Annotated in this window: 104 protein-coding genes, 1 pseudogene and 1 riboswitch (2 of these 106 cut by a window edge); of the genes and pseudogenes, 39 read left to right on the top strand and 66 right to left on the bottom strand. The window is 69.3% G+C overall.

The window, feature by feature from the left end:
- The 5 genes from ACQEU1_RS35070 to rimP form a co-directional block, all read right to left on the bottom strand.
- Positions 1-251, bottom strand: partial view of a DUF503 domain-containing protein gene (locus tag ACQEU1_RS35070; RefSeq protein WP_433210866.1) — the 5' portion only. The gene continues 46 nt to the left of window position 1, outside the view; only the first 251 of its 297 coding nucleotides appear in the window; the start codon lies at positions 249-251; its stop codon lies off the left edge, out of view.
- A gap of 72 nt (positions 252-323) precedes the next feature.
- Entirely contained in the window at positions 324-3515 is a 3192-nt protein-coding gene (infB, locus tag ACQEU1_RS35065) for a translation initiation factor IF-2 (protein WP_433210864.1), read from the bottom strand.
- 87 nt (positions 3516-3602) lie between these two features.
- Complete coding sequence (locus ACQEU1_RS35060; protein ID WP_433211974.1) at positions 3603-3842, bottom strand: YlxR family protein; 240 nt, start codon at positions 3840-3842, stop codon at positions 3603-3605.
- Positions 3843-3968: 126 nt separating this feature from the next.
- Complete coding sequence (gene nusA, locus ACQEU1_RS35055) at positions 3969-4982, bottom strand: transcription termination factor NusA (RefSeq protein WP_382440944.1); 1014 nt, start codon at positions 4980-4982, stop codon at positions 3969-3971.
- Positions 4979-5503, bottom strand: a complete 525-nt coding sequence (rimP, locus tag ACQEU1_RS35050) for a ribosome maturation factor RimP (protein WP_433210862.1) — start codon at positions 5501-5503, stop codon at positions 4979-4981. The genes nusA and rimP overlap by 4 nt, the downstream gene beginning before the upstream one ends.
- A gap of 129 nt (positions 5504-5632) precedes the next feature.
- On the opposite strand from rimP, the gene ACQEU1_RS35045 reads away from it, so the two are divergent.
- Together ACQEU1_RS35045 and ACQEU1_RS35040 are read left to right on the top strand one after the other, a co-directional pair.
- Positions 5633-6076 (top strand): hypothetical protein, encoded by a 444-nt coding sequence (locus ACQEU1_RS35045; protein WP_433210860.1) that lies wholly within the window; start codon positions 5633-5635, stop codon positions 6074-6076.
- Complete coding sequence (locus ACQEU1_RS35040) at positions 6073-6501, top strand: ferritin-like domain-containing protein (RefSeq protein ID WP_433210858.1); 429 nt, start codon at positions 6073-6075, stop codon at positions 6499-6501. The genes ACQEU1_RS35045 and ACQEU1_RS35040 overlap by 4 nt, the downstream gene beginning before the upstream one ends.
- Before the next feature lie 76 nt (positions 6502-6577).
- Here the strand turns inward: ACQEU1_RS35040 and ACQEU1_RS35035 are convergent, their stop codons facing one another.
- The 4 genes from ACQEU1_RS35035 to ACQEU1_RS35020 are packed head-to-tail and all read right to left on the bottom strand — an operon-like array spanning position 6578 to position 9737.
- Positions 6578-7312: a hypothetical protein gene (locus ACQEU1_RS35035; protein ID WP_433210856.1), complete on the bottom strand. Its 735-nt coding sequence runs from the start codon at positions 7310-7312 to the stop codon at positions 6578-6580.
- 55 nt (positions 7313-7367) lie between these two features.
- Entirely contained in the window at positions 7368-8321 is a 954-nt protein-coding gene (locus tag ACQEU1_RS35030) for an aminotransferase class V-fold PLP-dependent enzyme (RefSeq protein ID WP_433210854.1), read from the bottom strand.
- Entirely contained in the window at positions 8314-8778 is a 465-nt protein-coding gene (locus ACQEU1_RS35025; protein WP_433210852.1) for a DUF4442 domain-containing protein, read from the bottom strand. Before ACQEU1_RS35025 ends, ACQEU1_RS35030 begins: the two co-directional genes overlap by 8 nt.
- An 11-nt stretch (positions 8779-8789) precedes the next feature.
- Positions 8790-9737, bottom strand: a complete 948-nt coding sequence (locus ACQEU1_RS35020) for a glycosyltransferase (RefSeq protein WP_433210850.1) — start codon at positions 9735-9737, stop codon at positions 8790-8792.
- 22 nt (positions 9738-9759) lie between these two features.
- Between ACQEU1_RS35020 and ACQEU1_RS35015 the strand changes: the two genes are divergently transcribed.
- Both ACQEU1_RS35015 and ACQEU1_RS35010 read left to right on the top strand, forming a co-directional pair.
- Positions 9760-10317, top strand: a complete 558-nt coding sequence (locus ACQEU1_RS35015) for a sugar O-acetyltransferase (RefSeq protein ID WP_433210848.1) — start codon at positions 9760-9762, stop codon at positions 10315-10317.
- A 4-nt stretch (positions 10318-10321) separates the two neighbouring features.
- Positions 10322-10729 carry a YjbQ family protein gene (locus ACQEU1_RS35010; protein WP_433210846.1) on the top strand — a complete coding sequence of 136 codons (408 nt, stop codon included), beginning with the start codon at positions 10322-10324 and terminating at the stop codon, positions 10727-10729.
- Here ACQEU1_RS35010 and ACQEU1_RS35005 read toward each other — a convergent pair.
- A complete protein-coding gene (locus ACQEU1_RS35005; protein ID WP_433210844.1) occupies positions 10625-11587 on the bottom strand; it encodes an ABC transporter permease in 963 nt (320 codons plus the stop codon). The genes ACQEU1_RS35010 and ACQEU1_RS35005 overlap by 105 nt on opposite strands.
- Before the next feature lie 116 nt (positions 11588-11703).
- Between ACQEU1_RS35005 and ACQEU1_RS35000 the strand changes: the two genes are divergently transcribed.
- The gene (locus tag ACQEU1_RS35000) at positions 11704-12702 is read left to right on the top strand and encodes a hypothetical protein (protein ID WP_433210842.1); all 999 of its coding nucleotides are present in this window, start codon (positions 11704-11706) and stop codon (positions 12700-12702) included.
- A 3-nt stretch (positions 12703-12705) separates the two neighbouring features.
- Here the strand turns inward: ACQEU1_RS35000 and ACQEU1_RS34995 are convergent, their stop codons facing one another.
- Positions 12706-15693 (bottom strand): BTAD domain-containing putative transcriptional regulator, encoded by a 2988-nt coding sequence (locus ACQEU1_RS34995; RefSeq protein ID WP_433210840.1) that lies wholly within the window; start codon positions 15691-15693, stop codon positions 12706-12708.
- Between the two features lie 705 nt (positions 15694-16398).
- Between ACQEU1_RS34995 and ACQEU1_RS34990 the strand changes: the two genes are divergently transcribed.
- Both ACQEU1_RS34990 and ACQEU1_RS34985 read left to right on the top strand, forming a co-directional pair.
- The gene (locus ACQEU1_RS34990) at positions 16399-16632 is read left to right on the top strand and encodes a hypothetical protein (RefSeq protein WP_433210838.1); all 234 of its coding nucleotides are present in this window, start codon (positions 16399-16401) and stop codon (positions 16630-16632) included.
- A gap of 44 nt (positions 16633-16676) precedes the next feature.
- Positions 16677-19220: a BTAD domain-containing putative transcriptional regulator gene (locus ACQEU1_RS34985; protein WP_433210836.1), complete on the top strand. Its 2544-nt coding sequence runs from the start codon at positions 16677-16679 to the stop codon at positions 19218-19220.
- A gap of 71 nt (positions 19221-19291) precedes the next feature.
- Here the strand turns inward: ACQEU1_RS34985 and ACQEU1_RS34980 are convergent, their stop codons facing one another.
- Entirely contained in the window at positions 19292-21037 is a 1746-nt protein-coding gene (locus tag ACQEU1_RS34980) for a proline--tRNA ligase (protein ID WP_433210834.1), read from the bottom strand.
- A gap of 135 nt (positions 21038-21172) precedes the next feature.
- Here ACQEU1_RS34980 and ACQEU1_RS34975 point away from each other — a divergent pair, with 135 nt between their 5' ends.
- The gene (locus ACQEU1_RS34975) at positions 21173-21529 is read left to right on the top strand and encodes a VOC family protein (protein WP_433210832.1); all 357 of its coding nucleotides are present in this window, start codon (positions 21173-21175) and stop codon (positions 21527-21529) included.
- A 703-nt stretch (positions 21530-22232) separates the two neighbouring features.
- Here the strand turns inward: ACQEU1_RS34975 and ACQEU1_RS34970 are convergent.
- Positions 22233-23195: a GNAT family N-acetyltransferase gene (locus ACQEU1_RS34970; RefSeq protein WP_433210830.1), complete on the bottom strand. Its 963-nt coding sequence runs from the start codon at positions 23193-23195 to the stop codon at positions 22233-22235.
- Positions 23196-23281: 86 nt separating this feature from the next.
- Between ACQEU1_RS34970 and ACQEU1_RS34965 the strand changes: the two genes are divergently transcribed.
- From ACQEU1_RS34965 to ACQEU1_RS34950, 4 genes are all read left to right on the top strand, one after another.
- Positions 23282-24037, top strand: a complete 756-nt coding sequence (locus ACQEU1_RS34965) for an SAM-dependent methyltransferase (RefSeq protein ID WP_433210828.1) — start codon at positions 23282-23284, stop codon at positions 24035-24037.
- A 232-nt stretch (positions 24038-24269) separates the two neighbouring features.
- Positions 24270-24998, top strand: a complete 729-nt coding sequence (gene yaaA, locus ACQEU1_RS34960; protein WP_433210826.1) for a peroxide stress protein YaaA — start codon at positions 24270-24272, stop codon at positions 24996-24998.
- 209 nt (positions 24999-25207) lie between these two features.
- On the top strand, positions 25208-26182 hold the full coding sequence (locus ACQEU1_RS34955; RefSeq protein ID WP_433211971.1) for a serine protein kinase RIO: 975 nt from the start codon (positions 25208-25210) through the stop codon (positions 26180-26182).
- 231 nt (positions 26183-26413) lie between these two features.
- Positions 26414-27961 carry a DEAD/DEAH box helicase gene (locus tag ACQEU1_RS34950; protein ID WP_433210824.1) on the top strand — a complete coding sequence of 516 codons (1548 nt, stop codon included), beginning with the start codon at positions 26414-26416 and terminating at the stop codon, positions 27959-27961.
- A 367-nt stretch (positions 27962-28328) separates the two neighbouring features.
- Here ACQEU1_RS34950 and ACQEU1_RS34945 read toward each other — a convergent pair whose 3' ends face one another.
- From ACQEU1_RS34945 to ACQEU1_RS34875, 15 genes are all read right to left on the bottom strand, one after another.
- Entirely contained in the window at positions 28329-30152 is a 1824-nt protein-coding gene (locus ACQEU1_RS34945) for an ABC transporter ATP-binding protein (protein ID WP_433210822.1), read from the bottom strand.
- A complete protein-coding gene (locus ACQEU1_RS34940; RefSeq protein ID WP_433211968.1) occupies positions 30149-31879 on the bottom strand; it encodes an ABC transporter ATP-binding protein in 1731 nt (576 codons plus the stop codon). Before ACQEU1_RS34940 ends, ACQEU1_RS34945 begins: the two co-directional genes overlap by 4 nt.
- Before the next feature lie 225 nt (positions 31880-32104).
- Positions 32105-33013, bottom strand: a complete 909-nt coding sequence (locus ACQEU1_RS34935) for an RICIN domain-containing protein (RefSeq protein WP_433210820.1) — start codon at positions 33011-33013, stop codon at positions 32105-32107.
- 82 nt (positions 33014-33095) lie between these two features.
- On the bottom strand, positions 33096-34304 hold the full coding sequence (gene cobA, locus ACQEU1_RS34930; protein ID WP_433210818.1) for a uroporphyrinogen-III C-methyltransferase: 1209 nt from the start codon (positions 34302-34304) through the stop codon (positions 33096-33098).
- Between the two features lie 51 nt (positions 34305-34355).
- A complete protein-coding gene (locus ACQEU1_RS34925; RefSeq protein ID WP_433210816.1) occupies positions 34356-35069 on the bottom strand; it encodes a PIG-L deacetylase family protein in 714 nt (237 codons plus the stop codon).
- A gap of 51 nt (positions 35070-35120) precedes the next feature.
- Entirely contained in the window at positions 35121-35897 is a 777-nt protein-coding gene (locus ACQEU1_RS34920; protein ID WP_433210814.1) for a S1 family peptidase, read from the bottom strand.
- A 122-nt stretch (positions 35898-36019) separates the two neighbouring features.
- Positions 36020-37390, bottom strand: a complete 1371-nt coding sequence (locus tag ACQEU1_RS34915) for a M36 family metallopeptidase (RefSeq protein ID WP_433210812.1) — start codon at positions 37388-37390, stop codon at positions 36020-36022.
- A gap of 103 nt (positions 37391-37493) precedes the next feature.
- A complete protein-coding gene (locus ACQEU1_RS34910; RefSeq protein WP_433210810.1) occupies positions 37494-38750 on the bottom strand; it encodes a cobalamin biosynthesis protein in 1257 nt (418 codons plus the stop codon).
- 583 nt (positions 38751-39333) lie between these two features.
- Entirely contained in the window at positions 39334-40155 is an 822-nt protein-coding gene (locus ACQEU1_RS34905) for a hypothetical protein (RefSeq protein ID WP_433210808.1), read from the bottom strand.
- Positions 40155-41183, bottom strand: a complete 1029-nt coding sequence (locus ACQEU1_RS34900; RefSeq protein WP_433210806.1) for a cobalt-precorrin-4/precorrin-4 C(11)-methyltransferase — start codon at positions 41181-41183, stop codon at positions 40155-40157. The genes ACQEU1_RS34905 and ACQEU1_RS34900 overlap by 1 nt, the downstream gene beginning before the upstream one ends.
- Positions 41180-42592 (bottom strand): cobyrinate a,c-diamide synthase, encoded by a 1413-nt coding sequence (locus tag ACQEU1_RS34895; RefSeq protein WP_433210804.1) that lies wholly within the window; start codon positions 42590-42592, stop codon positions 41180-41182. The genes ACQEU1_RS34900 and ACQEU1_RS34895 overlap by 4 nt, the downstream gene beginning before the upstream one ends.
- A gap of 466 nt (positions 42593-43058) precedes the next feature.
- Positions 43059-43673 carry a cob(I)yrinic acid a,c-diamide adenosyltransferase gene (gene cobO / locus ACQEU1_RS34890; RefSeq protein ID WP_433210802.1) on the bottom strand — a complete coding sequence of 205 codons (615 nt, stop codon included), beginning with the start codon at positions 43671-43673 and terminating at the stop codon, positions 43059-43061.
- Positions 43674-43686: 13 nt separating this feature from the next.
- Positions 43687-45594 (bottom strand): putative cobaltochelatase, encoded by a 1908-nt coding sequence (locus ACQEU1_RS34885; protein WP_433210800.1) that lies wholly within the window; start codon positions 45592-45594, stop codon positions 43687-43689.
- 36 nt (positions 45595-45630) lie between these two features.
- Positions 45631-45764: riboswitch (cobalamin riboswitch) on the bottom strand.
- Positions 45765-45792: 28 nt separating this feature from the next.
- Positions 45793-46752: a threonine aldolase family protein gene (locus ACQEU1_RS34880; RefSeq protein WP_433210798.1), complete on the bottom strand. Its 960-nt coding sequence runs from the start codon at positions 46750-46752 to the stop codon at positions 45793-45795.
- A gap of 22 nt (positions 46753-46774) precedes the next feature.
- Entirely contained in the window at positions 46775-47851 is a 1077-nt protein-coding gene (locus ACQEU1_RS34875) for a hypothetical protein (RefSeq protein WP_433210796.1), read from the bottom strand.
- A 43-nt stretch (positions 47852-47894) separates the two neighbouring features.
- Here ACQEU1_RS34875 and ACQEU1_RS34870 point away from each other — a divergent pair, with 43 nt between their 5' ends.
- A complete protein-coding gene (locus tag ACQEU1_RS34870) occupies positions 47895-49088 on the top strand; it encodes an 8-amino-7-oxononanoate synthase (protein ID WP_433210794.1) in 1194 nt (397 codons plus the stop codon).
- On the opposite strand, the gene ACQEU1_RS34865 is transcribed toward ACQEU1_RS34870, so the two are convergent.
- Both ACQEU1_RS34865 and ACQEU1_RS34860 read right to left on the bottom strand, forming a co-directional pair.
- Positions 49042-49500 (bottom strand): GNAT family N-acetyltransferase, encoded by a 459-nt coding sequence (locus ACQEU1_RS34865; protein WP_433210792.1) that lies wholly within the window; start codon positions 49498-49500, stop codon positions 49042-49044. The genes ACQEU1_RS34870 and ACQEU1_RS34865 overlap by 47 nt on opposite strands.
- 13 nt (positions 49501-49513) lie before the next feature.
- Positions 49514-50248 (bottom strand): serine protease, encoded by a 735-nt coding sequence (locus tag ACQEU1_RS34860; RefSeq protein ID WP_433210790.1) that lies wholly within the window; start codon positions 50246-50248, stop codon positions 49514-49516.
- Between the two features lie 148 nt (positions 50249-50396).
- On the opposite strand from ACQEU1_RS34860, the gene ACQEU1_RS34855 reads away from it, so the two are divergent.
- On the top strand, positions 50397-51005 hold the full coding sequence (locus ACQEU1_RS34855; RefSeq protein WP_433210788.1) for a LysE family translocator: 609 nt from the start codon (positions 50397-50399) through the stop codon (positions 51003-51005).
- A gap of 2 nt (positions 51006-51007) precedes the next feature.
- On the opposite strand, the gene ACQEU1_RS34850 is transcribed toward ACQEU1_RS34855, so the two are convergent.
- Genes ACQEU1_RS34850 through ACQEU1_RS34840 form a run of 3 tightly spaced genes read right to left on the bottom strand, consistent with a single transcriptional unit; the run spans position 51008 to position 53564 of the window.
- Entirely contained in the window at positions 51008-51730 is a 723-nt protein-coding gene (locus ACQEU1_RS34850; protein WP_433210786.1) for a S1 family serine peptidase, read from the bottom strand.
- 22 nt (positions 51731-51752) lie between these two features.
- On the bottom strand, positions 51753-52529 hold the full coding sequence (locus ACQEU1_RS34845; protein ID WP_433210784.1) for a S1 family peptidase: 777 nt from the start codon (positions 52527-52529) through the stop codon (positions 51753-51755).
- 15 nt (positions 52530-52544) lie between these two features.
- Entirely contained in the window at positions 52545-53564 is a 1020-nt protein-coding gene (locus tag ACQEU1_RS34840; RefSeq protein WP_433210782.1) for a M48 family metallopeptidase, read from the bottom strand.
- Between the two features lie 69 nt (positions 53565-53633).
- Here ACQEU1_RS34840 and ACQEU1_RS34835 point away from each other — a divergent pair, with 69 nt between their 5' ends.
- Genes ACQEU1_RS34835 through ACQEU1_RS34820 form a run of 4 tightly spaced genes read left to right on the top strand, consistent with a single transcriptional unit; the run spans position 53634 to position 57595 of the window.
- Complete coding sequence (locus tag ACQEU1_RS34835) at positions 53634-54530, top strand: alpha/beta hydrolase (RefSeq protein ID WP_433210780.1); 897 nt, start codon at positions 53634-53636, stop codon at positions 54528-54530.
- A 34-nt stretch (positions 54531-54564) separates the two neighbouring features.
- On the top strand, positions 54565-56439 hold the full coding sequence (locus ACQEU1_RS34830) for an ABC transporter ATP-binding protein (RefSeq protein WP_433210778.1): 1875 nt from the start codon (positions 54565-54567) through the stop codon (positions 56437-56439).
- Positions 56436-57071, top strand: coding sequence for a CatB-related O-acetyltransferase (locus ACQEU1_RS34825; protein ID WP_433210776.1), 636 nt, complete (start codon positions 56436-56438; stop codon positions 57069-57071). The genes ACQEU1_RS34830 and ACQEU1_RS34825 overlap by 4 nt, the downstream gene beginning before the upstream one ends.
- The gene (locus ACQEU1_RS34820; protein ID WP_433210774.1) at positions 57068-57595 is read left to right on the top strand and encodes an AAA family ATPase; all 528 of its coding nucleotides are present in this window, start codon (positions 57068-57070) and stop codon (positions 57593-57595) included. The genes ACQEU1_RS34825 and ACQEU1_RS34820 overlap by 4 nt, the downstream gene beginning before the upstream one ends.
- Here ACQEU1_RS34820 and ACQEU1_RS34815 read toward each other — a convergent pair.
- On the bottom strand, positions 57580-58158 hold the full coding sequence (locus ACQEU1_RS34815) for a hypothetical protein (RefSeq protein WP_433210772.1): 579 nt from the start codon (positions 58156-58158) through the stop codon (positions 57580-57582). The genes ACQEU1_RS34820 and ACQEU1_RS34815 overlap by 16 nt on opposite strands.
- Positions 58159-58237: 79 nt before the next feature.
- Between ACQEU1_RS34815 and ACQEU1_RS34810 the strand changes: the two genes are divergently transcribed.
- Positions 58238-60118, top strand: a complete 1881-nt coding sequence (locus ACQEU1_RS34810; RefSeq protein ID WP_433210770.1) for a patatin — start codon at positions 58238-58240, stop codon at positions 60116-60118.
- 7 nt (positions 60119-60125) lie between these two features.
- Here the strand turns inward: ACQEU1_RS34810 and ACQEU1_RS34805 are convergent, their stop codons facing one another.
- Complete coding sequence (locus ACQEU1_RS34805; protein WP_433210768.1) at positions 60126-60458, bottom strand: hypothetical protein; 333 nt, start codon at positions 60456-60458, stop codon at positions 60126-60128.
- 281 nt (positions 60459-60739) lie between these two features.
- Here ACQEU1_RS34805 and ACQEU1_RS34800 point away from each other — a divergent pair, with 281 nt between their 5' ends.
- Positions 60740-61768, top strand: a complete 1029-nt coding sequence (locus ACQEU1_RS34800; protein ID WP_433210766.1) for a hypothetical protein — start codon at positions 60740-60742, stop codon at positions 61766-61768.
- On the opposite strand, the gene ACQEU1_RS34795 is transcribed toward ACQEU1_RS34800, so the two are convergent.
- Positions 61741-62541 (bottom strand): SAM-dependent methyltransferase, encoded by an 801-nt coding sequence (locus tag ACQEU1_RS34795; RefSeq protein ID WP_433210764.1) that lies wholly within the window; start codon positions 62539-62541, stop codon positions 61741-61743. The genes ACQEU1_RS34800 and ACQEU1_RS34795 overlap by 28 nt on opposite strands.
- Before the next feature lie 82 nt (positions 62542-62623).
- Here ACQEU1_RS34795 and ACQEU1_RS34790 point away from each other — a divergent pair, with 82 nt between their 5' ends.
- On the top strand, positions 62624-63334 hold the full coding sequence (locus ACQEU1_RS34790) for a hypothetical protein (RefSeq protein WP_433210762.1): 711 nt from the start codon (positions 62624-62626) through the stop codon (positions 63332-63334).
- Positions 63335-63410: 76 nt separating this feature from the next.
- On the top strand, positions 63411-65759 hold the full coding sequence (lon, locus tag ACQEU1_RS34785; RefSeq protein WP_433210760.1) for an endopeptidase La: 2349 nt from the start codon (positions 63411-63413) through the stop codon (positions 65757-65759).
- Between the two features lie 93 nt (positions 65760-65852).
- On the opposite strand, the gene ACQEU1_RS34780 is transcribed toward lon, so the two are convergent.
- The 3 genes and pseudogenes from ACQEU1_RS34780 to ACQEU1_RS34770 all read right to left on the bottom strand — a co-directional run bounded on the left by ACQEU1_RS34780 (position 65853) and on the right by ACQEU1_RS34770 (position 67619).
- Positions 65853-66323, bottom strand: a complete 471-nt coding sequence (locus tag ACQEU1_RS34780) for an AMIN-like domain-containing (lipo)protein (RefSeq protein ID WP_433210758.1) — start codon at positions 66321-66323, stop codon at positions 65853-65855.
- 10 nt (positions 66324-66333) lie between these two features.
- Positions 66334-66778 (bottom strand): annotated as a pseudogene (locus tag ACQEU1_RS34775) (AMIN-like domain-containing (lipo)protein).
- A gap of 67 nt (positions 66779-66845) precedes the next feature.
- The gene (locus ACQEU1_RS34770; RefSeq protein ID WP_433210756.1) at positions 66846-67619 is read right to left on the bottom strand and encodes a polysaccharide deacetylase family protein; all 774 of its coding nucleotides are present in this window, start codon (positions 67617-67619) and stop codon (positions 66846-66848) included.
- Positions 67620-67707: 88 nt separating this feature from the next.
- Here ACQEU1_RS34770 and ACQEU1_RS34765 point away from each other — a divergent pair, with 88 nt between their 5' ends.
- The 3 genes from ACQEU1_RS34765 to ACQEU1_RS34755 all read left to right on the top strand — a co-directional run bounded on the left by ACQEU1_RS34765 (position 67708) and on the right by ACQEU1_RS34755 (position 70701).
- A complete protein-coding gene (locus tag ACQEU1_RS34765) occupies positions 67708-68235 on the top strand; it encodes a YbhB/YbcL family Raf kinase inhibitor-like protein (RefSeq protein ID WP_433210754.1) in 528 nt (175 codons plus the stop codon).
- A gap of 614 nt (positions 68236-68849) precedes the next feature.
- Positions 68850-70223 (top strand): mycothione reductase, encoded by a 1374-nt coding sequence (locus tag ACQEU1_RS34760; RefSeq protein WP_433210752.1) that lies wholly within the window; start codon positions 68850-68852, stop codon positions 70221-70223.
- A gap of 64 nt (positions 70224-70287) precedes the next feature.
- Positions 70288-70701 carry a hypothetical protein gene (locus ACQEU1_RS34755; protein WP_433210750.1) on the top strand — a complete coding sequence of 138 codons (414 nt, stop codon included), beginning with the start codon at positions 70288-70290 and terminating at the stop codon, positions 70699-70701.
- Here ACQEU1_RS34755 and ACQEU1_RS34750 read toward each other — a convergent pair.
- Positions 70698-71102 carry a VOC family protein gene (locus tag ACQEU1_RS34750; protein ID WP_433210748.1) on the bottom strand — a complete coding sequence of 135 codons (405 nt, stop codon included), beginning with the start codon at positions 71100-71102 and terminating at the stop codon, positions 70698-70700. The genes ACQEU1_RS34755 and ACQEU1_RS34750 overlap by 4 nt on opposite strands.
- A gap of 55 nt (positions 71103-71157) precedes the next feature.
- Positions 71158-72333 (bottom strand): MFS transporter, encoded by a 1176-nt coding sequence (locus tag ACQEU1_RS34745; protein ID WP_433210746.1) that lies wholly within the window; start codon positions 72331-72333, stop codon positions 71158-71160.
- Positions 72334-72450: 117 nt separating this feature from the next.
- Between ACQEU1_RS34745 and ACQEU1_RS34740 the strand changes: the two genes are divergently transcribed.
- The 3 genes from ACQEU1_RS34740 to ACQEU1_RS34730 are packed head-to-tail and all read left to right on the top strand — an operon-like array spanning position 72451 to position 75366.
- Complete coding sequence (locus ACQEU1_RS34740) at positions 72451-73122, top strand: FadR/GntR family transcriptional regulator (RefSeq protein ID WP_433210744.1); 672 nt, start codon at positions 72451-72453, stop codon at positions 73120-73122.
- Positions 73123-73174: 52 nt separating this feature from the next.
- Positions 73175-74278 carry an epoxide hydrolase family protein gene (locus tag ACQEU1_RS34735; protein ID WP_433210742.1) on the top strand — a complete coding sequence of 368 codons (1104 nt, stop codon included), beginning with the start codon at positions 73175-73177 and terminating at the stop codon, positions 74276-74278.
- A complete protein-coding gene (locus ACQEU1_RS34730) occupies positions 74275-75366 on the top strand; it encodes a winged helix DNA-binding domain-containing protein (protein ID WP_433210740.1) in 1092 nt (363 codons plus the stop codon). Before ACQEU1_RS34735 ends, ACQEU1_RS34730 begins: the two co-directional genes overlap by 4 nt.
- Here the strand turns inward: ACQEU1_RS34730 and ACQEU1_RS34725 are convergent.
- On the bottom strand, positions 75350-76246 hold the full coding sequence (locus ACQEU1_RS34725; RefSeq protein WP_433210738.1) for a LysR family transcriptional regulator: 897 nt from the start codon (positions 76244-76246) through the stop codon (positions 75350-75352). The two genes, ACQEU1_RS34730 and ACQEU1_RS34725, sit on opposite strands and share 17 nt — an antisense overlap.
- A 73-nt stretch (positions 76247-76319) precedes the next feature.
- Here ACQEU1_RS34725 and ACQEU1_RS34720 point away from each other — a divergent pair, with 73 nt between their 5' ends.
- Complete coding sequence (locus ACQEU1_RS34720; protein ID WP_433210736.1) at positions 76320-77213, top strand: EamA family transporter; 894 nt, start codon at positions 76320-76322, stop codon at positions 77211-77213.
- On the opposite strand, the gene ACQEU1_RS34715 is transcribed toward ACQEU1_RS34720, so the two are convergent.
- The gene (locus tag ACQEU1_RS34715; protein WP_433211965.1) at positions 77137-78636 is read right to left on the bottom strand and encodes a cobyric acid synthase; all 1500 of its coding nucleotides are present in this window, start codon (positions 78634-78636) and stop codon (positions 77137-77139) included. The genes ACQEU1_RS34720 and ACQEU1_RS34715 overlap by 77 nt on opposite strands.
- A 28-nt stretch (positions 78637-78664) precedes the next feature.
- Here ACQEU1_RS34715 and ACQEU1_RS34710 point away from each other — a divergent pair, with 28 nt between their 5' ends.
- The gene (locus ACQEU1_RS34710; RefSeq protein WP_433210734.1) at positions 78665-79345 is read left to right on the top strand and encodes a hypothetical protein; all 681 of its coding nucleotides are present in this window, start codon (positions 78665-78667) and stop codon (positions 79343-79345) included.
- Between the two features lie 37 nt (positions 79346-79382).
- On the opposite strand, the gene ACQEU1_RS34705 is transcribed toward ACQEU1_RS34710, so the two are convergent.
- The 8 genes from ACQEU1_RS34705 to dxr all read right to left on the bottom strand — a co-directional run bounded on the left by ACQEU1_RS34705 (position 79383) and on the right by dxr (position 88202).
- Entirely contained in the window at positions 79383-80612 is a 1230-nt protein-coding gene (locus ACQEU1_RS34705) for an RNA-guided endonuclease InsQ/TnpB family protein (protein ID WP_433210732.1), read from the bottom strand.
- A gap of 40 nt (positions 80613-80652) precedes the next feature.
- A complete protein-coding gene (gene map / locus ACQEU1_RS34700; protein ID WP_433210730.1) occupies positions 80653-81510 on the bottom strand; it encodes a type I methionyl aminopeptidase in 858 nt (285 codons plus the stop codon).
- A 10-nt stretch (positions 81511-81520) separates the two neighbouring features.
- Positions 81521-81649 carry a hypothetical protein gene (locus ACQEU1_RS34695; RefSeq protein ID WP_433210728.1) on the bottom strand — a complete coding sequence of 43 codons (129 nt, stop codon included), beginning with the start codon at positions 81647-81649 and terminating at the stop codon, positions 81521-81523.
- Entirely contained in the window at positions 81649-83439 is a 1791-nt protein-coding gene (locus ACQEU1_RS34690; protein ID WP_433210726.1) for a penicillin-binding transpeptidase domain-containing protein, read from the bottom strand. The genes ACQEU1_RS34695 and ACQEU1_RS34690 overlap by 1 nt, the downstream gene beginning before the upstream one ends.
- 18 nt (positions 83440-83457) lie before the next feature.
- Positions 83458-84309 (bottom strand): GNAT family N-acetyltransferase, encoded by an 852-nt coding sequence (locus ACQEU1_RS34685; RefSeq protein ID WP_433210724.1) that lies wholly within the window; start codon positions 84307-84309, stop codon positions 83458-83460.
- Positions 84310-84665: 356 nt separating this feature from the next.
- Entirely contained in the window at positions 84666-85796 is a 1131-nt protein-coding gene (gene ispG, locus ACQEU1_RS34680; protein ID WP_433211962.1) for a flavodoxin-dependent (E)-4-hydroxy-3-methylbut-2-enyl-diphosphate synthase, read from the bottom strand.
- A 50-nt stretch (positions 85797-85846) separates the two neighbouring features.
- Positions 85847-87064: a M50 family metallopeptidase gene (locus tag ACQEU1_RS34675; RefSeq protein WP_433210722.1), complete on the bottom strand. Its 1218-nt coding sequence runs from the start codon at positions 87062-87064 to the stop codon at positions 85847-85849.
- A 7-nt stretch (positions 87065-87071) separates the two neighbouring features.
- Positions 87072-88202, bottom strand: a complete 1131-nt coding sequence (gene dxr / locus ACQEU1_RS34670; protein WP_433210720.1) for a 1-deoxy-D-xylulose-5-phosphate reductoisomerase — start codon at positions 88200-88202, stop codon at positions 87072-87074.
- Between the two features lie 135 nt (positions 88203-88337).
- Between dxr and ACQEU1_RS34665 the strand changes: the two genes are divergently transcribed.
- Positions 88338-88604 (top strand): GlsB/YeaQ/YmgE family stress response membrane protein, encoded by a 267-nt coding sequence (locus ACQEU1_RS34665; RefSeq protein ID WP_433210718.1) that lies wholly within the window; start codon positions 88338-88340, stop codon positions 88602-88604.
- Between the two features lie 120 nt (positions 88605-88724).
- On the opposite strand, the gene ACQEU1_RS34660 is transcribed toward ACQEU1_RS34665, so the two are convergent.
- The 4 genes from ACQEU1_RS34660 to ACQEU1_RS34645 all read right to left on the bottom strand — a co-directional run bounded on the left by ACQEU1_RS34660 (position 88725) and on the right by ACQEU1_RS34645 (position 92695).
- Positions 88725-89375: a response regulator gene (locus tag ACQEU1_RS34660; RefSeq protein WP_285638736.1), complete on the bottom strand. Its 651-nt coding sequence runs from the start codon at positions 89373-89375 to the stop codon at positions 88725-88727.
- The gene (locus ACQEU1_RS34655) at positions 89372-90976 is read right to left on the bottom strand and encodes a sensor histidine kinase (protein ID WP_433210716.1); all 1605 of its coding nucleotides are present in this window, start codon (positions 90974-90976) and stop codon (positions 89372-89374) included. The genes ACQEU1_RS34660 and ACQEU1_RS34655 overlap by 4 nt, the downstream gene beginning before the upstream one ends.
- A gap of 73 nt (positions 90977-91049) precedes the next feature.
- A complete protein-coding gene (locus ACQEU1_RS34650) occupies positions 91050-91859 on the bottom strand; it encodes an ABC transporter permease (protein WP_433210714.1) in 810 nt (269 codons plus the stop codon).
- On the bottom strand, positions 91856-92695 hold the full coding sequence (locus ACQEU1_RS34645; protein ID WP_433210712.1) for an ABC transporter permease: 840 nt from the start codon (positions 92693-92695) through the stop codon (positions 91856-91858). The genes ACQEU1_RS34650 and ACQEU1_RS34645 overlap by 4 nt, the downstream gene beginning before the upstream one ends.
- Before the next feature lie 114 nt (positions 92696-92809).
- Here ACQEU1_RS34645 and ACQEU1_RS34640 point away from each other — a divergent pair, with 114 nt between their 5' ends.
- Both ACQEU1_RS34640 and ACQEU1_RS34635 read left to right on the top strand, forming a co-directional pair.
- Positions 92810-93349, top strand: coding sequence for a TetR/AcrR family transcriptional regulator (locus ACQEU1_RS34640; RefSeq protein WP_433210710.1), 540 nt, complete (start codon positions 92810-92812; stop codon positions 93347-93349).
- Positions 93324-94436 (top strand): cytochrome P450, encoded by a 1113-nt coding sequence (locus ACQEU1_RS34635; protein ID WP_433210708.1) that lies wholly within the window; start codon positions 93324-93326, stop codon positions 94434-94436. Before ACQEU1_RS34640 ends, ACQEU1_RS34635 begins: the two co-directional genes overlap by 26 nt.
- On the opposite strand, the gene ACQEU1_RS34630 is transcribed toward ACQEU1_RS34635, so the two are convergent.
- Both ACQEU1_RS34630 and ACQEU1_RS34625 read right to left on the bottom strand, forming a co-directional pair.
- Positions 94423-95553, bottom strand: coding sequence for a polyamine ABC transporter substrate-binding protein (locus tag ACQEU1_RS34630; protein WP_433210706.1), 1131 nt, complete (start codon positions 95551-95553; stop codon positions 94423-94425). The genes ACQEU1_RS34635 and ACQEU1_RS34630 overlap by 14 nt on opposite strands.
- Complete coding sequence (locus ACQEU1_RS34625) at positions 95546-96685, bottom strand: ABC transporter ATP-binding protein (RefSeq protein ID WP_433210704.1); 1140 nt, start codon at positions 96683-96685, stop codon at positions 95546-95548. Before ACQEU1_RS34625 ends, ACQEU1_RS34630 begins: the two co-directional genes overlap by 8 nt.
- Before the next feature lie 321 nt (positions 96686-97006).
- On the opposite strand from ACQEU1_RS34625, the gene ACQEU1_RS34620 reads away from it, so the two are divergent.
- The gene (locus tag ACQEU1_RS34620; protein WP_433210702.1) at positions 97007-97264 is read left to right on the top strand and encodes a DUF2631 domain-containing protein; all 258 of its coding nucleotides are present in this window, start codon (positions 97007-97009) and stop codon (positions 97262-97264) included.
- Here the strand turns inward: ACQEU1_RS34620 and ACQEU1_RS34615 are convergent.
- Complete coding sequence (locus tag ACQEU1_RS34615; RefSeq protein ID WP_433210700.1) at positions 97261-98160, bottom strand: NADP-dependent oxidoreductase; 900 nt, start codon at positions 98158-98160, stop codon at positions 97261-97263. The genes ACQEU1_RS34620 and ACQEU1_RS34615 overlap by 4 nt on opposite strands.
- A 104-nt stretch (positions 98161-98264) precedes the next feature.
- Here ACQEU1_RS34615 and ACQEU1_RS34610 point away from each other — a divergent pair, with 104 nt between their 5' ends.
- A complete protein-coding gene (locus tag ACQEU1_RS34610) occupies positions 98265-98627 on the top strand; it encodes a winged helix-turn-helix transcriptional regulator (protein ID WP_394622218.1) in 363 nt (120 codons plus the stop codon).
- On the opposite strand, the gene ACQEU1_RS34605 is transcribed toward ACQEU1_RS34610, so the two are convergent.
- Entirely contained in the window at positions 98628-100190 is a 1563-nt protein-coding gene (locus ACQEU1_RS34605; RefSeq protein WP_433210698.1) for a serine/threonine-protein kinase, read from the bottom strand.
- Between the two features lie 187 nt (positions 100191-100377).
- On the opposite strand from ACQEU1_RS34605, the gene ACQEU1_RS34600 reads away from it, so the two are divergent.
- Both ACQEU1_RS34600 and ACQEU1_RS34595 read left to right on the top strand, forming a co-directional pair.
- Positions 100378-101526 (top strand): ricin-type beta-trefoil lectin domain protein, encoded by a 1149-nt coding sequence (locus ACQEU1_RS34600; protein ID WP_433210696.1) that lies wholly within the window; start codon positions 100378-100380, stop codon positions 101524-101526.
- Positions 101527-101645: 119 nt separating this feature from the next.
- On the top strand, positions 101646-102137 hold the full coding sequence (locus ACQEU1_RS34595; RefSeq protein ID WP_433210694.1) for a beta-class carbonic anhydrase: 492 nt from the start codon (positions 101646-101648) through the stop codon (positions 102135-102137).
- Here the strand turns inward: ACQEU1_RS34595 and ACQEU1_RS34590 are convergent.
- Together ACQEU1_RS34590 and ACQEU1_RS34585 are read right to left on the bottom strand one after the other, a co-directional pair.
- Complete coding sequence (locus ACQEU1_RS34590) at positions 102134-102583, bottom strand: hypothetical protein (protein WP_433210693.1); 450 nt, start codon at positions 102581-102583, stop codon at positions 102134-102136. The genes ACQEU1_RS34595 and ACQEU1_RS34590 overlap by 4 nt on opposite strands.
- Complete coding sequence (locus ACQEU1_RS34585; RefSeq protein ID WP_433210691.1) at positions 102576-103217, bottom strand: hypothetical protein; 642 nt, start codon at positions 103215-103217, stop codon at positions 102576-102578. Before ACQEU1_RS34585 ends, ACQEU1_RS34590 begins: the two co-directional genes overlap by 8 nt.
- A 142-nt stretch (positions 103218-103359) precedes the next feature.
- Between ACQEU1_RS34585 and ACQEU1_RS34580 the strand changes: the two genes are divergently transcribed.
- The gene (locus ACQEU1_RS34580; RefSeq protein WP_433210690.1) at positions 103360-104319 is read left to right on the top strand and encodes a hypothetical protein; all 960 of its coding nucleotides are present in this window, start codon (positions 103360-103362) and stop codon (positions 104317-104319) included.
- 15 nt (positions 104320-104334) lie between these two features.
- Here ACQEU1_RS34580 and ACQEU1_RS34575 read toward each other — a convergent pair whose 3' ends face one another.
- Positions 104335-104811, bottom strand: coding sequence for a hypothetical protein (locus ACQEU1_RS34575; protein ID WP_433210688.1), 477 nt, complete (start codon positions 104809-104811; stop codon positions 104335-104337).
- Positions 104811-105917 (bottom strand): 23S rRNA (adenine(2503)-C(2))-methyltransferase RlmN, encoded by a 1107-nt coding sequence (gene rlmN, locus ACQEU1_RS34570; protein ID WP_382441039.1) that lies wholly within the window; start codon positions 105915-105917, stop codon positions 104811-104813. The genes ACQEU1_RS34575 and rlmN overlap by 1 nt, the downstream gene beginning before the upstream one ends.
- Positions 105918-106111: 194 nt before the next feature.
- On the opposite strand from rlmN, the gene ACQEU1_RS34565 reads away from it, so the two are divergent.
- Positions 106112-106498, top strand: coding sequence for a PadR family transcriptional regulator (locus tag ACQEU1_RS34565; RefSeq protein ID WP_433210685.1), 387 nt, complete (start codon positions 106112-106114; stop codon positions 106496-106498).
- 1 nt (position 106499) lies between these two features.
- On the opposite strand, the gene ACQEU1_RS34560 is transcribed toward ACQEU1_RS34565, so the two are convergent.
- The 3 genes in view from ACQEU1_RS34560 to ACQEU1_RS34550 are tightly spaced (at most 23 nt apart) and all read right to left on the bottom strand, a layout consistent with a single transcriptional unit that may run on beyond the window.
- Complete coding sequence (locus tag ACQEU1_RS34560; protein WP_433210683.1) at positions 106500-107477, bottom strand: aldo/keto reductase; 978 nt, start codon at positions 107475-107477, stop codon at positions 106500-106502.
- A 23-nt stretch (positions 107478-107500) separates the two neighbouring features.
- A complete protein-coding gene (locus tag ACQEU1_RS34555) occupies positions 107501-108121 on the bottom strand; it encodes a hypothetical protein (protein WP_433210681.1) in 621 nt (206 codons plus the stop codon).
- Between the two features lies 1 nt (position 108122).
- Positions 108123-115343, bottom strand: the 3' portion of a protein-coding gene (locus tag ACQEU1_RS34550; RefSeq protein ID WP_433210679.1) for a polymorphic toxin-type HINT domain-containing protein. 2304 nt of this gene lie beyond the right edge of the window; 7221 of the gene's 9525 nt are visible here — the last part of the coding sequence; the start codon falls outside the window, past its right edge — the gene reads right to left on this strand; the stop codon is at positions 108123-108125.

Raw genomic sequence — 115343 nt, 5'->3', positions numbered from 1 at the left:
TCCAGTTCGGGCCGTCCGGCGACCAGCCTCTCACAGCTGGCGAGAACGTCCCTGACGTGCTCCAAGTCGGCGGCCACCGCGGCCACACCGATCAACGCGCGCCGGTGCAGGTCCTGATGACCGGCTTCGGCGGCGGCGACTTCGAAGCGGCGACGCAGTTCGGCCACGACGGGCCGCACCACGGAGCGCTTCTCCTTCAGCGAGTGGACGTCGCCCAAAAGCAAGTCCAGTTCCAGAGCCCCCACGTACATGGGCTTGATCCTCCAGAAGAAAGGGGTGCGAAGCCACCGGTTAAAGCGGCTCCGCACCCCCTCATCGACCGACTAGGCGCGCGGCTTCTCGCGCATCTCGTAGGTCTCGATGATGTCTTCCAGCTTGAGGTCGCTGTAGTTGCCGAGCGTGAGACCACACTCGAAACCTTCGCGGACCTCGGTGGCGTCGTCCTTGAACCGCTTGAGCGAGCTGATCGGGAGGTTCTCCGCGATCACCTTGCCGTCACGGAGGAGGCGCGCCCTGGCGTTGCGGCGGATCTCGCCCGACAGGACCATGCAACCCGCGATCGTGCCGACCTTGGAGGACTTGAAGACGTCGCGGATCTCGGCGCGGCCGAGCTGGACCTCTTCGTACTCCGGCTTGAGGAGACCCTTGAGGGCCGCCTCGATCTCGTCGATCGCCTGGTAGATGACCGTGTAGTAGCGGACGTCGATGCCCTCGCGGTTCGCGAGCTCGGTCGCCTTGCCCTCGGCCCGGACGTTGAAGCCCAGGACGATGGCGGAGGAGGCCACGGCGAGGTTGATGTCGCCTTCGGTGATGCCACCGACACCGCGGTGGACCACGCGCAGTTCGACGTCGTCGCCGACCTCGATCTTCATGAGCGCGTCCTCGAGGGCCTCGACGGTACCCGAGTTGTCACCCTTGATGATCAAGGTGAGCTGGCTGGTTTCCTTGAGCGCGGCGTCCAGGTCCTCGAGGCTGACGCGCTTGCGCTTGGCGGCGTTCTGCGCGTTGCGAGTGCGGGCCTGGCGACGTTCGGCGATCTGCCTGGCGACGCGGTCCTCGTCGACGACGAGGAACGAGTCACCAGCGCGCGGCACCGACGTCAGACCGATGACCTGCACCGGACGCGACGGGGTCGCGTCGTGCACGTCCTCGCCGTGCTCGTCCACCATGCGGCGGACGCGGCCGTAGGCGTCGCCCGCGACGATCGAGTCGCCGACGCGGAGCGTGCCTCGCTGGACCAGCACCGTGGCGACCGGACCGCGACCGCGGTCGAGGTGCGCCTCGATCGCGACACCCTGGGCCTCCATGGACGGGTTCGCCCGGAGGTCCAGCGACGCGTCGGCGGTCAACAGGATGGCCTCGAGGAGGCTGTCGATGTTGATGCCCTGCTTCGCGGAGATGTCGACGAACATCGTGTCGCCGCCGTACTCCTCGGCGACCAGGCCGTACTCCGTCAGCTGCTGACGGATCTTGGCCGGGTTGGCGCCTTCCTTGTCGATCTTGTTGACCGCGACCACGATCGGCGCCTGAGCGGCCTGCGCGTGGTTGATCGCCTCGACCGTCTGCGGCATCACGCCGTCGTCAGCGGCGACGACGATGACCGCGATGTCGGTCGCGTTCGCACCACGGGCACGCATGGCGGTGAACGCCTCGTGACCGGGGGTGTCGATGAAGGTGATGAGCCGCGGGTTGCCCTCGAGCTCGGTCTCCACCTGGTAGGCACCGATGTGCTGGGTGATGCCACCGGCCTCGCCCTCGTGCACCTTCGCCTTGCGGATGGTGTCGAGGAGTCGCGTCTTACCGTGGTCGACGTGACCCATGACGGTGACGACCGGCGGACGAACCTGCAGGTCGTCCTCGTCGCCGGCGTCCTCGCCGTAGGTGATGTCGAACGTCTCGAGCAGCTCGCGGTCCTCCTCCTCGGGGGACACGACCTGCACGACGTAGTTCATCTCGGAGCCGAGCAGCTCCAGGATCTCGTCGGACACCGACTGGGTCGCCGTGACCATCTCGCCCAGGTGGAAGAGCACCTGCACGAGCGACGCCGGGTTGGCGTTGATCTTGTCGGCGAAGTCGGTCAGCGAGGCACCGCGCGGCAGGCGGATCGTCTCGCCACTGCCCTTGGGCAGGCGGACGCCACCGACCGAAGGCGCCTGCATGTTGTCCATGTACTCCTGGCGCTTCTGCCGCTTGGACTTGCGTCCACGACGCGCCGGACCACCCGGACGACCGAAGGCACCCGCGGTACCGCCGCGACCAGCACCGCCGCCACCGCCACCGGGACGACCGCGGAAACCGCCGCCACCACCGGCCGGGGCGCCGCCACCGGCACCGCCACCACCGCCGGGACGGAAGCCGCCGCCTCCGCCACCGCCGCCACCGGGACGGAAGCCACCGCCACCGCCACCGCCGCCACCGCCGCGGAAGCCACCGCCTCCGCCGCCGCCACCGCCGCCGCGGAAGCCGCCACCGCCGCCGCCCCCACCGGGACGACCGCCGCCACCGCCACCACCGGGACGGCCACCGCCGCCACCGCCGGGACCAGGACGGTTACCGGCCGGACGGCCCGGCATCATGCCGGGGTTCGGCCGCGGGGGCATGTTGCCCGGGTTGGGACGGGGACCGCCCTGACCGGGAGCCGGGCGAGGACCGCCCTGGCCGGGGCCGGGACGACCGCCACCCTGAGCGGCGGCCGGACGCGGACCACCCTGACCGGGCGCACCACCGGGACGGGGGTTCGCCGGACGCGGGTCGCCGGGCTTCGGGCCACCGGCGGGGCGGTCGCCGCCCTGCTCGGGACGCGGGCCAGGACGGGGTCCGGGACGCGGCGAGGGAGCGTTGCCGCCACCGACGCCGAAGGGGTTGTTGCCCGGACGCGGGGCGCGCGGGCCGGCAGGCTTGGGAGACTGCGGGCGCGGCGGGACCACGGACGGGGACTGCTGACCACCGGCGGCCGCGGCGGGAGCCTGCGGCTGCTGGGGCTGGGACTGCGGCTGCTGCTGCGGAGCCGGGCGCGGGCCCGGACGCGGACCGCCACCCGGCTTCACGCCGGGAGCCGGGGCAGCCTTCGGGGCCGCCGGAGCCTGCGCGGCCGGAGCCGCGGGAGCGGCCGGGGCCTGCTGCTGGGGTGCGGGCGCCGCCGGAGCCGGGGCCTGCGCGGCAGGAGCTGCCGGAGCGGGCTTCGGTGCGGGCGGGCGCGGACCCGGAGCCGCCGGACGCGGGCCGGGCATGGCCTTGGGTCCTGCGGGCTTGTTGTCGGTAGCCGCCGGCGTGGCGCCCGCGGGAGCGGACGGTGCGGCGGGAGCGGGAGCCTTCGGCTTCGGAGCGGACGGCTTGGGAGCCGGCTTCGAGGACTTGGCTTCGTAGGCGTCACGAAGCCGCCGGGCCACGGGGGCCTCGACGGTGGACGACGCGGTCTTGACGTACTCACCCTGTTCGGCGAGCTTGTTCAGAATTTCCTTGCTCGATACACCGAGCTCTTTCGCGAGCTCGTGCACGCGGGCCTTGCCTGCCACTGCTCTCCTTGGTCGTGAGGCCGGCGGGCAAGTCCCATCGACCTCGTCTTAACGTCGCGCGTTCATGTCTTCAGCTTCACGGCTGACTCATGACGGGTCGACCTGCTTCCTCGTTGCTTCTCGGCCCTGGGGCTGTCCCACGACCAATTTCCCTTGCTGCTCCACGTGCTCGCGCAGCGAAGCGACGTCGAGTGCTCCCTGGACCCGGAGGGCCCGTGAGAACGCCCGTCGCCGCTCGGCGTTGCGGAGACATTCGAGATCGAAATGCAACCAAGCACCCCGACCAGGAAGTCGCCGACGGACGTCCGGAACCACCGAACCGTCCACCGCGACCACACGCAGCAGCTCAGACGGCAGCGTCCGGGTGCGGCATCCGATGCACGTACGAACAGGGCCGATGTGCTGGGAAACCGAGCCTGACGCTGAACCGTTGATAATTCTATCCCCTGGAGCTCATTCAGCCGAACCGGATGTGACCGCACCGGCGGCCGGAGCCTCCGCATCGCTGCGGATGTCGATGCGCCAGCCCGTCAGACGGGCGGCCAGGCGGGCGTTCTGGCCCTCCTTGCCGATCGCCAGCGAGAGCTGGAAGTCGGGCACCACGACGCGAGCGGTCTTGGCGCGCTCGTCGAGCACCCGCACCGACACAACCTTCGCTGGTGACAAAGCATTCCCGACGAAAGTGGCCGGGTCGTCCGAGTGGTCGATGATGTCGATCTTCTCGCCACCGAGCTCGTGCATGACGTTGCGCACACGGGCTCCCATGGGGCCGATGCAGGCGCCCTTGGCGTTCACTCCGGCAACCGTTGATTTCACCGCGATCTTGGAACGGTGACCTGCCTCACGTGCCACCGCGGGGATCTCCACGGTGCCGTCCGCGATCTCCGGGACCTCGAGGGCGAACAGCCGCCGCACGAGGTTCGGGTGCGTCCGGGACAGGGCGATCTGCGGGCCGCGCGCGCCCCGCGAGACGCTCACGACGTAGCACTTGATGCGCTCGCCGTGGTTGTACTGCTCGCCCGGCACCTGCTCGGCCGGCGGCAGCACGCCCTCGGTGTCGCCCACCTGGACGACGACCATGCCGCGGGCGTTCGCGCGGGCGTCGCGCTGGACGACTCCCGCGATGATCTCGCCCTCCTTGGCGGCGAACTCGCCGAAGGTGCGCTCGTGCTCGGCGTCGCGCAGGCGCTGCAGGATGACCTGGCGCGCCGTCGTGGCCGCGATCCTGCCGAAGCCCTCCGGAGTGTCGTCCCACTCCTCCTGGACCGCACCGTCCGGACCCAGGTCCTGCGCGAGCACGCGCACGACGCCGGTCTTGCGGTCGATCTCCACGCGCGAGTGCGTGGCGTGCCCTTCGGTGTGCTTGTAGGCGGTCAGCAGTGCTGACTCGATCGCCTCCAGGACCGTCTCGAAGGGGATGTCCTTTTCACGTTCGATCGCCCTCAGGGCGGCGATGTCGACGTTCACCTCGGCTCCTCCTTCGGTGCTTTCCGAGTGAGCCGAGCCAGTTCCTCGACCGGCGGCTGCTTGAACTCGATCTCCATGACCGCGCGTTCGATGTGGCGGTACTCCACGCGTCGCAGCTCGTCCTTGTGCAGCAGCTCGACCCCGGTCTCGTCGCACTCGCCGACCCGGCCGAACCACTCGGCCTGCTCCGGCTGCTTGACCTTCACGAGACGCAGGTGAGCGCGCTTCCAGTGGCGCGGGCGCGTCAGGGGGCGGTCGACACCCGGCGAGGTGACCTCGAGGGTGTACGGCCCGTTGATGATGTGGTCGTGCTCGTCGAGCGCGGCGGAGACCACGCGGCTCGCCTCGGCGACCTCGTCGAGCCCGATGCCGTCCTCACCGTCCACGACGACCTTGACCAGACGGCGGCGCCCAGCCTGATTCACGTCGAGCGCGTCGAGGTCGAAGCCCGCGGCTTCGAGCGCTTCCCGCACAACGGGTGCTAGCTGCGCGGAAAGCTCTCCGCGCGGCGGGCTGGACACGTGGTGTCTCCTTCAGTTCGAACGCATGAAAACCCCGGCCGACGCTGAATCCGGCGGCCGTGGACGACCAGACTATCTCCTTCGCCCGGCTCCCACCGACCCGCACGGCTGCTGGCAATATGGGTTCGCGTGATCTCCGAATCGGTCAGCCGCCGCCGTGTGCTGCTCGCGGTGGCCGCCGCACCGCTCGCCGTTGCGTGCACCACAGAACCTCCGCCACCGCCTCCGCCGGACCCGCTCTCGGCCCTCGCGGCGCAGGCCCGTGCGGACGCGAAGCTGGCGCAGACGCTGACGACGGTGCCCGCCGCGGCCGAGATCGCGAAGGCCCGCGAGACCCACGCCTCCCTGCTGCAGGCCGAGGTGGACCGCGAACGCCCGCCGCTGTCCTCCACCGCCCCGCCCGCCCCCACGACGCCTCCCACGCCCCCCGACCCGCTGGCGGCCCTGCGGACGGCGCTGGACGAGGCCGTGCGCGAGGCCTCCGCGGTCGTCGCGTCGCTGCCGGCGTACCGGGCGGGCATGGTCGGTTCGGTGGCGGCGGGCTGCGCCTCGTTGCGGGAGGTGCTCGGATGAGCGTCGACTCCGTCCAGACCGCGCTCGGCACCGAGCACGCGGCGTTGTGGACCTACGGCATGGTGTCGGCGTTCCTGGACGCTCAGGCGGCGGCCGTCGCCGAGGGCGCGAACCTGCACCGGGCCCGCAGGGACACCACCGAACGCTGGCTGCGCGACCGCGGCGCCGTCCCGAACCCGCCCGCCGCCGCGTACCTGCCGCCCGCGCCCGTGTCGGACGGCCCGTCGGCGCTCGCGGCGCTGGTCGCGGCCGAGCAGGACACGTGCGCCGCGTGGCGCGGGGTGCTGGAGCGGACCGACGAGCCGGGGCTGCGGACGTCGGCACTGGAGGCGCTGACGACGGCGGCCGTGCGGGCCACCCGGTGGCGCAAGGCGGCGGGCACGGCCCCGGCGTCCATCACGCTGCCCGGCGTCGCCTCGGGCTGAGAAAGTGGAGGCCCGCTGTCGAGGCGGGCCTGCCCTGTCCGCCCGGCGGCCCGCCTGAACAGCGGGCCCCGGACCGCTAGCCGGCGAACGACGTCGCGAGCCTTATAGCGTCGTTGGAGACCTTCTTCATCTCCCTGTTGTGCGCGATCGCGTCGGTGCCCTTGGAGGGCGAGTCCGACTCGACGATCACGACCGTCTGCTCGCGCTGCTCGGAGGCGTACCCGCCGTTGCCCAGCGTGGTGAGCGACGGCACGGCGATGGCCTTGTCCAGCACCAGGTCCTTGACGTTGCCGGTGCCGTCCTTCTGGGTCAGCTCGCGCAGCGCCCTGGCCTCCTCGGTGCTCTTCATCTTGACCACGGACACCGACGAGTAGACGGTGCGGCCGTCCGGCAGCGTGACCGTGTAGAAGGCCCTCGTCAGCTGGAGGCACGGCGTGGTCTTGAAGAACGCCTGCGTCTGGCCCGTCGCGTGGGCGGCGCAGTCGCTGTCCTTCACCGGTTCCGGCAGCTCCGGCACGGTGGTGAACTCGAACTCCCCCGCGGTCTTCTGCGGTTGCCCGACCTGCTGGTCGATGGGGTCCGACGGCTGCAACACCCACCACACGAACCCGGACACCACTGCGACACCGAGCAGCGCCAGCCCCTTGCCCACCCAGGTCGACCTGCGCCGGGCGGGCGGCGGCTGCGGGGGCACGTGCTGCCCCTGCTGGCGGTTGTCCATGATCGACTGGAGCTTCACGAGCTCGTCGGCCGGGTACAACGGCGCGGTGTCGGTGGGCCTCGGTGGGAAGCGAGGCAGGTTCTGGGTCACCTCTTCAGGTGACTGGCGTGGTTCCGACACAAGGACCCACGGTAACGGACGGCGGTCATGCAAGCGCTTCGAGCACCCGATCAACGTCCTCGATCGTGTTGTACAGGTGGCACGCATACCGTGTGCGACCTGCGCGAACCGACGAAACCACTCCTTGGACGGGTGGTCCGGCGACTGAGACGATCGCCGAGCCGTTCGGCGGCAGGCCCAGACCGGTGAGAAGCCGATCCGTCAGGCCGACGCAGTGCGCGCGGACGGCTTCGAGGTCCACAGTGGCCAGCCATGGGAGCGCGACCGCGGCGCCCACGTGGGAGAACCAGGTCGGCGAGAGGTCGAACCGGCGTGCGTCCGAACGGAGCACCAGCTCGGTCCCGTAGTTCTCGCCGGTGCTGTACCAGTTGGCCGCCAACGGCTTCAGCGAGTCCGCGCGGTCCGGCCGGACCGCCATCCAGGCCGCGCCGCGCGGTGCCATCAGCCACTTGTAGGCGACGCCGACGACGAAATCGGCCCACGCCAACGACAACGGCATCCACCGGGCGGCCTGCGACACGTCGAGCAGCACCGGCTTTCCGGACGCCCGCAGCGTTTCGAGGTCGGCGATCGCGCCGTCCGCGCTCTGCACCACGCTCACCGCGACGAGATCGCACTCGTCCACAGTGGACACGACGGCGTGTCCCGCCGCGACGAACGGCAGGGAGACGCTGGTGAACTCGCCGGCGCCGACGAAGACCTTCGCCCCGGCGGGCAGCGACTGGGCCACGAGCGAGACGAACTGGGACACCGTGGCTCCACAGGCGACCGACGTCTCGGGCACCCCGACCAGCCGCCCGAACGCCGCACGCGAGGTCTCCACGGCCTCGTTGAACGTGGACGACGTGTCCTCGCCGCGCCGCCACCGTTCGTGCGACGCCGCGACCGCGTCCGCGACGTGCCGCGGCGGCACCCCGATGGACGCCGTGTTCAGGTAACCGTCCTGAACGTCGAAAACCGCTCCGAAGGCCTCACGCATGCGCGAGCTGCTTGTCGCGCTTGCGCCGCGCGTAGACCTGCTTCTTCACCCGTGCGATCACGGCCCCATCCTGCCCGACGACGTCCGTCTCGAACCAGATCAACGCCTTCTCGCCACCGCTGGTCTGCTCCAGCACCTGCGCGACGTGCTCGTCGGTCAGCCGGAACTCGGCGTAGACCGTGCCGCGGCCGGGAGCGACGAACTCGATCTCACCGGCCTGGTCCCACACGACGTGCTCGCCGCTCAGCTGGTTGAACAGCAGCAACACCCAGAACGGGTCGGTCATCGCGAACAGCGAGCCGCCGAAGTGGGTGCCGAAGAAGTTGCGGTTCCACGGACGCAGACGCATCCGCACGCGCGCATACCGGTAGTCCGCCGAGATCTCCTCGACGCGGATACCGGCGAACAGGAACGGCGGCCACAGGTTCATCCCGAAGCGCAGGCGGCTTGCCTTCATAAAAAACAGTGTTACACAACCTCCGCCAGCCTGTCCGCAACTTCCTCCGGCGACGGCATGTGACGTATCTCCCGGGCCACCTGACCTGCGGCTTCTCCGAACGCGCCGTCGCCCAGCACCAGCCGTGCGCTCTCCGCGATCGCGTCGGCACTCACCGCTTCAGGCCACACCGCCGCACCCGACGCCACGAGCGCATGGGCGTTGCCGGTCTGGTCCGCCCCCTGCGGCAACACGACCTGAGGGACCCCCTCGGCCAGTGCCGCGAGCATCGTGCCGCTACCGCCGTGATGCACGACGAGGTCCGCCTGCCTGATGACCTCGACCTGCGGCAACCACTGGTGCACGGTCACGTTCGGCGGCACGTGCGTGAGGCACGCTTTGGGTGCAGCGACGACGACCTGCGCGTCAAGCCGGGCAAGCCCTGCGATGGCGGGCAGCAACGCGTCCCGTGTGCCGAACACGCTCCCAAGCGTGAGGTAGATCAGCTTCTCGTGCGTGCGCCGCGGCATCTCACCGGGCATCTGGTGCGCAACGGGCCGCAGCAGCAGGCGGTCCTGCACGAAGTCCTTGTCCTGCAACGAGGGCGGGCAGATGTCGAGGTGCCGCCCCGCGGCCGGCCGCGCGAGCCCGATGCCGTCCGCGAACATCCGCCCGAACCCGTGCCACAGCACGGGAAACGCCCTCCGCCGTGCCTCGGCGAACACCTCCGGCACCGCCCAGCCGCTGATCACGAGGTCGGGCAGCACCCGTTCGAGCTCCGGCGCGATGTCCTCGGCGTAGATCTCCCCGAACACCATCCCAGGACGGAAAGGCTTCAACCCCAGCCGATCCAACTCGTTGTGCATGTCGTCGCCCACGGCGAAATGCACCTCGTGGCCGGCATCGCGCAGTGCGAGCGCTAACGGGATCATCGGGAACGTGTGGCCGACCGTGGCCATGCTGGCGAAGAGCACGCGCATGCCGCGACGATACTGAAGCGCTATGGGAACCAACCGCGAGAAGATGATCAACGGCGAGCGCTACCTCCCGGCTGATCCCGAGCTCGACGCGGACCGGCGCCGCGGCTGGCGCGAGATGGCGCGGTTCAACGCGCACGACCCCGAGGACCTCGACGGCATGTACGCGATCCTCAAGGGGTTCGTGGCGGAGATCGGCGAGAACACGACGTTCATGCAGCGCCTGCAGATCGAGTACGGCTACAACACCCGTGTCGGCGCGAACAGCTTCATGAACTACGGCGGCGTCATCCTCGACTGCGGTCCGGTGACCATCGGCGATCACGTGATGATGGGCCCCAACGTGCAGTTGCTGACCGCGTTGCACCCCATCGAGGATCACGACGCACGGATCGAGGGGTGGGAAACGACCGCACCGATCGTCATCGGCGACAAGGTGTGGTTCGGCGGCGGCGTCATCGTGTGTCCCGGTGTGACGATCGGCAACAACACGGTCGTGGGCGCGGGCAGTGTCGTGACGCGCGATCTGCCTGCTCACGTGCTCGCGGTCGGCAACCCCGCACGGGTCGTTCGTAAGATCTGAGGTCATGCGCAGCGAGGAGATCCAGATCCGCACCGGTTCCGACGAGGTGGTCCACGACCTCACGCGGGACTGCCAGCGGTTCCTCGACGGCGAGGACGGCGACGGCCTGCTGCACGTGTGGGTGCCCCACGCGACCGCGGGCGTCGCCATCATCGAGACGGGCGCGGGCAGCGACGACGACCTGCTGACCGCATTGGAACGGATCCTGCCGCGCGACGTGAAGTGGCGGCACAGGCACGGCACTCCTGGCCACGGTCGTGACCACGTGATGCCCGCGCTCGTGCCGCCTTACGCGACGATCCCCGTGCTAGGCGGTGTGCTGACGCTCGGCACGTGGCAGTCCATCTGCCTGGTCGACACCAACGTCGACAACCCCGTCCGCACGGTCCGTCTGAGCTTTCTCGCCGGCTAGCAACAACACGAGCCCGACGAGCGCGATACCGCCGAACACCCACCACTCGGTGCTGATGGACCCGTCGTACATGAGGCTGCGCAGGCCTTCCGTCGAGAAGCGGAACGGCGTCCACGACCACAGCACCGCGCGGTAGGCCGGGTTGAGCAGCTCGGGCACCTGGCCCGCGACGGCCGGCGCCATCAGGTAGAGCACGCCGAGGATCCCCATCGCGCGGATGCCGAGGTGCCGGAAGAGCCCGGCCTGCAGCAGCGCGAACGACACGGCGACGGCGAGCATGAAGGCGAGCGCGGTCGCGTCGAACGTGACACCCCACCACGCCAGCAGTCCGACGGTCGAGCCGGTGACGAGCACGGCCGTCGTGAGTGCCGACAGCCACCGCAGGCGCCGGCCCTTCAGCACCACGAAGAGCAGCCCGGCGACCATGCCGCCGACCCACAGCAGCGCGGACGCGGCGAGCGGCGCGGTCCGTTCGGCTGCGGACACGGCCGGCGCCTCGACCGACACCTGCAGCCCCGCACCCTGCGCGACGCCGGTCAGCACCTGCTGCGCGACCTGCGTGCCGGACGGGTTGACGGCGGGGTTGAGCCGGATCGTCGCCTGACCGGGAACGATCTCCAGCACGCCGTAGACCTCCTTGTCCTGCAGGAGCTTCCTGGCCTCGTCCGCGTCGACGACCTTGAGCTGGACCTCCGCGGAGTCGGCCTGCGCGACCTTCTGCGCGATCGGCGGAGGCGCCACCACGGCGAGCGGGACGTCGTGCGGGTGCACGGTGGCCTGCACGCCGAACGTCAGCAGTCCCAGGAGAAACGCCACCACCGCGCCTGCGACGGCGGTGACCAGCGCGGTGCGCATCATCGGCCTCCAAAGTTCATCACTCGTTGAATTAGGTCAGGACGGTACGCCCGCGACGCGCCCGAAGTCAACGAGTGATGAATTAAGCCCCTGTCAGACCCACCAGGTACCGTTCCCCCGTGACTTACCCAGGTGGCGGCGGACAGGGCGGCTGGAACGACCAGCAGGGCTGGGGCCGGCAGCAACAGGGTGACCACCAGAGCGGTGGCTACCAGACCGGCGGCCAGCAGCAGGGCGACTACGGCAGCGGCGGCTACCAGACCGGCGGCTACCCGCAGACCGGCGGTTTCCCCCAGCAGGGCGGCTTCCCGCAGCAGGGTTACGGCGGCGGGTACAGCGGCCTCGGCGTGTACGGCGGCTTCGGCGACGAGCCCCCGAACAAGGGCAAGAAGACGCTGTGGCTCGTGGTCGGCGTCGTGGTCCTGGTGGTGCTCCTCGGCGGCGGCATCACCTGGTTCGCACTGTCCCGAGGCGACGGCGGCAGCACGGCGCAGCCCTCGACGTCCGCGCCGGCCGGCACCACCTCGCAGGCGCCCGACAGCGCCTGCGCCAAGGCCGACGGCCAGCAGTGCGTGGAGACCGCGCTCGGCTACAACTACGTCGTCCCGAAGAACTGGGACGTCATCGCGGACGCCAAGATCCCGGTGGAGGGCTTCGAGGGCATCTCGCTGTCCGGCGTCACCACCTACGGCGACTACACCTGCGAGGGCAAGCAGTACACCAAAGGCACCAACGGCGGCACGCTGCTCCCCAAGAGCGACATCAACAAGACCGCCACCGACTTCACCAAGGCCGTCGCCACCCAGTTCTACTCGTCGGGCGTCGACCCGAAGGTGACGACCACCGAGCCCAAGCCGGTGAAGATCCAGCACACCCAGAAGGACGGCGCGAAGGTCGTCGTCGAGGGCGTGCAGGTCGACGCCACCATCACGCAGACCGGCAACAAGTGCCTGGCGAGCAAGGGCATGGTCAAGGTCGTCGTCCTCAACGGCAGCAACAAGCTGCACGTGCTCGTCGTGAACGGCGACCTGGAGGGCGGCGGTGGCGGCGCCAACCCGCCGCTGCCCAAGGAGTCAGAGCTGCAGAAGATGGCCGACTCGCTGACGCCGACCTCCTGACCGCTACCGCGCGCCGCCGTTGGACGTGACGGCGGCGGGCAGCGGGTTCTCGATCGTGATCTTCTCCAGCACCGCCAGCGCCTTGCGCTCCCACAGCTCGAGCCGCAGCTCCTGGAACGTCATCATCGCCTGCTCCACGATGGCGATCGCGTGGAACGTCTCCCCGCGCTGCGACACGAGCTGCGCGAGGTCGAGGCGGATGCGCGCGGCCCCGACCCGGTCGAGGTTCTCCTCGCACAGCCGGATCGCGCGCCGCAGCAGCCGTCCGGCCTCGGCGAACATGCGCATGCGGCCGTGGATCAGGCCCAGCGAGTGCAGCGCGTAACTCTCCCCCACGGTGTCGCCGGAGCGCTGCACCATGCCGAGCACCGACGTGATGAGCTGCTGCGCCTGCTCGTAGCGGCCCTGCACGAGCATCGCGCTGCCGAGCCGGTACAGCACCTGGGCCTCGACGCGCGGGCTGGAGATCTCCCGGCACATCGCCAGCGCACCGCGCAGTTGACCGACAGCGAGCTCGTGGTCGCCCCGGTCGAGCGACAGCTGGGCGAGCTGGGAGACCACGTAGGCCTGGCCCACGACGTCGCCGACGCGCTTGAAGCCGGTGAGCGACTGCTCGAAGATCCGCAACGCGAGCTCCGGCCGGCCCTCGTTGTACTCGAGGAGGCCGAGGTTGCGGCGGACGAGTGCGAGGCCGTGGGTGTCGTCCAGCTCGGTGAAGAGCTCCAGCGCCGGTTCGAGCGCGGCGCGGGACGCGTCCATGCGGCGCTGGCTGTGGTGCAGCGATCCCAGCGAGCAGAGCAGGGCCGCGGTGCCGCGCTTGTTGCCCGCCTTGCGCACGGCGTCGAGCGCGCGTTCGTGGGTGTGCTGCCAGTCGTCGAGGTAGCTGCGGGTCTCGAACAACGTCACGAGCGACATCGCGAGGTCCCACGCCAGCTCGTCCAGGCCGGCGTCGGCGGCCTGCAGGACGGCGGCGCAGATGTTCTGGCGTTCGCTCTCCAGCCAGCCCAACGGGTCCTGCAACACCTTGTCGACGTACGACGCGCTCGGTTGCCAGCGTTGGCCCGAGCCGTGCAGGACCGTGAAGTCACCGCCGTAGAGCTGCTGGTGCGCCTGCTCGGCCATGGCGAGCCAGCCGCCGGCGACGCGTTCGACGGACGCCAGCTGCACTGCCGGAGCCTCGTGCACCGCGAGCTGTTCCTTGGCGTACAGGCGGATCAGGTCGTGGAAGCGGTAGCGCGGCAGGCCCGTGACGTCGCTGCCGACGACGTCCAGCAGCTGCGCGTCGACCAGGCGCTCCAGCAGGTCGAAGCCGCGGTGGCGGTCGTCGTTCGTGAGCGCGGAGGCCGTCCAGACCGGCAGGCTCTCCGCCTCCAGCAACGACATCAGCCGCATGACCCGGCACGTGTCCGGCTCCAGGCCGTCGTAGGTCAGCGAGAGGCTGGCGCGCACGACCATGTCGCCGTGCACGAGCTCGTCGAGGCGGTACCTCTCGTCGGCGAGGCGGCCGACCATCGAGGCGAGCGTCCAGTGCGGGCGGGCGGCGAGGCGCGCGCCGATGATCCGCAACGCCAGTGGGAGCCCTCCCACGACGTCCACCAGCGCGGCCGCGGCGACCGGTTCGCTCTGCAGGCGCTGCGTGCCGATGATGCGCCCCAACAACTCCAGAGCGTCATCGGACGCCATGAAGTCGACGTCCACCAAATGAGATCCGGCAAGACCCGTCAACCGCGTACGGCTCGTGACGACGACACCGCACGTGGGCGAGCCCGGAAGCAGTTGGTGCACCTGGGACTCGCTGCCCGCGTCGTCGAGGACGACCAGCACGCGCCGGCTGGCGAGCATGCTGCGGTACATGTCCGCCCGTTCGTCCACGCTGTCGGGCAAAGTCGAGCCCACGGCGCCCAAAGCGGACAGGAATCGGCCGAGAACCTCGGCCGGCGTGGCCGGTTGGGCCTGCGTGCCGCGGAGGTCGCAGTACAGCTGGCCGTCCGGGTAGGTCTCGGCCGCGACGCGATGGGCCACGTGCACCGCGAGAGCGCTCTTGCCGATGCCCGCCTTGCCGGAGATGTTCACCACCGGCATCGTCAGGCGGTCGCCGGTGAGAACGCTCTCAGCGCGCGCCACGACGTCCTGGCGGCCGATGAAGTCCGAGATGGTGGCCGGGAGCTGGTGCGGTGACACGACGTTCTGCACGGTGACCGGTGCGGACTTCTCCTGGTCGAGGCGCAGCACCTCGTCGTCGGTCAGGATCGCGGTCTCGAGCTTGCGCAGTTGGTCACTCGGTTCGAGACCGAGGTGCTCGATGAACAGGTCGCGGCCGGTGCGGTAAACGTCGAGCGCCTCCGACTGCCGGCCGGAGCGGTAGAGCGCGAGCATGAGCTGTCCGCGTGGCCGTTCACGCAGTGGGTGTTCAGTGACCATGCTCTGCAATTCACCCACAAGAGCGTGATGCCGGCCCAGCAACAACTCGATGTCGATGCAGTTCTCCAACACCGACAGGCGTTTCTCGTCGAGGCGCAGCGCTTTGTTCTGCAACGTCGCCCCCGCGCCTCCCAGCGCGGGACCGCGCCACAGCGCGAGTGCGGCGCGCAGCACCGCGGAAGCCTCGTCCATGCGGCCTTGCCGGACGGCGGTGTCGGAGTCGGCGACGCGGCGTTCGAAGAGGAAGGTGTCGATCTTGTCCGCGGCGACTCTCAGCAGGTAGCCGGGCTGACGGGTCTCGATCTGCGCGTCGACGTCGACCCTCGAGAACTCCCGCCGGAGCGCGGACACGCAGATCTGGATCTGCGCTCGCGCGGTCGACGGCGGGGTGTGCTCCCAGACGAGGTCGATCAACTGGTCCATGCTGACGACGCGGTTCGCCTCGAGCAGCAACGCGCCCAGGATCGTCAGCTGACGCCCCGGCGGCACCTGCACCTGCTCCACGGCGCCGATTACCTCGATCGGGCCGAGCAGCTTGAATATCAGTTCCTCGTCAGGGGCTGAGCTCATGACGGACGACCCCTCGCGCCTCTATTTTCCGCAATGCCCCCGCACCTCGCGCTCCCGGTCGTTCTCACCTTTGTCGAATCAATTTTCAGAAGCTACGGAGAAAAACACTTCACGGACATCAACCCAGGAGTGGACTAAAAAGATGAAGCAACCTCACATCTACTACTTGAACGCTCCGAAACTAGCCTCAGGGAGGAAACCTGTCAAGATCCTTCTTGTGCATCGCGACACAATCCATCACAATGATACCGATCTCAACAGGCATCTCATTTGGAGATGATCAGGCCTAGTGCATCTAGGCAGATCAGCCGGTACGTGAACGGGAGAATTCCCCGGCGCGGAGGCTCACTTCACAAAGACCGCACAGCGTGTCGCCAAACAGCCTGCCAGCTCAAAGGACTACTCCGTGCGGCGCAGGACGTTCGTTCGGTTCGCTAACCGAATCTAAGCATTGCGGTACACCGCACCTAATTTCTGTGATTAACCGCCACCCTGCGTAGTAACAGCTGCGAGCTGACTGGCGACTCAGCGTTCGAACCGTCTCATATGGCGTTCGCAGCACCGCCATCACGACCGATTGATACGCGGCGGGTGCGCGATAGAGCCGCGATGGGCCGCGCTCCTAACTTCGTTCTCAGACGCCGCTCGTAAGGCGCCGCAGCATGACTCGAATCCTTAGGTCCGACCAAGTAGGAGGAGGCCGACATGATCCGCAAGACGACCGCCGCCGTTCTGGTTCTCGCCGCTGTCCCGGCGACCCTGGTGCTCGCGCTCTTCACCGGTACCGCGCAGGCCGCCGACACGCCGTGGAGCAACAGAGTGGCACACGACACCCCGTGGGTGCAGCGCTCAGCCGGCAATGACACCCCTTGGGGTACGAACGACACCCCTTGGCGCCACGGTGGCAACTCGCGGGGCGACGACACCCCCTGGGGCTGATCTCTCCCCTCCGCACGGACACCCACCCACTGGAGACCGGAACCATGCGATTTCACCTGCTGGGCTCACTGGAAGTCCTCGACGACGACCTGCCCGTGCCGCTGGGCGGGGTCAAGCAGCGCGCGGCTCTGGGTTTCCTCCTGCTGCACGCCAACCGGGTGGTGGCGACGAGCAAGCTGCTCCAAGCGCTGTGGCAGCAGGACGTGCCGCCCACCGCGCGCAAGATGCTCCAGAACGCCGTCTCAGGGTTGCGAGGCGTTCTCACCCCCCACGGCAGCGCCACCGAAGGGTCCGCACTGCTGCTGACCCACGCACCGGGGTACCTGCTGCGCGTGGACCAGAACTCCCTCGACCTGTCGCGCTTCCAGCAGCTGACCGAACAGGGACGAGGTGAACTGTCCGCGGGCAACTGGCCCGCCGCGGCCAGGGTGCTCCGCAAAGCGCTCAGCCTGTGGCGAGGACCGGTGCTCGCGGATCTCGTGGAGACCGGGATCAACTGGCCGGAGCTGACCGCCATCAAGGACTGGCGGCTGTCGGCTCAGGAGAACTGCTTCGAGGCGGAGCTCGCCTGTGGCAGGCACTACGAGATCATCGGCGAGCTGGAGTCGTTGATCGAGGTCGAGCCGTATCGCGAACGGCTCAACGGTCAGTTGATGCTCGCGCTGTACCGGTGTGGCCGGCAGGTGGACGCGCTGAGCGCCTATCGCCGGACCAGGGCGGCGTTGGTGGAAGGGCTCGGCCTGGAGCCGGGCCGCGAGCTCCAGGAGCTGGAGCGCGCGATCCTCGACCACGCCCCCGTGCTGGACCTCCCGCCGTCGGTGCAGCGCAGGCACCTGCTCGCCGTCGGCCAGACCTCCCCCGCTCCCGCTCCCGTCGTGATCACGTCCCCGCCCGCCGAGCCCGTCGTGACGGTGGACGCCAGGGACGTGACGACGGTGGAGCGCAAGCTCGTCAGCGTCGTGATGGTGTCGGCGCAGCTCGGTCTCGCCGCGGGTGACGGCGACCCCGAGGACGTCGACGCGGTGCACCAGGAAGTCGCTTCCGTGGTCGCCGCCGAGATCTCCCGGCTGGGTGGCGTTGTCAGCGGCAACGTCGGGTCCGTGTTCCTGGCGATGTTCGGTGTGCCCAAGACTGCCGAGGACGACGCCGACCGTGCCGTGCGTGCTGCTCTCGCCGTGCGCGATCGTCTGGCTTCTGTGGCGGACGTGCAGATCGGTGTGGCCACCGGTGACTCTCTCGTGCGATTGCCTGCTGCTGGTACGCCGACGGCTACGGGCGTGTTGTTGGACCAGTGCCGTCAGCTGATGGCGTTGGCACCGCTTGGTGCGGTGCGTGCGTGCGACTCGACGCGTGAGGCCTCGGTCTCCGTGACGTGGGAGACCGATGGCGCGCTGTCCGGTGGCTGGCAGGCGGTGTCGTGCATGCCGCCGCGCGGGGTCGACCGTCGTGCGCAGGCCGCCGTGCCGTTCGTGGAGCGCGAGCGTGAGTTGCTCGTGCTGCAAGGGCTTCTCGAGGAGGTCCGCACCCGGCGTCGTCCGCATTTCGTGACCGTGCTCGGCGAGGCCGGTGTCGGCAAGACGCGTCTCGTGAACGAGCTCGGCTCTTCTTCTTTGGTGTTGCGCGGTACCGCGACGGCTTTCGGCGACGACCGCGGCTTCGGGCCGTTGGCGGACGTGGTGAGCGGGTTCTCGTCGTTCGAGACGCTGCGGGCCGCGATGGCGTCACTGGTCGGCGTCGGTGAGCTCGCTGACCGGTTGCACGCCAGCCTGGCGTGCCTGGCCGAACCCTCTTCCGGTGTGCAGCCCGACTTCCCCTCGTGGCGGCGGTTCCTGGAGGAGGTCGCGGAGGCCTCGCCGCTGGTCGTGCTGCTGGAGGACGTGCACTGGGCGAACGACGTGGTGCTCGACTTCATGGAGGAGTTGAGCGAGCACGCCAGTTCGGTGCCGTTGCTGGTGATAGCGACCGCACGGCCGGAGCTGCTGCAGCGCAGGCCGTCGTGGTTCGGAGGGAAGCGCAACGCGACCACGATCAGCCTGGAGCCGTTGTCGCACAACGGGACGCGCAACCTGCTGGACTCGTTGCTGCCCTTCGGTGAGCTGTCTTCCGAGCTGTGGCAGACGTTGGTGTCGTGCGTTGGTGGCAACCCGTTGTTCGCCACCGAGTACGCACGGATGATGGCCGACCCACGGATGTCGTGCGTGCAGAACGGATCGTCGTTGCCTCTGCCGCCATCGGTGCGTGGCGTGCTCACGGCCCAGCTCGACTCGCTGCCGTTCGAGGTGAAGGCGGTGCTTCAGGACGCCGCCGTCGTGGGTGACCTGGTGTCGCCCGGTGCCGTGGCGGCGACCGGCGGCCGGGACGCGCTGGAGGCCGCGAAGGCGCTGGAACTGCTGGAACAGCGCGACTTCCTGCGCCGGCAGGGCCGCAACAGCGAGACGGGCGAGATCGAGTACGGCTTCCGGCACCAGCTGGTGCGCGACGTGGTGGCCGAGCAGCTGCCCCGCGCGTTGCGGGCCGCGAAGCACGAACGGGCCCAGGTGTGGTTCGACGAACCCGCCCTGGACCTCACCGACCGCCGGGCGGGCTAGCCCGGTGCAACGCTGAACGCCGGGCCGCGCGCCCACCCCCTGCGCGCTGCCCGGCGTTCGGTTCGTTCTGATCAGCCGCGGACGACCTGCACCAGGTGGTCGACGACCTCGGCGACCGGCACGTCCGCGCGCTCGCCGGACTTGCGGTCCTTGACCTCGACGACGCCGTCCTTCAGGCCGCGGCCGACCACCAGGATCGTCGGGATGCCGACGAGCTCGGCGTCCGCGAACTTCACGCCGGGGCTCGCCTTGCGGTCGTCCAGCAGGACCTTGAGGCCCTTGTCGCTGAGCTGCTTCGCGAAGTCCTCACCGGCCTGCGCGAGCGCCTCGTCCTTGCCGGCGACCACGACGTGCACGTCGGCGGGGGCGACGTTGCGGGGCCAGATCAGGCCGCGGTCGTCGTGCGACTGCTCGGCGATGGCCGCGACGAGCCGCGAGACGCCGACGCCGTACGAGCCCATGGTGATGCGGACGGGCTTGGAGTCCGGGCCGAGCGCGTCGAGCGTGAACGCGTCCGCGTACTTGCGGCCGAGCTGGAAGATGTGGCCGATCTCGATGCCGCGCGCGGCGACGAGCACGCCCTGGCCGTCCGGGGAGGCGTCGCCCTCGCGCACCTCGGCGACGTCGATGACGCCGTCGGGGGTGAAGTCGCGGCCCGCCACCAGGTCGACGACGTGGTGGTCGGCCTTGTCGGCGCCGGTGACCCACGCCGTGCCCGTGACGACGCGGGGGTCGGCGAGGAAGCGGATGCCGTTGGCCTGGATCGCGCCCGGACCGATGTAGCCCTTGACCAGGAACGAGTTCTTGGCGAAGTCGCTCGCCTCGAGCATCGCGACCTCGGCGGGCTCCAACGCCGCCTCGAGGCGCTTGAAGTCGACCTCGCGGTCACCGGGGACGGCCACCGCGAGCAGCGTCCAGTCCTTCTGGCCGGGCTGCTGGGTCTTGACCAGGACGTTCTTCAACGTGTCGGCCGCGGTGAACTTGCGGTCGGTGTTGGCGTTGAGGAAGTCCACCAGCGTCTCGATGGTGGGCGTGTTCGGCGTGTGGTGCACCTGCGCGGCGGGCTTGTCGTCGATCGACTGCGCGGCGGGCACCGGCGTCTTGACCGCCTCGACGTTCGCCGCGTACCCGGACTCGGTGCTGCGCACGAACGTGTCCTCGCCCGTCTCCGCGACCGCGAGGAACTCCTCGGACGCCGAGCCGCCCATCGCGCCGGACGTGGCGGAGACGATCACGTACTCCAGGCCGAGCCGGTCGAAGATGCGGATGTAGGCGTCGCGGTGGTTCTGGTACGACTGGCTGAGGCCCTCGTCGGTGAGGTCGAACGAGTACGAGTCCTTCATGAGGAACTCGCGGCCGCGCAGGATGCCCGCGCGGGGACGCGCCTCGTCGCGGTACTTGGTCTGGATCTGGTACAGCGTGACGGGGTAGTCCTTGTAGGAGCTGTACTCGCCCTTCACGGTGAGCGTGAACATCTCCTCGTGCGTGGGCCCGAGCAGGTAGTCGGCGCCCTTGCGGTCCTTGAGGCGGAACAGGTTGGGCCCGTACTCCTCCCACCGGTTGGTCGCCTCGTAGGGCTCCTTGGGCAGCAGCGCGGGGAACTGGATCTCCTGCGCGCCGAAGGCGTCCATCTCCTCGCGGACGACGGCCTCGATGTTGCGCAGGACCTTGAGCCCCAGCGGCAGCCAGGTGTACCCGCCCGGCGCGACGCGGCGGACGTAGCCGGCGCGCACCAGCAGCTTGTGGCTGGGCACTTCGGCGTCCGCCGGATCCTCGCGAAGGGTGCGCAGGAACAGCGACGACATCCTGGTGATCACGGTGGGTACTCCTCGTTCACGGGCAGTTGAAACAGCGTACTGGTTGGACATCCTTTGAGGTTGCGCGCGGTGCTTCCGTTGGCCTCTGACCTGCGCTTCCCGTAATTGTCAGACCCCCTGAGTAGCGTCCCTCCCATGCCTCTCTCCATCGACATGATCACGATCGACACGGGCGACGCCCGCAAGCTCGCCGAGTTCTGGACCGCCGCCCTCGGCACCACGATCCAGAACGACTGGGGCGAGTTCATCGTCCTCGCCCCCACCGGCTCCGGCCCTGCCCTCGGCATCCAGCAGGTGCCGGACGCCACGCCGGGCAAGAACAGAGTCCACTTCGACTCGCACGTGCCGGACCGCAAGGCGGAGGTGGCCCGCCTGGTGGCACTCGGCGCGTCCGAGGTCGGGGTGCACAGCGTGCCCGGCCTGGCCTGGTCCGTGGTGGCGGACCCGGACGGCAACCAGTTCTGCGTGGGCCAGCCAGGCGAAGAACTCTGACGCCGGAGCCGCCGAGCCGACAGGGGTGCGGCCGGCACGCGGTCCGCGCTGGCCACCCGCGGCGGACCAGCACGAGCCTGGCCGCTCACCCCGCGGCGAGCCGGCGCGAGCCTGGCCGCTCACCCCCTGCGGTGAGCCGGTGTGAGCCTGGCCTCTCAGCCCTGCGGTGAGCCGGCACGTGCCCGGGTCGGACCAAGACCAGCTACCCGCCACCAGCCCAGGTTCTCAACCCGACCACCCGGCCTGAGCGCCCAGCGCGAGCCGCCCGGCACGCGTCCCGAGCACCAGCGTCCCGGACCGCACCGGCTGCGCGAGCAGGTCATCCAGCTCGCCCGCCGGCGGACCTACCCCAGCGCAACCGCCCCAGCACCAAACCCCAAGGCGCCAAACACGAGCCGCAGCACCGACCACGCGGCACCCGAGCGAGCCGAGCATCAAGCAACACGACACACCAGCACTCCAGCTACCGGTACCAGCCCACGCAGCACCCGAGCTACCCGGCACCGGCTCACACCCGCCCGAGCGAGCCGAGCATCAAGCAACACGACACACCAGCACCCGAGCTACCCGGCACCAGCCCACGCAGCACCCGACTTGCCCGGCACCAGCCCACGCAGCACCTGAGCTACCCGGCACCAGCCCACACCCCGCCCGGCACCCGAGCAGCACCCACCCGACCACCAACCGCGTGGCCTCCTGGGCGTCACTCCTGGCGGTCCACCGGCAACCCGTAGTCCACCCACGTCCGCACCACCCCGAACCCGGCCCGCTCGTACACGCCGAGCGCACCGTCCGAGTTGGCCGAGTCCACCGAAAGCCCCGCGCGGTGGAACCCCCGAGCCCTCCCCTGAGCCAGCGTCCAGCTCAGCAGGCCCGAAGCCACCCCGCGCCCGCGGTGCTCCTCCGCGGTGCCGACGTCCCCGATCCACAGCTCGCGCACGCCGGTCATCTCCTCGACGACCGGGTAGTGCCGCGCGAGCACGAACCCCGCCACGGCTCCCTCGAAGAGCGCCAGGAAGGAGGACTCCGGCACGAACCTCGCGCTGTCGGTGAACGACTCCGCCCACTCCCGCGGGCTGCGGTCGGTCGAACCCCAGTGCCGGGCGAACGCCGCGTTGCAGACCAGCCTGACCTCCTCGGAATGGTCCGCCGAGTACGGCACGACCTCGTAGCCCGCCGGGATCGGGACCTGGGCGAGTGACTCGCCCAGTGCCACCTCCAGTTCGTGGAAGTGGCGGTCGGCGGTGAAGCCGAGCCCCGAGACCAGGGCGACGTGCCCCGCGGACCGGCTTTCCACCATGGCCGAAACGACGAGCGGCAGGTCCGGGTGCGCGGAAGTGTGCAGTGCGCGGGCCAGTTCGGCGAGCTGGAGCACGAGCGACCGGCCGATGCCCCGGCGGCGGAACGCCGGGTGCACCACGCCGTCGAGCCGGATCCTGTGCGTGCCAACGGGTTGCGCGCGTGGCGCCAGCAGTCCGTAGGCGACCAGCCGGGTACCGGCGACCGCGCCCAGTGAGGCGGTGGGCAGGCCGATCCTGCCGAACGACTCGGTGAAGTCCTCTTCGGACAGCAGTTCGCCGGTGTCGTCGACGGCCTCGGCCGCGTTGTAGAGCGCGGCCACCTCTGGGATGTCCGCTGTCGTGAGCGGGCGCCACACGAGTTCCACGCCGTCCGAAGCTACGGAAGGAGGACAACCCCTACAACCGAATAACGCATTGCCCGCGCGCCGCGGAAAAGGCCATCCTGCGAGGGATGACGTCTCCAGAGATCGCGCCGCTGCACGAGGACCTGACGTTCCACGGCCCGCTGTCCGAGGAACGGGCCGCCCGCCTGATCCGGTCGCTGACGCCGCTCGACCACGCCCACGTGGTCGACGTCGGCTGCGGCTGGGCGGAGTTCCTGCTGCGCACCCTGGAGGCGGCCCCGACGGCCACCGGCACGGGCGTGGACCGCGACGCGAAGGCCATCGCGCACGCCGAGGCCGCTGCGGAGGCCAGGGGCCTCACCACCAGGGTGAGCCTCCAGGCGGCCGACGTGACCGGGTGGCGTCCGGCCAGGCCCGCCGACGTGCTGATCGTCAACGGTGCCAGCCAGGTGTGGGGCGGCGATCCGTTGCACCACACGGCGAACGCGCTGACGGAGGCCAGGAAGCTGCTGGCACCGGGAGGACGGTTGCTGCTGGGCGAGGGTTTCTGGGAGAAGGAGCCCGCGGAGGCCCAGCTGGCGGCGATGCCGGTGCCCAAGGCCCAGTACAGCTCGCTGGCGGACCTCGTCGACCTGACGCACACCCACGGCTACCGGTTGCTGGCGGTGGAGCAGGCGAACCAGGACGAGTGGGACGTCTTCGAGAACGGCCACGCCCTGGCCTGGGAACGCTGGCTGCGCGAGAACCCGGACTCGGAGCACGCCCCGCACGTCAGGGCGACGGCCGACACCCAGCGCAACTACCGGCTGCGCGGGTGGCGCGGCACGATGGGCCTCGCCTACCTGACCCTGCAGGCGCCCTGACCGTCCGAAACCCGACGACGCGGTGTCCACCCGGCATCGCCTTGCCGCCGAACACCCCGGCGCTGTGCAACGCCATGCCCGACAACGGATCCGCGACGGCGACACCGCCCGCATCGTTGTCCGCGTGCGGTGAACCGCCGCCGCACTGGTGCCTCCACACGAGGCAGGCCGGAGCAGACCGCGCAGGTCCAGCGGTTTCCGGCGCGGGAACGCGCTGCCCTACGCTGCTCCCGTGCTGGTGCTGCTTCCCCCGTCGGAGACCAAGGCGATCGGCGGCGAGGGCGCGCCGCTCGACCTCGACGCGCTGTCGTTCCCCGAGCTCAACCCGATGCGCGACAAGCTCGTGTCCGCGCTGGCCGACCTCGCCCGCGACGTCCCGGCGAGCCTCAAGGCGCTCGACATCTCCGAACGCCAGGTCGACGAGGTGCACCGCAACGCGCTGCTGCGCACGTCCGAGACCACGCCCGCGCTGCTGCGCTATACCGGCGTGCTCTACGACAACCTCGACTTCCCGTCCCTGAAGAAGATCGAGAAGGAACGCGCCTACGAGCGGCTCGCGGTCGCATCGGCGCTGTTCGGAGCCCTCAAGGGCGGCGACCCGGTGCCCGCGTACCGGTTGTCCGGCGGCACGACGCTGCCCGACCACGGCAGCCTCCGCACGCTGTGGAAGCCCTCGCTGGAACCCGTGCTGAAGAGCGCCGACGAGTTCGTCGTCGACCTGCGCTCCGGCGCGTACTCGAGCCTCGCCCGCATCCCGCACGCCGCGGTCGTCCGGGTGGTCACGAGCGAGGGCAAGGTCGTCAGCCACTTCAACAAGGCGCACAAAGGTCTGCTCGCGCGCGCCATCGTCCGGACGGCGACGGAGCCGAAGGACCTGAAAGGACTGGTCAGGCTCGCGCAGAAGGCCGGGCTCAGGCTCGTTCCGACAGGCGAGAAGACCGCGGACCTGATCACGGATTAATTCGGTTGCGGGCCTCCGGGCCCGCACGGCAAGCTTCTCCCCGAAGCGTGACATCGGAGCTGGATCGAGGAGGTGCGTGATGTCAGAGCCTGTCTTTGGACGTGGCACCGCACTCGCGACCCGTCCAGCCGCCCTTCGCGCCTGATCAGCACCGTTTGATCGCAGAGCGCCAGTGGGGCGGTCACCTTCATCGCTTGGGAGACCCCACCGTGCGCGAGCACGATCTTTACGAACGTTTCGAAACGTCCTTCGACGACACCGCGGACTCCATGCGCCGCAAGGGAAAGCGCAGCAGGAGCAACCGCGCCGCCGACGACGGGGAACCGACCCGCCGCGGCCGCATGACCGAAGAGGAGAAGGTCCGCGTCGCCCGAGTGCGCGAGGACCAGCTCAGTTCGGCCGACACCCCCGAGGACGGCGACCGCTGGTCCACCTGGGGCGACGCCGAGCAGGGCCCCAAACCGCACCCGAGCTGGCTCATCACGGAACTGGCCGCGGTCGACCGCGAGCTCGGCATCGTGAAGACCGGCAAGGAGGCGGACGTCTTCCTGCTGGAACGCGCGATGGGCGACCGGGCGTGCCTGCTCGCCGCCAAGCGCTACCGCAGCAACGACCACCGGATGTTCCACCGCGACGCGGGGTACCTCGAGGGCCGTCGCATGAAGAAGTCCCGTGAGACGCGGGCGATCGCGAACCGCACCTCGTTCGGGCGCAACCTGATCGCGGAGCAGTGGACGGTCGCGGAGTTCGCCGCGCTCTCGAAGCTGTGGCAGATCGGCGCTCCCGTGCCGTACCCGGTGCAGCGCAGCGGTACCGAGCTGCTGCTGGAGTTCATCGGGGACGACGAGGGCACCGCGGCACCGCGGCTCGCGCAGACCCGTCCCGACGAGGACGAGCTGCTCGACCTGTGGCGCCAGCTGGTCGCGGCGCTGATGACGTTGTCCGAGGCGGGGATCACGCACGGCGACCTCTCCGCGTACAACCTGATGGTGCACGACGGCAGGCTGGTCATGATCGACCTGCCGCAGGTGGTCGACCTCGTCGCGAACCCGCGCGGGCCGGAGTTCCTCGACCGCGACGTCCGCAACATCTGCGGCTGGTTCGCCTCCAGGGGCCTTCCACCGGAGATCGGAGACCCGTCCGCGCTGGTCACGGCCCTGTTGGACGTGGCGGGCATGTCGTGAGTGACGCGCGCGCCCGGCAGTGTCCAACGACACGGCCGGGCGCGCAACGCGTTGTCAATGATCAGCTAGACTGTAAAAGCACCGATGAAGGCTTGACCGCCGTTGACCGGTGCGTCCACCCACTCATTCAGGCGTGACCACCACGCCGGGCTCGTCCTTGTGAACTGGCACCGCGACTCGCGCGGGGCAGCCTTGAGACGTGCCATGTCTCGGAGGTTTGTTTTGCCATCCATGTCCGAAGGTCGTTCCGAGCGCGGACAAAGCCGCAGGTCACCGCGGCGCCGCTCGGGTCGCCAGGGCAACTCCTCGCGTCCGCAAGCGCGGGTCGAGGAACCGATCGTCGCCGAGCACGTCGAGAGCACCTTGCCGGAAGGCCCGCTGCCCTCGTTCGCCGAGCTCGGCCTCTCCGACGCTTTGATCCGTTCGCTGGCCGCCAACGAGATCACCGAGCCGTTCCCCATCCAGGCGGCCACCCTGCCCGACTCGATGTCGGGCAAGGACATCCTCGGCCGCGGCCAGACCGGCTCCGGCAAGACGCTGGCGTTCGGTCTCGCGATGCTGACCCGCCTCGCCGGCGGCCGTTCCGCGCCGCACAAGCCGCGCGGTCTCATCCTCGTCCCCACCCGTGAGCTCGCGATGCAGGTGGAGACGGCGCTCATGCCGCACGCCCGCGCGCTGGGCCTGTGGTGCCGCGTCGTCGTGGGCGGCACGTCGTTCCCGCGCCAGATCGACCACCTGCGCCGCGGCGTCGACCTGCTGATCGCCACGCCGGGCCGGCTGTCCGACCACGTCCGCCAGGAGACCTGCGACCTGTCCCAGGTCGAGATCACCGCGCTGGACGAGGCCGACCAGATGGCGGACATGGGCTTCATGCCCCAGGTCCGCGCGATCCTCGACCTGACCCCGCAGGACGGCCAGCGCCTGCTGTTCAGCGCCACGCTCGACGGCGACGTGGACAAGCTGGTCCGCCAGTACCTGCACGACCCGGTGACGCACTCGGTGGCCCCGCCCACCGCGAGCGTCACGACCATGGAGCACCACCTGCTCTTCGTGTCCCAGGAGGACAAGCAGACGGTGGTGACCGAGGTGGCCGCGCGCGAGGGCCGCACGATCATGTTCGTGCGCACCAAGCACCACGTCGACCGCCTGGCCAAGAAGCTCCGCTCGGTCGGCGTCCACGCGGGCGCCCTGCACGGCGGCAAGGCGCAGAGCGCCCGCACCCGCGTGCTCGGCGAGTTCCGCGAGGGCACCACCCCGGTCCTGATCGCCACCGACGTGGCAGCCCGCGGCATCCACGTGGACGACGTCTCGCTCGTCGTGCACGTGGACCCGCCGGCCGACCCGAAGGACTACCTGCACCGCGCAGGCCGCACCGCACGTGCGGGCCAGTCCGGCACGGTCGTCACGCTCGTGACGCACGACCAGCGCCGCGCAGTCCAGGGCATGGCCGCCCGCGCGGGCATCCGTCCGGAGAGCACGAAGGTGCGCCCCGGCGACGACGACCTGGTCCGCATCACCGGCGCACGCACGCCGTCGGGCGAGCCGATCGTCGAACGCGAGAAGCCGGCCCGCCGAGGTGGCGGAGGCCGTCGCTTCGGCGCCCCCGCCGCAGGTGGCAGCGGCCGCGGCGAGTACCGCGGCGGCTCGGGCCGCAGGTCTGAGGGCGGCGAGTTCCGCGGCGGACCGCGCCGGTCGGAGCGGTCGGAGGGCGGCCGTTCGTTCGGCCGCACGGAGCGGGGCAGCAGCGCGGGCCGTCCGCGCCGGGCACCGCAGCACTGATCAACGGTTGAAGGCCGCTTCCCCGCGTTCGGGGAGGCGGCCTTTGCCGTGTCGTACGGCGGCCCATGGGGCGGAACTGGTACCCGCTGTGTAGAGCGGGAGCGCGATCTCGGAGCTCGGGGACGGCCTTCCTGGCGGCACTGCCGTTGCTCGTCGCAGGCGGTGGCGTTGCTGTTCGTGGGACCACCGCTGGGCAGATTGCTCCGGGCGCCGTTCTGGTTCAACGCGTTGACGTTCGCCGGTGCGGCCGTATCGGCGACGACGAACCTCTGCGGCGCAACGACCATGGCGACGTTGGTGTTGTTCGCCCAGCAACGCCTTGGGTGCGGGCCGCTCCGCAGTGTGCGAAGCGGCCCGGTGGTGACTATCAGACCGCTGCTGCGAACTGCGCTGAGTACAGCCGGTGGTAGGCGCCTTCCCTGGTGAGGAGTTCCTCGTGGGTGCCCTGTTCGACGATGCGGCCCGCCTCCATCACGAGGATCAGGTCGGCGTCGCGGATCGTCGAGAGGCGGTGCGCGATGACGAACGACGTGCGCGAGGAGCGCAGCGCCGCCATCGCGTGCTGGACCGAGGATTCGGTTCGGGTGTCGACGGAGCTGGTGGCCTCGTCGAGGATCAGCAGGGTCGGGTCGGACAGGAACGCGCGGGCGATGGTCAGGAGCTGCTTCTCGCCCGCCGAGACGTTCGAGCCCTCCTCGTCGATCACGGTGTCGTAGCCGTCGGGAAGGCAGCGGACGAAGCGGTCCACGTAGGTCGCGCGGGCCGCGGCCAGGATCTCGGCTTCCGTCGCGCCTGGTTTGCCGTAGGCGATGTTGTCGCGGATCGTGCCGCCGAACAGCCAGGTCTCCTGGAGCACCATGCTGGCCTGCGAGCGCAGGTCGGCGCGGCTCAGGGCGGTGATGTCGACGTCGTCGAGGGTGATGCGGCCGCCGTTCAGCTCGTAGAAGCGCATGATCAGGTTGACCAGGGTGGTCTTGCCGGCGCCGGTGGGGCCGACGATGGCGATCATCTGGCCCGGTTCGGCCACCAGGGACAGGTTCTCGATCAACGGCTTGGACGGCTCGTAGGAGAAGGAGACGTTCTGGAACTCGACCTTGCCGCAGCGCCACGGCGGCGCAAGAGCGTCGGCCGGGTCCGGGCGTTGTTCGGGGGCGTCGAGGAGTTCGAAGACGCGTTCCGCCGAGGCGACGCCGGACTGCAGGAGGTTCGACAGGGAGGCGGCCTGGGTCAGCGGTTGGGTGAACTGGCGGGAGTACTGGATGAACGCCGTGACCTCGCCCAGGGTCATCGAACCGGTCGTGATGCGCACGCCGCCGATCACGGCGATGGCCACGTAGCTGAGGTTCGACAGGAACATCATCGACGGCATGATCAGGCCCGACACGAACTGCGCGCCGGCCGCCGCCTCGTAGAGCTGGTCGTTGCGGCGGCGGAACTCCGCCTCCGACTCGGCCTGGCGCCCGAACGCGGTCACGAGCTGGTGGCCGCTGAACGCCTCCTCGATGTGCGCGTTGAGTTCGCCCGTGTGCTTCCACTGCGCCACGAACTGCTTCTGCGCGCGCTTGCCGATCGCGCCCGTCAGCACGACGGAGAGCGGGATGACCAGCATCATGATCGCCGCCAGCAGCGGTGAGATCACGAACATCATCACGGTCACGCCGACGAGGGTGAGCAGGGCGGTGAGCAGCTGGCTCATCGTCTGCTGCATCGTGGTCGAGATGTTGTCGATGTCGTTGGTGACGCGGGAGAGCAGCTCGCCGCGCGGCTGGCCGTCGAAGTACTTCAGCGGCAGGCGGTGCAGCTTCTCCTCGACGCTCTCTCGCAGCCGGTAGACCACGCGCTGCACGACGCCGTTCACCAGCCGCCCCTGCAACCAGCTGAACAGCGACGAGAACACGAACAGTGCCAGCGCGAACCCCAGCACCCCCGCCAGCGCGCCGAAGTCGATGCCGGAGCCGCGCAGGCCGTTGAAGATGATGTCGGTGGCGTCACCGAGGATCTTCGGCCCCACGACGGTGAACGCGATGCCGAGCACACCGAGCGCTACGACGAAGACGAACGTGACGCGCTCGGGCTTCATCAGTCCGACAAGGCGCCGCGCCGACGCGCCGAAGTTCGAAGCCTTGCGCACGGGTGCCTGCATGCCGAAACGGGCGGCAGGGCCTGCCGGTCGCTGGTCCCGGGTGGTCATGACGCTTCCTCCGGCGTGAGCTGGGAGTGGACGATCTCCAGGTAGGTGGGACAGCCGGCCATCAGCTCGGTGTGCGTGCCGCGGCCGACGATCTCGCCCTTCTCCAGCACCAGGATCTGGTCGGCTTCGGCCACTGTGGACACCCGCTGCGCCACGACGATCACCGCCGCGTCACGGGTGTAGGGACGCAGTGCCGCGCGCAACGCCGCGTCCGTGGCGAGGTCGAGCGCGGAGAACGAGTCGTCGAACAGGTAGACGTCCGGCCTGCGCACCAACGCGCGGGCGATGGACAGCCGTTGCCGCTGGCCGCCGGACAGGTTCGTGCCGCCCTGCGCGATCTTGGCGTCCAGTCCGCCCATCGCGGTCACGAAGTCGGCGGCCTGCGCGATGTCCAGCGCCGCCCACAACTGGTCCTCGCCCGCGTTCTGGTCGCCATGCAGCAGGTTCGACCGCACGGTGCCGGTGAACAGGTAGGACTGTTGCGGCACAAGGCCGATCCGCGCCCGCAACGCCTCGGGGTCCTGCGCCCGCACGTCCACGCCGCCGACCCGCACCTCCCCCGCCGTCACGTCGATCAACCGCGGGACCAGGCTCATCAACGTCGTCTTGCCCGACCCGGTGCTGCCGATGATCGCCGTGGTCTGCCCGGCCCCCACGGAGAACGACAGGTGCTTCAGCACGGACGCGTCGGCACCGGGGTACCGGAACTCCACGCCCTCGAAGGAGACCTCGCCACGACCTGAGGAAGCGGCCATCGGCGCGACCGGCGCGTGCACGGTCGGTTCGGTCTCGACGACCTCCATGATCCGACCGGCGCTCACGGCCGCACGCGGCACCATCGTCGAGATGAACGACGCCATCATCACGGACATCAGGATCTGCAGCAGGTAGGCGAGGAACGCGGTCAGCGCACCGACCTGCATCTCGCCGTCCGCCACGCGGTGCGCCCCGAACCACAGCACCGCGACGCTGGAGATGTTGAAGATCAGCGTGACCGTCGGGAAGATCATCGCCTGCAGCCGGCCGGCCCGCAGCGCGATGTCGGTGAGCTGCGCGTTGGCGTCGGCGAACCGCTGGGTCTCCGACTTCTCCCGCACGAACGCCCGCACCACGCGCACGCCGGTGAGCTGTTCGCGCAGCACCCGGTTGACGTGGTCGACCCGCTCCTGCTGGCGGCGGAACAACGGCACCATCCGCACCGTGATCATCGCGACCGCGACGGCCAGCACCGGCACGCAGACCAGCAGGAGCCACGACAGCCCGACGTCCTCGCGCAACGCCATGACCACGCCCGCGACGGACATGATCGGCGCGGCGACGAACATCGTCGTCAGCATCACGACCAGCACCTGCACCTGCTGCACGTCGTTGGTGGTGCGGGTGATCAGCGACGGCGCCCCGAAGCGCGCGACCTCCTGCGCGGAGAACGACCCGACCCGGTGGAACACTCCCGACCGCACGTCCCGCCCGAACGCCATCGCGGTGCGCGTTCCGTACCGGACCGCCACAATCGAACACGCGATCTGCACCAGCGAGACGGCGAGCATCCAGCCGCCCAGCCCGACGATGTAGGACGTGTCGCCCTTCGCGACGCCGTTGTCGATGATGTCGGCGTTGAGGCTGGGCAGGTAGAGCGAGGCGATCGTGCCGACGAGCTGAAGCGCGACGACGATGGTCAGCTCGCGCTTGTACGGTCGGAGGTACGTGGTGAGCAGCCGGGTGAGCACCCGGTCCTCTCCTGGCCGCGCGGGTGGCGCGGCGGGGTCGGGGCGGCTGGGCGCCGCGACGGTCTGGGCGGACACGGGGAGCTCCTCCGGGTCGAGGTCGGTGCCCCTCCAGTAAATAGACAAGAATCCTGATAGTCAAGATTTATGACTAAATTAGGTGACGCCGGACAACGACGAAGGCCGTCCCCTCGCACTGAGGGAACGGCCTTTTGCCAGCTCAGCAGGTCACTTCTTGGCGGCCGCCTTGAAGTTCCACTGCGCGGCGGTGCCGGAGCAGGACGCCGCCGTCACCTTGCCGGATGCGTCGCGGTAGCACTTGGTGTTGTACTGCATGTCCGAAATGGTCTTGTTCGGGTTGATCGACCACTGCTGAGCCGGTCCGCCGTCGCACTTCTTCAGGACGACCTTGCCGGATGAGAGCGCGGTGCACTGCTGCGTGCCGTACTCCATGAACGCGCCGTGGAACTTGAACTGCTGGTTCGTCGCGCCGGTGCACGTCGCCGTGGTGAGCTGCGCGCCGGACGCGCCGCCCTGCAGGCACTTGCCGGTCGAGACGTTCTTGTACTCGCCGTTGGTGGTCTTGGGCTTCGCGCCGCCGTAGCACTCGCCGTTCGACGTGTTGAAGATCGGCGTCGAGTCGACGGTCAGGTTCGACGGCGGGTTGATGATCGTCTCTTCGAGCACCGGCTTGCCGTCGTCGTGGTAGTTCGTCAGCGCGTCCTCGCAGTCGATCGCGGCCATGGCGTTGCCGCCCTTGCCGCCGACCCACGCGTCGAAGTGCCACAGCTTCGGGCCGCCGTTGGGGCCGTTGCCGTTCCAGTCCTGCTCACAGGAGGAACACGAGTCCTCCATGATGAAGTACTTCTTGACCCGGGGGAAATAGATCTTCGTGCCCGGTTTGGCCTCTTTGCTGGACGTGGCGAACGTGATCGGGTCGTTCCACGTGCCCTTTCCGCCGGCCGTGTCGTGCAGCTGCGGATAGGCGATGTCACCGCCGGGGGGCGTGTTGTCCCACCAGCCGTAGAACGTCCAGAAGACCTGCTGGGAGGCCGGTGCCGCCATCGCGGGTGATGAAGCGAACAAACCGGACATCGCGAGCAAAATACCTGCCGCCAAAGACAGGGCGCGTTTCATGCGTGCCTCCGCACAAACCGGTGGACATGGGCGGCGTGAGAGCAGAGTCCACCGGATGCGCGGCTTTTGTAAAGAAACTTATCTAACTATTTGCGGAAGCAATGTCGGTGACCGGGCCGACCACGATGATCGCCGGCGGACGAATCTCGTGGGCCTTCACATCGGCCCCCAGATCGTCCAAAGTGGACTTCAGAACGCGCTGGGACGCCGTGCTGCCCTCCTGGATGACGGCGACGGGCGTCGAGCCCGGCCGTCCTTCCATCAACGCTGTGGCGAACGCACCGGCGCGTTCGACCGCCATCATCAGCACGACGGTGCCGTTGAGGCGTGCGATCGCGGACCAGTCGACGAGCGAACGCGGGTCGTCCGGCGCCACGTGCCCAGAGACGACGACCACCTCGTGTGCCACACCTCGGTGCGTGACAGGCACACCGGCCAATGCGGGCACACCGAACGCTGACGTCACGCCCGGCACCACGGTCACCGGGATCCCAGCCTCCGCGCACGCCAGCAACTCCTCGAAGCCGCGCCCGAAAACGTACGGGTCGCCACCCTTGAGGCGAACGACGAACTTCCCCTCTTTGGCGCGGTCGATCAGCGTCTGGTTGATGAACTCCTGCGTCGCCGCACGCCCGTACGGGATCTTCGCCGCGTCCACGACCTCGACGTGCGCCGGCAGCTCTTCGAGGAGCTCCCGCGGTGCCAGCCGGTCGGCCACGACGACGTCCGCGTGCGCCAGCAAGCGCTTGCCCTGCACCGTGATCAGTTCCGGATCGCCGGGACCGCCACCGACCAGGGCCACGCCGACGGGCGGTGCGGCCTGGTCCGCGATGCGGCCGTCGCGCAACGCCGCCACGAGCCCGTCGCGCACGGACGCCGACCGGCGGTGCTCGCCACCCGCCAGCACGCCGATGAGCATGCCGTCGTGCGTGCCCGTTGCCGGCGTCACGGCCGTGCCCTCGACGGCGATGTCCGCACGCACGCAGAACACACGGGCAGAAAGGGCTTCCTCACCGATCTGTGCGTTCACCTCGATGTTGGAAGTACACGCCACCACGTACCAGGCGCCCTCGACGTCACCGGCCTCGAACCGCCGTTCGTGCCACACCAACTCCCCCGCGTCGACCATGCCCTGCACGGCGGGGGTGACGGACGGCGACACGAGCTCGACGGCGGCGCCGGACGCGATCAGGCGGGGCAGCCGGCGCTGCGCGACCGTGCCACCGCCCACCACGAGGACGCGCCGGCCCCGGAGGTCGAGGCCGGCCAGGTAGTGCTGTTCAAAGGGCATGCGTAGAAGCATCCACACCGGACCCGCCGTGTCCAGCCGAAGGGAACATGGTCACAGCGCCAGCAGCTCGAAAGAGGTGGCCAGGACCCCGCCGAACCGCGTGCCGACGTTCTCGGCCATCGAACGGAGGAACGGCTCGGGGTCGGCCATGTCCCCGCTCAACGCCTCCAGATAAGCCTTGTGCGCGCGTAGCGATGCCACGGAAGCGTCGAACGAGTCGGTGATGTCCACGGCGTGCGTCGACAACGGCGAGGACGCCGCCGCCACGTATCGCACGCCTTCCCACTTCTCCAGCCCCAGCTCCGGAAAGATCCAGCGGTTGCCCGCGTCGCGCACGGCGTCGACCGTGGCGCGTCCGACGGCGATGTGGTCGGCCATGTTCAGGCCGCCACCGGGCCAGGTCTCGCGGTAGTTCCCGGTGATCACGAACTCGGGCCGGTGGCGGCGGATGGCGGATGCGATGTCGCGCCGCAGCGGAATCCCGTACTCGATCGTGCCGTCCGGGTGGTCCAGGAACTCGACGTCGGTCACGCCGACGGCCGCGCACGACGCGATCTGCTCCTCGACCCGCAACGGCGCGCAGACGGCCGGTTCCATCGAGTCGATGCCGTTCTCGCCACGGCACGCGAGGACGTACGCGATCTTCTTGCCTTGGGCGGTCCAACGCGCGATGGCGCCCGCACCGCCGTACTCCATGTCATCGGGGTGAGCGACGACGACCAGCGCGCTCGCCCAGTCTTCTGGCACAGCTTCCAGATCAGGCATGCGTGCAGGGTGCGCGCAGCAGCACGCACCCTGCAACAGGCAAACGACTGCTTACAGCTGAGCCGTGATCACCGAGTTGTAGGTGGCGATCCGGCCGTACACGCCGGGGTAGCCGGCCCCGGCGCAGCCGCGGCCCCACGAGGTGTCACCGATGAGCTTGCCGCCGTAGACCAGCGGGCCACCGGAGTCGCCCTGGCAGGTGTCGGTGCCGCCCTGCGGGAAGCCCGCGCAGACCATGGAGCTGTTGCTGTACTGCGGGTACGCGGTGCGGCAGGTCGCGTCGGACGTCAGCGGCACGTTCGCCTTGAGCAGGTAGCGCGACGCGGAACCACCCGAAGAGGTGGTGCCCCAGCCGAGGATCAGCGCGGAGTTGCCCGCCGCGTAGAGCGCGGTGTCGGCAGGCGTGGCGAGCGGCAGGGTGGCGGAGCTGATGTTGCGGTCGAGCGTCAGCACGGCCACGTCGAAGCCGGACGTCGCGGTGCGGTAGCTCGGGTGCACCCAGATGCGGGTGACGCTCGCGACGGTGCCCGCGGTGCTCTGCTTGTCGTCACGGCCGTGCACGACGCGCGTGCTGGACGCGGAACGGCCGGAGACGCAGTGCGCGGCGGTGACGACCTTGTTGGCCTTCACCAGCGTGCCGCCGCAGAACTGCGAACCCGAGGTCGACGCCAGGTAGACGACCCACGGGTAGGTCGCGGTGCTCGCGCGCGTGCCACCGACGATCATCGGCGACACGTCGCCCGCGTTGGCCGCGGGGGCGACGAAGAAGATGCTCGCGAACGCGGTCACCGCGATGGACACGATCAGGCGACGCAGGGTTTTCGCCATGTTGCCAGTCCTTCCCTTGACGCTGTGTGTGCAGGGTGTGAAGCACGGCACACACAGCGTCAAGGTCGGGGATTCGGCGGCGTAACCGCCATTAGTCGGACATGTCCGACTTCACCGTTGACTCAGGCCGCGATGCCACGGGCCGTGAACGCGGCCTTGACCGTGGCGGCGTCCGCGTCGCCGTAGAGCTTCTTCGCCGTGGCGACCGTCGCGGCGGCGGCCTGGGCGAACGTGGTCGACGGCGTGTAGGAGAACTGCGCCTCCAGCACGATCTTCGCCGCCTTGTCCCTGCCGAACGCCTTGTAGACGTCGAACAGGGCACGCGACCAGATCTGGCCGTCGAAGTGGACCTCGTTCTGGCGCTGGCTGACCGTCAGGTTCGTGTCGGTGCGGCGCAGGCAGTGCGGCGTATCGGTGGTGTACGCCGTGGCGTCCCAGTCCATGATGCACGCCAACGGGGTCTTGGTCGTGTCCTGCGCGTCGCGAGAGGACATGATCAACGCCCACCAGTCGCCGAAGCCCTCGCCGATCGAGCCGCCGTCGAGCGACGAGCCGAAGCCCGGCACCTGGGCGTCCTGGATGGCGTGGCCGAGCTCGTGCCAGACGACCTCGACGTCCTCGGCGTCGTCGACACCGCCGGTGCCGAACGTGATCTGGTCCTTGCTCGGGTCGTAGAACGAGTTGTCCTCGGTGAGGCCGAGGGTGGTGATCTTCTGGGACTCGTTGTTGATGTTCTTGAAGCCGAGGCCCTGGATGTACTTCTGCGCCTCCGTGACGCCCCAGTAGGCGTTCACCTGCTCGAAGAAGTCGTTGTTCCGCGTGTAGTTGAACTGGTTGTTCTTGTTGTAGGCGAGCTTGCTCTTGGCGCCGGTCAGCTGGGCGTAGCTGCCCTTGAGGTAGCCGGAACCGTCCAGATTGGACAGCGTGACCGACTTGTACGCGGCGGCGGGCACGGCCGAGTCGGCGTCGTTGCTGTCCTTGAGGTTCTGGTTCTGCTGCGACGACACGGGGTTCGGGCTGAACACCTTGCCGGTGCCGTTGGCGTGCTTGACCAGGCTCTCGGTGCGCACGACCGCGCCGGACTCCGCGTGCACGAGGGTGCGTTCGGAACCCTTGCCGTGGTCGGAGATCACCTCGTAGACGAGTCCGGTACCGGGCAGCACCTTGAGGTTCGCCGCTTCCGGGGTGGCGGTCCTGGCCTTGGCGTCCTCGGCGGTGATGGCGGGCGTGACGTCGACCGCGCCGACCGTGAGGCGGCCGTCGTCGACGGTCTTCGCGCCGGTCGCCTTGTCGACGTGCTCGACGTAGTAGGCGCCCAGCACGGGTTTTCCGTCGAACGTCTGCTCGTACCAGGTGTGCGTGGCGGTCAGCGAGTCGCGCACGGCCAGCAGGCGCAGGCCTTCCTTCGGCGCGGCGGCCTGGGCGTTGATCGTCAGCAGGGACAGTGCGACGCCGGCGGTGCAGGCGACAGCAACAAGACGACGGGCTCTCATGCCGGTCTCCAGTGCTTTCGGGCCCGGTGCAGGGGTGGGCCGTGTGCATGGCGACGCTAATCAAGAAAACTTCGTTGCTGACCCTACGAAAGAAGGAAAAACATCAGCTTTCCCAGACTCCGGGAACAACAATTACGTCGGCTTCGACCGGAATGTCCAGCGTTGGTCCGGTTCCGAATGCGACGAACGCGACGGCCGCGCCCTGAGCGGCCAAATCGCACGCGCCGTCGAGCCGAACTTCCGTACCGGCCCGCAAAAGCGGACCCACCGCGTCGATCGCCTCTTTCGTCCCGACGACGTAGGCGGCGCGCCGAATTTCCGCTTCCGCCCGCGGCGTGCGTTGCTCCGCGGCCCCCGGCCCGAGCCCGACCAACGCGAGCCGCCCGCGCGGCAACACCCGTGCCGCGGCGACGGTCACGTTGTCCCGCTTGAACTTCTCGGCCGCCAACTCGACCGGACCGCCGTGCCCGAGACTCCGCGCGCCCTTGATCGCGGCCGCCTCGGCGACACTCGCGGTGCCCATCGAGTTGCGCACGACCGAGCTCGGGTTCGGCACGTCGATCTCCGCGAGCTCCTCCGTCGGGAACGTCAGCAGCTCCGCGGTGTCCCCGTGCCAGAAACCCCAGTCCTCCACGGCGTCCACGATGCCGGGTTCGTCCGCCTTGTTGTCCGCCGTCGCGAACGCCTTGATGGCCCTCAGGTCCAGGCCACCCGTGGCGTCCAGTTCGGACAGTGCCGCCCCCACGCTGGTGGCCGAAGCACCCCGCGTGGAACCGACCCCGACCACGAGCGTGCGCGGCACGATCCGCAGCACGTTCTCCTTGCTGGTCCCGGCCCGGTCGTCGACGACGATCACCCACGTCGCGTCCTCGCCACCCGGCACGACGTTGGGCGGCAGCGCGGGCAGCGGGAAGTTCAACGGGTTGCGCAGCACCACCTTCTCGCCGGCCTCGATGGCGGCGGTGCAGGCGGCGACGTCCCCGTCCGCGGTGGCGTCGAGCTGCTCGACGAGTTCGTCCAGCATGGAGTCGATGGACGGCCCGGTCGTCACCACGGCGGTGCGGTTGAGCAGGTCGGCGACGTGCCGGGTGAAGACGTCCGCGTCACCCGCCAGCGCCACGACGAAGTGCGGGTCCACGCACACCACAGCCGGATCGGACCGCCGGTCCCGCAGCAGCGGCGCCACGAGGCGGACGGCGGTGGCGGCGTCGAGGAACAGCACGACGGCGCCGAGGCGGGGCCAGAGACTGCGGACGGCGGGTTTGACGGGACCGTCGGGGACGACGGCGTCGGCACCGAGGAGGCCGGCCAGGTCGGCGGCGTCACCGCGCTGGGCGGGCCCCGCGAACACTCCGATCACGCGCGCGCTCCCGGCGGCTGGAAGGGGGTGGAGGTGGTGGGCGAAGGGGCGGAGGAGGTGGAGGACACGAGGCTGGGCTGCGGCGGGAAGACGGCTGCCCTGAGGGCACCGCGCTGAACAGGCGGCACGAGGGCGAGTTGCGGTGAGAAGGCGGCGGGCAGGAGGGCGCTGCGGTGAGCAGGCGGCGCGAGTGGACCGTTCACAGCCAGAACGCCTCCGCTGCAGACAGCCCGCACGAATGGACCGCTCACACCCGCACTCCCAGACACCGAGCCGAAACTGGGCACGCCGGCGGCACCTTCACACCCAGCACGCGGCGCGAACGGACCGCTCACACCCGCCCTCGCTGCCGGCGACCCGAAGCTGGGCGCACCGGCGGCACCTTCACGCCCAGCAGGCGGCGCGAACGGCCCGCTCACACCCGCAGTCGCAGCCAGCGACCCGAAGCTGGGCGCACCGGCGGCACCTTCACACCCAGCAGGCGGCGCGAGTGGACCGTTCACACCCGATCCCCCGGCCACCGACCCAAGCCCAGGCGTACCGGCGGCGCCCTCACGTCCGGCGAGCCGCACGAACCGGCCGCTCACTTCTTCGTGCCCCACAGCACCGTCACCGGGACGGCCGGCGCGAAGCCCGAGTCCAGCAGGCGCGACGCGGTCCAGTGGACCCCCTCCACCTCGTACCCGGCCGCCGCCAGCGCGTCCCGCGCGGGCACGATCTCGTCCACGCTCTCCGTCGCCACCACGACCCGCTTCGCCGACACGGCGGCGGAGGCCTTCACCGCGCTCAGGTTGCCGCGACCCACGAACACCGCGTCGGGACGCGGCAACGCGGCCGCGTCCAGCTCTGACTCCTCGACGCGGACGTCGACGCCGTGCGCGGAGGCGTTCGCGATGATGCGCACGCACTGCACGGGGTCCGGTTCGACCGCGATCACGGCGGCGCCCAGCCTCGCGCACTCCACGCCTACCGCGCCCGAGCCTGCCAGGACGTCCCACACCAGCACGCCGGGGCGTGGGGCGAGGCGGGCCAGCACGAAGGCGCGGACCTCGGCGCCGAGCACGTGGGTTCGGGTGGCGAAGGAGTCGTCGGGGAGTGCCCAGCCGTCGCGGGACTGGAGGAACTCGTTGTCCGCCAGGCACAGCACGGCGGTGGGGGCGGTCCAGCGGCGGGTGACGGCGTCGCGCGGGTCGATCGGGATCAGGTCGTCGCCGTCCTGCACGGTCAGGGTCCTGCGCCAGCCCGCGAGGCCCGCGCCGATCTCGGCCGGGCCGATGCCGTCGGCCAGTTTCACGATGACGGTGGAGTGGGCCCGGCACACGTTGAGCGCTGGGCGGAGGCCGTCCGCCGCGTCGACGACCTCGGCGGGGCGGGCGGCTGCCTTCTGCAGCTGTTCGAGCGACATCAGTCAGCTGACCGCCTGGCCTTGCGGGCCTGCCTCTTGCGGGGCGTGGCCGTGGAGGCGTTGACGGTCGGCGGCTTCGGCTTGTCGGCCGCGACGACGACCAGCTTCGGCTTCGGGGCCGGTTCCTCGACGGGCTTGCGGACGGACTGCTGTATTTCCTCGACCGCCGTCCACGCCGGGTTCGACTCGGCGGGAGCGGCAGCAGGAGCGGCCGCGGGGATCGGCTCGTCGGTGCGCGTCGCGATGCGCGAGGCGGCTCGGCGGGACCAGCGGGTCGGGCGGGCGGCGCGCAGCGGTTCGTCGGCGGACGCGGTGGCGGTGGCCGAGACGCGGCGGGTCGGGGCCTTCACGGCCGCGCCGACCAGGAAGAGCGTGGGGCGGTACAGCTTGTGCTGCTTCACGACCGACTCCAGCGCGCCGACCGTGGTGTGCACGACGACCTCGTCGGCCTGGCTCACCTTGTACGCGACGACGACCGGGGTGTCCTCGGTGTAGCCGCCCGCCAGCAGCTTCTCCACGAACTGGCCGGTGCGCGCACCCGAGACCGTCGCGGCCATCGTGGTCTGCAGCGCCGCGAACTCCTGGACGCGCTCGCTGCTCTCCGGCGAGATCAGCACCGTCGAGGACGCCTCGGTCGTGGTGAGCTCGCGGCCGATCTTGGCGGCCGCCGCGGCGACGACGGACACGCCCGGCACCACCTCGACCTCGAGGCCGAGGCGGACGCACAGGTCGTGCTGGTCCTGCACGCCACCGCCGGTCGCGGCGTCACCCGCGTGCAGGCGCACGACGACCTGGCGCGACGCGGCGGCGCGGCGGTACAGGTCGGTGATCTCCTCCTGCGTCACGCGCGAGAAGTCGACCAGGTCGGCGTCGGCGCGCGCGTGCTCGCGGACGCACTCGACGTCCACCGCGCTCGGGGCCCAGATGACGACGTCGGCCTCCGCGATGCGGCGCGCGCCGCGGAGGGTGATGAGGTCGGCGGCACCGGGACCGGCGCCGACGAAGGAGACCCGACCGGTCGTCGTCACGACAGCTCCACAGGGGGTTTGGGGAGAGAGGCTTGGACGGTGACCGTACCGTCTGCCACTCCGGCCACGAACGGGTGGCAGGCCCGCACGAACCGGGCTACCGCTTCCGGATCGCCCGCCGGGTGCGTGTGGAGGTACGACGCGTGCACGCCACCCACCACGAAACCCTCCGCGACGGGCCGCGAGTCGACGCCGCGCCAATGCCACGCGGGCGGGTCCGAGTGCGGTGTGGACAGCTGCGTGCGGTGGAACTCGTGGCCGGTCACGCGGCTGCCAGGGGTGTGCAGCGGCGAACTCGCGGACGCCACCGCGTCCCGATAGCCCAAGGTCAACTTGGGCGTCATGAACCCCTCGGCGTCGAGCACGCCGCACATCGGGTGCCCGTCGAGCGACCGCGCGAGGTACAGCAACCCTCCGCACTCGGCGTGCACCGGCGCACCCGATCGAGCGAACCGAGCGACCGCCGCGCGCAACTTCGCGTTGGCCGACAGGGCTTCCGCGTGCTGTTCAGGAAATCCGCCCGGCAACACCAGCCCGGCCGTGCCCTCCGGCAGGTCCTCGTCGTGCAGCGGGTCCAGGACCGCGACCGCCGCACCCGCCGCCTTCAGCACCTCGACGTGCTCGGCGTAGCCGAACGTGAACGCCGCCCCACCCGCGACCGCGACCACCGGTTCGCCGGCGACCCGGGAGACCTCCGGTTCCCACTGCGCCACGGCCATCGCGGGCACCGACGACGCGAGCCTGCGCACCGCGTCGAGATCCACGTGCTTGGCCACGGCGGCGGCGATCGCGTCCACGGCGGCGACGGCCTCGGCACCGTGCTCGGCCGCCGTCACGAGCCCCAAGTGCCGTGAGGGCAAGGAGAACTGCGGATCGCGCGGCAGCACCCCGAGCACGTCGAGCCCCACCTCGTCGCACGCCGACCGCAGCACCTGCTCGTGCCGTTCCGACCCGACCTGGTTGAGGATCACGCCGCCGAGCCGGACCGTCGGGTCGTAGCCGCGGAACCCGTGCAGCAACGCGGCCAGCGACCGGCTCTGCCCGCGCGCGTCCACGACGAACAGCACGGGTGCGTTGATCAGCTTGGCGACGTGCGCGGTGGAGCCGATGCCGGCGGTGTCGATGCGGCCGTCGAAGAGGCCCATGACGCCCTCGACCACGGCGATGTCGGACCCCTTGGCGCCGTGTGCGAAGAGGCCGGGGATCCGGTGTTCGCTGACCATGACCGGGTCGAGGTTGCGGCCGGGCTTGCCGGTGGCGAGCGAGTGGTAGCCGGGGTCGATGTAGTCGGGGCCGACCTTGAACGGCGCGACCCGCGAACCGGTGCGGCGCAACGCGGCCATCAGGCCGGTGGCGACGGTGGTCTTGCCGCTGCCGGAGGCCGGGGCGGCGATGACGAGCCGGTTCACCACCGCGCACCCCGCTGCCCGAAGGCGAGGGCGCGCGTGAACGGTCCACTCACCAAGCGATCCGCCGACTGCCCGGAAGCGACGGCTGTGAACGGTCCACTCACCACCCGATCCCTCGGCTGCCCGCAAGCGAGGGCACCGGTGAACGGTCCGTTCGTCACGCGGCCAGCCAGTTGCTCGGAAGCAGAGGCCGTGAACGGTCCGTTCACCACCCGGCTGGCCAGTTGTCCGGAAGCGAAGGCCCTGAACGGTCCACTCACCCCCCGGTCTCCCGACTGCCCGAAGGCCAGGGGGCGCGTGAGCGGTCCATTCACCGCCTGGTCCGCCAACTGGCCGGAAGCGAAAGCCCTGAACGGTCCACTCACCACCCGGTCCGCCCGCTGCCCGAAGGCGAGGAGGCGCGTGAACGGTCCACTCGCCACCCGGTCCCCCGACTGCCCGGAGACGAAGCCCGTGAACGGTCCACTCACCACTCGATCCCCCGCTGCCCCTTCTGCCCGGCGTCCATCGGGTGCTTGACCTTCGTCATCTCCACCACGAGGTCCGCCGCGTCCACCAACCTCTGCGGCGCGTACCGCCCGGTGATCACCACGTGCTGGTGCCCAGGCCGCGAGACCAGCGCGGACACCACCTCGTCCACGTCGATCCACCCCCAGTGCAGCGGGTAGGTGAACTCGTCCAGCACGTAGAACCCGTGCCGTTCCGACGCCAGCCGGCGCGCGATCTCCGCCCAGCCCTCCCGCGCGGCGGAGGCGTGGTCGTCCTCGGTGCCCTGCTTGCGGGTCCAGGACCAGCCCTCGCCCATCTTGTGCCACTCGACGGCACCGCCCTCGCCGGTCTCGTCGTGCAGCCGGCCGAGCGCCTTGAACGCGGACTCCTCGCCCACCTTCCACTTGGCGGACTTCACGAACTGGAACACGCCGATGTCCCAGCCCTGGTTCCAGCCGCGCAGCGCCATGCCGAACGCCGACGTCGACTTCCCCTTCATCTCGCCGGTGTGCAGCATGAGCAACGGGCGGTTGCGGCGCTGCCGGGTGGTCAGGCCGTCCTTCGGGACCTCGGTGGGTTGTCCTTGGGGCACTGGGGTTTCTCCTTCACGCGGCCCGGACGACGCCGGCGAGGTGGTCGGCGGACAGCTGGTCGAGCCGCACGCAGGTGCCCTGAAGCGCGTCGGCGATCTTCGCCGCCAGGCCGAGGCGCACGTGGCCCTGCTCGCAGTCGACGACCACGACGGCGGTCTGCTCCAGCAGCCCGGCGGCCTTCAGCGCGTCCTTGGTCGGATCGCCGCCGAGGCCGGACGAGGTCGCCCTGCCGTCCGTCAGCAGCACGACCAGGGGGCGCTTGCGCGGGTCCCGCAACCGTTCGATCTCCAGCACGCGGTGCGCCTTCAGCAGTCCGTCGGCGAGAGGGGTCCGGCCGCCGGTGCGCATCTTCTTCAACCGGGTCGCCGCCGCGTCGACGGACGTCGTCGGAGGCAACGCGACCTCGGCGGTCTGCCCGCGGAACGTCACCACGCCCACCTTGTCCCTGCGCTGGTAGGCGTCGCGCAGCAACGAGATCACCGCGCCGCTGACCGCCGACATCCGCTTCTGCGCGGCCATCGATCCGGAGGCGTCGACGACGAACAGGACGAGGTTCGACTCCTTGCCCTCGCGCACGGCCTTGCGCAGGTCGGCGGCGGTGAGCAGCAGTCCAGGCCCAGTCCGCCCCCGAGAAGCCTGGTGCGGCGCGGCGGTCGTCAGCGTGTCGACCAGGTGCAGCCCGTTGCCGTCCACTGTGGACGAACGGACGACCCGGCCGGTGCGGGCACGGGCGCGGGAACGCTTGCCCGGCGCGCCTTCGCCGACCCCGGGGACCTCCAGCAGCCGCGCCTTGAACGCGGGCGAGGGCTCCGGTGCCGGACGGTCCGCAGGCGCGTTTCCGTTGCCCTTGGGGCCTTCCTGCGGTTCGGGCAGCTCGCCGCCACCGGGGCCGTCGTCGTCCGGACCCTCGTCAGTCGGCTCCTCGGCGTGCTCGGCCGCCTGCTTCATGGCGTCCTCGAGCTGCTGCTCCTCGATGCCGGGCTCGTCGAACGGGTCGCGCCGCCGCCGGTGCGGCAGCGCGAGCCGGACGGCGGTCTCGACGTCGGTCTCCTCGACGGCGTCGGCGCCCCGCCACGCGGCGTGGGCGACCGCGGCACGGGCGACCACGAGGTCCGCGCGCATGCCGTCGACCTCGAAAGCGGCGCAGACGGCGGCGATCCTGCGCAGCTCACCGTCCGGAAGGGACACTCCGGCCAGCCGCGACCGGGCGTCGGTGATCTGCTGCTTCAACGCCAGGTCCTCGTCCGCCCACTTCGACGCGAACCCGGCCGGGTCGGCCTCGTAGGCGAGCCGGCGGCGGATCACCTCGGTGCGCACGGCGACGTCCCGCGCGGCCTTCACCGCCACGGTCAGCCCGAACCGGTCGAGCAGCTGCGGCCGCAGCTCGCCCTCCTCGGGGTTCATCGTGCCGACCAGCAGGAACTGCGACGGGTGCGACACCGACACGCCCTCGCGCTCGACGTGGGCGCGCCCCATCGCGGCGGCGTCGAGCAGCAGGTCGACCAGGTGGTCGTGCAGCAGGTTGACCTCGTCGACGTACAGCACGCCCCGGTGCGCCGCCGCCAGGAGCCCCGGCTGGAACGCCCGCACGCCCTCGGTCAGCGCCTTCTCCAGGTCGAGCGACCCGACCAGCCGGTCCTCGGTGGCGCCGACGGGCAGTTCGACCAGCCGCGCGGGCCGCCGCTCCACCCCGTCGTGCGGCGCGTCGGGGCAGTCCACCGTCCCGGGCGCGCAGCCGAAGCGGCACCCGGCCGAGACGTCGAGCTCGGGCAGCAACGCGGCCAGGGCGCGCACGATGGTCGACTTCGCGGTCCCCTTCTCACCTCGGACGAGCACGCCGCCGATACCGGGGTGCACGGCGTTGAGCAGCAGGGCGAGCCGGAGGTCGTCATGGCCGACGACAGCCGAAAACGGGAACATGCTCGGCGAAGTCCTTCCTCGGGTGTCCACGCCCGCGGTCAGGTGAAGAGGGGGACGAGTTCCTGACTTCCGGCGTCCAAAGCCGGTCACAGTCGCGGGACGGCGCCGGAGTCACACCGGCTTCCTCGCGCTCCCCTCACAGCCCAGGCATCGTCGCATTTCGCATGGCGGGGTCCAACAGCCAGGTGAGCGACGTCGCTAGATCGACCCGAGGAACTCCGTCCACGCCGCCCTGACCTCGTCCGCCGTCCACTCCAGGGCAGGCTCGGCCACGGTCACCTCGGTCTTGGCGAGCGGCCCGTCCTGCCAGAACCCGCCGAGGAACGTCCCGCTCAGCTCCTTGAGCCGGGCCGGGTCGCCGGGCAGGTGCAGCGCGAACTGGTGCGTGTGAGGTTCGGGCTGGTCCATCGCGGCGGCGACGACCTTGGCGTGCGCGACGTACGCACCGAGGCGAGGCAACACCGTGTCCAGGCCGTGCAACGCGGACAACGCGGCGGGCCACTGCTGGAACAGCATGCCGCCATAGCGGTGCCGCCAGACCCGTGCCTGCTCGACGAAGTCCAGGGTGCCCGCGAGCGCCGCACCCGAGATGCCCTCCAGCGACTTGTAGAACGACACGTAGACCGAGTCGAACAGGCCGGCGATCTCGGGCAGCGGCTTGCCCAGCCCGAACGTGCTCTCCCACAGCCGCGCGCCGTCGAGGTGCACGACCGCGTCCCGTTCGCGGGCCGCCTCGACCACCGACACGAGCTCTTCCCAGGCCGGCAGGACGAACCCGGCCTCGCGGTCCGGCACCTCCAGCAGCAGCGTCCCGAACGGCTCGGGGCAGGTGCCGACGTCGGCGTCGCGCACCCTGATCGGCCGCAGCCCGGACAACGCGGTCAGCGCGTCGTCCTCGTGGTTCAGCGGATGTGCCCGCGGGTGCATCGCGACGATCGGGTTGTGCGTGCGGTCCGCCCAGCAGCGCAACGCGATCTGCTGCGCCATCGTCCCGGTCGGCACGAACAGCGCGGCCTCGGTGCCCAGCAACGCGGCGACCCGCTCCTCCAGCGCACCCACCGGGCCGCCGTCGCCGTAGCGGTCGGGGTCGACGTCCGGCACCGGGCCGAGCGACTCCAGCAGCGTCTTCTTGCGGACTCCGGAAAGCTGACGGTTCAACACCCCAGCATCAAACCTCAGCTCAGCGGCTCACAGCCACCGACTTCGGCGCGCGGAACGACAGCAGGTTCAGCCACTCCGGCCTGGGCCCGACCAGGTGCAACGACGGTTCGTGCGCGGCCACCGTGCGCAACGTCACGGCGGCCTCCAGGCGCGCCAGGCCGGCGCCGAGGCAGAAGTGGCGGCCGTACCCGAACGCCAGATGGCGCGGGTCGGTCTCCTTACCGCTCAACAACAACACGAGCTCCGCACCGGCGGGAACGCGCACACCGGACAGAACGACCTCACGCGCGGTCAGTCGCCGCCACGTCACGACGGGCGTCTCGGTCCGCAGCACGTCCTCGACGAACGCCTCCGCGACGCCCGGCTCCGGCAGCCGCGCCCACAGGTCCCGGTCCTGCAACGCCCGGCGCAACGCCGTCGAGAGCAGCTGGGTCGTGGTCTCCTGGCCGGCGATCAGCAGGAAGTAGCAGAGACCGGCGGAGTCCTCCGCGGACACGCCGGCGTCGGCCAGCGCGCAGAACAGCTCGCCGTCGCGGGCGTGGTAGCGCTTGATCAGCCACTGGTGGAAGTCGCCGACGTCGCCGACCAGCTCCAGCTGGCGTTCGCGGGTGATGTCGCCCCAGAAGAACTCCAGCGACCCCGAGCTCCACCGCTTCAAAGTCGGTATGTCGACATTGGGCAGGCCGAGCAGCTCCATCAGCACGATCGCGGGCAGGTCCCAGGCGAGGTCCGATACAAGATCCATTTGGCTGAGATCCGTGCCACCCAGGCGTTCCAAAACGAGTTCGTGGATGCGAGGCTCCGCAGCGGCGACGCGCGCGGCCGTGAAGAACGACGCCACGAGCCGCCGCAGTCCGGCGTGGGACTCCGCCCCGTTGTTCGCGAGCGTCGGCGGGAGCGAGAAGCGCGCCCTGACCAGTGACCGCAACGCCGCCGGGGCCACCGGCGTCACGGCGGTCAGCGCGTTGTCGGGCAGGTAGGTGACGGGATCGGCCAGCACGGCGCGCACGTCGTCGTAGTCGGACACCACCCAGCGCCCGCCGAGGAACTGCACCGGAGAGGTGAGTTCGGCGCGCGTGAAGGTGAACAGGTCCACGAGCGGCACGCTAGCGGGCGGATGGGAGACTCAGGCGGTGACCGTGAGCACAACTGAGGCGATTTCCAGTCCTGGTGAGTCGACGTTCGACTGGATCGACGTCCGCTCTGAAGCGCGAGCCAAGGCCGGTCTGAGCCGGCGCCTGCGGCCGCGCACGTCGGACTCGGCGGACCTCGACCTCGCGAGCAACGACTACCTCGGGCTCGCCAAGGACAAGCGCGTCGCCGGTGCCGCCGCGGCCGCCACGCTGAAGTGGGGTGCGGGCGCCACGGGATCGCGCCTGGTCACGGGCTCGACCGAGCTGCACGCCGAGCTGGAGTTCGAGCTCGCGAACTTCTGCGGCTCGCAGTCCGCGCTGGTGTTCAGCAGCGGCTACATGGCGAACCTCGCCGCGGTCACGGCGTTGTCCGGCCCCGGCACGGCGATCGTCGCCGACCAGCACATCCACGCCTCGCTGATCGACGGCACGCGGCTGTCGAAGGCCGACGTCGTCGTCGCGGACCACTGCGACGTCGGCAAGGTCCGGCACGCGCTGGAGACCCGCGGCAAGAGGCGCGCGATCGTGGTCACGGACTCGGTGTTCAGCGTCGACGGCGACATCGCCCCGCTGAACGAGCTGCACGCCGTGTGCCGGGAGACCGGTGCGGCGCTGGTGGTGGACGACGCGCACGGCCTGGGCGTGGTCGGGCCGGGTGGCCGCGGTGCCGTCGCCGAGGCGGGCCTCATCAAGCAGCCGGACGTGATCACGACGCTGACGCTGAGCAAGTCGCTGGGCGCGATGGGCGGCGCGGTGCTCGGCCCGTCGCGCGTGGTCAAGCACCTGATCGACACCGCCCGGCCGTTCATCTTCGACACCGGCCTCGCGCCGAGCAGCGCGGCGGCGGCCCTCGCGGCGATCAGGATCCTGCGCGAGGAGCCGGACCGTCCCGAGCGCGCGCTGACCGTGGCGCACGACCTGAGCAACCGGCTGAAGGAGGCCGGGTTCCAGGTCAGCACGCCGACCGCGGCCGTCGTGAGCGTGCGGGCGCCGGGACCGGAGCAGGCGTTCCGGTGGGCCGAGACGTGCCGCACGAGCGGTGTGGTCGTCGGCTGCTTCCGGCCGCCGTCGGTGCCGGACCAGATCAGCAGGCTGCGGCTCACCGCGCGCGCCGATCTGACCGAGGCCGACATCGAGCGCGCGGTGCGCGTGATCAGGGAGAGCGCCGCATCCGCAGGTGTGGAATCCCGTCCTCGATGAACTCGGCCCCTTCGGCCACGAACCCGAACGACGCGTAGAAGTCGGCGACGTACGTCTGCGCGTCGAGCACCGCCGGTGTGCTGCCGATGTCCGCGATCGCCGCCTGCATGAGCCGGCGGCTGTACCCGCGGCCGCGGGCCATGCGCGCGGTGGCGACGCGGCCGATCCGGAGCGTGCCGTCGGGGTCTTCGAGCAGCCGGAGGTACGCGAGCGGCTCGTGCGAGCCTTCCGCTTCCAGCCAGAAGTGCCGGGTGCCCTGGTCGAGGTCGCGGCCGTCGACGTCGGCGTAGACGCAGTTCTGCTCCACGACGAAGACGTCCTGCCGCAGGCGCAGGATCGCGTAGAGCTGGTCGGGGCTCAGGTCGAGGCCCCACTGCCGCCGCAGGGTGGCGGGAAACTGTGTGGTTCGCACCTGGTCGTGGATATCAGAAGCCCAGCGTCTGCCGGTAGTTCGCGAGCCGGGTGTAGACACCAGGTTCATCTGGCCGTGCGCAGCCTCGGCCGAACGACACGACCCCCGCGAGCCGGCCGCGCACGACGAGCGGCCCGCCCGAGTCGCCGGTGCACGCGTCCCGGCCACCCCGCCCGGCGCACAGCATCGCGCCCGGCCGGTAGTCGGGTTCCTTGAGCAGGCACTCGGAGTCGGACAGGATCGGCACCGTCACCTTGCGCAGCGTCATGGCCGGCGGCACGTTCTCCGCCGTGCGCCCCCAGCCGAGCACCACGCCGTCGTCCCCGACCTCGCCGAGCGCGATCGTCCGGTAGGGCACCGGCTGCGCGAGCGTCAGGATCGCCACGTCGTCGCCCTTGGTGACCTCGACGTAGTCCGGGTGCCGCCACACGCTGCTCACCGCCGCGTCGACGCCTTCGGCCTTGTCGCGCAGGTCCGTGCGGCCCGCCACGACCCGGAGCTGCTCCGGCGGGCGCTGGTTCTTGCCGAGCACGCCCTTGAGCGTGACGCAGTGCGCGGCCGTCATGACCTTGTTCTCGGCGACGAGCGCGCCGCCGCAGATCAGCTGACCGTCCGTGGTGGTGATCGCCACAACCCACGGGGTGTCCGCCACCCGCGCGGGTGTCCCCCCAACGATCGCATCGGCCGTCGTACCGCCGCTGACCAGCGCGATCACCGCTACCAGCACGGCAAGCCGCTTACCCCTCACGGACCACTCCTCGTTGCGCCAGGTGGACGATCGGTCACCAACGGTAGCGATCGCGCTAGGACGGCGTCAAAACCGGAGATTCTTGTGCTAGTTTTCCGTTCGGCCGGAGATTTTGCGGTCAGTGGCATAGATCACGGGGGTATTGACGGTGTTGTTCGACTTCAGCCAGGTTCCGGCCTTCCTCATCGCGTGCGCGGTCGTCATCGTGACCCCCGGCGTGGACGCGTTCCTGCTCCTGCGCACGTCACTGCGGTCCGGGACACGTGCCGGGCTGCTGGCCCTGGGCGGGATCCACTCGGCCGCGGCGGTGCAGGTCGGCCTGGTGATCTCCGGGCTCGGGGTGGTGCTCGCCCGGTATCCGATGGTGCTCGTGGCGCTGCGGTGGGTCGGCGCCGGGTACTTGCTCTACCTGGCGGTTTCCATCACGCGCGGGCTGATCAAGCGCTCCGGCGGCGAGCCGGAAGAGGTCATGAGCGCGCGGCCGTTCCGGCAGGGCTTCCTGACCAACATCACGAACCCGAAGATGATCCTGTTCTCGCTGGCGTTCCTGCCGCAGTTCATCGGATCGGGTGAACCGGCGCCTCAGCTCGCCCTGCTCGCCGTGGTGTTCCTCGGGCTGGCGGCGGTGTGGGAGCTGATGATCGTGCTGGCGGCTTCCTCGGTGGCCGGGCGGTTGAAGCGGCCTGGGGTCTCCACCGCGCTCGACGCTGTTTGCGCGGCGGTGTTCCTGACGATGTCGGTCGGCCTGGTGCTCTGAGGTCAGTTCGGCTTCAGGTACGTCGTGACCCTCGTGTAGACGCCTGGCGCGTTCGGGCGGGCGCAGCCGATGCCCCACGAGACGACGCCTGCCAGCCTGCCGTCGACCACGAACGGGCCGCCGGAGTCGTCCACGCACGCGTCGATGCCGCCGTCCGGGTAGCCCGCGCAGAACATGGCCTCCGCGTCGTAGCGGGCGTAGGTCGCGGCGCACTGCTGGTCCGGCCAGATCGGGACGTAGGCCTTGTGCAGCAACGGGCTCTTGTTCGGGTCGGTCTCCGCCTGCCGGCCCCAGCCGTACACGGTGCCGACCGTGCCCGGCATGTGCACAGTGGACTCGGCCAGTGGCAGGGTCGCCTGCGGGAGCGGGTCGGCCAGGGTCAGCAGGGCGACGTCCTTGCCGCGGGACGGGGTCACGTAGCCCTCGGCCAGTCGGTAGGACCTGCCCGTGGTGGTCGCGCCGGTGGGCTCGTTGAGGTTCAGGCGCCCGCCCACGACCTTGATCGAGGCAGGCTCCCGGTCCTTGACGCAGTGCGCTGCCGTGGCCACCTGTTCCGGGGCCAGTAGCGCGCCGCCGCAGAACTGGTAGCCCGACTCCGTTGTCAGGGCCACCGTCCACGGCGCCTCGGCCGGCGAGGTCACCACCTCGCCGCCCACGATCCTGGGCTCGGCGTGCGCCGAGGTCGCCGCGGTCACGAGCAGGAGCAGAACCGCCGGCAGTCGCATGGGCTCAGGAGTACCGGGGCGATCAGGGCTGGACAACTCCTGGCGGGGAAGCGTCCACCACCGGGTGAAGGTCCTTGGCGTAGCGGGCAATCCGGACGTAGACGCCCGGCTTGTTCCTCCGGGCGCAGCCTTCACCCCAGGAGGTGACGCCGACCAGTTTGCCGTCGGCCACGATCGGGCCGCCCGAGTCGCCCTGGCAGGTGTCGACCTTGCCGCCCTCGTAGCCCGCGCAGAACATGTCGGTCCGCTGGAACTGCGGGTAGGTGTCCACGCAGAACGCGTCGGCGAGGACCGGCACGGTGGCCTGCATGAGGTAGCGGGAGGTCTTGCCGTTCTCCGCGGTGCGGCCCCAGCCGAGGGCGCGCAGTTCGGTGCCCGGCTGGTAGAGGGCGCGGTCGGTCAGCTCGGCCAGCGGGAGCGGTTCGTACGGGAGCGCGTCCTTCAGCGTCAGGACGGCCACGTCCTCGCCCGCGTCGGCGGAGACGTACTGCTTGTGGATCCAGATGTCCGCGACGGAGGCGACCACGCCCGCCTGGCGGTCCTGCTTGTCCTCGCGGCCGGCGACGACCTGCACCTCGCGGGGTGCGCGGCCGATGGCGCAGTGGGCCGCGGTGAGGACCTTCGCGGGGGCGACGATCGTGCCGCCGCAGAACTGGAGGCCGCGGTCGTCGACCAGGTAGACGGCCCACGGGTTGGCCTTGATGGACGCCCGCTCGCCGCCGACGACCTGCTCGTCGGCGGCGGCGGTGCCCGTTGAGGCGAGCAGAGCGGAGAGAACCAACACCAGGAGTCGTCTCATGACTCCAGATGGTAGCTACTCCGCTGAGCCGTTCGGAGCAACCTTGCTCCAGAGCTTGCCCGCGGCGCCCACGAGCGACTCGCCGATGTCGTTGATCGTCTTGATCAGCGGGTCGGCGGAGTTGTTCATGGACTCCTTGTACGAGCGGGCGGCGCCCTTGATGTCGTCGGTCAGGTTCGTCGTCGGCCGGTCGTCCTCGCGGCGCGGGTACGTGCCGGTGAGGATCTCGCGGTACTCCTCGCTCGCGCCCCAGCGCTGCAGCTCGGCGGCACGGACGACGACCAGCGGGTGGCTGCGCCGCTCGATGTCCACCAGCTTCAGGTAGCTGTCGCGGATGTCCTCGCCCTCGTACTCCTTGGCCTGCTCCAGGAACGACGCGATGTCGACCTGGTCGCCCGTGTCACCGGCGAACGCGAGGTGCACCCTCAGCGCGGCCTGCGGGTCCTGGCCCGCGAGAAGGCCGGCCCGGTCGCACGAGAGCTCGGTCTTGCGCTGCCACTCGTAGAGCGCCGCGATCACCGCGCGCAGGGCCAGCGTGCCGGCCACGTTCCAGCCCAGCGTGTGCCGCAGACCCAGCAGCCGGTAGAGGATCGTGTTGTAGAGCCCGTGGCCGGACATCGCATGGCCCAGCTCGTGACCGAGGACGAACCGCAGCTGCTCCCGGTCGAACCGGTCCACCAGAGCGGAGTTCAGCACGATGAAGGGCTTGTCGATGCCGAGCGTGTAGGCGTTGACCTCCGGCGAGTGCCGCACGAAGAGGTCCGGCACCTCCTCCAGGTCGAACGTCGACGCGACCTCGTTCCGCAACCGGTGCAGGTCGGGGAACTGCTTGGGACCGACCTTCACCGACGACGCCACCTGGACCAGGCGTTCCCCGCGCTCGGAGAACGCCGCCGCGACCGCCTTGACGATCGGTGCGACGGCAGGCACGGCGCGCAGCACCGCAAGGGCACCGCGGTCGGCCGGATGTTCGTAGGCGCGCGGGCTGATGCCCGGGAACCGCACCCTGGATGACTGCTCGACTTCCCCCGTCATGCCCCCAGGTTAGACACGATCCGGACAAGGCTGCACGGAATCGGCTCCAGACCGTTGCAAACTTGCGCGGTGAGCAGCGACGAAGACACCACGGTCCTCCCCCTGCGCGGCGGGGCCTCAGCCACCCTGGTCCGCCGTCGCGCGGTGGCCAACGACCGCGGCGCGATCCTCTACGTGCACGGATTCGCGGACTACTTCTTCCAGGAGCACGTGGCCGAGCACTACACGGCCCAGGGCTACGACTTCTACGCCGTGGACCTGCGCGGTTACGGACGGTCGCTGCGCGATGGCGAGCTGCCGAACTACACGACCGACATCTCGGTGTACTTCGAGGAGATCGACGCCGCGATCGCGAAGATTCGTGAAGAGCACTCACGTGTGGTGCTCATGGGTCACTCGACCGGTGGGCTCACCACGTCGTTGTGGGCGCACGAACGGCGTTCCAGCGACCTCATCGACGCGTTGGTGCTCAACAGCCCGTGGCTCGACGTCGTCGAACCGCCGCTGGTGCGGCAGATCGTGAAGGTGCTCGGCGGTGTCGCGCCGAAGGTGAAGATCCGCGCGAACCTCGGCGAGGCGTACGGGGCGGCGATCCACAACTCGCGCAACGGCGAGTGGGACTTCGACCTGAAGTGGAAGCCGCTGGCGGGCTTCCCGGTGCTCGCCGGCTGGATCCGGGCCGTGCTGCTGGGCCAGGAGAAGGTCCACAAGGGACTCGACGTGCGGGTGCCCGTGCTGGTGCTGCACTCGGACAGGAGCATGTTGAACGCCAAGGAGTGGAGCGAGGACGTGTCGAAGGCCGACGCGGTCCTCGACGTCGAGGGCATGCGCAAGTGGGGTCCGAAGATCGGCTCCTCGGTCAAGGTCGTGGAGGTCAAGGCGGGCATGCACGACCTGTTCCTGTCGCCTGCCCCAGTGCGTGCGGCGGTCTTCGCCGAGGTGGACGAGTTCCTGAAAACGGCTTGACCTCGTTGTAGGTCGAGGTTCGAGACTGGTCGTCATGAACATCGACTTCAACGCCTGGTACGCGCTCGAAAGCGCGATGCAAGACGAGAAGAGCCGCCGCGTGAGCCGGGCGACGTTGAAGCGTGTCGCCCGGTTCGCACGGCCGCAACGCCGTGCCGTGTACGGACTTCTGGCCACCTCGGCGGTGGCCGCGGTGCTCGCGGTGGCGTCCCCGGTGCTCGCCGGGCGGGTGGTCGACACGATCATCGCGGGCAAGGACTTCGGGCTGGTCGTGTGGCTGGCGCTGGCGATCGCCGGCGTGGCGGTGCTGGAGGCCGGGTTCTCGCTGGCCGAGCGGTGGCAGTCGTCGCGGGTCGGCGAGGACCTGATCCTGCGGCTGCGGCAGGCCGTTTTCGACCACGTGCAACGGATGCCGGTCGCGTTCTTCACCCGCACGCGCACCGGGGCGTTGGTGTCGCGGCTGAACAACGACGTGATCGCGGCGCAGCGGGCGTTCTCCGAGACGATCTCCGGGGTGGTCACGAACGTGATCGCGCTGGTGCTGACCCTCGCGGTGATGTTGACGCTGTCGTGGCAGGTCACGGTGCTCGCGATGGTCCTGCTGCCGATCTTCCTGATCCCCGCGCGGCGGATGGGCAAACGCTTGGCGTCGATGCACCGCGAGGCGGCGAACCTCGACTCGATGATGACGACGCAGATGACCGAGCGGTTCTCGGCTCCCGGCGCGACCCTGATCAAGCTGTTCGGGCGTCCGGACTTGGAGAGCGCGGAGTTCGGTGCGCGCGCTCGGCGCGTGCGGGACATCGGCGTGCGGACGGCCGTGGCGCAGTGGCTGTTCCTCGTGGCGTTGACGCTCGTGTCGTCGTTGGCGCTGGCGTTGGTCTACGGGCTCGGTGGCTGGTTCGTGTTCGAGGGGCAGATGGCACCCGGCACGATCGTGACGCTCGCACTGCTGCTGACGCGGCTCTACGCGCCGTTGACGGCGTTGGCCGGCGCACGAGTGGACGTGATGACGGCGCTGGTGTCGTTCGAGCGGGTCTTCGAGGTGCTGGACCTGCCGCCGTTGATCGAGGAGAAGCCGGAGCCGACTCCCGTGCCGGACGGCCCGGTGCGGGTCGAGTTCTCCGACGTGAAGTTCGCCTACCCGTCCGCGGACAAGGTGTCGCTGGCGTCGTTGGAAGAGGTGGCGTCGCTCGACACCCGCGGTGGCGAGGAGATCCTCGGTGGCGTGTCCTTCACGGCCGAGCCGGGGTCGCTGATCGCGCTGGTCGGCGCGTCGGGTGCGGGCAAGTCCACGATCGCGTCGCTGGTCCCCCGCCTGTACGACGCGGACTCCGGCACGGTCCGGCTGTCCGGTGTGGACGTTCGCGACCTGTCGTTCGACTCGATCCGCGCGACCGTGGGCATGGTGACGCAGGACGGGCACCTGTTCCACGAGTCGATCGGCGCGAACCTGCGCCTCGCGGCTCCCGCGGCGACCGACGAGGAGATCTGGGACGCGCTCGGCCGGGCCCGGCTCGCCGACCTCGTGTCGTCGTTGCCCGACCAGTTGGACACGGTCGTCGGTGAACGCGGCTACCGGTTGTCCGGCGGCGAACGGCAACGGCTGACGATCGCGCGGCTGCTGCTGGCCAAACCGCGCGTGGTGATCCTGGACGAGGCCACCGCGCACCTCGACTCGCGGTCGGAGGCGGCGGTGCAGGAGGCGCTGGTCGAGGCACTGGCCGGACGGACGTCGCTGGTCATCGCGCACCGGCTGTCGACCATCCGGGCGGCGAACCAGATCCTCGTCGTCGACGCCGGTCGGATCGTCGAACGTGGTACGCATGAAGTGTTGCTGGCCAAGGAAGGCCACTACGCCAAGCTGTACCGCACCCAGTTCAGCGAAGAGCCGATCGGAGCGCCGTGACGATTCCCTCGCCCGACAACCTCTACCCGTTGCCGGACTACGCGCGCACGGTGTTGCTCAAGCCGTTGGTGAAGAACCCGCAGATCGAGATCGGCGAGTACACCTACTACGACGATCCCTTTCACGCCGAGGAGTTCGAACGCCGCAACGTCCTCTACAACTTCGGTGCGGAGAAGCTCGTCATCGGGCGCTACTGCGCACTGGCGGAGGGCGTGCGGTTCATCATGTCCGGCGCCAACCACAGCATGGCGGGCGTGTCGACGTTCCCGTTCACGATCTTCGGCGGAGTGTGGGGCGAGAAGACCCTCGACATCGCCTTGGGAGCGCCTTCGCGGGGCGACACGGTGGTCGGCAACGACGTCTGGATCGGCTACAACGCCCTGATCATGCCTGGCGTGCGGATCGGCAACGGCGCGATCATCGCGGCCGGATCCGTTGTGGTGTCGGACGTTCCGGCGTACGGCATCGTCGGCGGCAACCCGGCATCGTTGATCAAGATGCGGTACGGCGACGCGGATGTGGAGTTGCTGGAACGGATCGCCTGGTGGGACTGGCCGGTGGAGAAGGTGACCGAGCACGTCCGGGTGATCATGGCAGGCACGCCGGCTCAGCTGGCCGAGGTGGCCGGGTGAAGGCGCTGCTGATCACGGGGCCGGTCGGGGTGGGCAAGACGACGGTCGCCGAGGCCGTGGGCGACCGGCTGGCCGAGGCCGGTGTGCCGCACGCGGTGATCGACCTCGACTGGCTGTCCGCCTGCTGGCCGCCGCCGTCCGACGACCCGTTCCACTTCGAGCTGCAGCTGAGGAACCTGCAGGCCGTGGTGCGCAACTACGTCGAGGCGGGCGTGCAGCGGATCGTGCTCGCCGGTGTGCTGGAGAGCCGGGAGGACCGTGCGCGCTACGCGTCCGCGATCGGCGGCAAGCTCAACGTGTGCCGGTTGAAGGCGGACCTGCCGGTGATCCGGGAACGGCTCGCGCGGCGGCACCACGGCGAGGCCGACCTGCGGTGGCACGTCGAACGCGCCGAGGAGCTGGCCGACCTGTACGCGTCGTCGTGGATCGAGGACTACGTCGTGCTGGCCGACCAGCCGGTGACCGAGGTGGCGCAGGACGTCATCTCGTGGTGGCTGACGGTGGAACGTCAGCCGGCGAACTGAGCGAAGACGCGCTGCACGACGGCGAGGTCGACCGGCTCTTCGTAGTAGTCCTGCGCCCACTTCTGGTACGCCTCGGGCGTGCCGTCGGTGAGCAGGGCGAACATCCAGTCGGCCCCGTCGTCGTGACCGTTGCCGGGAAACTCGATGTCACCGTGCCGCCAGACCGTGTCACCGTGCTCGCGCCACAGACACACCGTGGCGCGCGGCAGGTCGTCGTCGCCGCAGAAAGCCGGTTCCTGCACACAGGTGCGGAAGACGTCCGGCACGGAGTCGACGACACCGGGCCACCGATGGTCCCTGTCGTTGCCGTAAGGGCTCATCTTCGACTCGTGGTCGAACCCGCGCACGTACGCCCCTGCTGAGGTGAACGTGATCGAGTATTCGTTGCCCGAACCGTCCTGCATGGACGCCGTCTCCTGGCCGGGCGCCCACTCGGCGTCGTACAGGTGGTACCGGTAGTCCTCGTCGGGATCCAGCAAGGCGTCCATCGCGGCCAGCGCACGGCACAGCGCCCGCAACTTCGGGATGTCAGGCAGCTTCCGGGCGACGTCGTACGCGGTCATGCCCGTCATCCAAACAGGGATCTGCGGCGTCCGAGTGAACTTCGGCGACGAATGCGTCCGATCGCGCGATCATCAGCACATGGAGTACGACCGCTACTGCGACCTGACCATGCGGGGCGGCACGACCAGCGGTGTCGTGTACCCGCTCGCGGTCGCCTCGCTGGCCCGCCACTACGAGTTCAAGCAGATCGGCGGCGCGTCCGCCGGGGCGATCGCCGCGGGCTTCACGGCGGCGGCCGAGCGGGGGCGCGGCAGAGGCGGGTTCGACAAGCTCGCCGGGCTGATCGACTGGTTCACGTCCGGCGAGGGCGCGGAGCGGTGGCGGATGGCGCAGCTGTTCCAGCCGGCCGAGAAGACGCGTGCGTTGTATCGGATCGTGGTGGCGTCCATGCAGAAGCGCGAGACCACGGGCCGTAGTGCGATCACGTGCCTGTTCTTCGCGTTGCTGGGTGCGGTCGGGTTGCGGGCCAAGGGCGTGCTGGCGCTGATGGCGTTGTTGTGGCTCGGCGGGCCGGTGCTGTACTCGGCGTGGCTCGCGCCGTCCGGTTATCCGGGGTGGCTCGCGGTCGTGGTCACGCTCGTCGCGGTGGCGTGCCTGGTGATCGTGCTGTGGCCGTTGCGGTCGAGTTTGCCTTGGCCCGCGGCGGTTTTCGCGTTGGTGCCGTTGGTGCTCGGGCTGGCTTTCAGCAGGCATTACGCGACGGCGGCGATCGTGCTGCTGGTGTGGCTGGTGCTGACGTTGGCGGCGGTGAGCGCGCTGATCGTCACGTACGGGTACGCGATGCAGCAGTTCCTCAAGGACAACGCGCGGTCCATCCACTTCGGACTCGTGCCCGGCACCGGCGACTACCGGCCGTCGTGGCTCGACCGGATGGCGGGCGTGCCGCGCTCGACCGGGGTGCCGCCGCTGGCCGACTGGATCGCCGACCGGCTGGACGACCTCGCCGGCACGGACGAGGCGTTGACGTTCGGCGACCTCGGGGACATCAACCTCGTGCTGATGACGACGGACCTGTCGGAGGGGCGGCCGTACCGGTTGCCGTTCAAGGAGGAGTGGCAGTACTGCGAGCAGTGTCTCGGGTACGTGCTGCCGGGCCGCGTGGTCGAACAGCTCAACGGCGCACCTCAGGCTGAGAAGTGCCCGCTGCACGAGCACATGCCGTTGCGCGCGTTGCCTGACCGCGACCGGCTGCCGGTCGTGCTCGCCGTGCGGATGTCGCTGTCGTTCCCCGGCCTGATCGCCGCCGTGCCGCTGTGCCGTGACGGCCGCGTGCACTGGTTCTCCGACGGCGGCATCACCAGCAACTTCCCGATCCACTTCTTCGACGCGCTGCTGCCGCGCTGGCCCACGTTCGGCCTGAGCCTGCAGCCCTACCCGCCGGGCGACACGAACGAGGTGTGGCTGCCGGAGCAGGACGCCTCGACCTCCGGCACGCACTACGCGGCGCTGAACTCGATGCCGCGCTTCCTGGTGTCCATCCTGGACACGTTCCTGGACTGGCGCGACACCATGCAGTCCGCGCTACCCGGCTACCGCGGCCGCATCGCGCACGTCCGCCAGTCCGACGACGAGGGCGGCTCGAACCTCTTCATGCCACCGGCCACCATCAAACGGCTGGCGTTGCGCGGCCAGAAGGCGGGCGACCTGCTGCGCGAACGGTTCGAACAGCAGCAGAACACCGACCGCTACCGCTGGATCCGCCTGCGCATGGCCCTGCGCGAGTACCAGGAGCTCGGCGTCCAGGCCGCCGACCGCGACGCCCTCTACGACGACCTGCTGGAGCGGTTCCAGATCCCGGCAGAGCTGCACGACTGGTTCCGCACCCCGCCGGCCGACGGCGACCCGTTCCGCGCCGACATCGAGGTGGCACTCGACCACGTCGGACGGCTGAAGGACGACGGGCCGTTCGACGGCGTGCCGCCGGTGGATCCGGATTTGCGGCTGACACCGCCGGAGTAGCCGGTGCTCAGGACGGCGTGATGGTCCAGGCTCCGCTCGACGAGACCTGGACCAGCGCCGGTCCGTCGAACGGCACGGTGTCCCCGTTGCCCGACAGCGGCGCGTTCGCCACCTTGGCCATGTCGATGTCGCCGACCGTCAACGTCCACGCTCCCGTCGCACTGATCGTCAAGGTGCGCGTGCGACTGCCGTCCCGGATGTCCATCCACATCCGTGTCGTCGTAGTCGTCGTGACGGCGGACGAGCTCTGTCCGGAAGCCGTGGCCTGCTGCCGCGAGGGCCGACCGGCGAGTGCTATCGCGACGATCAACAACACCGCCATGCCCGCGGCAAGCCACACGACGGCATGAGACTTGTCTTCGCAGGCAACGGTTTCGATCCAGTTGGAAGCCGGCGGCCTCAGGCAGCAGCCGGCTTGCTCGGCGCTTCAGAGACCAGCCACCACCCCGTTAGCAGGTCGGTGAGTCCCTCACCCGTCCGAGCTATCGCCTTGACTGGCCGCGCTAGCCTGGTGCCGTGACGCGATTTAGCCGCCCCCGACCTGCGTGGGTGGCGCGCGCCTGAAACTCCCTGTCGGTCGGGGGACTCCGCATCCCACACCGACCAGAACGGGGAATCCCCATGTACCGCACCGAAGAACTCGTGCACGCCCTGAACGTCCGCGATCTCACCGATCCCGCGCAGGGCCCGCACGCTCTCCAGCTCCTGATCGACGCCCTGAGCCAGGTCCTGCACAACCCGCGGACCGTCCGCCACCACCCGGTCGTGCCGGTCGAGCACAACTACGAACTCCTCGGCTACCCGGCGGACGCCGTGACCAGGGAAGCCCGCTACACCAGGTACGTCAGCGAGACGTGCATGCTGCGCAGCCACACGTCGGCGATGATCCCGCCCGCGCTGAAGCACGCCACGCCGGACGTCACGTTGCTCTGTCCCGGCCTGGTCTACCGCCGTGACACGGTCGACCGGCTGCACACCGGCACCCCGCACCAGCTCGACGTCTGGCGCATCAGCACGAACGAGGAACCGCTCGATGACCTCATCCACGACGTCGTCACGACTCTGTTGCCCGGCAAGCGCTATCGCACGATCGACGCCGTGCACCCGTACACCACACACGGCAAGCAGATCGACGTGGAGCACAACGGTGAGTGGGTGGAGATCGGTGAGTGCGGCAGGGCGGCGCGGCACGTCCTCAAGCACCACCCGCACGGCCTCGCGATGGGGCTGGGGCTCGACCGCGTGCTGATGCTGCGCAAGGAGATCCCGGACATCCGCCTGCTGCGCAACGAGGACCCGCGCATCGCCACCCAGATGCTGGACCTGAGCCCCTACCGGCCGATCTCGAAACACCCGGCCGCGATCAGGGACGTCTCGATCATGGCGAACGGCCACGACGACGTCGAAACGCTCGGCGACCGCATCCGCGCGCTGGTACCGGAGGACGTCGTCGAGGAGATCGAGATCCTCAGCGAGACGCGCACCGAGGATCTGCCCGCGCACGTCCGGGAACGGCTGAACGCCGAACCCGGTCAGAAGAACGTGCTCCTCCGCGTGACGATGAGGGCGCCGGAGCGCACCCTCACCGACCGCGAGACCAACGAGATCAGGGACAGGCTGCTTCAGGGCTTGCGGGCGACGGCGCCGTAGATGCCCACGTGGGCGTCGTCGAAGGAGTCCGGGCGCCAGTCGTTGACCGCGACGACGCCCGGCTCCAGCAGTTCCATGCCGTCGAAGAACTTCGTGACCTCGGCGTGCGTGCGCATCTTGAGCTGGTTGTCGGAGCTGCTGTAGATCTTGGCGATCTCCGCCGCCTCCGCCTTCTCCTGGTCGGAGAGCGTGTCCCAGGTGGCGTGGGTGATCGCGAGGTGCGAGCCGGACGGCAGCGCGGCCATGTACTCGGCGATCGCCTCGTACGGGCTGTCGGTGTCCTGGATGAAGTGCAGCGCGGCGATGATGAGCACGCCGACCGGGCGGCTGAAGTCGAGGGTCTCGCGGGCGGCGGCGAGGACCGTCGAGGTGGCGCGCAGGTCGGCGAGGACGGCGTTGGCGTTGGGGTTGTCGGCGAGCAGCGCGTTGCTGTGCGAGACGGCGACCGGTTCGAAGTCGACGTACACCACGCGTGCGTTCGGGTCGTCGTGCTGGGCGATCTCGTGGACGTTGCCCACGGTCGGGATGCCGGAGCCCAGGTCGAGGAACTGGTCCACGCCCTGCGCCATCAGGTGGCGGACGACCCTGCGCAGGAACGAGCGGTTCGCCTGCGCGCTCTGGGCGACACCGGGGAAGATCGATTCAACCTGCTTGGCTGCGGCGCGGTCGGCCTCGAAGTTGTGCGAGCCGCCCAGGTAGTAGTCGTACATCCGCGCGACGCTCGGGCGCGTGACGTCAACGGTCGACGGAACCCACTTCAGCTCTTCCTTCACGCCCGCATCCTCCGTTGTCGCCGCACGGGTGTCCACCGCCACACATCCGAACCGGATCGGTTCCGGCCACGTGTCAGGAACCATGCACTCCAGCACCGCTGAACGCCACGCGAGGTTCCGCCTTCTCAGGGAACGCTCGCCGGTGCACTTCGACGCCGACATCGGTGGCTGGTGCATCACCCGTTACGACGACGTACTCACAGTGCTCGACCTGGAGTCCGATCACCCGGAACCGTTACCCAGACGGGCTATCGCGCACGCCGTGAAGCTCGCCAGGCCGGTGATCACGCTGAGCACGCTCGAGGTGCTCGACGCCGACGACGCCACGTTCGCGCGGTCGGTCGCGGCCACGGCGGCCGAGGCGTTCACGCTCGCGCACGGCGCGGAGGAGTTCGCCGCGCCGGCCCTCGCGACCACCGAGGCGTTCCTCGCCAACGCCTTGCACGCCCTCCAAGGCCACCCCGATCAGGCGACGCTGCTGCGGAACTCCCCCGAGCTCGCCAGGGACGCCGTCGAGGAGCTGCTGCGGTTCGACACCCCGATCCCCGTCGCTCCCGCCCGCCGGACGTCCCGCGCCGTCGTGCTGAGCGGGCGTACGGTCGAAGCCGGCGAGACGATCCTGCCGTTCGTCGCGGCGGCCAACCGGTGCTCGGTGAAATTTCCCGGCGGCGACCGCCTCGACCTGCGGCGCAAGCCCGTGGGGGTGCTGTCCTCGTGCCCCACGAGCACGGCGCTGGCCCACGTCACCGGCGAGATCGCGCTGGTCAGACGCTTGAAGGCCACCGCTCGCTGAGAGCGAACACGGCAGGGGAACACCAGCAGACTCCAGTTGGTTGAGCGGTACAGACTCAACTTTGGAGGATGACGAGATGGGCGAAACCCTGGCCCTGCCGGTTCTGCCGCTGGACGACGTCGTGGTGCTTCCCGGCATGGTCGTGCCGATCCGCATCTCCGGTGCGGACGCGAGCGCCGAGGCCCGTGCGGCCGTAGACGCCGCCACGACCGCCGCCAATCATCAAGTGCTGCTCGTCCCACGGCTGGACGGGAAGTACGCAGCAGTAGGCACATTGGCCGAGATCGAGCAGGTGGGCCGTCTGCCCGGTGGCGAACGCGCCGCCGTCGTGCGCGGCACCAAGCGCGTGCGCATCGGCACGGGCACCACGGGGCCGGGCGCGGCGCTGTGGGTGAACGCGACGATCGCGGACGACTCCCCGATCACGGACCGGACCCGCGAGCTCGCCAAGCAGTACCGCGCGCTCGTGACGAACATCCTGCAGACGCGCGGCGCGTGGCAGATGGTCGACTCGGTCCAGCAGATCACCGACCCGTCCGCCCTCGCGGACCTCGCGGGCTACGCCTCGTACCTCGACGACGAGCAGAAGATCTGGCTGCTGGAGACGTCCGACGTCACCACCCGGCTGGAGAAGCTGGTCGAGTGGGGCCAGGCGCACCTGACCGAGCTCGACGTCAACGAGACGATCGCGAAGGACGTCAAGGAAGGCGTCGAGAAGCAGCAGCGGGAGTTCCTGCTGCGCCAGCAGATGGCCGCGATCCGCAAGGAACTGGCCGAGCTCGACGGCAAGCCCGCGACCGAGCAGGAGGACTACCGCGCTCGCGTCGAGGCGGCGGACCTGCCGGAGAAGGTCGCGAAGGCGGCGCTGGCCGAGGTCGACAAGCTGGAGCGCACCTCCGAGCAGTCGCCAGAGGTGGGCTGGATCCGGACGTGGCTCGACACCGTCCTCGAGATGCCGTGGAACGAGCGGACCGAGGACTCCTACGACATCAAGGCGGCGCGCGAGATCCTCGACGCCGACCACGCGGGCCTCGACGACGTGAAGCAGCGCATCACGGAGTACCTCGCCGTGCGCAAGCGTCGTGCCGACCGCGGCATGGGCGTGGTGGGCGGACGTCGTTCCGGCGCCGTGCTCGCGCTGACGGGCCCTCCCGGCGTCGGCAAGACGTCGCTCGGTGAGTCCGTGGCACGCGCGATGGGCCGCAAGTTCGTGCGGGTCGCGTTGGGCGGCGTGCGCGACGAGGCCGAGATCCGCGGTCACCGCCGCACCTACGTCGGCGCGTTGCCCGGCCGGATCGTGCGGGCAATCAGCGAGGCCGGTTCGATGAACCCGGTCGTGCTGCTGGACGAGATCGACAAGGTCGGCTCCGACTACCGCGGCGACCCCACGGCGGCGTTGCTCGAGGTGCTGGACCCGGCGCAGAACCACACGTTCCGCGACCACTACCTGGAGGTCGAGCTCGACCTCTCGGACGTCGTGTTCCTCGCGACCGCGAACGTCCTGGAGTCGATCCCGGCGCCGTTGCTCGACCGCATGGAGCTCGTCCAACTCGACGGCTACACCGAGGACGAGAAGGTCACGATCGCCAGTGGCCACCTGCTGCCCCGCCAGATCGAACGCGCCGGCCTCACCCCTGAGGACGTGACGTTCGAGAAGCCCGCACTGCACCAGCTCGCGAGCGAGTACACGCGGGAAGCCGGTGTGCGGCAACTGGAACGCGCATTGGCCCGGATCCTGCGCAAGGTCACCGCGAAGGTGGCCCTGGGCGAGTCCGAGCTCCCGATCGTGGTCGACCAGCCGTCGCTGAAGGGCTACATCGGCAGCCCGAAGAACACGCCGGAGTCGGCGGAACGGACCTCGGTGCCCGGCGTGGCAACGGGTCTGGCCGTCACGGGAGTCGGCGGCGACGTGCTGTTCATCGAGGCCTCGCTGGCCCCGAAGGACACCGGCTCGACCGGCGTCACGCTCACCGGCCAGCTCGGCGAAGTGATGAAGGAGTCCGCGCAGATCGCGTTGTCCTACCTGCGGTCGCACGACGAGAAGGCCGCATCGCTGGCCGACCGAGGCGTGCACATCCACGTCCCGGCGGGCGCGGTGCCGAAGGACGGACCGTCGGCGGGCGTCACGATGACGACGGCGCTGGCGTCGCTGCTCTCGGGCCGCCCGGTGCGTTCCGACGTGGCGATGACGGGCGAGATCTCGCTGACCGGGCGGGTGCTGCCGATCGGTGGCGTGAAGCAGAAGCTGCTGGCCGCTCACCGTGCGGGCATCACGACCGTGCTGCTGCCTCAGCGCAACGAGCCGGACCTCGACGATGTGCCGGAGTCGGTGCGTGAGCAGCTGACGGTGCACTTCGTCTCGGACGTGGCCCAGGTGCTGGAGCACGCACTCTCGAAGGAGACCGTCGCGACCGTTGCGGCGTAACGGTTTCGTTGAATAGACCCCTCGTGGGGGCAGTAGCGGCGACTGCTGCCCCCACGAGGCTTTTCGCTCTTCGCAGAGCGATGATCAGCCGGTCTAGTACGAGTAGATGTCGATGACGACCCGGTCGGGGTTGGTCAGCGTGAACACCTTGTGCCACGAGTTCGGGTCGTCGTACGAGACCGCGATGCCCAGCGTGGCCTCGAAGTCGCAGGTGAACGCGATGCCCTTCACGTTCGTCAGGCCCTGCGGCACGAAGTTGCGCGGCCCGGTGTACGTCGGGTTGAAGTTCTCGCCGTACGACGCCGCGCCGTGGAACATCGTCTCGAGGATCTCGGTGCCCGCCAGCGGAACCGGGTTGCCGGAGGCGCAGTTCGAGACCTCGGTCGCCTCGCGGGACAGCGAGTTGCTCGGCAACCCGTTCATGTCCAGCACGATCCGCTCGAAGTTCTGGTGCTTGCCGGTCCGGATGTTCGTGAGCTCCGCGTGCCCGCTCGCCGATGCCACCGGCACCGCCGTGAACACCGCGGCCACCGCGAGCAGGACCGCTCCAAGTCGCCTCTTCACTTGCGCCCCCTCAGCTGTTGTCGAAGTCGATGACGACGCGACTCGGGTTGTCCAGGAACGAGACCGTGTACGCGCGGTTCGTGCCGGCGTAACCGATCCCGAAGCCCAGATGCGCCTCGAAGTCGCACGTGTTCGTGACGCTGCGGACCTTCTTGAGGCCGGGCGTGTCGAACGAGCGCTGCCCGGTGTAGTCGTGCGCGTTGGCGGGCTGCATGGTGATCTCGACGAACTCGTCGCCGTTGGCCGGCTTCGGTTTGCCGGACGCGCAGTGGTACAGCTCAGGCGTGCGTGACGCTCGGCCGTGGCCCGCTGAACTCGAACACGACCCGGTCGAACGTGGCGTGCTGCCCGGTCCGGATGGCGGTCAGCTCGTTGCCCTCGGCCGCCACCGCCGCCGGCGCGACGCTCACCGCCAGACCCGCGGCGGCGAGCACTGCTGCTGCGATTCGCTTCATCTCTCCCCCTCTGCCCAGAAGGCGCCCGCGTACGACACGCGGGTCCCCAGCCCCCTGGTTGCCCTGGTCACCCCAGAAAGTCCTCCAGCGGCACCGGCGTCAGCCCGTCCTGCTTCGCCCGGTTCAGGAACGCGGTGAAGTCCTCGACGAACGTGGTCCGGAAGTGCATGAGCACGATGTCGCCCTTGTTGAGCTTGTCCCCCTGCTGGAACTGCACGCGCCCGTCGTTGACGGCGGCCGTCCAGTTGACCAGCGCCTTGAAACCGCAGCTCGCCGCCGCGTGCCGGGTCGTCGAGTCGTAGTTCCCGAACGGCGGCCGGAACAGCGTGGGCCGCTTCCCGTAGTCCGCGGCCAGGAAGTCCGCGTTGCCGCAGATCTCGTGCTTCTGGAACTCGAGCCCCTTGCCCTGCAGGTTGGGGTGGTTCGTCGTGTGGCTGTGCACGGTCACCGGCAGCTGCTTGAAGTAGTCCTTGTGGCCCTCGGCGTACTTGGTGTTGAGGAACACCGACGGCCACACCCCGGCCTCGACCATGAGCTCGCGCGCCTTCGGGTGCTGCACCGCGCCGTCGTCGATCGTGATGAACACGTACGGCTTGTCCGTCGTGATGCGCGTGACGACGGGAACCATCCCGTCCACGATCGCGGGCGCCTTCGCCTGCACCGTCCCGTAGGGGTACGGCGGCTCGAACATCCGCTTGGGCCGCTCCTGCGTGGTCGTCGTGGTGACCGGCGCGTTCGACGTGGTCAACACCGGCCCACCGGTGCCCGCGCCGGGCGCGTCAGCACACGACACCACCCCGGCGACCAGCAAAAAGGCAGCAAAAAGCCGCAACCTGGACATCAAAAATCCCCCTCCACGCGAAAGACGCCGCGCAGGCCCCCATGGTTGCACGGGACTAGGGTCGAACTGATCACAAGAGGAGGACTCCATGAGCCTTGAGCGCCCAGTCGCACCCGACCCCTACCTGCTGCTCCCCGCGGTGGACACCTTCACCGTCACCTCGACGGACGTGCGCGACGGCGAACAGCTCCCCGACGCCCAGGTCTTCGAAGGCGGCAACACCTCACCCCAGCTCTCCTGGTCCGGCTTCCCGGCGGAAACCCGCAGCTTCACCGTCACCTGCTACGACCCGGACGCCCCCACCCCCTCCGGCTTCTGGCACTGGGTGGCGGTCAACCTCCCGGCCACCACCACCCAATTGGACACCGGCGCAGGCGCCTCCGACGCCACACTTCCGGGTGACGCCTTCCACGTGCGCTCCGACTACAGCACCCGAGCGTTCGGCGGCGCGGCCCCGCCCAAGGGCGACCAGCCGCACCGCTACTACTTCGTGGTGCACGCGGTGGACGTGGACAAGCTGGACGTGGACACCGACGCCTCGGCGGCGGTGGTCAGCTTCAACCTGGCCTTCCACACCCTGGCCCGCGCGATCATCACCCCGACCTACCAGCACTGAGGCACGCTGACGCAGGGGTCCCCTCGTACTCAGGCTCCCCCGCGACCCAACGTACCGACGAGGTCTGACAGCCAAGGCGATCAAGAAACGGCACGCCTGACGGCACGCGCGGCCGAAGGCGAGCCGACCTGACGGCACGCCTGACGGCACGCGAAGCCGAAGGCGAGCCGACCCGACGGCGAAGCCGAGGCGGTTGGCTTTTGCCTTGAGCCAAGAGGGCCCGGCGGTGGGGTCCCGTCACGAGTCGCGCCACAGCTCTTGCTGCACCAGAGCAGGGGTGTCAAACGGACACGCTTTTCGTCCGTTTGACACCCCTGCTCTGGTGTGGCCCGCTCTTGGTGCGACTCGTGACGGGACCCCACCGCCAACGCAACCAAACTACGAAACAGGCGGCCGCTCTAAGCAACAGGCGTGCCATCAACCCGCGAGTGGCGCGGTGCCCCCCGATCAGATTGCCGGGGGTCTGGGGGCAGAGCCCCCGGAGGGAAGCACGCACCAGGAACCCGCAAACGCAACAGGGGAACGCGACCCAACAGGAGCGACACAGCACCCCGTAAGCCCCACGTAATCCCCACCACGGAACACAACCACCCCCGAAATGGTTGGATCCACACGTGAGGCACTTCGACCTGGTCATCATCGGCACCGGCTCCGGCAACAGCATCCCGGCGGAAGCCATGGCAGGCTGGCAGATCGCCATCCTGGAAAAGGGCACCTTCGGCGGCACCTGCCTGAACGTGGGCTGCATCCCCACCAAGATGTTCGTCCACACCGCGGACCAGGCCGCAGCCCCGGCCAACGCCAAGAAGCTGGGCGTGGACGCGCACACGGACGCCGTCCACTGGCCGGAGATCCGCGACCGCATCTTCAACCGGATCGACCCGATCGCGGAGGGCGGCCGCAACTGGCGCGCCAACGAGAACGCGAACGTCACGGTCTACGAGGGCACGGCCCACTTCGTCGACGCCCACACGATCGACACCGGCACCGGCGAGACCATCACCGCCGACCGGGTCGTCATCGCCGCGGGCAGCCGTCCGACGATCCCGGCCATCGCGGACCTGGACGCCACCGGCTACCACACCAGCGACACGATCATGCGGCTCGACGAGCTGCCCGAGAGCCTCATCATCGTCGGCAGCGGCTTCATCGCGTCGGAGTTCGCGCACGTCTTCAGCAGCTTCGGCGTGAAGGTCACCGTGATCGCGCGCTCGAACCTGCTGCTGCGCCACGAGGACCTGGACATCGCGGAACGCTTCACCGAGATCGCCAAGGACAAGTGGAACGTCCTGCTCAACCGCAAGACCACGCGTGCCGAGAAGACGGACACCGGCGTCAGGCTCCACCTGGAGGGTCCGAACGGCGAGGAAACCGTTGAGGCGCAACAGCTCCTGATCGCCACCGGCCGTCAGCCGAACAGCGACCTGCTCCAGGTCCAGAACGCCGGTATCGACCTGCACGACGACGGACGCGTCAAGGTCGACGAGTTCCAGAAGACCAGCCGGCCGCACATCTTCGCGATGGGCGACATCAGCTCGGAGCACCAGCTCAAGCACGTCGCGAACCACGAGGCGCGGGTCGTGCAGCACAACCTGCTCAACCCGGACGACCAGGTCAAGTCCGACCACCGGTTCGTGCCGGCCGCCGTGTTCTCCAGCCCGCAGATCGCGAGCGTCGGGCTGACCGAGGAACAGGCCAAGGCAGCCGACATCCGGTACGTCACCGCGAGCCAGGCCTACGCGTCCATCGCGTACGGCTGGGCCATGGAGGACACGACCGGGTTCGCCAAGCTGATCGCCGACCCCGCCACCGGGCAGATCCTCGGCGCGCACATCATCGGGCCGCAGGCGTCGACGGTGATCCAGCCGTTGATCCAGGCGATGAGCTTCGGGCTGGACGCGAAGACCATGGCGCGCGGGCAGTACTGGATCCACCCGGCCATGCCGGAGCTCGTGGAGAACGCGCTGCTGGCCCTGCCGCTGGACTGAAGGCCTTGAAGGACAGGGACTTCCGCCGCTGCCGAAAATCGGAATCTCCGACCAGGATGCAGCGATGACAGACAAAGTCCTCGTCGCCTACACCTCGAAGATCGCCGCCACGGACGAGATCGCCCAGATCATCGGCACCGAACTCGCGGGCTGCGGCTTGAGAGTCACCGTGCTCTCGATCGCCGCCGCGCAGACGCTCGACGGGTTCGGTGCCGTGATCATGGGGGACGCGGCCACCCGGGACGCGCAACGGTTCGTCAAGCGGCACAAGGTCTCCCTCAGGCACACGCCGCTGTGGCTGTTCCACCGCGGCACGCCGCCGGTGCCGAACGACGTCACGCGCATGATCAGGAAACTGGGTGCCAGCGGGCCGATCAGCTTCGGCGGCGCGGCCCCCGACTGGGACCGCGCCAAGGCCTGGGCCCGCTACCTCGCCGACCAGCTCACCGTGCTGCACCGCGGTTTCGCGTCCAACTAGGCCTGCTGGATCCGGACCGTGTTGCCGGCCGGGTCGCGGAACACGCAGTCGCGCGCGCCCCAGGGCTGGTCGGTCGGCTCCTGCACGACGTCCGCGCCGCCCGCCTGGAGCTTGTCGAACGCCCCGTCGAGGTCCGGGCAGGCCAGGTTGATGTACGCGTACGAGCCGTTCGAGATCATCTCGGTGATCGCGGTGCGCTGCGCATCCGTCAGCCCCTCGGCCATCGCCGGCGGCTCCAGCACGACGGACGACGCCGAGCCGGCGGGAGCGACGGTGATCCACCGCATCGTGCCCTTGCCGACGTCGGCGCGGACCTCCCACCCGAGCAGGTCGCGGTAGAACGCCAGCGAGGCGTCGGGGTCGGTGTGCGGCAGGAACGTGGCGTGAATCGTGATGTCCATGCCGACAACGCTAGGACCAGCGCGAACGCGCCGCTTCTCGATTCCTGACCAACCGTCAGACGTACCGGGGGCGCCCGGCGATCATGCCCAGCACGGTCAACGCCGCCAGCAGCACGAGCTGCAGCCCGAGCGACACCGTCCACGTGCCGGTGGCCTCCCGCAGCACGCCGAACGCGAACGGCCCGGAGGCCGCGATCAGGTAGCCGAGGCTCTGCGCCATCGCCGACAGCCGCGCGGTGTCCGAAGTGGACTTGGTGCGCAACGACATCACCAGCAGCGCCAGCGGGAACATGCCCATCCCGAACCCGATCAGCACCACCCACAGCCCCGGCGCCGCCGAAGGTGCCACGAGCATCCCCAGCATGCCCGCGAACGACAGCACGCCCAGCGCCAGCACCATCGGCGCCTGGCTGGAGAACCGGGCGGCGATCGGCGGCACGAACAGGCTGACCGGCACGCTCAGCAGCATCGAGACGGCGAGCAGCATCCCCGCCGTGTTCCGGTCGACGCCGGAGTCCACCAGCATCGCCGGCAGCCAGCCCATGACGGTGTAGGCGAAGAGCGACTGCAACCCGAAGAACACGGTGATCACCCACGCCAGCGGGCTGCGCAGCAACGACCGCTGCTCGACCGGAGCGGCGGAGCGCACGACGGACGCCGCCGACCCGTGCCGGGCGCCCGCGAACCACACGACGACGGCCCCGAGCGACAGCAACGCCCACGCGCCGACCGCGAGCCGCCACGACCCCAGCCAGTCCTCCAGCCGAGGCGTCAGAGCGGCCGCCAAAGCCGCACCGGCGGACAAAGTGCCCGTGTACACACCGGTGATCAGCCCGACCCGAGTCGGGAAGGACGCCTTCACCACCACCGGGATCAGCACGTTCGACACCGCGATGCCCGCGCACGCGATGAAGGTGCCGCCCAGCACGACCCACGGACCGTCGATCACGCGCAGCACCAGGCCGAGCGTGAGCACCCCCAGTGAAAGTCCGATCGCGCGGGCCATGCCGAGGCGGCGACCCAGCCAGGGCGCGGCGAACGCCGCGAAGCCGAAACAAAGCGCCGGAACGGCCGTCAGCGCACTGGTCCATGCGGCGGAAACCCCAAGGGCGGCGCGGACATCACCGAGGACCGAGGCCAGACTGGTCACCGCCGGACGGAGATTCGCGGCAGCGAGGGCGACCCCGATCGCGAGCAACGCGGACCCGACCAGCGGAACGTGACGATTCATGACGACCGTCACCCTGCGACCCGGATCGGTGGCAGTCTGTGCGGCAAGAACCGTCTGCTTCATCGTCACGCGCTTCACTATCGCAGACGTAGGATGTTCGGATGAAAGGACGACGCTGTGCCGTTGGCCACTACCCGACGGGCGGGCCTGGTCGACCAGGTGATCGAGCAGATGCGGGGCGCGATCACGACTGGTGAATGGCCCGTCGGGCAGCGCATCCCGCCCGAGCCCGAGCTGGTCACCGCGCTCGGGGTGGGCAGGAACACGGTCCGCGAGGCCGTGCGCGCGCTCTCCCACGCCGGACTGCTGGAGGTGCGGCAGGGCGACGGCACGTTCGTCCGCGCGACCAGCGAGCTCTCCGGCGCGGTCCGCCGCATGTGCGGGACAGAGCTCAAGGAGGTCCTCCAGGTCCGCCGCACCCTGGAGGTGGAGGGCGCCCGCCTCGCCGCCAAGCACCGCACCGAGGCCGAGCTCGCGCGGCTCACCGAGGTGCTGGCCAAGCGCGACGCCGCCATGGAGAACGAGCAGTGGGCCGAGGTGATCGAGCACGACACCGCGTTCCACGTGCTGCTCGTCCAGTGCTCGCACAACGCGCTTCTAGCGGAGCTCTACCAGGGCTTGACCGAGGCCGTCAAAGCTTCGGTGGCGGCTTCTGTCGACACCAGCCAGCCTGGTCAGGACCAGGTGTCGCACACCGGGCTGCTGCACGCGGTCCGTGACGGTGACCAGGAGAAGGCGGCGATCGAGGCGGGCGGTTTCTTCGAGGAGCTGATCGAGAAGTTCTGCTGACACGGACGAACGCGGACTGAAGTTGTCCGCATGAGCTCATAGCGTGGGGGCCATGGAGATCACGCCGTTCCGCATCGAGATCCCGCAGGCCGACGTCGACGATCTGCGCGCACGCCTCGCGAACGCGCGCTGGCCGGAGGACGACCTGCCGGGCGTCGGCTGGTCGTACGGCATCCCGCTGAGCTACCTGCGCCCGCTGGCCGACCACTGGCGTGACGGGTTCGACTGGCGGGCGCAGGAGGAACGCCTCAACTCCTACCCGCAGTTCACGACGGAGATCAGCGGGCAGCGCATCCACTTCCTGCACGTCCGCTCGCAGAACCCGGACGCCACGCCGTTGCTGCTGATCCACGGCTGGCCGGGCTCGTTCGTCGAGTTCCTCAACGTGATCGAGCCGCTCTCCGAGGACTTCCACCTCGTCATCCCGTCGATCCCCGGCTTTGGCTTCTCGGGCACGACGAAGAAGCCGGGCTGGAACGTCCTGCGCGTCTCGTGGGCGTTCGCGAAGCTCATGGAAGGCCTCGGCTACGACCGCTACGGCACGCAGGGCGGCGACTGGGGCTCCGGCATCGCGCAGGAGATCGGCCGGGTGTTCCCCGAGCAGGTCATCGGCGTGCACGTGAACATGCTCCAGACGTTCCGGCCGCAGGGTGTGAACGACCTGAGCGACGAGGAACTGCGCGCGCTGGAGTCGCTCGACCACTACCAGAAGGAACTCTCCGGCTACATGCACCTGCAACGCAGCCGGCCGCGCACTCTCTCGTACGCGCTCACGGACAGCCCCGTCGGGCAGCTCGCGTGGATCGCCGAGAAGTTCCACGACTGGACCGACAACGACGGCGCACCTGAGGACGCGGTGGACCGCGACCAGATGCTGACCAACGTGTCGATCTACTGGTTCACCGGCACGGCGGGCTCCTCGGCGGCGCTCTACAAGGAGCAGTCGGCGAACTGGGGCAACCAGCAGCCGTCGACCGTGCCGACCGGTGTGGCGGTCTTCCCGCACGACCTCAGTCTGCCGGTGCGGTCGCTGGCGGAGAAGATGATCCCGACGATCGTGCACTGGACCGAGTTCGACCGCGGCGGTCACTTCGCCGCGATGGAGGAGCCGGACCTGCTGGTCCAAGACATCAGGAAGTTCTTCAAATCGCTGTGAGCACAACACTGTCGAACCGCACCCTCAACCGCACGCTGCTCGCGCGGCAGTTGTTGCTGGAGCGGACGTCCATGCCGATCGTGGACGCCGTCGAGCACCTCGGCGGTCTCCAGGCCCAGGCCCCCATCCCGCCGTACCTCGCCCTGTGGACGCGGCTCAAGCCGTACAAGGTCGACGCGCTGAGCAAGCTCATCATCGACCGCTCGCTGGTGCGGATGACGTTGTGGCGCGGCACTTTGCACCTCATCTCCGCAAGCGACGTGTACTTGATGCGCACGGCGTTGCAGCCGGAGCTGAACAAGTGGGCGAAGATCGTGATGCCGCCCGCGACCAGGGTCGAGATCGACCTGGAGAAGCTGGCGCGGATCACCCGCGAGTACATCGACGCCGAACCGCGCACGGTCGCGGAGATCGGCGCGCACCTCGAGGAGCACTTCCCCGAGGCCAAGGCGCGCGAGATGTCCACGCAGGCGCAGATGCTGGTGCCGATGATCCAGGTGCCGCCGCGCGGGATCTGGGGCGTGGGCGGCGTGCCGCAGAACGTCGCGATGGCGTCGTGGCTCGGCCGCGAGCTTCCGTCAGAAGCCGCCGTGCCGGAGCTGATCAAGCGGTACCTGCGGGCGTTCGGACCGGCGACGCTCGCGGACATGCAGGCGTGGTCGCGGCTGATCGGGCTGAAGGCGCACGCGGCCGACCTGGACCTCGTGGAGTACAAGAACGAGGCGGGGAAGGTGCTGCTGGACGTGCCGGACGGGCTGATCGTGTCCGAGGACGTGCCCGCGCCCGCCCGGCTGCTGCCCGCGTTCGACAACGTGCTGCTCGGGCACGCGGACCGGCAGCGGATCATGAGCGAGGACGCGCGATCGCGGTGGGGTGCGGTGCGCAACGGCGTGTTCCCGCCGACGTTCCTGGTGGACGGGTTCCTCCGCGGCACCTGGAACGTCGTGGAGAACAAGGACGCGGCGACGCTCACGATCGAGCCCTACGTGAAGACCACCAAGAAGGACATGGCCGGGGTGATCCGCGAGGCCAAGGCGGTGCTGAAGGTGATGTCACCGAAGAAGCCGCACGTCATCGTGGCTCCCTAGCCCGGATCACGTCCAGCGTCGCGGTGATGGCGGGCCTGCGCGAGGCCTGGGTCCGCCACACCGCGTACAGCCGGCGGGTGGGCGTGGGCCGCAGCGGCACGATCCGGACGTTGCCCGGCACCTCTCCCCTGCCGAGCCTCGGGATCAGCGCGACGCCGATTCCCTTGGCCAGCAACGCCATCTGCGTGTGGTACTCGCTGATCCGGTACGCCACCACGGGTTCGATGCCCGCCCCGTGGAACGTCCGCTCCAGCCAGTCGAAGCAGATCGACCCCTCGACCTGGCAGATCCAGCGTTCCCCGGCGAGGTCGACCGGTTCGAGGAACTCCTTGCGCGACAACGGGTTCGACTCGGGCACCAGCACCTCGGCCACGTCCTCGCCGATGAACTCGCGGGACAGCGACTCCGGCACGGGCAACGGCGTGTTGGCCCAGTCGTGCACGATCGCGAGGTCCAGCTCGCCGCGCGCGACGGCCTCGGTGGCGTAGGGCGGGTCGATCTCGGTGAGCCGCACGTCCAGCGCCGGGTGCTGGTCGGCGAGGTTCACCAGGACGTCCGGCAGCAGGCCGCGCGAGGCCGTGGCGAACGCGCCGATGCAGAGCCTGCCGATCGCGGTGCCGCGCTGCTCCTCCAGCGCGACCTCGGCCTCCTCGACGAGCTTCAGCACCTGGTCCGCGGTCTCGGCGAGCAGCCGGGCGGCGTCGGTGAGGCGGACGCCCCTGCCGTTGCGTTCCAGCAGCGTGGTGCGGGTCTCGCGTTCGAGCTTCGCGATCTGCTGCGACACCGCGGACGGCGTGTAGCCGAGCACTTCGGCGGCGGCGCCGACCGTGCCGTGGGTCGCGATGGCGTGCAGTGCCTTCAGCCTGCCGAGGTCGAGCATGTAGCGATGCTAAACCCATCACCTTAGAAAGCGGAACTGGTGCTAAATAGTTAGCGCGCGCAAGCTTGACGGCATGAGTCCACGTCACGTCCTGCTCGCTGTGCTGGTGGCCGCCATCTGGGGCTTCAACTTCGTGGTGCTCAAGGTCGGTCTCGACGAGTTCCCGCCGATCCTGTTCTCCGCGCTGCGGTTCCTCGCGGCCGCAGTGCCCGCGGTCTTCTTCGTCGGACGGCCGTCGGTGCCGTGGCGCTGGATCATCGCGGTCGGGCTGGTGCTCGGCGTCGCGAAGTTCAGCCTGCTGTTCATCGGCCTGAAGGTCGGCATGCCCGCCGGCCTGGGTTCGCTGGTGCTGCAGAGCCAGGTGATCTTCACGACCGCGATCGCGGCGGTCGTGCTGCACGAGCGGCCGAAGCCCGTGCAGGTCGGCGGGATCGCGCTGGCGATCGCGGGCATCGGCGTGATCGCGTGGGACTACGGGATCTCGTCGCCGTTGCTCGGTTTCGCGCTGGTGATCCTGGCGGCGGCGTGCTGGGGCGTGTCGAACGTGCTCATGCGGTACGCGAGGCCGACCGACACGCTGCGGTTCATGGTGTGGGTGAGCGCCGTGGCGGTGGTGCCGCTGTTCGCGCTGTCGGCGTTGACGGAGGACATGAGCGCGCTCGGCCGCCTCGACTGGTCAGGGGCGGGCGCGATCGGGTACGTCGCGTGGATCTCGACGCTGCTCGGGTTCGGCGTCTGGGGATTCCTGCTGCGCCAGTACGAGTCGTCGGTCGTGGCGCCGTTCTCGTTGCTGGTGCCGGTGTTCGGGATGTTCTCGGCCTGGGCGATCCTCGGCGAGCAGATGAGCGCGGTGCAGCTCGGGGCCGGTGGGCTGGTGCTGGCCGGGCTCGCTATTCCCCAGCTGCTGGGGCGCCGGGCGGCACGAACGGCAGCCCTGCCGGAGCCCCTCGTTCCAGCAGGTCGATGACCGCCTTGGTGTCGAGGTGATCGGCGACCAGGTCGCCCAGCAGGTCCAGCTGGGCCTCGCGGGCGGCCTGGAAGCTCACCTGCTCCGGCTCGAAGTCCCGGCCGGCTCTTTCGGCGGCCCAGCTCAGGAACCTGCGGCGGAACGCGTCGTTCTCCAGCAGGCCGTGCCAGTGGGTGCCGACGACCCTGTCGGTCTGGGCGCCCTCGTCGCCGATCACCGGGCGTTCGGTGCTGCGGACGACCTGGCCGTGGTGGATCTCGTAGCCGGTGACCGGCTCGCCCCAGGCCTCTCCCTCCGGAGTGGCGAGGGTTTTCCGCGCCTGGAAGCGGATGTCCACGTCGAGCAGGCCGAGGCCGTCGACCGTGCCGTGCTGGGACTCGACGTCGTCCTCGATGCGCTTCGCGAGCATCTGGAAGCCGCCGCAGATGCCGAGGATCGGGCCGTCGAAGCGCTGGATCGCTTGTGCCAGGCCGGTTTCCCGCAGCCACGCGAGGTCGTCGACGGTGGCCTTCGAGCCGGGCAGCACGACCAGGTCCGCGTCGGCGAGGCGCGACGGCTCCGTGACGAACCGGACGGACACGCCGGGTTCGCAGGCCAACGCCTCGACGTCCGTGGCGTTCGAGATGCGCGGCAACCGGATCACGGCGACCCGCAGCCAGTCCTTCAGCGGCGGTCGCGGGCGGCCGACGACGCCGTCCGCGTTGTAGGACAACGAGTCCTCGGCGTCGAGCCACAGCTCCTCGCGCCACGGCAGCACGCCGAGCACCGGCCGTCCGGTCAGGGCCTCGATCTGCCTGAGCCCCGGCACGAGGAGCCTCGCGTCGCCGCGGAACTTGTTGACGACGAAGCCGGAGACCAACGCCTGGTCCGCCGCGTCGAGCACCGCGACCGTGCCGAAGAGGTGCGCGAACACACCGCCGCGGTCGATGTCGCCGATGATCAGCGTCGGCAGGTTCGCCCTGGTGGCCAGACCCATGTTCGCGATGTCGTTGGGACGCAGGTTGATCTCGGCCGGCGAGCCCGCGCCTTCGCAGATGACGACCTCGTGGTCGCGCCGCAGCCCGTCCAAAGTGGACGTCACGGTGTCGAGCAGCGCCTGCTTGCGTTCGCGGTAGCTCATCGCCGACACGGTCCCGACCGCCTGGCCGAGCACCACGACCTGGGACGTGCGGTCGCTGCCGGGCTTGAGCAGCACGGGGTTGAACCGCACGCTGGGTTCCTTGAAGGCCGCCCGCGCCTGCAGCGCCTGCGCGCGCCCGATCTCGCCGCCGTCGAGTGTGACGAACGAGTTGTTGGACATGTTCTGGGCCTTGAACGGCACGACGTCGACGCCCTGGCGTGCCAAGAAGCGGCACAGACCGGCGACCAGGACGCTCTTGCCCGCGTCCGAGGTCGTCCCACAGATCAACATCGCGCCCCGCATGGACGCCAATGCTGCCATCATCACCCCCATGGTCTCCGTCGTGCTCATGCACAGCCCGTTCCTCGGCCCTTCGAGCATGCGCCCGCTCGCCGACGAACTGGCCTCCGACGGGGTGGCCGTCCTGCTGGTCGACCTGCAGATGACGATCAACGAGGCACCGGTGCACCAGCGGCTGATCGGCGCGTTCGCCGACGCCCTGGAGGACTCCGGCGTCGCCGGCCCGCTCGTGCTGGTCGGGCACAGCGGCGCGGGCCCGTTGCTGCCGGGCTTCGCGGACGCGCTGGAACTCGACGTCGCCGGCCTGGTGTTCCTCGACTCCGACCTGCCGACACCGGGCCTCGCCTGGCGCGACACCGTCGATCCCGCGCTGGTCAGCCAGGTCAAGGCGTCGGTGCGCGACGGCCGCCTGCCGCGCTGGGACCGCTGGTTCGACTCGGACCCGTTGCGTCTCGTGCCCGCCGGGCTGCGCGAGGAGATGCGCGACGAGGCGCCCGAGGTGCCGTGGGAGTTCATGAAGGAGCAGCGCCCGAGCGTCGAGTGGACGGGGCCGTGCGGGTACGTGCTGCTGTCGCCGTTCTACGAGGAGGCGGCGGCGCGCGCGGAGACGCTGGGCTGGCCGGTCGAGCGCGTCGAGTCGCACCACCTGGCGGCCGCGACGTCGCCCTCGGCGGTCGCGGCCGCGCTGCGGTCCGTCCTCAGCAGACTTTGACTTCCTCTCCTCGGCAGAAGCGGAGAGCCCCACACGTTCAGCAACGTGCCGTGCTTGACGCACCACATCTCACGATGCGGGTTTCCCGCTTCACAGCGGACCGCGACGAGGGCCGGCCTCGTCGTCTTACATCTGCTCCACAGGCTTCACTCGAAATAGGGCTCCGAGTTACCGCTCGACCAGCGGCAAGGATGTTCTTCGCCGCGTTGACATCCCGATCGTGACGGGCGCGGCAGATCTGGCACGTCCAGCTTCTGGTCGACAGAGCGAGCTGTGCGAGTACATGCCCGCACGAACTGCACGTCTTGCTGGACGGGTACCAACGATCGACAACGGCCAGCGTCCGGCCGGCTCTTGCTGATTTGTATTCCAACATCGCACGGAACTCACGCCACGCGACATCGGAGATGGCGCGGGCGAGGCTGCGGTTGCGAACCATGTTCTTGACCGCCAGGTCTTCGATCGCCGCCAGGTCGTGGTCACGAACGAGATTCGTGCTCACACGATGAAGAAAATCGCGGCGAGCATTTCGAACCTTTCGATGCGCTGCGGCGACCTTCTTCCTGGCCTTCTCCCGATTCCTGGAACCAGGCCGGCAGCGACTCATGTACCGCTGGTACCTCGCAAGCCTGCGAGCTCTGCGCTCCAGGTACCGAGGGTTGGCGATCTCCTGCCCCGCGCTGGTGGTTGCGAAAGTGGTGATGCCGAGGTCGATTCCGACCTCGCGGCAGGTCTCGGGGGCCGATGCCGGTTCGGCGACATCGGCTGCCAAGGTCACATACCAACGACCGTCCGGCTCCCGCGACACTATGACTGTCGTCGGGTTCACGGTGTTCAAGTCGACAGCGGGCCAAGACCAGACCAACTCCAACGGCGCGCTGGTCTTGGCCAGCCACAGTTTCCCGTCACGCATCCGGAACGCCGAACGCGTGTAGTGCGCGGACTGACGACCACGCCGGGACTTGAACCTGGGACGCCGAGCGCGGCCAGCGAAGAAGTTGTTGAAAGCGACGTGCTGGTGCCGCAACACTTGTTGCAGCGGCACACTCGACACTTCGCCGAGAAAACCCAGCTCGTCCGTCTTCTTCCAGCCGGTCAACGCGGCATCAGTCTCCCGATATGCGGTCGCCCCTCCGCCAGTGCGGTACCTCGCTTGACGCTCAGCGAGAGTTTTGTTCCACACGAGACGGACACACCCGAACGTACGGCTCAACACTGCCGCTTGTTCTGGTGTGGGGTAGGCCCGACACCGGAAAGCCGTCCGCACAACGTCAAGCTAATGCATCCGGCACCCGCCAAAAGGGGCCTCAACAGACTGTGAGGATCTCCGAGCCCGTGTCGGTCACGACGATGGTGTGCTCGAACTGCGCGGTCCAGCTCTTGTCCTTGGTGGTGACGGTCCAGTTGTCGTCCCACATCTCGCCCTCGTAGTCCCCGAGGGTGATCATCGGCTCGATCGTGAACGTCATGCCGGGCTCCAGCACGGTCTTCACCGACGGCTCGTCGTAGTGCAGCACCACGAGCCCGCTGTGGAACGTGCGGCCGATGCCGTGGCCCGTGAAGTCGCGCACCACGCCGTAGCCGAAGCGCTTGGCGTACGCCTCGATGACGCGGCCGACGACGTTGAGCTCACGGCCGGGCTTCACGGCCTTGATGGCGCGCATCGTCGCCTCGTGGGTGCGCTCGACGAGGAGCTTCGCCTCCTCGGAGACGTTGCCCGCGAAGAACGTCGCGTTCGTGTCGCCGTGCACACCGCCGATGAACGCCGTCACGTCGATGTTGACGATGTCGCCGTCCTCGACCACGGTGCTGTCCGGGATGCCGTGGCAGATGACCTCGTTGAGCGAGGTGCAGCACGACTTCGGGAAGCCCCGGTAGCCGAGCGTCGACGGGTAGGCGCCGTTGTCGCACAGGAACTCGTGCGCCACCGCGTCGATCTCGTCCGTCGTCACGCCCGGCACGACGACCTTGCCGGCCTCCTGCAACGCCTGGGCGGCGAGGCGGCCGGCCACGCGCATGGCCTCGACGATCTCCGGCGGCTGCACCCACGGGTCGGTGCTCTTCTGCGGCGCGGGCTTGTCCACGTATTCGGGACGCACGATGCGCGAGGGCACCTGACGACGCGGGGATTGCACACCGGGTTGCAGTGGAGCACGAACAGCCATGCGTTCCACATTAGCCTTGCATGCGCTCCATGCCCTGAACCTGGTCCTCCGCCCGCGGCTCTGGCAGCCGGGGCGCGGGCAGCAGGACGCCGGCCCGGATCAGGCGCTCACGCATGGTCAGTTGCTTGGTCTTGCTCATCACGGCACCGCCTTGAGGAACCTCGCCGCCACATCCACGGCTGGAGTCGAAGTTTCTCCGCTGAGCACCAAAGTCGCGAACGCTAGATCGCCCCGGTAGCCCATGAACCACCCGTGTGAGTGCACGCCGTCACCGAACTGTGCGGTACCAGTCTTGCCGCGCACGTCGCCGTACGGCTTGAGTTGCGGTGCAGTGCCGGCCTCGATGACCTCGCGCATCATGGCGCGCACCGGGTCGAGAGCGGCGATCGGTGGCGCGGTGGGCTGTTTGTCGGCTTTGGTCTCCTTGCCCCGCACCAGTTGCGGCGTCGGCACGGAACCCTTGGCGATGGACGCCGACACCAGGGCCATGCCGAACGGCGACGCCAGCACCTTGCCCTGGCCGAACGCGTCCTCTGCCCGTTCCACCACGTCGGTGGCGGGCGGGACCGAGCCGGTGATGGTCGTCAGGCCGGGGATGTCGAAGTCGACACCGAGGCCCAGCGACAGGGCGGCGTTCGGCAGCAGGTCGGGCGGCATGTCGACGGCGAGCTGCGCGAAGGTGGTGTTGCAGGAGAACGCGAACGCCGAGTGCAGCGGGATGGTGCCCTTGTCGAACTCGCTGGAGTTCGGCACGATCCGGCGGCCGTCGATGGTGGTCTTGCCGGGGCACGGCACCGGGGTGTCGGCGTTGACCTTGCCGGACTCGATCGCGGCCAGCGCCGAGACGGCCTTCATGGTGGAGCCCGGCGGGAAGCGGCCGGTCAGGGCCAGTGCGCCCTGGGCGTCGGCCAGGTCGTTCTGCGCCACCGCGAGGATGTCGCCGGTGGACGGCTGGAGCGCCACCAGGATCGTGGGCTGCTTCTCGGGTTCGACGGCGTCCTCCGCGGCGGCCTGGATCACGCGCGACAACGCGACGTTCACGGCCTTCGCGGGTTCGGCGGCCTTGGAGTGCAGCTCCTCGACCTCGGTGCCCTGCGCGTCGACGGTGCTGACGCGGAAACCCGCGTTGCCCGCGATGTCGTTCTCCATCAGCTTGCGGACCGCGGGCAGCACCTGGGAGCCGAACGTGCGGCTGGGCGCGAGCAGCGACGTCTGCGAGCTGAAGCGGACGCCGGGCAGCTCGTAGATCTTCGGCTTCACCGACTGGTAGTCGGCGTCGCGCAGCGCGGCCACCTGGTAGGCCTGGCCCTCGGGGGTCTTGCCCACGCCGTCGGTGATGGTCTGCTGGGTGATGGCCTGGTCGAGCGGGTTCAGCGCCTCGGCGAGGGTCTTGGTGACGGTGCCGAGATCACCGGCCTCCTTCGCGACCAGCAGGACCGACACGACGCGTTCGGGGGCCAGCAACGGCGTGCCGTCGCGGTCCAGCACCGGCGCGGGGTCGGGCGTGAGCTCGGTGAGCTTGACGGTCTGCTGCGGCGCGAGCTTCGGGTGCGCCACCGACGACGCCCAGTGCACCTTCCACGTGTCGCCCTCCTGGCGCACGTCGAACTTGGTCGGGTACGTCCAGTGGCGGTTCTTGCCGAGGTTCCAGTCGAGCGTGACCGACGCCTCCGACGCGAGCTCGCCGTTCTTGCGGATCTGGTCGACCTTGCTGCTCAGGCCCTCCGGCTTCAGCGCGGCTCTGAACTTCTCCAGGGTGTCCTTGGCGTCGTTCGGGTTGTCGGTCATCCCGGCGGCACCGGCCACGTCACCGGACGCGAGCTTCGCCAGGAAGTCGTTGGTGATCTCCGGAGCCCCGGGTTCCGACCTGAACAGCCCACAGCCGCTCACCGCCACCAGCAGAACCGTGATCGTCGCGAGAAGGCGCACTCGCGCGAGTATGCCCGTTCAGAAGAGGACAGTGGCGTATTGCCCGACTTGTTCGAAACCGATTCGGCGGTACGCGGCCTGCGCCACGTGGTTGTAGCCGTTGACGTAGAGGCTCGCGGTCCTGTTCAACACCCTGGTCAGCCGGTCGGCCACCGCCGCCGTGCCCGCCGTGCCGATGCCCTCGCCCCTGCGGTCAGGCCGCACCCAGACCCCTTGGATCTGCCCCACCTTGGACGACATCGCGCCGATCTCGGCCTTGAAGACCACCTCGCCGTGCTCGAACCGCGCGAACGCCCGCCCGGCCGCGATGAGCTCGCTCACCCGCGCCCGGTAACCGGCCCCGCCGTCCTCGGCGCACGGGTCGATGCCGACCTCCTCGATGAACATCGAGATGGCGGCGGGCAGGTAGCGGCCGATCTCACTGGGCCGGACCTGCCGGACCAGCGGGTCCGGGGTGATCTTCGGCGTGCCGGAGATGGCCATCAGCGGCTGGTCACCGCGCACCTCGCGGGCAGGCCCCCAGTCCTGCTGGAGCTCGTCCCACAACGTCAGCACCTGCTCGGCGGGCCCGACGAGGCTGGAGCACATGCGGCCTCTCCTGCGCGCCCGGTCGGCGAACATGCGCATGGCCGCCGCACTGCCCTTGAGCGGGATCAGGTTGGGCCCGGAGAAGCAGAGACCGTCGATCTTGCCCCGGACCGGCTTGGAGTCGGAGGCCCACATCTCCCCGCCGAGGCGCCACGGGTCAAGACCGGCGACCTCGACCCTGGCCGCGACCATGCACGCCGCCACGGGGTCGGCGTCGAACACCCCGCGCACGTCGATCAGGTCGCGTTCGTCGAGAACGCGCGCTCCGGCCAGCCTCAGCACGTCACCTAGCGTGCCAGATGAAACGGCCCCGTGACATCAGCCAACAGTGCTCCTGTGCCCAGACACACGGTGATCACCGGTGATCGGGCAAGCCAGGAGAGGGTCTAGGTGGGTTCCGCGCCGTGGTGGTGGTGACGGCTCCGGTGGTCCCCCACAGCACTGCCTGCGGCTCACACACGACCACCCACGGCGCCGCCCGCGCCGACGCGAAACGTCCCGCTACATGTCACCGCATCACCGCCACTCGCAGCCCACCACCCCCGCAGGCGCCCCAGGCCGTGCCCACCCACCCCGGACACGGCTGAGGGGCCGCCTCGCGAAGAAAGGCGGCCCCTCAGACGAGCTTTCAGCCGGGATCAGCCGACGGTGACGGCCGGGGACTCGCCCTCGACCGGTTCCATCTCCTCGGCGAGGCGCATGGCCTCCTCGATCAGCGTCTCCACGATCGCGTGCTCCGGCACGGTCTTGATGACCTTGCCCTTCACGAAGATCTGGCCCTTGCCGTTGCCGGACGCGACGCCCAGGTCGGCCTCGCGGGCCTCGCCGGGGCCGTTCACGACGCAGCCCATGACGGCGACGCGCAGCGGCACCTCCATGCCCTCCAGACCGGCCGTGACCTGCTCGGCGAGCGTGTACACGTCGACCTGGGCGCGGCCGCACGACGGGCAGGAGACGATCTCCAGCTTGCGCGGGCGCAGGTTGAGGGACTGGAGGATCTGGTGGCCGACCTTGATCTCCTCGACCGGCGGGGCCGAGAGCGACACCCGGATGGTGTCGCCGATGCCCTGCCGCAGCAGAGCGCCGAAGGCCACGGCCGACTTGATGGTGCCCTGGAAGGCGGGGCCGGCCTCGGTGACGCCCAGGTGCAGCGGGTAGTCGCACTGCTCGGCCAGCAGTTCGTACGCGCGCACCATGACGACCGGGTCGTTGTGCTTGACGGAGATCTTGATGTCGTGGAAGTCGTGCTCGGCGAAGAGCGACGCCTCCCACATCGCCGACTCGGCCAGCGCCTCGGGCGTGGCCTTGCCGTACTTGGCGAGCAGGCGCGGGTCCAGAGAGCCCGCGTTCACGCCGATGCGGATCGGCGTGCCGTGATCGCGGGCGGCGGCCGCGATCTCCTTCACCTGGTCGTCGAACTTGCGGATGTTGCCGGGGTTGACCCGGACAGCGGCACAACCAGCCTCGATGGCGGCGAAGACGTACTTCGGCTGGAAGTGGATGTCGGCGATCACCGGGATCTGGGACTTCTTGGCGATCGCCGGCAACGCGTCCGCGTCGTCCTGCGAGGGGCAGGCGACGCGGACGATGTCGCAGCCGGCCGCGGTGAGTTCCGCGATCTGCTGCAACGTCGCGTTGACGTCCGACGTGAGAGTCGTCGTCATCGACTGGACGGAGACGGGGAACTCGCTGCCGACACCGACGTTGCCCACCATCAACTGGCGGGTCTTGCGACGTTCCGACAGCACCGGCGGCGGCAGTGCCGGCATTCCGAGCATCACGCCGTCACTCATGGGTTGTGCACCTTTCCGTGGATCACTTATTGCAACCTGATCGGGTTGACGATGTCGGCGGTCACGGTCAGCAGCGTGATGGCGCCGCCGATGAAGATGACCACGTAGGTGAGCGGCAACAGGCGCATGTAGTTGACCGGGGCGCCGGCGGGCTTCCCGCGCAGCTTCCTCAACCAGTCTCGCACCCGTTCGTACAGGTTGACGGCGATGTGACCACCGTCAAGCGGGAGCAGCGGCAGGAGGTTGAACACACCGACGAAGAAGTTCAGGCCCGCCAGCATGAGGATGAAGAACGCCCACAGGCCGCGCTCGGCCGCGTCGCCACCCAGGCGGGAGGCGCCGACGACGGAGATCGGGGTGTCGAGGTCGCGTTCGCCGCCGCCGATGGCCTTGACCACGGCCGGGATGCGCTCCGGGAAGCGCATGAGGCCCTTCCAGGTGTTCACGAACATGTCGCCGGTGAACGCGATGGACGCCGGGACCGCGGCGAGCGGGGTGTACTCGAAGTTCTGCTGCCAGGTGACGCCGATGGCGCCCACTTCCTTGACCTCGCGGCCGCCCTTGCCGTCGAGCACCTCGCGGGTGACCTGCGGCACGTTCACGTTGAGCGTGAGCTCCTTGCCGTCGCGCAGCACCTTGAACTCGGTCGGGCCCTGCAGGTCGCGGGTGACCTTGAGCATCTCGGTCCACGTCGAGATCGGCTTGCCGGCGATCGACGTGACCTCGTCACCGGGCTTCAGGCCCGCGTCCTTGGCCGGGGCCGGGGCGCCGGGCTGGCACGGCGTGTCGAGGGTGAGGCCGACGGTGTGGTCCTGCACGCACGGCGAGATCTCCGCCAGCACCGGCAGGTCCTTGTTGTTCGGCAGGCCGAGCGACATGGCGAGGATCAGCAGGATGATGAAGCCGAGGATGAAGTGCGTGATCGACCCCGCGGACAGCACGATGACGCGCTTCCACACCTTCTGGTTGTAGAAGGCGCGCTTGCGGTCGTCCGGGTGCACCTCGTCCAGCGCCGTCATGCCGGTGATCTCGCAGAAACCGCCGGCCGGGATCGCCTTCAGGCCGTACTCGGTCTCGCCCCTGCGGAACGAGAAGAGCTTCGGGCCGAACCCGATGAAGTAGCGGGTGACCTTCATGCCGAAGGCCTTCGCGCTCAGCAGGTGCCCGAACTCGTGCAGCGCGATGGACACCGCGATGCCGAACGCGAACAACAGCACCCCGAGGATGTTGATGAATGTGTTCACGAGAAGTTCAGTTCCTTCCAACCAGCTCGCGGGCGCGTGCGCGTGCCCAGTCCTCGGCGGCCATGACCTCCGCGACGTCCGCGGGGTCGTGATGCCATTCGTTCGCCTCGCCGAGAACCTGGCCGATGGTGTCCACGATCGACAGGAACGACGTGTTGCCGGCGACGAAGGAGGCGAGCGCCTCCTCGTTCACGGCGTTGTAGATCGCGGGCGCGCAACCGCCAGCGGTGCCGGCCTGCCGCGCGAGCTCGACCGCTGGGAACGTGACGTCGTCCAGGGGTTCGAAGGTCCACGCGGTGGCGGTGTCAAAGGTACAGGCGGGCGCGGCGCCCGCGACGCGCTCGGGCCACCCCAGCCCCAGCGAGATGGGCAGCCGCATGTCCGGAGGCGACGCCTGCGCGAGCGTCGAGCCGTCCGTGAACGTGACCATCGAGTGAATGATGGACTGAGGGTGCACCACGACGTCGACCCGGTCGTAGGGGACCCCGAACAGCAGGTGCGCCTCGATCAGCTCCAGGCCCTTGTTGACGAGGTTCGCCGAGTTGATGGTGACGACCTGGCCCATCGACCACGTCGGGTGCGCCATCGCCTCGGCCACGGTGACCGCTTCGAGCTCTTTGCGCGTTTCGCCCCGGAAAGGGCCGCCGGAAGCCGTCAGAACCAGTTTGCGCACTTCGTTCTCGGTGCCACCGCGCAGGCATTGCGCGAGCGCGGAGTGCTCGGAGTCGACCGGCACGATCTGGCCGGGCTTCGCCGCCCCCAGCACGAGCGGCCCGCCCGCGATGAGCGACTCCTTGTTCGCGAGCGCCAGCGTGGCCCCCGACTCGAGGGCCTTGAGCGACGGTTCCAGCCCCCTGGACCCGTCCATGCCGTTCAGGACCACGTCCGCGGGCGCGGCCTCGATCAGGTCGACCATGCTGGTCAGCGTCCTGACGCCGGGCACCTCGGCCCCGTTGGCCACCGCCACCACGGGTACGTCGAACTCTGCCGCCTGCTCTTTCAGCAGGTCCAGCTGACGCCCGCCCGCGCCGAGCCCGACGACCCGGAAGCGGTCGCGGTTGCGCCGGATGACGTCGAGCGCTTGGGTCCCGATCGAGCCGGTGGACCCGAGGATCAGGACAGTGCGTGGAGTACTCATCGCCCCTCATTGTTCCGGAGAGTGCCTGAGAGCCCGGCACAGCCCGTTACTTTGATAACGGAGTGGTTTTGGAGGTGTGAAGTCACCAGTTCGAGGGCATTCCAGCGTCGTCAAGTCGTTGGAAGGAGACTCTCCGTGGGCATCCTCGGATGGATCGTGCTCGGCCTCCTGGCCGGAGCCATCGCCAAGGCGATCATGCCGGGCAAAGACCCGGGCGGGATCATCATCACGATGCTGATCGGCATCGTCGGCGCGATCCTGGGCGGATTCATCGGGTCCGCGCTCTTCGGGACCGATCTCGGGTCGTTCTTCGAGATCCGGACGTGGCTGCTGGCCATCGTCGGGTCGCTAGTCCTGCTGGGAATCTACCGACTGGTCACCGGCAGGCGAAGCCACGCCTAGCCGCACCACAACGTTTGAGGCCGTTCGGGTGACACCCGAACGGCCTCTCGTGTTTTTGGTCGCTGCTTCGCAGACTCCGGCGAGTTCGCCGGGGAGCGAACCCGCGGACCGGTTCTCGGGTCAGTTCGCGATGCCTGCGTCCCTGGCCATCAGCGCTGCCTGGACCCGGTTGGTCAGGCCGAGCTTGGCGAGCAGGCGCGACACGTAGGTCTTCACCGTCGCCTCCGACATGTGCAGCTTCGCGCCGATGTCCGCGTTGGACATCCCCTGCCCGAGCAGCGCGAGCACCTCGACCTCGCGGTCGGTCAGCCCCTCGACGGCCTTCTGCGCCTCCTGCCGCTTCGGCTGGCCCGACGTCGCGACCATGCCGACGACGCGTGACGTGACCATCGGCGAGAGGTACGCCTCGCCGTTGTTGACCGCGCGCACGGCCCGTAGGAGCTCTTCGGGTGCGGAGTCCTTCAGGAGAAAACCGGCCGCACCGTCGGACAGCGCGCGCACGATGTTGTCGTCCTCGCCGAACGTCGTGAGCATGACGACGCGCACAGAGGGTGCGACGACGCGGAGTTCCTTCGCGCAGGCCAGGCCGTCCATGCGGGGCATGCGGATGTCGAGCACGGCCACGTCCACGCGGCGTTCGCGCACGATCTGCAGCGCCTCGCGGCCGTCGCCGGCCTCCGCGACGAGCTCGATGTCGTCGGCGGTGCCGAGGATGGCCTTGATGCCGGCGCGCATCAACGGCTCGTCGTCGGCGATGAGCACCCGGATCATTGACCTGTCCTCTGCACGTGGATCTTCTTCTCGACCAGCTTGCCGTCTCGGAAGCAGAAACGCACCACTCGGGTGCCCTTCGCGAGGTACGACTGCTCGTCGGTGATGTGGTAGACGCACCGGGCGCCTGCGGGCTCCGGGGAGGCCTGCGACCTGCGTTCGCCGTCCGCCACCAGCGGTTCGTCGCCGGCGGGCAGGAGTGCCAGCACGTCGGACTCGGCCTGGCCGACCTGGATGCGGTCGAGGTTCTCCTGCGAGACGACCTGGGTCACCGGTTGCGCGCCGAGGTAGGTGAAGCCGCCGATGATCACGGCCAGCACCAGCGCCGCGCCCGCGATCGAGCCGACGCCCGCCCACTTGCGGAACCCGCGCGGCGACTCGGTCTCGTCCTGCTCGTCCTCGGGCTCGTCGGGGAGCGGGGTCTCCTCGTAGGGCAGCACGGCGGCGATGCGGAAGCCGCCGGACGGCAGTGCGCCGACGTGCAGGATTCCGCCCGCCACGCGCACGCGTTCGGTGAGGCCGATGAGGCCGACGCCAGGTGTGCCGGCGGTGGAACCGTTGCGCGACGGGTTGTTGCGCACCTCCACCACCAACGCGTCCGGTTCGTACTTCACGGTCACCTGCACGGCGGCGCCCGGTGCGTGCTTCGCGGCGTTGGTCAGGCCCTCTTGTGCGACGCGATAGGCGGCGTGAGAGACACGCGACGGCAACGGGTGTGCTTGTCCGCCGCGCACCAGACTGACCAGAACACCGGCCTTGCGCGCATCGCTCACCAACGAGTCGATGGACTCCGCTGTGCGGGTGGCGGGGTCGTCGTCGGGGCCGTCCTCGGCACGCAGCACGCCGATGATCGACCGCAGCTCGCCCATGCCGGTCAACGCGGCCGAGCGCAGCACGCCGATCGCTTCGCGCTGCTTCTCGCCGAGCGACGGGTCGAGCGCCAGCGCCCCGGCGTGCACGGAGATCAGCGACAGCCGGTGGCCGAGGCTGTCGTGCATGTCCTGGGCGATGCGGCTGCGTTCGCGCAGACGCACCTGCCGCGTCAGCAGCTTGTGCTCGCCGCGCATCCGTTCCTCGCGGTCCTGCATGGCCTGCACCAGCGCGTCGCGTTGCGCGAGGTAGCGGCCGACGAGGAACGGCAGCGCCACGCCCACGCCGAAGATCGTGATGAGGATGAGCATCCCGTAGGCGGGTTCGATGTCGAGCGGCCGGTCCACCCAGTCCCACATCACCGCCACGACCACGAACGTGAGCACCGCCGACGCCACGGCCTTGACCCACGACTCGATCCGGCGGCCGGCCGTGTAGCTCAGCACGACCATGATCGCGGGCCCGAGGACCGGGATCGCCGCCCCGCCGATCATCACCGTGGCCGGGAACAGGTGACGCAGTGGCAGCAGCACGACGTAGATGGCGAAGACACCGGCGAGCGCCCAGCCGGACAGCTTCGTCTCGGACCACGGTCCCGGCCACACGTCCAGCAGGATCGCGGCGACCACGACGAGCAGGTCGCCGACGAGCCGCACCGGGGTCAGGCCGCGGAGCCTGGCCAGGGCGTCGGCGCGGAACGCCTCCGCCCTCGCCCGCACAGCATCAATCACGCTGCCCAAGCTACGAGAGGTCCCACCTCTCGCGCGGCACGCTGGAGTATCGAATCGGCGCGACGAAAGTTGACTAGCCGGCCAGCTTCGCGACCGATCCGGCCTTGCGCGCCCGCCACGAGGCGAACACCACGCCGATGATCAGCAGCAGCGCCGTCGCCGTCACCATCAACGTCGACAGCGCCACGATCTCCGGCGAGATCCCGCGCTTCGACGCCTGCGCGTAGACGAACACCGGCAACGTCGTCGAGCCCACCCCGGTCAGGTACGACGAGATCACCACGTCGTCGAACGACAGCAGGAACGCGAACGCCGCCCCCGCCGCCACCGCGGGCGCCACCAGCGGCAGCGTCACGGTCCGGAACGCCACGAACGGCGACGCCCCGAGATCAGCCGCCGCCTCCTCCATCCGCACGTCCATTCCGGACACCCGCGACCGCACCACCACGACCACGAAGCTCAGCGAGAACGCCACGTGCGCGAACAGCAACGCCCCGAACCCCAGCGGAATCCCGGCGAGCTTCACGACGAACCCCAGCATCGCCACACCCATGACGACCTCGGGCACCACGAGCGGCAACGACAACAGCACCGTCCACAGCCCACGACCGGGGAACGCCCGCCGCAGCCCGAAGGCCGCCAACGTGCCGATGACCGTCGAAATCGCCGCCGACGCCAACGCCAGTTGCAACGTCAGTTCCAGAGAGGCGAACACGCGCGTGTCGTCCGCCAGCTCCGAGTACCACTGCAGCGAGAACCCGCTGATGCGCGACAACGACCGTGACGAGTTGAACGACGCGATGGCGAGCCACGCGATCGGTGCGTACAAGAACAGGAACACCAGCGCCACCACGGCACCGAGCGCCCACGGACGACGGGTCACAGCACGTCCTCCCCACGGCGTCCGCGCAGCACGAGCACGGCCACGACCAACACCAGCAGCAGCACGGCCATCGCCGAGCCCAACGGCCAGTTGTTGCCGCCGCGGAACTGGTCGTCGATCACCGACCCGAACGTCGACTGCTCCACCCCGCCGAGCAGCTTCGGCGTCACGAAGTCACCCGCCGCCGGCACCAGGACCAGCAACGACCCGGCCAGCACGCCGCTCATGACGCCCGGCAGCACCACCCGGAAGAACGTCGACACCCGCCCGTGCCCGAGGTCGAACGACGCCTCCGCCAGCCGCACGTCGAACCGTTCGCACGCCACGTACAGCGGCAGCACCATGAACGGCAGGAACCCGTACGTCAGGCCGAGCACCACCGCGCCGTGCGTCAGCAGGAACCCGCCGTCGCGGCCCAGCCCGACCCACCCGAGCACGGTGTTGACGAGCCCTTCGCCGTCCAGCAGCGCCTTCCACGCGTAGATCCGCGCGAGGTAGCTCGACCAGAACGGGATCAGCACCGCCGCGAGCAACGCCGTCCGCCACCTCCCGCCGTACCGCGCGATGAACCACGCCAGCGGGAAGCCGAGCAGCAGGCACGCCACCGTGGTCGCCCCCGCGTACAGCAGGGTCCGCCCGAAGATCGGCAGGAACGCCGGGTCGAGCGCGGTCCGGTAGGCGTCGATCGTCCACGGCAGCACGGCGCGCGCGACGCCGGTGTCGCGCGTCGCGAAGCTGAACTCGACGACCACGACGAGCGGCGCGATCAGGAAGAACCCCAGCCAGACCCCGGTGGGGACGAGCAGGGCGTTGGCTTTCAGCCAGCGTCGGAGCACGGAACGACATCCTGCCGTAACACCCCTAGAAGCCAGGACTCGGCTTGGTGGCCGAAATGGGCTGCGCCGATTTCGGCCACCAAGCCGAGCGAACATCCGTGTACCGTTGTGAACATGAATGTTCACCTGCTCCAGACGGCCACGTCTGTGCTGCTCAAGGACCCGACCGCGTCGCTCGGCGACGTCGCACGGGCGGCAGGTGTCGGCAGGACCACACTCCACAAGCGCTTCCCGACCCGCACGGCGCTGGTCCGCGCGGTCGCGAACGACGCTCTCGACCTGATCGACTCGGTGGCCTGCCAGGTGGACTTCGGCCGCGACGACGCGCTCGAGGACCTCATGACGCGCCTGGTCGCGCTCGGCCCGCGGGTGGAGTTCCTGCTCCGCTTCCCCGGCCTCGAACGCGACGAGGAGCTGCGGGCCCGCATCGAGGCGATGGACGCGCCCGTGCTCGACCTGATCACCCGGCTGCAGGGCACGAGACTGCGCCGCGACCTGCCCGCGTGGTGGATCCTGCACACCCTCTACGCCGGGCTCTTCAACGCCTGGGAAGCGATCAGCATCGGCCGTCTCGCGCCGCTGGACGCTCCCCGGTTCGTGCTCACCACGGTGTTCGAGGGGGTAGCAAGTGCTGGAGCAACTGACCGGACATGAAGACCCGCACCCGATCTACGAACGGCTGCGCGCACACGGCCCGTTGACGCAGGACGGCGGGATGTGGGTGACGACGAGCCACCCGCTGGCCAGCAGGATCCTGCGCGACCGCCGGTTCGGCGTCCGCTTCTCCGACGGCAGCTACCCGGCCAACGGGAGCCTGCTGCCCGAGTCGTTCCTGGAGCAGGACCCGCCGGACCACACCAGGTTGCGCCGGATCGCCACGCCGGCGTTCAGCCCGAAGAAGATCGACGCCTACCGCGCCCGCGTCGAGAAGGTCGCGGAGTCGTTGCTCGACAAAGACGAGTTCGACCTGATCGCGGACTTCGCGGCGCCGTTGCCGATCTCGGTGATCAGCGACCTGCTGGGCATCCCGGACGCCGACACCGCCGAGTTCGCGGACTACGGCGCGCTCGTCGCGGCGTCGTTCGACAGCGGGGTCACGCTGGAGATGGCCAACGCCAACGACAAGGTGCTCGCGCTGTTCGACCGCCTCATCGCGGAACGCCGCAGGACGCCCGGCGACGACGTGATCAGCTCACTCGTCGCCGCGGAGGCCGAACAACGGCTGACGCCTCAGGAGATGCTCGGCACGCTGGTGTTGCTGCTGGTCGCGGGCTTCGAGACCACGGTCAACCTGATCGGCAACGGCACCCGCGCGCTGCTCGACCACCCGGCGCAGTGGAAGCTCTTCAAGGCGCATCCCGACCTCGCGCCGGCCGTGGTCGAGGAGACGCTGCGGTGGGCGCCGCCGGTGCAGCTGACCAGCCGGATCGCGCACGAGCAGGTCGACGGGATCGGCAAGGACGAGATGGTCACGCTGCTGCTCGCCGCCGCGAACCGCGACCCAGAGGTCTACCCGGAGGCGCACCGGTTCGACGTCATGCGCGTGCACAAGCCCGAGCACCTCGCGTTCTCCAGCGGCATCCACTACTGCCTGGGCGCGACGCTCGCCCGCATGGAGGGCGACGTGGCGTTCCGCGCGCTGGCCCGCAAGATGCCGGACCTGCGGCAGACCGGTGAGATCGGGTACCGCGACTCGGTGGTGATCAGGGGGATGAGGAGCTTCCCGGTCAGCCGGTCTTGACCTTCGTCCAGGCGTCCGCGTAGAGCGCTTCGGCGTCGCCGCCGAGGTCCTTGGTGAACGGGAGCTTCGCCAGCTGGTCGTCCGGCGGGTAGACGACCGGGTTGTCCAGCAGTTCCTTGTCTATCAAAGGCTTCGCGGCGGCGTTGGCGCTGCCGTACCGGACGGCGTTGGAGAGCGCCGCACCCGCTTCGGCGCCGAGGATGTGGTCGATGAACCGGTGCGCGTTGCCGGCGTGCGGCGCGTCCTTCGGGATGACCAGGAGGTCCACGTAGGACAGTCCGCCCTCGGACGGGATGGCGTACCCGATGTCGTCGTTGGTGCCGGCGGCCTGGAACGCGTCACCGGAGTACGACTGGGCGAGCCGGACCTGGCCGGAGGTCAGCGGTTCGATCACGTCCGAGTTGATCTGGCCGAGCTTCTTCTTCAACGACAGCAGGAAGTTCGCCGCGTCGTCGATCTGCTTCGGGTCGGTGGTGTTCGGGTCGTGGCCGAGCTTGAGCAGCCCGATCGCCATGCCGTCGCGGGCCTCGTCCAGGATCGAGCTGCGGCCCTGGGCGTTCGGCAGGTCGAACGCGTCGAAGCTCGTCACCTCTCCGCCGATCTGCGACTTCGAGTACGCGAGACCGGTGGTGCCCCAGGCCCACGGCACGGAGAACCTGTTGCCGGGGTCGTACTCGGCCTCGACGAACCGCTGCTCCAGGTTGCGCAGGTTCGGGATGGCGTCGTGGTCGAGCGGCTGGAGCAGGCCGGAGCGCAGGAACCTGCGCAGGAAGTTGTCCGAAGGGACCACCAGGTCGTAGCCCGCCTGGCCGGACGCGATCTTGGCTTCCATCTCGTCGTTGGTGGAGAAGTTGTCGTAGGTGACCTCGATGCCGCTGATCGAGGTGAAGCCCGGCAACGTCTCCGGCGCGATGTAGTCGGTCCAGTTGTAGAAGTTGAGCTTCGGCTCGTCGGTGAGGTTGACGGCCCTGCCCGCGCTGGGGCCACCGGTGTTCGTCGGCGCCGGGCCGACCGCGCAGGCGGCCAGCGCGAAGAACGCCATCGAACCGAGCATCGTGCGCCGGGTCACCCGAGGGCTGTCGACGTCCCACAGCCGGGCGATCCGCAGCTCACCCATCGCCGGACTCCAGCAACACGGTGAACTCGGGGTCCCACGCCATCCGCACGGTCTGGCCTGGCGCGCCCGCGTCGTCGATGCGCTGGGCGTTCTGCACGAACGCCGTGAGCACACCGCCAGGGGTGCCGACGACGAACTGCGTCGAAACGCCTGTGTAGACGACGTCCTGCACGACGCCCTGCAGCACGCACCAGCCCGCCGGCGTCTCGGCGGTCTCGTTGAACAGGTGCACCTTCTCCGGGCGGACGGTCGCGGCGACCTTCTTGCCCTGCGCGACGCTGCCGGCGAACTTCGCCCGCAGGTTCGTGGCGCCGGTCGCCTTCAGCGAGACCAGCCCACCGTCCACACCGGACACCTCGGCGTCGAGGATGTTGGAGGTGCCGATGAACCCCGCCACGAACCGCGTCGCCGGCCGTTCGTAGACGTCCTCCGGGTAGCCGACCTGCTCGATCTTGCCCGCGTTCATCACGGCGATGCGGTGCGAGAGGACCAGCGCCTCTTCCTGGTCGTGCGTGACGTACAGGAAGGTCGTGCCGACCTCGCGTTGGATGCGCATCAGCTCGATCTGGAGCTCTTTGCGGAGCTTGGCGTCGAGCGCACCCAGCGGTTCGTCGAGCAACAGCAGCTGCGGGCCCGCGGCGAGCGCACGGGCGATGGCCACGCGCTGCTGCTGACCGCCCGAAAGCTGCGTGGGCCTGCGCTTGGCGAACTGCGAGAGGCGCACCAGTTCGAGGTGTTCGCCGACGCGCTTCTTCAGCTCGTCGCCGCGCACCTTCTTGCGCTTGAGGCCGTACGCGACGTTGTCCCACACCGACATGTGCGGGAACAGCGCGTACGACTGGAACACGGTGTTGACGTCCCTCCGGTACGGAGGGACGCCCACCATGTCGTTGCCGTCGAGCTCGATGCGGCCCTCGTCGGGGTCCACGAACCCGGCGATCATGCGCAGGACCGTGGTCTTGCCGCAGCCGGACGGGCCGAGGACGGAGAAGAACTCGCCCTCGTGGACGTTGAGCGAGATGCCGTCCACCGCCACCTGGTCGGAGAAGCGCTTGCGCACGCCGTGGAGACCGATCTCGACGGGGGCGAACGTGTCCGGGGTGGAGGCCTCGGCGGGAGAGAAGCCGGTCAAGGTCGAGGGCACCTTCGTGGAGATCGGACGGATGAGCCGCGCAGAGCCTAGGCCCTGTCCTGCAAGTCTGTCAGGTGGCAGGCGCGGGTGAGCGAGCCGGAGGCGGTGCCGCCGCGATGCCCTCATACCGGAGGTATTCGGGCATCGTGGCGGTGCCGCCTCCGGGTCCCTCGGCCGCCACTGCCGCCCGACGGACTTGCAGGACAGGGCCTGGACCCGTCCGACCTCGCCCGTCAGTCGTGCGCGCGCGACCTCACACATCCGGGCCGGGCCACATGTGCGACGATGACCTCGTAATCCGGATGAGCAGTGGAGGAAACCGTGGCCACGTCCTCGGAACTGGACAAGCGTCCTGCCGTCGACCCGCACGAGGAGCCGTCGCACGAGTGGGGCTGGCACGGCCAGCTGCCCAAGGGCACGCGCATCGCCGGCTGGCTCTCCGCGATCTTCTGCTTCCTGATGCTGATCGGCAACCACCACGGCCAGACCGAGAACATCTGGCTGGTAGCGGCCGGCATCACGATCATCGCGCTGCTGGTGTGGGACGCCGCGCGCCGCAAGAAGCCCTGGCGTCGCTAGACGGCTTCGAGCACGATCTTGCCCTGGGTGCGACCCGTCTCGCCCAGGGCATGCGCTTTTTCGGCCTCCGCCAGCGGGAACGTCGCCGCGACGTGCACCCTGAGCTCGCCCGACTCGACCAGCGCCGTGATCGCCTCCAGGCCGGCGCGGTCGGGTTCGACCAGGATCGGGCTGGTCCTGATGTCGTCGCGGATCGGCCTGTCCACTCCGGACGGCACGCCGACGAACAACCCGCCGGGCCGCACCGAGGCCGGTGACGCACCGCCGACCAGGTCCACGAAAAGGTCGACGTCGGTGCCCTCGTAGTCGCCCTTCGTGTAGTCGACCACCTCGTGCGCGCCGAGGTCCTTCAGGAACGCGTGCTTGGGCTCGCGCGCGGTGCCGATGACGTGCGCGCCGTGGGCCTTCGCGATCTGCACGGCCAGGTGACCGACGCCGCCCGCCGCGGCCGTGATCAGGACCTTCTGGCCTTTCTGCACGTCAGCGGTGTCGATGAGGATCTGGTGGGCGGTGAGCGCGGCCAGCGGCAGCGCGGCCGCCTCGACGTGGGTCAGGCTCTTCGGCTTCTTCGCGAAGTGACGCGACGGGGCCGTGACGTACTCGGCGTAGGCGCTCGCGGCGCGCGGGAACCACGGCATGCCGTAGACCTCGTCGCCCGGCTTGAGGGTCGTGACGCCGAAGCCGACCTCCTCGACCACGCCGGAGACGTCCCAGCCGTTGATGAACGGGAACGTCTGCACGCCCGCCATGCCGCTGCCCGCGCGGGTCTTCCAGTCGACCGGGTTGACGCCAGCCGCGTGCACCCTGACCAGCACCTCCGTCGGCAGTGGGGCAGGCTTTGGGACGTCGGTGAGGGAGATGGGGCCGCCGAACTCGTTCTGGATGATCGCTCGCATGGCACCTAGTCTGGGAGACCAGGTCTCTGTCAGCAATCAGGCACTATCTTGTGCACTAGGTACCTGGTAGAAACCATGCCGTGATCAGGGACGTTTACCTCAAGATGTGCCCGTGCCGCGACCTCCTGGACATGGTCGCGTCGAAGTGGACGGCGCTGGTGATCGGCGACCTCGAGGACGGGCCGCGCCGCTTCGGTGAGTTGAAGCGCCGGTTGGAGGGCATCAGCCAGAAGATGCTCACGCAGACGTTGCGCACTCTCGAACGCGATGGACTCGTCACGCGCACGGTGTACCCCTCGGTGCCGTTGCGGGTCGAGTACGAGCTGACCGAGCTCGGGCGCAGCGTCACCGAGCCGCTGGCCGCGCTGCGGTTGTGGGCACAGCGGAACTACGAGTCGGTGGCCGAGGCGCGCGAGACGTTCGACAGCTCGGAACCCGTCGGCCTGGAACCAGCTAACGCCCGCTGATCAGCGGACCGTCCAGCCCAGTTGGAACTCGACCTGCTGCCCCTCGCAGTTCGCGAGGGTCGAGTCGAAGTGCGCGCCCTTGAACAGGCACCGGTAGATCGGGAGCACGGGGACGTCCGCCGGCTGGGCGCTGAAGACGTAGCCGAGCTTGCCGAGGACGGTCTGGCCCTCGCAGTTCGGCTGCGTCGACGTCATGTGGTCCTCGGAGTTGGTGAGGCGGCAGGCGTAGAGGATCCGGGTGTTGGGTTCCTCGTTCACCATGAGCTTGCCGAGGCCGCCGGTGTTCTCGGCGGTGAAGCCCGCCGGCGTGGCCACTTGCGGGGTGCCGCTGTAGTGGAAGTTGGTGCCGCTCTTGATGTGCCGCGTGAGCGCGACGGTCTGACGCGGCGGCTTCGGCTGCGTCGTCGTCGGTTGCGGCGGTGGTGCCTGGACGGACTGCGACGCCTTGCTGGACGGCGCTGCGGAACTGCTGCTGGGTGCCGCGCTGCTGCTGCTCGCCGGTGCGCTGGACACCGTGCTGCTGATCGTGGTCTCGGTCGGCTGGGCCGAGCTCACGCCCTGCTGCGCGGACGCGGTTCCTTGCCGCGCATCGGGTTTGAGGACGAACACGGCTGTCAGCGCGATCACGACCAGTGCGGCCGCCGCACCCGCGAACACGCCGATCTTCTTGCGCGACTTGGGTTTGTCGTCCCAGTCCGCGTGCGTCGGCGTGGGCGGGGTGACGTAGCTGGTGACCGGCTCGATGACGACGGTCTGCTCGGACGGCGTGAGCGGCTTGACCACCGCCGTGGCACCGCTGAGCCGCTGCTTGAGCTGCGCGGCCGTGAGCCGGTGGGTGTCGTCCTGGGTCAGCAACGCCATGATCGTGTCGGCGAGCGGGCCGCTGGTCCGTTGCAGGACCGGCTCCTCGTACATGATCGCGTGCATGGTGGCCGCGGTCGTGTCGCGCTGGAACGGCGAACGGCCCTCGGCGGCGTGGAACATGTTGGCGCCCAACGCCCACAGGTCGCTCGCGGGTGAAGGTTGCTTGCCGGCGAACAACTCCGGCGCCATGTAGCCGGGCGACCCCATGATGCCGCCGGTCGCCGTGATGCCCGGATCGTCCATCGCGCGGGCGATGCCGAAGTCGGCGAGCTTCACGCGTCCGTCGGGCAGCACCATGATGTTGCTGGGCTTGACGTCGCGATGCACGATCCCCGCCGCGTGCGCCGCCTCCAGCGCGTTGAGGGTCTGCAGGCCGATGTCCGCGACCTCGTCCTCGGTGAGCTGCCTGCGGGTCATGACCTCGGAGAGCGTCGGCGCCTCGACGAGCTCCATGACCAGGTACGTCGCGCCGTGCTCGACGATGACGTCGTAGATGCCGACGACGTTCGGGCTGTTCAGCCGTCCTGCCGTGCGTGCTTCGCGGAGCACGCGTTCGGACTCGGTCGTGCGCAGCTCCTTGAGCGCGACCTGCCGTCCGATGACCCTGTCCTCGGCCAGCCAGACGACCCCCATGCCGCCCCGGCCCAGCTCCCGGATCGTCGCGTATCTGCCCGCGACCAGCCTCGTTTCTTCCCCCACGTCGCGGCATGGTAGCCGCCCGTCCGGATCGACCGGTTTCCTGTCCGGTTCTGTCCGCTGACAGTGCGTGCCGGGTTCGCTACCGTTCGAGAAGGTCTAGACCGCTTCCCCTGCACCCTCGCGTTGAAGGCGGTCTCTCATGTCTTTTGGCGTGTTGTTAGCGGCGTTGACCCTGTTCAGTCCGATCGTGGACGACCTCCCGGACGAGTTCCGCGAGCCCTCCCCCGCTCTGTCCGCGCAGTCCGTCGTGTGTGACGGCGACGGCGTGAGCGGCAAGCGCGTGCAGGCCGTGTACGTGCGCGGTGACCAGTCGCCGGACCGGTACTCGCAGCTCGTGGGCCAGTTCCAGTCGTTCGCCGACCAGATCGACAACGCGTTCGTCGAGGCGGCCTCCCGGCTCGGCGGCGGCGTGCGGCACGTGCGGTTCGTGACGCAGCCCGACTGCCGGGCGAAGGTGGACAACGTTGTCGTGCCGCAGTCGGCGATGTCGTCGCCCTCGGCCGTCGCCGACCAGCTGGCCGCGCGCGGGTACAACCGCACCGACCGCAAGTACCTGTTCTGGCACGACTCCGGTGGCTGCGGGGTGGCGTGGGGCGCGCCGGGCGACGACCGTCCGGGTGCCGACAACGGCTACAACTCCGGGCCGTCGTACGCCGCCGTGGGCACGGGCTGCTGGACGTGGCAGGCGAGCGCCCACGAACTCCTGCACACGCTCGGCGCCGTGCAGCGGTCGGCGCCGAACTCCACGGCGTTCGGCCACTGCTGGGACGACGAGGACATCATGTGCTACGACGACGGCGGCATCCCGAACCCGCCTGGCGGCCTGGTGAAGGTCTGTCCCGGCGCGCCGGAGAACCAGATCGACTGCGGTGGCAACGACTACTTCCACACCAACCCCGCTGCCGGTTCGTATCTGGCCACGCGCTGGAACGTCGCGCGCAGCCAGTTCCTGTCGTCGGGTGGTGGCTCCGGAACCGTTGTGGGCATTGGCGGGAAGTGCGTTGACGTGAGCAACTCCGGCACCGCTGATGGCACGGCGATCCAGCTCTGGGGTTGCAACGGCACTGGTGCGCAGCAGTGGTCGCGCGTCGGCGACACGTTGCGCGCGTTCGGGAAGTGCATGGACGTCAACGGTTCTGGCGTTGCCGACGGCACCGTGGTGCAGCTCTGGACGTGCAACGGCACCGGCGCGCAGGTGTGGACGCGGGTCGGCAGCACGTTGCGCAACCCGCAGTCCGGCAAGTGCCTCGACGCGGCCGGCAACTCCTCCGCGGACGGCACGCGGTTGCAGATCTGGACGTGCACCGGCGGCGCGAACCAGAACTGGACGCTCTAGAGATGTGTCGGCCCCCGCTTGTGTCTGAGTGGGGGCCTTTCCCAACCTCCGGGCGCTGTTGCGGGTATGCGCATACGACAGTTTGCTCACCTATACATCCAGGTGAGAGGACTTGAACCATGTCGGTGACCGACGAACTGCTCGCCAACAACGCCGCCTACGCCGCCCAGTTCTCCGGGCCGCTCCCGCTACCGCCCGCCAAGCACGTGGCCGTCGTGGCGTGCATGGACGCCCGCATCGACGTGTACCGCGTGCTGGGCCTGCAGGAGGGCGAGGCGCACGTCATCCGCAACGCCGGCGGTGTCGTGACCGACGACGAGATCCGCTCGCTCGCCATCAGCCAGCGCCTGCTCGGCACGCGCGAGATCATCCTGATCCACCACACCGACTGCGGCATGCTGACGTTCACCGACGACGACTTCAAGCGGTCGATCCAGGACGAGGTCGGCGTGAAGCCCGCCTGGTCCGCCGAGGCGTTCGGTGACCTGGAGGAGGACGTGCGGCAGTCGGTCTCGCGCATCACCGGCAACCCGTTCGTGCCGGTGAAGGACTCGGTGCGCGGCTTCGTGTTCGACGTGGCGACGGGCGAGCTGACCGAGGTGAAGCCCTAGACGCAGGCCCAGCAGTAGAGCCGTTCGCCGTTCTCCTTCGCCTGCACGGCAAGGGCTTTGAGGTCTTTCAGGATCTCGGCGAGCACCTTCGGGTCGAAGCCCTCCAGCTCCTCGATCCCCGCCCACCGCACCGCGACCTCGTCCAGGTCACCGGCGTCCGCGAGCACGTCCCGCAGGCCGTCGGTGACCGTGAGGACCAGCACCTCGCCGTCGTGCTCGATCGCGATGTCGTCAGCACACCGCGGGTCGTCGGAGATCTCGTCGTACGACCGCCCGGTGAGCAGTTCTTCCAACTGCCCCATGACGACCGCCGGGTCGAGCGACTTGGTCTCGACCGTCGGGAACCGGCCCACCGGCCCGCCGTCGATCGCGGTGGCGGCGGCTTCGTCCGTCGGCGCGGCGAAGTAGTCGTACAGGACGCCCATTTTCGTTGCCCCCTCAGGCATGCACGCGATGCTCGTCGCAGTAGACCACGTGCAGCCACTTCCAGTGCCGCCGGCTCTCGGTGATCTCCGCGCAGCAATGGGTGCCCGGGCTCTCGTGCATGTGCCGCGGGCAGTCCTCGACCAGCCGCAGCAACTCCTGCCCGCCGACGTGGAAGGCCGGCGCACTGCCGACGACGAACACCGTCTCCCCCACGACCTCGCCGCGCAGCAGGTCCCTGTTGTCCCGGTGGAAGAGCCGGCTGTAGTCGGGTTCCGGCCCGAACCCTTGGCAGACAACGGTGTGCGGCCGCCCGCCGCGCAGCTTCGCGCGGACCTCCTGCCACTTCGACAGCCGGAAGCCCAGGCTGTGGTGCATCAGCACCAGGTCCAGGAAAGGCCCGTCGCTCCACGAGCACGCCCGGTCGCTCTGCTTCAACGGCAGGTACACCAGCGTGCGCGGCGACCGCATCGCGAACGCCCACGCCATCGCGATCTCGCGCGCCGCAGACTTGTCCACGCGGGACTCGACGCCCATGTACCCCTCGTACAGCGGCGCGTGCTTCAGCGGCCGGGCAGGTCGCACCACCCGGTACTCGTCCTTGCCCAGCCGCACTGTGCTGACGAGCGTGCGCCAGCGTTCCCCCTCGAGTTTCATCGCGGGCAACGCTAGAGCGCCCCTCCACCCCGGGCGACAGATTTACGTCCGTCGCCCGACCTGATGAAACTCTGTGTAACCGATCGGTCACAGTGCTACGTTCCGAAGGATTGCAGACCACGTCTTCAGGGGGTTGACGACGTTGAAACGCAAGTTCTCGGGCCTCGTCGTGATCGGGGTCCTTCTCGCACTGGTGTCGCCGGCCCCGGCGCAGGCGGCGGAACGACCGGGCGGCAAGGAGAGCTACGCGGTCTCGATCGGCCAGGTGGCGCCGGAAGGCACCCCGCCGACGGGCAAGGAGTTCGCCCGGCTCGCCATGTACTACTTCGACCTCGACGGCACCGTGCGCGAGGCGTTCTGGTTCTGGAGCTGGAGCATCGGCTACCCGGCCGCCACCATCGGCCCGACCTCGGCGGGCTGCGACAACTGCAAGATCCACACCGCCGGCGGCTTCCAGAACGGCGCCGAGGTCAAGGAACTGCGCGGCACCTACACCGTCACCGGCGACAAGCTCGCCATCTCCTGGAGCAACGGCGCCACCGAGAACTGGACGGTGAGCCGTCCGGAGACCGGCATCAGCGTGATCGGGCTGACCGGCTCGAGCTACGGCGCGAACGTCGGCCAGGGCTACGGCAGCAACGTCAGGACCACGGTCTCCGTGCCGCTCGACAACATCCCGAAGAAGCGCTACCCCGGCGAGTTCCGCTACAACGCCTGGGACGCCAAGAACGAGAAGATGACGTCCGACTGGGGCACCTCGGGCATCAACCTGCAGGAGTTCAAGAAGTGCAACGGCAACTGCCTCAGCGCCGCCATCGCGGTCGCCGACAGCTCGACCGCCTGCTCGGCCTGCAAACCGGGTGAGCAGAAGGCGGTCCGCTACTACCTGGCGTCCGACGGCGGCCGCAAGAACTACTACGAGCACTTCTGCACGTGCCTGCTGCAGGGCGGCAACACCTGCTACACCGGCGGCTCACACCTCAAGCCGATGCTCCAGGTGATCGACGACGCGCAGAAGTTCCGCGGCTGGGTCGGCATTGAGGCTCAGCAACGGATTGCGAACCGCGGCACGCTCGGCGTGCACTGGTACACGGACGTCTGATCGGTCCGCGCCGGGTCAGGTCACCACGAAGGGCGTGTGGCCTGGCTCGACGCGGTCGACCACCAGGTCCGCGAACACCAGCGAGATGTGGTGTCCGTTGGCCTCGATCACCACCTCGTGCATGGGCATCCCGAGCCGCTTCGACCACGCCTGCGCGGCCGCGGAGTCCGCTACCACCTTCGCGCCGGGGTAGAGCACCTGCCAGCGCACACCCCAGACGTACCCGTCCAGGTCGTCCCGGTCCTGCCAGCCGTCGACGAACGCGTCGTCGAGGGACCTGTGCCACGTGTGCGGCGCCACCGAGGTCGTGACCGCCGCGTGGACGCAGTGCCGGAAGCGGTACCGCAGGTGCTCCGGCGGAATGCCCGTGACGGGATCGGAGGTGGCGCAGACGAAGACGTCGTAGTCGCGCATGTAGTCGGTGAAGCCGTGGAAGACGAGCGCCTGGTCGAAGACGTCGTCGAGCGCCGCACCGATCTGCGCGGCGTCCATCAGCCCTCGGCAGCCAGCTGACCGCAGGCCGCGGCGATCTCCTGCCCCCGCGTGTCTCGCACCGTGCACTCGACGCCCTGCTCCCGCACCCGCCGCACGAACTCCCGCTCCACCGGCTTCGGCGACGCGTCCCACTTCGACCCGGGAGTCGGGTTCAACGGGATCAGGTTCACGTGCACCAGCTGCCCGAGGTGCTTGCGCAGCTTCTTGCCGAGCAGGTCCGCCCGCCACCCCTGGTCGTTGATGTCGCGGATCAACGCGTACTCGATGCTGACACGGCGCCCGGTCTTGTCCGCGTACCCGCGCGCCGCCTCCAGCACCTCGGCGACGTTCCACTTCGTGTTGACCGGCACCAACGTGTCGCGCAGCTCGTCGTCCGGCGTGTGCAGCGACACGGCGAGGCGGACCTGGAGGTTCTCCTCGGTCAGCTTCTTGATCGCGGGCACCAGACCGACCGTCGACACCGTGACGTGCCGCTGCGAGATGCCCAGGCCGTCCGGCGCCGGGTCGCAGATGCGGTGCACGGCCTCGAGGATCCGCTTGTAGTTCGCGAGCGGTTCGCCCATGCCCATGAAGACGATGTTCGACAGCCGGCCGGGACCACCGGGCAGGTCGCCGTCGCGCATGGCGGCGGCGCCGAGGCGCACCTGGTCCACGATCTCCGCGGTCGACAGGTTGCGCTGCAGGCCGCCCTGGCCGGTCGCGCAGAACGGGCAGGCCATGCCGCAGCCCGCCTGTGAGGAGATGCACAGCGTCGCGCGGTCGGGGTAGCGCATGAGCACGGACTCGATGAGCGTGCCGTCGTGCGCGCGGAGCAGGGTCTTCGCCGTGGTGCCCTCGTCAGCGGTGACCTTGCGCACGACCGTGAAGAGCGGCGGCATCAGGTCGGCCACGAGCTTCTCGCGGGCGTCGGCCGGGATGTCGGTCATCTCGGCCGGGTCGACGGTCAGGCGGCTGAAGTAGTGGTTCGACAGCTGCTTCGCCCGGAACGGCTTTTCACCAAGGGCCGCAACGGCTTCCGCGCGTTGGGCTGGCGAGAGGTCGACCAGGTGGCGCGGCGGCAGGCCGCGCTTGGGCGCGTCGAAGACAAGGGGAAGCGAAGTCATAGCACATCCAGTGTCCCACGAAGTTCGCCGACCTAAGACCGTTGCATCGCGATAGCTTCCGATATATCGTTAACGGCATGATGATGAAACCACACCACAGAGAGCACCACCACAGGCATCGCCGCGGTCCCTTCGGGGGCGGCGGCAGGGGCGGCCGCCAGAGGCGCGGCAACGTCCGGGCGGCGGTTCTGTCCTTGCTGGCAGAACGGCCGATGCACGGCTACGAGATCATCCAGGAGATCGCCAGGCGCACCGGCGGCGTGTGGAGCCCGAGCCCCGGCTCGGTCTACCCGACGCTGCAGATGCTCGCCGACGAAGGCCTCGTCTCCTCGACCGAAGAAGGAGGCAAGAAGCTGTTCACCGTCACCGAACACGGCAGGGCGGAGCACACGGCCCCGCCCTGGCACGACATCGACATCCAGCTCGACCCGGTCGACGGCGAGCTGCGCACCGCGGTGCGGCTGCTCGGCGCCGCGATGGAGCAGATCTCCCACGCGGGCACGCCGGAGCAGAAGACCCGCGCGGTCGAGCTCTACAACGAGCTGCGGCGCAAGCTGTACGCCATCCTCGCCGAGGAGTGAGCTACCACCGGTCGTGCACGTGCGGCCGGATCAGCTCGTCGTACACCTCGGCGACGGCCTTGCCGTCGACCGGCTCCAGTGACGCCGCGTGCGAGTTGGCGCGCGCCTGCTCCACGTTGCGGGCGCCGGGAATCACCACCGTGACGCCGGACTGGTCCACGATCCACCTGAGCGCGAACTGCGCCATCGTGGCCCCCTCAGGCACCAGCGGCCGCAGGCGTTCCACCGCCTCCAGGCCGACCTCGTACGGCACGCCGGAGAAGGTCTCGCCGACGTCGAACGCCTCACCGTTGCGGTTGTAGTTGCGGTGGTCGTCCGCACCGAAAGTCGTTGCCTTGTCGTACTTCCCGGTCAGCAGACCGGACGCGAGCGGCACCCGCGCGATGATCGCCACCCCGGCCTCGGCGGCCGCGGGCAGCACCTGCTCGAGGGGCTTGTGCCGGAACGCGTTCAGGATGATCTGCACGCTGGCCACGTGCGGGCGCCTGATCGCCTCCAGCGCCTCCTCGACCTTCTCCACCGACACGCCATAAGCAGCGATCCGTTGCTGCTCCACCATTTCGTCCAAGGTGTCGTACACCTCGTCGCGGCTGTAGACCGCGGTCGGCGGGCAGTGCAACTGCACGAGGTCCAGGGTGTCGACGCCCAGGTTGCGGCGGCTCCGGTCGTTCCACGCGAGGAAGTTCTCCCGGTTGTAGCCCTCGCTGACCTGCGCCGGCAGCCGCCGCCCCATCTTCGTGGCGACGAAGATCCCGTCGTCCTCGCGCTCCTTCAGGAAACGCCCGACCAACGTCTCGCTGCGACCGTCGCCGTAGACGTCGGCGGTGTCGAAGAAGTCGACCCCCGTGTCCGCAGCGGCGTGCAGCAACGCGAGCGCGTCGCTCTCGTCCACCTCGCCCCAGTCGGCACCGAGCTGCCAGCAGCCCAGCCCCACGACGCCGACCTGACGGCCCAACCTGCCTGCGCTTCGCGTCTCCACGAACCGAGAGCCTAGTCCGCGCTTCAGTCGCCGACCGCTTCCGACGCGATGGTCGCGAGCTCGCGTCGCAGCGCGGTCGACAAGTCCGAAACACGACTCAAAGCATCGCGCTCATCCGCGATTCGAAGTATCTCCAGCTGCGTGAAAATCTCCCAAGCAGGCAGCGGAGCGATTTCCTCATACGGGCTTGGCGACCGCGACCCATACTCTTCCACAGCGGGAAGTCCCATCGCGTCAAGAAGCTGCGCAATGTCTCCGGAAAGTGACGAACAAAAGTCGGACCATTCCCTGAGCGAGGAAACTGCGGTGTCCAATCCGGCCCGCAGCACCATCTCGGACGCCATCGCCAGCAACTCGGCTCGTTCTGACTCCTCGGGGAGCTCGCCTGTCTCAGGATCCGCAGAGTGAGCGGCCAACCCCTGCTGCCTGGACACCACGGCACGCAGAACGGCGCCCACGTCGTCCAGGCGCCCCAACTCCGCCAGCGAATCCTCAGAGAATGGCGCATCGCTCCCATCCACCGCGCCGGCCGCGACTAGCACGGCCGATGCGCGGTGAATACACGCCAGTGCACTCAGGACTAACGCCCGAGAAGACGCACCTTCAAGCGCGGAAGCAAGCTCGCCGTACGGTCCCTGCGGCATGTCACATACTCCAGAACATTCGCCAAGGTGAGTTCATCTTGCTCGACCGGAAACCGGGCCCACCGACAGTAATACCGTTTCCAGTCAAATCAGGGTAGCAGTTGCTCCAGCAGATGCCTGTCGAGGTGCCGCCTTCGACGATCCCCCACTCCTGGACCCCGGTCTCCTTGTTGAAGAGGTTGTTGATGATCGTCTCTTCGGCGTGCCCATCTCCCTTCTGGAAGATCTCGTCAGCACCAAGCGAATCGTTCTTGCGCCAACCGGTGGGCATGTACTTCTTGTTGCTCGCGACCCAGGTCTGTTCCAAGGCCTTTCCGGCGTCGTCGACGAGGCCGGTCAAGCTCCGGACTCGCACGACCGAGGTCGTTCCGCTCCAGCCTGCCTGCTTCTGAAGTTCGGTCGCACGCTGCATCGCCTGGAAGGCTCCACAAGGAGTTCCGCCACCTGCCCCGTAGTTGTGAACGAGAACCGACGCGTTGCCGACCAAGACGTAGTAGGTGTGCAACCCGTCGACCGTGAGGTTGTAAACCGTGCGGTGCTCAGTCCACTTGGCGATGCCTGTGACCTCGACCAACGCCCCGTCTGCGGTGCGGAGGTCGTCGCCCGGCTCGAGCCCCTTCGCGTCGCGCCACGTCTTGCGGTCTTCGACCCAGAACGGGTGTCCACCGGTCGCCGTGAGGGAATCGGTCCTGTCACCCGCCTCGCCATCGGTGTCGACGGTGACCTTGACCAGTTCCTTCGCGCCCGTTCCAACGATCAGGTCAGTGACCTTGCGAGAACTCGTCTCCCCGGTCGTCGGGTCGGTGGCCACCACCTCGTCGCCGACTTGGACCTGCTCGATCGGCTTGGTGGAGCCGTCCGCCATCAGCACGCGTGTGCCGGCGACAAAACTGTTGCGACCACGCAGACACCCCACCGCACTGGCGACTTCGTCACCGTACTTCTGCAAGCCCTTGCCGATGAGCTTTCCGGCCGTCGCCGCCGCCCCCGCGAACGGCACCAATGCCGCCGCAGACAAAGCCGCGTTCACGTAGTCGCCCTCAGCGAGGTACCAGACCGCGTTGATGCCATCCGCGATCTCGCCGACCACCGGGATCATGCCGACCACGTCGAGGATCGTGTGCCCGACCTCGGACCAGTCGAGGTTGCTGACCTTGTTCTCGACCCACTCCCAGAAGCCCACGTCCTTGGGCTCGCCGACCGACTTGATCACGGGCTCACCGCCGGTGACCTTGTCGACGTCCCTCTTGATGGACTCCTGCTGGTCGGCGACCTGGTTGTCCGACACCTGCTGGGCGGGCGCGTCCGGCGACGACGACACCGGCGGGGCGATGGAGTCGCCGGCCGAGCCGCTGAAGATCGGGGTCGTCGCCGCGGCCACCTGAGGCAGCGGGTTGTTTCGGGCGGCAGACACGGAGGCGTCCCGCGCTACCTGGGTCGGTGACGGTCCTGGCCGGTAGACGCCGACTCCACCCGTGTTGTTCTTTCCCGGGCTGATCGTGCGGCCGGGGATGTTGCCGCCACCGAACGAGTCGCTGGAGGAACCTCCACCGTCAGTCCAGTAGGTCGGGCCACAGCCACCACTGGAGCACCAGGGCTGCGGGTCGGCCGGGACGGGGCGTCCCATGTATTGCTGTACTTCGTAAGCGCCCCAACCGATGAGCCCGACGACAGCGACCACGCCGAGGCAGATCGGACAGTGACCGTCCGGGTCGTCGTAGTTCGTCGGCGCACCCAGCCCGTAGGCGTAGCGGTTCGCCAGACCGGAAGGCGACGACGGCAGCGAGATGCTGTCCCGAGCCGTGAAGCCACCCGTTCCAGGCGAGTACCAACGGGCACCCATGTCCACTTCACCGCTGGCCGGATCCGTGTAGTCGCCCTGGAACCCGAGCGACCGCTTCGCACCGGCGGAAGCCATCGCCTGCCCGAACGGGTCGAACGCCGCGCTGTCGGTCAACGACTGCAGCGAACCGGCAGGATCGAACCCGCCGACCAGGTCCCCGTGCCGATCGCTGACCGTCAGACGCTGCTGATCGCCCTGCGCGAGCGCCTGCAACGACCCGTCAGCCCCGCGGCTGAACCGCGACTCGCCGTCCGAGACCAGGTCCAGCGAGTTGCCCGCGTAAGTGAACTTCTTGCCGTTGCGCGCACTCAGCCGGTCGAGGCCGTCGTACGCGAACCGCGTCTCACCGTTGCGCACCGCACGGTCGAACGAGTCGAAGCCGTACTTCTCCTCCAGCCCGGACGAGACACGAGCGGCCAAGGTGCCACGAGCCGACCACTTGTAGGTGTAGTCGCCGTCGCCCTGCAGCCGGTTGCGCTCGTCGTAGGTGGCGGTCTTCGCGCCGGCACGCACGCGGTTGCCCGCGTCGTCCCAGCCGTAGTCGGTACGGGTGCCGTTGAACGTCCACCCGGTCAACCGGTTCGAGTAGTCGTACTCGTAGGTGTTCGTGCCGGAGCCCGCGAGACCCGCGGTCGTCTTCGACGTCAGCCGGTCCGCGAGGTCGTAGCCGTAGTCGATGGACGCCGCGGTGGTGCCGCCGGCGCCTGCCAGCTTGTCGGTCTTCAGACGGCCGTACTCGTCGTACCCGAACGAACGGGTGCGGTCGGCGCCGTAGCTGACGATCTTGACCTGCCCGGCCTCGTTGTAGCCCAGCGTCTGCACGGCGCCGGTCACCGAATCCTGCGTGGTCGCGGCGCGGCCTTGCAGGTACGAGTACCGCGAGGTGCCGGACTCGTCGGTGCGGGTGGCCATGCGGCCGTTGGAGTCGTAGGTGAACGACGACTTGCCGGAGGGGCCGTCTGTGGTGAGCAGCGCGCCGCGGTCGTTGTACGTCAGGACGTTGGTGCCGCCGGGAGCGTTCGACTCGACCATGAGGCCGGCCAGGTCGTAGCGGAGGGTGCGCGCGTCGGTCGACTCCTCGGCGCCGGTCCCGGTTTCACCCGTCAGGCGGTCCAGCAGGTCGTACGTGCGGGTGCGCGTGACACCACCAGGAGCCGTGACCTTGTCCGGGTTGCCGTTCAGGTCGTAGCCGACGGTCCAGGTGCGGTCCGCTGCCTGCGGGTGCACCGTGGTCGAGGGCTCGACCGTCGACTCACCGAGCCCAAGGCTGTTGACCGTGTACAGGGTCTTGTTGCCCCGGCCGTCGGTGAACCTGGTCCGGTTGCCGGCCGCGTCGTAGCCGAACGACGTGGTGATCGACTTGTTGTCGGCCACCGGTTCGACCTGGCTCGTGACGCGCCTCATCGCGTCGTAGGTGAAGGTGGTCGCGCGCTGGTACGGGTCCGTCGTCTGCACGAGGTTGCCGGCGCGGTCGTAGGAGTTGCGCGACATGCGCAACAACGACTCGTTCGCGTCGAGCGAGTACTGAGTGGACGGACGCCCCGCCGTGTCGTAGGTCTGGAACGTGGTGCGGTTCAGACCGTCGGACACCCGCGACTGACGGCCGATGCTGTCGTAACCGAGCTTGGTCACGACGCCGGCGGGATCGGTGGACGAGGTCCGCTGTCCCACCGCGTCGTACGCGTAGGTGCTGACCTCTTCCAACGGCGAGGTGACCGTCTTGAGGTTGCTCGCGTCGTCGTAGGTCATGCGCGTCGTGAACGCGGACGGCGTCGGAAAACGCTCCAGTTGCGTGGAGGTGACCGCGCGACCGAGATCGTCGTAGGTCGTCTCCACGCGGGCACCGGTCGGATCGGTGACCGACAGCTGCTCACCGGAACGGGTGTAGCTGTAGAGCCAGGAACCCGTCGTACGGCCCGCTGTCGCGGCGTCCGCCTGGTACCGCGCGACAAGGCGGCGCTGCTGGTCGTAGCTGAACTCGGTGACGGCGCCCCGCGGGTTGGTGACCTTGCGGACGTCACCGAGCGGCGTGTACTCGGTCAGCGTGACGGCGCGGGCGGCCGTCGTGGTGCCCGGCTTGGTGTAGTCGGGCGACTCCGCCCGCACCACGCGGCCGAGCTTGTCGAACGCCTGCTTGCTTACGTTCCCGTTGGCGTCCTTGAGCTCCGTGCCACCACCGAAGGTGTCGAGTCCGGTTTGGACGGTCGGACGCGCGGACACGGCGACACCGTTCGTCTCCACCTGCACCGTCGGCGACGTCACCGCGACGAGCCGGCCGCCTTCGTCGTAGGTGTAGTTGGTGGTGAACGCGGCGGCGTCTGCTCCGGCGGCCGTCCCTCGCGGGTCGGTGGCGGAGGAGAGGAGGCCGCGCTGGTCGAAGACGCTCGACGTGGTCAGCCGCTCCGTGCCGTTGAACGAGGTCTCGCTCGTGCGTCGGCCCGCGGTGTCGTAGCCGTACTCGACGGCGAACGTGCGCGGAGCGTCCTGGTGAACGCTGTTCGACGGCTTGCCAGTGATGGCGACCTTGGTGACGTTGCCACCCGCGTCGTAGTCGTACGACGTGGTGCGGCCGAGGCCGGCGGGGTCGGCCTTCTCCGTCTTGACGCGGTTCAGGACGTCGTAGGTCTTCTCCACGACTAGGCCGCCCGCGTTCACGACCTTCGCGACGTTGCCGGCCTTGTCGTAGGTGAACTCCTGCAGCACCAGGTCGCGCGTCGCGCCGGAGGAGTCGAACGGGTCCTTGATCTTCGACGCGATGACCCGGCGAACCGTGTCGTCCTTGTAGTACTCGTAACGCTTGCTGCGGCCCATCGCGTCGGTCTCGCGCGTCAACCTGCCCGCGACGTCGTACGCGTAGGACTTCAGCACCAGCGTGTCGAGCACGGTCTGGTCACCATCGCCGTCGCCGCCGGGACCGCCCGGTCCGACCGGGTCGCCGTGCCACGCCCGCAGGCGCACCTCGGCGATCTTGTTCCGGCTGGTGTACGCGTACTCGTACTTCGTGCCGACCGCGTCCACGGTCCACGCGAGGTTGCCGAACGAGTCGTAACCGCTGGTGGTCACGTTGCCCTCGGGGTCGGTGACCCTCGCCGCCCTGCCGCGGCCGTCGTACTCGGTGGTCACCTGCCGCGTCTGGTCGCCGCCGGTCAGATCGCTGACCTTGGCCTCGATGACGTTGCCGTCTGCGTCGTACTCGTAGGTGGTCCGCTGGGTGTGCTTGACGCCGGTGATCTTGTTCGTGGTGGCCGGGCGCGTGATCGTCTTCTGCCGCGAGAGCTCGTCGTAGGTGAACGTCGTGGTCTGGCCCTGCGGATAGGCCGTGGAGACCTCTGTCTGGGTGATCTTGCGGCCGAGCTTGTCATAGGTGAACCGGGTGACCAGGCCCGCCGCGTTCTTCACCGACTCCAGGTCGCCGGACTGGTAGTAGGTGTACTTCGTTTGCACGTTGCGCGCGTCGGTCGTGGTCTCCACCAGGCCGGCAGGTCCGACCGAGGACGAGGTCGTGTACGTGTGCCGCACCATCGACCCGTCCGGCAGGCGCTGCGACTCGAACAGGCCGCGCACTCCCACACCCGTGTAGGTGTTCGTGGTGCGGTAGGTGGTGTCGTCGGCGTGGGCCGAACGGCCGTCCGCTGACGTGAGCAGCTTGCCGTTGCGCGGGTCGGTGAGGTCACTCGGGTTGTTGTAGTAGCTGAAGTACGAGGTCTGGCAGTCCGTCGTGGACGTGCGGCAGGTCTTGCGCGAGATCGCGTTGCCACGCGTGTCGTTGGTCAGCTGGACCTGGTTGCCGTTCTCGTCCGTGATCTTGTTCATGAAGCCGCGGTCGTCGTAGTCGAACGACCGCACGCCGGCACCGCGGTTGGGCCCGCCACCCCACGGGTCGCCTCCCGGCGGCACAGGACCGCCGATGGCCATGTCCTCAGGGCGCACACCCTGGCCGAGCGGCGTGAGCGAGCGCAGGATCCGGCCGCGTGAAGGGTCGTAGTCGGCGTAGTGGAACCGGTTGCCCGGATCCGTGACCATGGTGGTGCGCACCAGGTTCTGCTCGGTGCCGGTGACCGCGGGCGCGGCGATCTTCCACAGGCCGCCGTCGCTGTCGGTGTACTCGCGCAGCCGGTCGTTGACGACGTCGTAGGCCATCGTGGCGGCGACGCGACCGCTCGGCAGCGTGATCTTGGTGAGCTGGTCGGACGGCTTGGCCATGCCGAAGTGCTGCTTCGCCGTGGTCGTGCCGATCGCGTGCTCGTAGAACGAGACCTCGTCGATCGTGCCCGAGAAGTAGCGCATACCGCCCGGCAGACCGGGCCACCCGTCGGTGTTGGCGGCACCGAGCTGGTTGTTCGTCATGGTGAGGTGGTCGATCTCACCGAGGGCGGTGTTGACGAGCTCGCCGTCGAGGAACAGCGACTGCGTACCGACGGATCCGGACAGCACGACGTGGTGCCACTGGTCGTTGTTGACGGTGCCGGTCGTGGTGATCGGCTCGGCCTTGCCGTTCCAGAAGTTGCCGCGCAGCTTGCCGTCCGTGCCGACCCACAGCACGGGCATCTGCGGTGTCGACGGCGTGGCGTCCTGCTTGAACTCGTAGTGCTGCATGCCGAGCAGCGGGCCACCGGACGTGGTCTTGAACCACATCTCCACGGCCAGGTCGCGGTTCTTCTTGATCAGACCGGCCGGCAGCTTCACGAACGACGACGTGCCGTTGAACTGCCTTGCGCCGTCGGGAGATCCCGCGATCGCACCGGGTGCCCAGGTGGTGTCGTTGGCGACGCCGTCGTCCTTGCCGAGGTTGGTGCGGACCTGGCTCTCGACCTTGGTCCCGGCGGGGTCGCCGAGCCGCCAGTACGAGCCGGGGTTCGCGTCGATCACCGCGCTGCGGTAGTGCGAGCCCTGGTCGTACTGGTACTGCGTGCACCCGGACTTCGGGTCGCACACCTTGGTCAGCTTGTCGCCGGTGTACTCGTAGTTCCAGGTGAGCTGCTGGTCGTTGTCGGCGTCGGCCCTCACCGACCGCACGTGCGCTGAGAAACCCGGCTGGGCGTCCACCCACGTGAACGTCAGCTTCCGCGCGTTGCGGGGGTTCACGACCTCCGAGAGCCTGCCGGTGGTCTGGTCGTACTTGACGTCGACGACCTGCCCGGTCTGGTCGGTGATCTTGGTGAGCTTGCCGTCCTGGGCGAACCGGTACGAGGTAGACCGGGTGTCGACCATGATCCAGCCGCCACCGAACTCGGCGGGTTCCGCGTGCAGGTCGGCCTGCCTGCCGGGCGCGGGTGCGAAGCCGCCACCGGGATTGCGGCCGAAGCGGACCTGCTGACCGTCGGGGTACGTCACGACGACGTTGCCCGAACCGTCGTTGTCCGGCACGACCCGCATGTC

Origin of the sequence: Lentzea sp. CA-135723 (genome assembly GCF_050936595.1) — a bacterium.
In the GTDB taxonomy this organism is placed as follows: domain Bacteria; phylum Actinomycetota; class Actinomycetes; order Mycobacteriales; family Pseudonocardiaceae; genus Lentzea.
The sequence above is the reverse complement of the archived record's forward strand: the minus strand, read 5'-3'. Positions and strand labels throughout refer to the sequence as shown.

Excerpts from the sequence above, each read along its gene's own strand:
- ACQEU1_RS34630 (WP_433210706.1), bottom strand. The coding sequence starts at position 95,553 with ATGGGTGAGCTGCGGATCGCCCGGCTGTGGGACGTCGACAGCCCTCGG.
- ACQEU1_RS34905 (WP_433210808.1), bottom strand. The coding sequence starts at position 40,155 with ATGTCGCTCGAACAGCTGCAGAAGGCAGCCGCCCGCCCCGCCGAGGTC.
- ACQEU1_RS34845 (WP_433210784.1), bottom strand. The coding sequence starts at position 52,529 with ATGAGACGACTCCTGGTGTTGGTTCTCTCCGCTCTGCTCGCCTCAACG.
- ACQEU1_RS34695 (WP_433210728.1), bottom strand. The coding sequence starts at position 81,649 with ATGAGCAAGACCAAGCAACTGACCATGCGTGAGCGCCTGATCCGGGCC.
- ACQEU1_RS34610 (WP_394622218.1), top strand. The coding sequence starts at position 98,265 with ATGTGCCCGTGCCGCGACCTCCTGGACATGGTCGCGTCGAAGTGGACG.
- ACQEU1_RS34720 (WP_433210736.1), top strand. The coding sequence starts at position 76,320 with ATGAGTCCACGTCACGTCCTGCTCGCTGTGCTGGTGGCCGCCATCTGG.
- ACQEU1_RS34965 (WP_433210828.1), top strand. The coding sequence starts at position 23,282 with ATGACGTCTCCAGAGATCGCGCCGCTGCACGAGGACCTGACGTTCCAC.
- ACQEU1_RS34935 (WP_433210820.1), bottom strand. The coding sequence starts at position 33,013 with ATGAAACGCGCCCTGTCTTTGGCGGCAGGTATTTTGCTCGCGATGTCC.
- ACQEU1_RS35025 (WP_433210852.1), bottom strand. The coding sequence starts at position 8,778 with ATGAAGGCAAGCCGCCTGCGCTTCGGGATGAACCTGTGGCCGCCGTTC.
- ACQEU1_RS34810 (WP_433210770.1), top strand. The coding sequence starts at position 58,238 with ATGGAGTACGACCGCTACTGCGACCTGACCATGCGGGGCGGCACGACC.
- ACQEU1_RS34770 (WP_433210756.1), bottom strand. The coding sequence starts at position 67,619 with ATGTCCAGGTTGCGGCTTTTTGCTGCCTTTTTGCTGGTCGCCGGGGTG.
- ACQEU1_RS34585 (WP_433210691.1), bottom strand. The coding sequence starts at position 103,217 with ATGAAACTCGAGGGGGAACGCTGGCGCACGCTCGTCAGCACAGTGCGG.
- dxr (WP_433210720.1), bottom strand. The coding sequence starts at position 88,202 with ATGAGTACTCCACGCACTGTCCTGATCCTCGGGTCCACCGGCTCGATC.
- ACQEU1_RS35005 (WP_433210844.1), bottom strand. The coding sequence starts at position 11,587 with ATGATGCGCACCGCGCTGGTCACCGCCGTCGCAGGCGCGGTGGTGGCG.
- ACQEU1_RS34725 (WP_433210738.1), bottom strand. The coding sequence starts at position 76,246 with ATGCTCGACCTCGGCAGGCTGAAGGCACTGCACGCCATCGCGACCCAC.
- ACQEU1_RS34640 (WP_433210710.1), top strand. The coding sequence starts at position 92,810 with ATGAATGTTCACCTGCTCCAGACGGCCACGTCTGTGCTGCTCAAGGAC.
- ACQEU1_RS34990 (WP_433210838.1), top strand. The coding sequence starts at position 16,399 with ATGATCCGCAAGACGACCGCCGCCGTTCTGGTTCTCGCCGCTGTCCCG.
- ACQEU1_RS34755 (WP_433210750.1), top strand. The coding sequence starts at position 70,288 with ATGACAGACAAAGTCCTCGTCGCCTACACCTCGAAGATCGCCGCCACG.
- ACQEU1_RS34615 (WP_433210700.1), bottom strand. The coding sequence starts at position 98,160 with ATGCGAGCGATCATCCAGAACGAGTTCGGCGGCCCCATCTCCCTCACC.
- ACQEU1_RS34815 (WP_433210772.1), bottom strand. The coding sequence starts at position 58,158 with ATGACCGCGTACGACGTCGCCCGGAAGCTGCCTGACATCCCGAAGTTG.
- ACQEU1_RS34735 (WP_433210742.1), top strand. The coding sequence starts at position 73,175 with ATGGAGATCACGCCGTTCCGCATCGAGATCCCGCAGGCCGACGTCGAC.
- lon (WP_433210760.1), top strand. The coding sequence starts at position 63,411 with ATGGGCGAAACCCTGGCCCTGCCGGTTCTGCCGCTGGACGACGTCGTG.
- ACQEU1_RS34850 (WP_433210786.1), bottom strand. The coding sequence starts at position 51,730 with ATGCGACTGCCGGCGGTTCTGCTCCTGCTCGTGACCGCGGCGACCTCG.
- ACQEU1_RS34885 (WP_433210800.1), bottom strand. The coding sequence starts at position 45,594 with ATGTTCCCGTTTTCGGCTGTCGTCGGCCATGACGACCTCCGGCTCGCC.
- ACQEU1_RS34590 (WP_433210693.1), bottom strand. The coding sequence starts at position 102,583 with ATGCCTGAGGGGGCAACGAAAATGGGCGTCCTGTACGACTACTTCGCC.
- ACQEU1_RS34950 (WP_433210824.1), top strand. The coding sequence starts at position 26,414 with ATGTCCGAAGGTCGTTCCGAGCGCGGACAAAGCCGCAGGTCACCGCGG.
- ACQEU1_RS34915 (WP_433210812.1), bottom strand. The coding sequence starts at position 37,390 with ATGAGAGCCCGTCGTCTTGTTGCTGTCGCCTGCACCGCCGGCGTCGCA.
- ACQEU1_RS34995 (WP_433210840.1), bottom strand. The coding sequence starts at position 15,693 with ATGAGCTCAGCCCCTGACGAGGAACTGATATTCAAGCTGCTCGGCCCG.
- ACQEU1_RS34660 (WP_285638736.1), bottom strand. The coding sequence starts at position 89,375 with ATGATCCGGGTGCTCATCGCCGACGACGAGCCGTTGATGCGCGCCGGC.
- ACQEU1_RS34555 (WP_433210681.1), bottom strand. The coding sequence starts at position 108,121 with ATGCCGCAGGGACCGTACGGCGAGCTTGCTTCCGCGCTTGAAGGTGCG.
- ACQEU1_RS34920 (WP_433210814.1), bottom strand. The coding sequence starts at position 35,897 with ATGGCGAAAACCCTGCGTCGCCTGATCGTGTCCATCGCGGTGACCGCG.
- ACQEU1_RS34945 (WP_433210822.1), bottom strand. The coding sequence starts at position 30,152 with ATGACCACCCGGGACCAGCGACCGGCAGGCCCTGCCGCCCGTTTCGGC.
- ACQEU1_RS34985 (WP_433210836.1), top strand. The coding sequence starts at position 16,677 with ATGCGATTTCACCTGCTGGGCTCACTGGAAGTCCTCGACGACGACCTG.
- ACQEU1_RS34840 (WP_433210782.1), bottom strand. The coding sequence starts at position 53,564 with ATGACGGGGGAAGTCGAGCAGTCATCCAGGGTGCGGTTCCCGGGCATC.
- ACQEU1_RS34710 (WP_433210734.1), top strand. The coding sequence starts at position 78,665 with ATGGTCTCCGTCGTGCTCATGCACAGCCCGTTCCTCGGCCCTTCGAGC.
- ACQEU1_RS34595 (WP_433210694.1), top strand. The coding sequence starts at position 101,646 with ATGTCGGTGACCGACGAACTGCTCGCCAACAACGCCGCCTACGCCGCC.
- ACQEU1_RS34750 (WP_433210748.1), bottom strand. The coding sequence starts at position 71,102 with ATGGACATCACGATTCACGCCACGTTCCTGCCGCACACCGACCCCGAC.
- ACQEU1_RS35015 (WP_433210848.1), top strand. The coding sequence starts at position 9,760 with ATGGGAACCAACCGCGAGAAGATGATCAACGGCGAGCGCTACCTCCCG.
- cobA (WP_433210818.1), bottom strand. The coding sequence starts at position 34,304 with ATGCCCTTTGAACAGCACTACCTGGCCGGCCTCGACCTCCGGGGCCGG.
- map (WP_433210730.1), bottom strand. The coding sequence starts at position 81,510 with ATGGCTGTTCGTGCTCCACTGCAACCCGGTGTGCAATCCCCGCGTCGT.
- ACQEU1_RS35010 (WP_433210846.1), top strand. The coding sequence starts at position 10,322 with ATGCGCAGCGAGGAGATCCAGATCCGCACCGGTTCCGACGAGGTGGTC.
- rlmN (WP_382441039.1), bottom strand. The coding sequence starts at position 105,917 with ATGACTTCGCTTCCCCTTGTCTTCGACGCGCCCAAGCGCGGCCTGCCG.
- ACQEU1_RS34790 (WP_433210762.1), top strand. The coding sequence starts at position 62,624 with ATGCACTCCAGCACCGCTGAACGCCACGCGAGGTTCCGCCTTCTCAGG.
- ACQEU1_RS34975 (WP_433210832.1), top strand. The coding sequence starts at position 21,173 with ATGCCTCTCTCCATCGACATGATCACGATCGACACGGGCGACGCCCGC.
- ispG (WP_433211962.1), bottom strand. The coding sequence starts at position 85,796 with ATGCCGGCACTGCCGCCGCCGGTGCTGTCGGAACGTCGCAAGACCCGC.
- ACQEU1_RS34925 (WP_433210816.1), bottom strand. The coding sequence starts at position 35,069 with ATGCCTGATCTGGAAGCTGTGCCAGAAGACTGGGCGAGCGCGCTGGTC.
- ACQEU1_RS35030 (WP_433210854.1), bottom strand. The coding sequence starts at position 8,321 with ATGCGTGAGGCCTTCGGAGCGGTTTTCGACGTTCAGGACGGTTACCTG.
- ACQEU1_RS35040 (WP_433210858.1), top strand. The coding sequence starts at position 6,073 with ATGAGCGTCGACTCCGTCCAGACCGCGCTCGGCACCGAGCACGCGGCG.
- ACQEU1_RS34800 (WP_433210766.1), top strand. The coding sequence starts at position 60,740 with ATGTACCGCACCGAAGAACTCGTGCACGCCCTGAACGTCCGCGATCTC.
- ACQEU1_RS35020 (WP_433210850.1), bottom strand. The coding sequence starts at position 9,737 with ATGCGCGTGCTCTTCGCCAGCATGGCCACGGTCGGCCACACGTTCCCG.
- ACQEU1_RS34765 (WP_433210754.1), top strand. The coding sequence starts at position 67,708 with ATGAGCCTTGAGCGCCCAGTCGCACCCGACCCCTACCTGCTGCTCCCC.
- ACQEU1_RS34715 (WP_433211965.1), bottom strand. The coding sequence starts at position 78,636 with ATGCGGGGCGCGATGTTGATCTGTGGGACGACCTCGGACGCGGGCAAG.
- ACQEU1_RS34745 (WP_433210746.1), bottom strand. The coding sequence starts at position 72,333 with ATGAATCGTCACGTTCCGCTGGTCGGGTCCGCGTTGCTCGCGATCGGG.
- ACQEU1_RS34575 (WP_433210688.1), bottom strand. The coding sequence starts at position 104,811 with ATGGACGCCGCGCAGATCGGTGCGGCGCTCGACGACGTCTTCGACCAG.
- ACQEU1_RS34830 (WP_433210778.1), top strand. The coding sequence starts at position 54,565 with ATGAACATCGACTTCAACGCCTGGTACGCGCTCGAAAGCGCGATGCAA.